Annotated in this window: 108 protein-coding genes, 4 pseudogenes and 1 riboswitch (2 of these 113 only partly in view); of the genes and pseudogenes, 84 read left to right on the top strand and 28 right to left on the bottom strand. The window is 70.8% G+C overall.

The features are described 5' to 3' along the window. The 40 genes and pseudogenes from KBX50_RS10050 to truA form a co-directional block, all read left to right on the top strand. On the top strand, positions 1-2,686 hold the 3' portion of the coding sequence (locus tag KBX50_RS10050; RefSeq protein WP_210936660.1) for a DNA-directed RNA polymerase subunit beta'. The gene continues 1,202 nt to the left of window position 1, outside the view; 2,686 of the gene's 3,888 nt are visible here — the last part of the coding sequence; its start codon lies beyond the left edge, outside the window; its stop codon occupies positions 2,684-2,686. A 157-nt stretch (positions 2,687-2,843) separates the two neighbouring features. Then, positions 2,844-3,209: a hypothetical protein gene (locus KBX50_RS10055; protein WP_210936514.1), complete on the top strand. Its 366-nt coding sequence runs from the start codon at positions 2,844-2,846 to the stop codon at positions 3,207-3,209. A gap of 591 nt (positions 3,210-3,800) precedes the next feature. Continuing rightward, complete coding sequence (locus KBX50_RS10060) at positions 3,801-4,172, top strand: hypothetical protein (protein WP_210936517.1); 372 nt, start codon at positions 3,801-3,803, stop codon at positions 4,170-4,172. Between the two features lie 580 nt (positions 4,173-4,752). Continuing rightward, positions 4,753-5,127, top strand: a complete 375-nt coding sequence (gene rpsL / locus KBX50_RS10065) for a 30S ribosomal protein S12 (protein WP_013735958.1) — start codon at positions 4,753-4,755, stop codon at positions 5,125-5,127. A gap of 1 nt (position 5,128) precedes the next feature. Next, positions 5,129-5,599 carry a 30S ribosomal protein S7 gene (gene rpsG / locus KBX50_RS10070; protein ID WP_093403604.1) on the top strand — a complete coding sequence of 157 codons (471 nt, stop codon included), beginning with the start codon at positions 5,129-5,131 and terminating at the stop codon, positions 5,597-5,599. A gap of 74 nt (positions 5,600-5,673) precedes the next feature. Beyond that, positions 5,674-7,770, top strand: coding sequence for an elongation factor G (gene fusA, locus KBX50_RS10075; RefSeq protein WP_210936519.1), 2,097 nt, complete (start codon positions 5,674-5,676; stop codon positions 7,768-7,770). A 223-nt stretch (positions 7,771-7,993) separates the two neighbouring features. Beyond that, positions 7,994-9,187, top strand: a complete 1,194-nt coding sequence (gene tuf / locus KBX50_RS10080; RefSeq protein WP_093403606.1) for an elongation factor Tu — start codon at positions 7,994-7,996, stop codon at positions 9,185-9,187. Positions 9,188-9,536: 349 nt separating this feature from the next. Next, complete coding sequence (gene rpsJ, locus KBX50_RS10085) at positions 9,537-9,845, top strand: 30S ribosomal protein S10 (RefSeq protein ID WP_007073037.1); 309 nt, start codon at positions 9,537-9,539, stop codon at positions 9,843-9,845. A gap of 11 nt (positions 9,846-9,856) precedes the next feature. Further along, positions 9,857-10,522: a 50S ribosomal protein L3 gene (rplC, locus tag KBX50_RS10090; protein ID WP_210936521.1), complete on the top strand. Its 666-nt coding sequence runs from the start codon at positions 9,857-9,859 to the stop codon at positions 10,520-10,522. Then, positions 10,519-11,169, top strand: coding sequence for a 50S ribosomal protein L4 (rplD, locus tag KBX50_RS10095; protein WP_093403609.1), 651 nt, complete (start codon positions 10,519-10,521; stop codon positions 11,167-11,169). The genes rplC and rplD overlap by 4 nt, the downstream gene beginning before the upstream one ends. Then, positions 11,166-11,468, top strand: coding sequence for a 50S ribosomal protein L23 (rplW, locus tag KBX50_RS10100; RefSeq protein ID WP_093403611.1), 303 nt, complete (start codon positions 11,166-11,168; stop codon positions 11,466-11,468). The genes rplD and rplW overlap by 4 nt, the downstream gene beginning before the upstream one ends. Before the next feature lie 12 nt (positions 11,469-11,480). After that, positions 11,481-12,320 carry a 50S ribosomal protein L2 gene (gene rplB / locus KBX50_RS10105; RefSeq protein WP_093403613.1) on the top strand — a complete coding sequence of 280 codons (840 nt, stop codon included), beginning with the start codon at positions 11,481-11,483 and terminating at the stop codon, positions 12,318-12,320. A gap of 12 nt (positions 12,321-12,332) precedes the next feature. Further along, positions 12,333-12,614 carry a 30S ribosomal protein S19 gene (gene rpsS / locus KBX50_RS10110; RefSeq protein WP_013735950.1) on the top strand — a complete coding sequence of 94 codons (282 nt, stop codon included), beginning with the start codon at positions 12,333-12,335 and terminating at the stop codon, positions 12,612-12,614. Positions 12,615-12,654: 40 nt separating this feature from the next. Continuing rightward, positions 12,655-13,110 (top strand): 50S ribosomal protein L22, encoded by a 456-nt coding sequence (rplV, locus tag KBX50_RS10115; RefSeq protein WP_164447883.1) that lies wholly within the window; start codon positions 12,655-12,657, stop codon positions 13,108-13,110. Continuing rightward, positions 13,110-13,976: a 30S ribosomal protein S3 gene (gene rpsC / locus KBX50_RS10120; RefSeq protein ID WP_093403615.1), complete on the top strand. Its 867-nt coding sequence runs from the start codon at positions 13,110-13,112 to the stop codon at positions 13,974-13,976. The genes rplV and rpsC overlap by 1 nt, the downstream gene beginning before the upstream one ends. A gap of 3 nt (positions 13,977-13,979) precedes the next feature. Then, positions 13,980-14,405: a 50S ribosomal protein L16 gene (gene rplP, locus KBX50_RS10125; RefSeq protein ID WP_007465292.1), complete on the top strand. Its 426-nt coding sequence runs from the start codon at positions 13,980-13,982 to the stop codon at positions 14,403-14,405. Beyond that, positions 14,405-14,641, top strand: coding sequence for a 50S ribosomal protein L29 (gene rpmC, locus KBX50_RS10130; RefSeq protein WP_076466662.1), 237 nt, complete (start codon positions 14,405-14,407; stop codon positions 14,639-14,641). The genes rplP and rpmC overlap by 1 nt, the downstream gene beginning before the upstream one ends. Beyond that, entirely contained in the window at positions 14,638-14,916 is a 279-nt protein-coding gene (rpsQ, locus tag KBX50_RS10135; RefSeq protein WP_093403616.1) for a 30S ribosomal protein S17, read from the top strand. Before rpmC ends, rpsQ begins: the two co-directional genes overlap by 4 nt. 95 nt (positions 14,917-15,011) lie before the next feature. Beyond that, positions 15,012-15,380 (top strand): 50S ribosomal protein L14, encoded by a 369-nt coding sequence (gene rplN, locus KBX50_RS10140; protein WP_007073026.1) that lies wholly within the window; start codon positions 15,012-15,014, stop codon positions 15,378-15,380. Continuing rightward, entirely contained in the window at positions 15,377-15,697 is a 321-nt protein-coding gene (gene rplX / locus KBX50_RS10145; protein ID WP_170863408.1) for a 50S ribosomal protein L24, read from the top strand. The genes rplN and rplX overlap by 4 nt, the downstream gene beginning before the upstream one ends. Further along, positions 15,697-16,266: a 50S ribosomal protein L5 gene (gene rplE / locus KBX50_RS10150; protein ID WP_093403618.1), complete on the top strand. Its 570-nt coding sequence runs from the start codon at positions 15,697-15,699 to the stop codon at positions 16,264-16,266. Before rplX ends, rplE begins: the two co-directional genes overlap by 1 nt. A gap of 1 nt (position 16,267) precedes the next feature. Continuing rightward, positions 16,268-16,453 (top strand): type Z 30S ribosomal protein S14, encoded by a 186-nt coding sequence (locus KBX50_RS10155; RefSeq protein WP_007073023.1) that lies wholly within the window; start codon positions 16,268-16,270, stop codon positions 16,451-16,453. A 97-nt stretch (positions 16,454-16,550) separates the two neighbouring features. Continuing rightward, complete coding sequence (rpsH, locus tag KBX50_RS10160) at positions 16,551-16,958, top strand: 30S ribosomal protein S8 (protein ID WP_093403619.1); 408 nt, start codon at positions 16,551-16,553, stop codon at positions 16,956-16,958. Between the two features lie 16 nt (positions 16,959-16,974). Next, positions 16,975-17,517 carry a 50S ribosomal protein L6 gene (gene rplF, locus KBX50_RS10165; RefSeq protein ID WP_093403620.1) on the top strand — a complete coding sequence of 181 codons (543 nt, stop codon included), beginning with the start codon at positions 16,975-16,977 and terminating at the stop codon, positions 17,515-17,517. Further along, entirely contained in the window at positions 17,514-17,903 is a 390-nt protein-coding gene (gene rplR, locus KBX50_RS10170; RefSeq protein WP_093403621.1) for a 50S ribosomal protein L18, read from the top strand. The genes rplF and rplR overlap by 4 nt, the downstream gene beginning before the upstream one ends. A gap of 34 nt (positions 17,904-17,937) precedes the next feature. Then, the gene (gene rpsE / locus KBX50_RS10175) at positions 17,938-18,552 is read left to right on the top strand and encodes a 30S ribosomal protein S5 (protein WP_093403623.1); all 615 of its coding nucleotides are present in this window, start codon (positions 17,938-17,940) and stop codon (positions 18,550-18,552) included. Then, positions 18,552-18,734: a 50S ribosomal protein L30 gene (rpmD, locus tag KBX50_RS10180; RefSeq protein WP_067359625.1), complete on the top strand. Its 183-nt coding sequence runs from the start codon at positions 18,552-18,554 to the stop codon at positions 18,732-18,734. The genes rpsE and rpmD overlap by 1 nt, the downstream gene beginning before the upstream one ends. After that, complete coding sequence (rplO, locus tag KBX50_RS10185) at positions 18,734-19,177, top strand: 50S ribosomal protein L15 (RefSeq protein WP_210936523.1); 444 nt, start codon at positions 18,734-18,736, stop codon at positions 19,175-19,177. Before rpmD ends, rplO begins: the two co-directional genes overlap by 1 nt. Positions 19,178-19,410: 233 nt before the next feature. Then, on the top strand, positions 19,411-20,733 hold the full coding sequence (gene secY / locus KBX50_RS10190) for a preprotein translocase subunit SecY (protein WP_210936525.1): 1,323 nt from the start codon (positions 19,411-19,413) through the stop codon (positions 20,731-20,733). Next, on the top strand, positions 20,734-21,387 hold the full coding sequence (locus KBX50_RS10195; RefSeq protein ID WP_210936527.1) for an adenylate kinase: 654 nt from the start codon (positions 20,734-20,736) through the stop codon (positions 21,385-21,387). Between the two features lie 88 nt (positions 21,388-21,475). Next, the gene (gene map / locus KBX50_RS10200) at positions 21,476-22,327 is read left to right on the top strand and encodes a type I methionyl aminopeptidase (RefSeq protein WP_210936529.1); all 852 of its coding nucleotides are present in this window, start codon (positions 21,476-21,478) and stop codon (positions 22,325-22,327) included. A 93-nt stretch (positions 22,328-22,420) separates the two neighbouring features. Further along, positions 22,421-22,966: pseudogene (locus tag KBX50_RS10205) on the top strand (DUF1707 domain-containing protein); the annotation flags it as partial. Positions 22,967-23,366: 400 nt separating this feature from the next. Beyond that, positions 23,367-23,588 carry a translation initiation factor IF-1 gene (gene infA, locus KBX50_RS10210; protein WP_007073013.1) on the top strand — a complete coding sequence of 74 codons (222 nt, stop codon included), beginning with the start codon at positions 23,367-23,369 and terminating at the stop codon, positions 23,586-23,588. Between the two features lie 91 nt (positions 23,589-23,679). After that, on the top strand, positions 23,680-23,793 hold the full coding sequence (rpmJ, locus tag KBX50_RS10215; RefSeq protein WP_012184307.1) for a 50S ribosomal protein L36: 114 nt from the start codon (positions 23,680-23,682) through the stop codon (positions 23,791-23,793). A gap of 213 nt (positions 23,794-24,006) precedes the next feature. After that, on the top strand, positions 24,007-24,387 hold the full coding sequence (rpsM, locus tag KBX50_RS10220; RefSeq protein WP_093403631.1) for a 30S ribosomal protein S13: 381 nt from the start codon (positions 24,007-24,009) through the stop codon (positions 24,385-24,387). A gap of 129 nt (positions 24,388-24,516) precedes the next feature. After that, complete coding sequence (rpsK, locus tag KBX50_RS10225; RefSeq protein ID WP_013288613.1) at positions 24,517-24,924, top strand: 30S ribosomal protein S11; 408 nt, start codon at positions 24,517-24,519, stop codon at positions 24,922-24,924. A 13-nt stretch (positions 24,925-24,937) separates the two neighbouring features. After that, on the top strand, positions 24,938-25,564 hold the full coding sequence (gene rpsD / locus KBX50_RS10230; RefSeq protein WP_093403633.1) for a 30S ribosomal protein S4: 627 nt from the start codon (positions 24,938-24,940) through the stop codon (positions 25,562-25,564). A 95-nt stretch (positions 25,565-25,659) separates the two neighbouring features. Next, on the top strand, positions 25,660-26,682 hold the full coding sequence (locus KBX50_RS10235; protein ID WP_013735931.1) for a DNA-directed RNA polymerase subunit alpha: 1,023 nt from the start codon (positions 25,660-25,662) through the stop codon (positions 26,680-26,682). Between the two features lie 34 nt (positions 26,683-26,716). Next, the gene (gene rplQ, locus KBX50_RS10240; RefSeq protein ID WP_210936531.1) at positions 26,717-27,277 is read left to right on the top strand and encodes a 50S ribosomal protein L17; all 561 of its coding nucleotides are present in this window, start codon (positions 26,717-26,719) and stop codon (positions 27,275-27,277) included. A 91-nt stretch (positions 27,278-27,368) separates the two neighbouring features. Next, a complete protein-coding gene (gene truA / locus KBX50_RS10245) occupies positions 27,369-28,199 on the top strand; it encodes a tRNA pseudouridine(38-40) synthase TruA (RefSeq protein ID WP_210936533.1) in 831 nt (276 codons plus the stop codon). Positions 28,200-28,233: 34 nt separating this feature from the next. Here truA and KBX50_RS10250 read toward each other — a convergent pair whose 3' ends face one another. Then, a complete protein-coding gene (locus KBX50_RS10250; protein WP_210936535.1) occupies positions 28,234-29,337 on the bottom strand; it encodes a hypothetical protein in 1,104 nt (367 codons plus the stop codon). 127 nt (positions 29,338-29,464) lie between these two features. Between KBX50_RS10250 and KBX50_RS10255 the strand changes: the two genes are divergently transcribed. The 3 genes from KBX50_RS10255 to KBX50_RS10265 all read left to right on the top strand — a co-directional run bounded on the left by KBX50_RS10255 (position 29,465) and on the right by KBX50_RS10265 (position 32,816). Next, positions 29,465-30,070 (top strand): class I SAM-dependent methyltransferase, encoded by a 606-nt coding sequence (locus tag KBX50_RS10255; protein WP_210936537.1) that lies wholly within the window; start codon positions 29,465-29,467, stop codon positions 30,068-30,070. Positions 30,071-30,117: 47 nt separating this feature from the next. After that, positions 30,118-31,797, top strand: a complete 1,680-nt coding sequence (locus tag KBX50_RS10260; RefSeq protein ID WP_210936539.1) for an ABC-F family ATP-binding cassette domain-containing protein — start codon at positions 30,118-30,120, stop codon at positions 31,795-31,797. 68 nt (positions 31,798-31,865) lie between these two features. Beyond that, positions 31,866-32,816, top strand: coding sequence for an aldo/keto reductase (locus KBX50_RS10265; protein ID WP_210936664.1), 951 nt, complete (start codon positions 31,866-31,868; stop codon positions 32,814-32,816). Between the two features lie 130 nt (positions 32,817-32,946). On the opposite strand, the gene KBX50_RS10270 is transcribed toward KBX50_RS10265, so the two are convergent. Further along, positions 32,947-38,748 (bottom strand): ThuA domain-containing protein, encoded by a 5,802-nt coding sequence (locus KBX50_RS10270; RefSeq protein WP_210936541.1) that lies wholly within the window; start codon positions 38,746-38,748, stop codon positions 32,947-32,949. A 289-nt stretch (positions 38,749-39,037) separates the two neighbouring features. Further along, a complete protein-coding gene (locus tag KBX50_RS10275; protein WP_247673464.1) occupies positions 39,038-43,669 on the bottom strand; it encodes a ThuA domain-containing protein in 4,632 nt (1,543 codons plus the stop codon). A 397-nt stretch (positions 43,670-44,066) separates the two neighbouring features. Beyond that, positions 44,067-44,176, top strand: a riboswitch (TPP riboswitch). Here KBX50_RS10275 and KBX50_RS10280 point away from each other — a divergent pair. The 7 genes and pseudogenes from KBX50_RS10280 to thiC all read left to right on the top strand — a co-directional run bounded on the left by KBX50_RS10280 (position 44,171) and on the right by thiC (position 50,209). Then, positions 44,171-44,794, top strand: coding sequence for a thiamine phosphate synthase (locus KBX50_RS10280; protein WP_210936545.1), 624 nt, complete (start codon positions 44,171-44,173; stop codon positions 44,792-44,794). (Overlaps the previous riboswitch by 6 nt.) Beyond that, positions 44,791-45,966: a glycine oxidase ThiO gene (gene thiO / locus KBX50_RS10285; RefSeq protein ID WP_210936547.1), complete on the top strand. Its 1,176-nt coding sequence runs from the start codon at positions 44,791-44,793 to the stop codon at positions 45,964-45,966. Before KBX50_RS10280 ends, thiO begins: the two co-directional genes overlap by 4 nt. Further along, a complete protein-coding gene (gene thiS, locus KBX50_RS10290; RefSeq protein ID WP_093403646.1) occupies positions 45,957-46,157 on the top strand; it encodes a sulfur carrier protein ThiS in 201 nt (66 codons plus the stop codon). The genes thiO and thiS overlap by 10 nt, the downstream gene beginning before the upstream one ends. 5 nt (positions 46,158-46,162) lie before the next feature. After that, positions 46,163-46,948 (top strand): thiazole synthase, encoded by a 786-nt coding sequence (locus KBX50_RS10295; protein WP_210936549.1) that lies wholly within the window; start codon positions 46,163-46,165, stop codon positions 46,946-46,948. 65 nt (positions 46,949-47,013) lie between these two features. Beyond that, a pseudogene (locus KBX50_RS10300) lies at positions 47,014-47,634 on the top strand (thiamine phosphate synthase); the annotation flags it as partial. A gap of 176 nt (positions 47,635-47,810) precedes the next feature. Beyond that, positions 47,811-48,602 carry a bifunctional hydroxymethylpyrimidine kinase/phosphomethylpyrimidine kinase gene (thiD, locus tag KBX50_RS10305; RefSeq protein WP_210936551.1) on the top strand — a complete coding sequence of 264 codons (792 nt, stop codon included), beginning with the start codon at positions 47,811-47,813 and terminating at the stop codon, positions 48,600-48,602. A 14-nt stretch (positions 48,603-48,616) separates the two neighbouring features. Further along, positions 48,617-50,209 (top strand): phosphomethylpyrimidine synthase ThiC, encoded by a 1,593-nt coding sequence (thiC, locus tag KBX50_RS10310; RefSeq protein ID WP_210936552.1) that lies wholly within the window; start codon positions 48,617-48,619, stop codon positions 50,207-50,209. 165 nt (positions 50,210-50,374) lie between these two features. On the opposite strand, the gene KBX50_RS10315 is transcribed toward thiC, so the two are convergent. The 4 genes from KBX50_RS10315 to KBX50_RS10330 all read right to left on the bottom strand — a co-directional run bounded on the left by KBX50_RS10315 (position 50,375) and on the right by KBX50_RS10330 (position 54,747). Continuing rightward, complete coding sequence (locus tag KBX50_RS10315; RefSeq protein ID WP_210936553.1) at positions 50,375-52,420, bottom strand: hypothetical protein; 2,046 nt, start codon at positions 52,418-52,420, stop codon at positions 50,375-50,377. 78 nt (positions 52,421-52,498) lie between these two features. After that, positions 52,499-52,828 carry a cupin gene (locus tag KBX50_RS10320; RefSeq protein ID WP_210936554.1) on the bottom strand — a complete coding sequence of 110 codons (330 nt, stop codon included), beginning with the start codon at positions 52,826-52,828 and terminating at the stop codon, positions 52,499-52,501. Next, positions 52,825-53,775, bottom strand: coding sequence for an LLM class F420-dependent oxidoreductase (locus KBX50_RS10325; RefSeq protein WP_210936668.1), 951 nt, complete (start codon positions 53,773-53,775; stop codon positions 52,825-52,827). Before KBX50_RS10325 ends, KBX50_RS10320 begins: the two co-directional genes overlap by 4 nt. A gap of 162 nt (positions 53,776-53,937) precedes the next feature. Next, on the bottom strand, positions 53,938-54,747 hold the full coding sequence (locus tag KBX50_RS10330; protein WP_210936555.1) for an ABC transporter ATP-binding protein: 810 nt from the start codon (positions 54,745-54,747) through the stop codon (positions 53,938-53,940). A 267-nt stretch (positions 54,748-55,014) separates the two neighbouring features. Here KBX50_RS10330 and KBX50_RS10335 point away from each other — a divergent pair, with 267 nt between their 5' ends. Both KBX50_RS10335 and KBX50_RS10340 read left to right on the top strand, forming a co-directional pair. After that, positions 55,015-56,040: an ABC transporter substrate-binding protein gene (locus KBX50_RS10335; protein WP_093403654.1), complete on the top strand. Its 1,026-nt coding sequence runs from the start codon at positions 55,015-55,017 to the stop codon at positions 56,038-56,040. Positions 56,041-56,137: 97 nt separating this feature from the next. Continuing rightward, the gene (locus KBX50_RS10340) at positions 56,138-56,998 is read left to right on the top strand and encodes an ABC transporter permease (protein ID WP_210936556.1); all 861 of its coding nucleotides are present in this window, start codon (positions 56,138-56,140) and stop codon (positions 56,996-56,998) included. Between the two features lie 27 nt (positions 56,999-57,025). On the opposite strand, the gene KBX50_RS10345 is transcribed toward KBX50_RS10340, so the two are convergent. After that, entirely contained in the window at positions 57,026-58,207 is a 1,182-nt protein-coding gene (locus KBX50_RS10345) for an ABC transporter substrate-binding protein (protein ID WP_210936557.1), read from the bottom strand. Between the two features lie 445 nt (positions 58,208-58,652). Between KBX50_RS10345 and KBX50_RS10350 the strand changes: the two genes are divergently transcribed. From KBX50_RS10350 to KBX50_RS10365, 4 genes are read left to right on the top strand one after another with little or no spacing between them, the layout of a single operon-like run. Further along, positions 58,653-61,748, top strand: coding sequence for a sensor histidine kinase (locus KBX50_RS10350; protein WP_210936559.1), 3,096 nt, complete (start codon positions 58,653-58,655; stop codon positions 61,746-61,748). After that, positions 61,745-62,152: a roadblock/LC7 domain-containing protein gene (locus KBX50_RS10355; protein ID WP_093403659.1), complete on the top strand. Its 408-nt coding sequence runs from the start codon at positions 61,745-61,747 to the stop codon at positions 62,150-62,152. Before KBX50_RS10350 ends, KBX50_RS10355 begins: the two co-directional genes overlap by 4 nt. 42 nt (positions 62,153-62,194) lie before the next feature. Next, positions 62,195-62,557: a DUF742 domain-containing protein gene (locus tag KBX50_RS10360; protein WP_093403660.1), complete on the top strand. Its 363-nt coding sequence runs from the start codon at positions 62,195-62,197 to the stop codon at positions 62,555-62,557. Beyond that, positions 62,538-63,161 (top strand): ATP/GTP-binding protein, encoded by a 624-nt coding sequence (locus KBX50_RS10365; protein WP_210936561.1) that lies wholly within the window; start codon positions 62,538-62,540, stop codon positions 63,159-63,161. Before KBX50_RS10360 ends, KBX50_RS10365 begins: the two co-directional genes overlap by 20 nt. Positions 63,162-63,366: 205 nt before the next feature. Here KBX50_RS10365 and KBX50_RS10370 read toward each other — a convergent pair whose 3' ends face one another. The 6 genes and pseudogenes from KBX50_RS10370 to KBX50_RS33790 all read right to left on the bottom strand — a co-directional run. Next, positions 63,367-64,455, bottom strand: coding sequence for a uroporphyrinogen-III synthase (locus tag KBX50_RS10370; RefSeq protein ID WP_210936563.1), 1,089 nt, complete (start codon positions 64,453-64,455; stop codon positions 63,367-63,369). Continuing rightward, positions 64,455-64,802 carry a nitrite reductase small subunit NirD gene (gene nirD / locus KBX50_RS10375; protein WP_210936565.1) on the bottom strand — a complete coding sequence of 116 codons (348 nt, stop codon included), beginning with the start codon at positions 64,800-64,802 and terminating at the stop codon, positions 64,455-64,457. Before nirD ends, KBX50_RS10370 begins: the two co-directional genes overlap by 1 nt. After that, a complete protein-coding gene (gene nirB, locus KBX50_RS10380; protein ID WP_210936567.1) occupies positions 64,799-67,321 on the bottom strand; it encodes a nitrite reductase large subunit NirB in 2,523 nt (840 codons plus the stop codon). The genes nirD and nirB overlap by 4 nt, the downstream gene beginning before the upstream one ends. Beyond that, positions 67,318-68,763, bottom strand: coding sequence for an FAD-dependent oxidoreductase (locus KBX50_RS10385; RefSeq protein ID WP_210936568.1), 1,446 nt, complete (start codon positions 68,761-68,763; stop codon positions 67,318-67,320). Before KBX50_RS10385 ends, nirB begins: the two co-directional genes overlap by 4 nt. Then, positions 68,760-69,344 (bottom strand): annotated as a pseudogene (locus tag KBX50_RS33785) (molybdopterin oxidoreductase family protein); the annotation flags it as partial. The gene KBX50_RS10385 and the pseudogene KBX50_RS33785, both read right to left, overlap by 4 nt. A gap of 89 nt (positions 69,345-69,433) precedes the next feature. Continuing rightward, a pseudogene (locus tag KBX50_RS33790) lies at positions 69,434-70,838 on the bottom strand (molybdopterin oxidoreductase family protein); the annotation flags it as partial. A gap of 237 nt (positions 70,839-71,075) precedes the next feature. Between KBX50_RS33790 and KBX50_RS10395 the strand changes: the two are divergent. From KBX50_RS10395 to KBX50_RS10430, 8 genes are all read left to right on the top strand, one after another. After that, complete coding sequence (locus tag KBX50_RS10395) at positions 71,076-71,768, top strand: trans-aconitate 2-methyltransferase (protein WP_210936570.1); 693 nt, start codon at positions 71,076-71,078, stop codon at positions 71,766-71,768. Positions 71,769-71,800: 32 nt separating this feature from the next. Then, on the top strand, positions 71,801-72,058 hold the full coding sequence (locus KBX50_RS10400) for a DUF6364 family protein (RefSeq protein ID WP_093411463.1): 258 nt from the start codon (positions 71,801-71,803) through the stop codon (positions 72,056-72,058). Next, a complete protein-coding gene (locus KBX50_RS10405) occupies positions 71,997-72,341 on the top strand; it encodes a type II toxin-antitoxin system PemK/MazF family toxin (protein WP_210936571.1) in 345 nt (114 codons plus the stop codon). The genes KBX50_RS10400 and KBX50_RS10405 overlap by 62 nt, the downstream gene beginning before the upstream one ends. Before the next feature lie 107 nt (positions 72,342-72,448). Beyond that, the gene (locus KBX50_RS10410; RefSeq protein ID WP_210936572.1) at positions 72,449-73,816 is read left to right on the top strand and encodes a NarK family nitrate/nitrite MFS transporter; all 1,368 of its coding nucleotides are present in this window, start codon (positions 72,449-72,451) and stop codon (positions 73,814-73,816) included. A gap of 208 nt (positions 73,817-74,024) precedes the next feature. Beyond that, positions 74,025-74,468, top strand: coding sequence for a 50S ribosomal protein L13 (gene rplM / locus KBX50_RS10415; protein ID WP_093411456.1), 444 nt, complete (start codon positions 74,025-74,027; stop codon positions 74,466-74,468). 20 nt (positions 74,469-74,488) lie between these two features. After that, positions 74,489-74,953, top strand: coding sequence for a 30S ribosomal protein S9 (gene rpsI, locus KBX50_RS10420; RefSeq protein WP_018784602.1), 465 nt, complete (start codon positions 74,489-74,491; stop codon positions 74,951-74,953). A 133-nt stretch (positions 74,954-75,086) separates the two neighbouring features. After that, positions 75,087-76,439, top strand: a complete 1,353-nt coding sequence (gene glmM / locus KBX50_RS10425) for a phosphoglucosamine mutase (RefSeq protein WP_210936573.1) — start codon at positions 75,087-75,089, stop codon at positions 76,437-76,439. 274 nt (positions 76,440-76,713) lie between these two features. After that, entirely contained in the window at positions 76,714-77,658 is a 945-nt protein-coding gene (locus KBX50_RS10430; RefSeq protein ID WP_210936574.1) for a hypothetical protein, read from the top strand. Positions 77,659-77,669: 11 nt separating this feature from the next. Here the strand turns inward: KBX50_RS10430 and KBX50_RS10435 are convergent, their stop codons facing one another. Further along, on the bottom strand, positions 77,670-78,863 hold the full coding sequence (locus KBX50_RS10435) for a pyridoxal phosphate-dependent aminotransferase (protein ID WP_210936575.1): 1,194 nt from the start codon (positions 78,861-78,863) through the stop codon (positions 77,670-77,672). Between the two features lie 157 nt (positions 78,864-79,020). On the opposite strand from KBX50_RS10435, the gene glmS reads away from it, so the two are divergent. Continuing rightward, the gene (gene glmS / locus KBX50_RS10440) at positions 79,021-80,934 is read left to right on the top strand and encodes a glutamine--fructose-6-phosphate transaminase (isomerizing) (RefSeq protein ID WP_210936577.1); all 1,914 of its coding nucleotides are present in this window, start codon (positions 79,021-79,023) and stop codon (positions 80,932-80,934) included. A gap of 45 nt (positions 80,935-80,979) precedes the next feature. Here glmS and KBX50_RS10445 read toward each other — a convergent pair whose 3' ends face one another. Together KBX50_RS10445 and KBX50_RS10450 are read right to left on the bottom strand one after the other, a co-directional pair. Continuing rightward, positions 80,980-82,578, bottom strand: a complete 1,599-nt coding sequence (locus tag KBX50_RS10445) for an alpha/beta hydrolase (RefSeq protein WP_210936579.1) — start codon at positions 82,576-82,578, stop codon at positions 80,980-80,982. Then, positions 82,575-82,874, bottom strand: coding sequence for a type VII secretion target (locus KBX50_RS10450; RefSeq protein ID WP_210936581.1), 300 nt, complete (start codon positions 82,872-82,874; stop codon positions 82,575-82,577). The genes KBX50_RS10445 and KBX50_RS10450 overlap by 4 nt, the downstream gene beginning before the upstream one ends. Positions 82,875-83,066: 192 nt before the next feature. On the opposite strand from KBX50_RS10450, the gene KBX50_RS10455 reads away from it, so the two are divergent. From KBX50_RS10455 to KBX50_RS10500, 10 genes are all read left to right on the top strand, one after another. Then, positions 83,067-84,536 carry an NAD(P)H-hydrate dehydratase gene (locus tag KBX50_RS10455; RefSeq protein WP_210936584.1) on the top strand — a complete coding sequence of 490 codons (1,470 nt, stop codon included), beginning with the start codon at positions 83,067-83,069 and terminating at the stop codon, positions 84,534-84,536. A gap of 41 nt (positions 84,537-84,577) precedes the next feature. Then, entirely contained in the window at positions 84,578-85,696 is a 1,119-nt protein-coding gene (alr, locus tag KBX50_RS10460) for an alanine racemase (protein WP_210936586.1), read from the top strand. After that, positions 85,693-86,796, top strand: a complete 1,104-nt coding sequence (locus KBX50_RS10465) for an alpha/beta fold hydrolase (protein WP_210936588.1) — start codon at positions 85,693-85,695, stop codon at positions 86,794-86,796. The genes alr and KBX50_RS10465 overlap by 4 nt, the downstream gene beginning before the upstream one ends. Further along, entirely contained in the window at positions 86,793-87,272 is a 480-nt protein-coding gene (tsaE, locus tag KBX50_RS10470; protein ID WP_307870903.1) for a tRNA (adenosine(37)-N6)-threonylcarbamoyltransferase complex ATPase subunit type 1 TsaE, read from the top strand. Before KBX50_RS10465 ends, tsaE begins: the two co-directional genes overlap by 4 nt. An 81-nt stretch (positions 87,273-87,353) precedes the next feature. Continuing rightward, a complete protein-coding gene (gene ung, locus KBX50_RS10475; protein ID WP_210936590.1) occupies positions 87,354-88,055 on the top strand; it encodes a uracil-DNA glycosylase in 702 nt (233 codons plus the stop codon). Positions 88,056-88,357: 302 nt separating this feature from the next. Continuing rightward, positions 88,358-89,518 (top strand): glycoside hydrolase family 11 protein, encoded by a 1,161-nt coding sequence (locus KBX50_RS10480; protein ID WP_210936592.1) that lies wholly within the window; start codon positions 88,358-88,360, stop codon positions 89,516-89,518. A gap of 171 nt (positions 89,519-89,689) precedes the next feature. Then, positions 89,690-90,367, top strand: coding sequence for a tRNA (adenosine(37)-N6)-threonylcarbamoyltransferase complex dimerization subunit type 1 TsaB (gene tsaB, locus KBX50_RS10485; protein WP_210936595.1), 678 nt, complete (start codon positions 89,690-89,692; stop codon positions 90,365-90,367). Between the two features lie 5 nt (positions 90,368-90,372). Further along, positions 90,373-90,816 carry a ribosomal protein S18-alanine N-acetyltransferase gene (gene rimI, locus KBX50_RS10490; protein WP_210936672.1) on the top strand — a complete coding sequence of 148 codons (444 nt, stop codon included), beginning with the start codon at positions 90,373-90,375 and terminating at the stop codon, positions 90,814-90,816. Between the two features lie 7 nt (positions 90,817-90,823). Further along, positions 90,824-91,870: a tRNA (adenosine(37)-N6)-threonylcarbamoyltransferase complex transferase subunit TsaD gene (tsaD, locus tag KBX50_RS10495; RefSeq protein ID WP_210936597.1), complete on the top strand. Its 1,047-nt coding sequence runs from the start codon at positions 90,824-90,826 to the stop codon at positions 91,868-91,870. Between the two features lie 13 nt (positions 91,871-91,883). Next, positions 91,884-92,138 carry a hypothetical protein gene (locus KBX50_RS10500; protein WP_210936599.1) on the top strand — a complete coding sequence of 85 codons (255 nt, stop codon included), beginning with the start codon at positions 91,884-91,886 and terminating at the stop codon, positions 92,136-92,138. 48 nt (positions 92,139-92,186) lie between these two features. Here the strand turns inward: KBX50_RS10500 and KBX50_RS10505 are convergent, their stop codons facing one another. The 7 genes from KBX50_RS10505 to ybaK form a co-directional block, all read right to left on the bottom strand. Next, a complete protein-coding gene (locus KBX50_RS10505) occupies positions 92,187-93,860 on the bottom strand; it encodes a copper resistance protein CopC (protein ID WP_210936601.1) in 1,674 nt (557 codons plus the stop codon). Between the two features lie 18 nt (positions 93,861-93,878). Beyond that, positions 93,879-94,616: a DUF4142 domain-containing protein gene (locus KBX50_RS10510; protein WP_093404904.1), complete on the bottom strand. Its 738-nt coding sequence runs from the start codon at positions 94,614-94,616 to the stop codon at positions 93,879-93,881. Between the two features lie 143 nt (positions 94,617-94,759). Continuing rightward, on the bottom strand, positions 94,760-95,941 hold the full coding sequence (locus tag KBX50_RS10515) for an ROK family transcriptional regulator (RefSeq protein ID WP_093404906.1): 1,182 nt from the start codon (positions 95,939-95,941) through the stop codon (positions 94,760-94,762). Between the two features lie 28 nt (positions 95,942-95,969). Beyond that, positions 95,970-97,229, bottom strand: a complete 1,260-nt coding sequence (locus KBX50_RS10520) for a sugar ABC transporter permease (RefSeq protein ID WP_210936603.1) — start codon at positions 97,227-97,229, stop codon at positions 95,970-95,972. After that, positions 97,226-98,044: an ATP-binding cassette domain-containing protein gene (locus tag KBX50_RS10525; protein ID WP_210936605.1), complete on the bottom strand. Its 819-nt coding sequence runs from the start codon at positions 98,042-98,044 to the stop codon at positions 97,226-97,228. Before KBX50_RS10525 ends, KBX50_RS10520 begins: the two co-directional genes overlap by 4 nt. 104 nt (positions 98,045-98,148) lie before the next feature. Further along, positions 98,149-99,243 (bottom strand): sugar ABC transporter substrate-binding protein, encoded by a 1,095-nt coding sequence (locus KBX50_RS10530; protein ID WP_210936607.1) that lies wholly within the window; start codon positions 99,241-99,243, stop codon positions 98,149-98,151. A 212-nt stretch (positions 99,244-99,455) separates the two neighbouring features. Next, the gene (gene ybaK / locus KBX50_RS10535; RefSeq protein WP_210936609.1) at positions 99,456-99,935 is read right to left on the bottom strand and encodes a Cys-tRNA(Pro) deacylase; all 480 of its coding nucleotides are present in this window, start codon (positions 99,933-99,935) and stop codon (positions 99,456-99,458) included. A gap of 185 nt (positions 99,936-100,120) precedes the next feature. Here ybaK and KBX50_RS10540 point away from each other — a divergent pair, with 185 nt between their 5' ends. Further along, positions 100,121-101,305, top strand: a complete 1,185-nt coding sequence (locus KBX50_RS10540) for a methyltransferase domain-containing protein (protein WP_210936612.1) — start codon at positions 100,121-100,123, stop codon at positions 101,303-101,305. Between the two features lie 213 nt (positions 101,306-101,518). Here the strand turns inward: KBX50_RS10540 and KBX50_RS10545 are convergent, their stop codons facing one another. After that, positions 101,519-101,710 (bottom strand): DUF397 domain-containing protein, encoded by a 192-nt coding sequence (locus KBX50_RS10545; RefSeq protein WP_210936614.1) that lies wholly within the window; start codon positions 101,708-101,710, stop codon positions 101,519-101,521. A gap of 51 nt (positions 101,711-101,761) precedes the next feature. After that, a complete protein-coding gene (locus KBX50_RS10550; RefSeq protein WP_210936616.1) occupies positions 101,762-102,160 on the bottom strand; it encodes a Scr1 family TA system antitoxin-like transcriptional regulator in 399 nt (132 codons plus the stop codon). A gap of 321 nt (positions 102,161-102,481) precedes the next feature. On the opposite strand from KBX50_RS10550, the gene groES reads away from it, so the two are divergent. The 3 genes from groES (at position 102,482) to KBX50_RS10565 (ending at position 106,446) form a co-directional block, all read left to right on the top strand. Further along, positions 102,482-102,796 carry a co-chaperone GroES gene (groES, locus tag KBX50_RS10555; RefSeq protein ID WP_089155197.1) on the top strand — a complete coding sequence of 105 codons (315 nt, stop codon included), beginning with the start codon at positions 102,482-102,484 and terminating at the stop codon, positions 102,794-102,796. A 76-nt stretch (positions 102,797-102,872) separates the two neighbouring features. After that, a complete protein-coding gene (gene groL / locus KBX50_RS10560) occupies positions 102,873-104,522 on the top strand; it encodes a chaperonin GroEL (protein WP_210936618.1) in 1,650 nt (549 codons plus the stop codon). A 208-nt stretch (positions 104,523-104,730) separates the two neighbouring features. After that, positions 104,731-106,446, top strand: a complete 1,716-nt coding sequence (locus KBX50_RS10565; RefSeq protein WP_210936620.1) for a molybdopterin-dependent oxidoreductase — start codon at positions 104,731-104,733, stop codon at positions 106,444-106,446. 136 nt (positions 106,447-106,582) lie between these two features. Here the strand turns inward: KBX50_RS10565 and KBX50_RS10570 are convergent, their stop codons facing one another. Next, a complete protein-coding gene (locus KBX50_RS10570; protein ID WP_210936622.1) occupies positions 106,583-106,966 on the bottom strand; it encodes a WhiB family transcriptional regulator in 384 nt (127 codons plus the stop codon). A 253-nt stretch (positions 106,967-107,219) separates the two neighbouring features. On the opposite strand from KBX50_RS10570, the gene KBX50_RS10575 reads away from it, so the two are divergent. Next, positions 107,220-108,020, top strand: a complete 801-nt coding sequence (locus tag KBX50_RS10575; protein ID WP_210936624.1) for a response regulator transcription factor — start codon at positions 107,220-107,222, stop codon at positions 108,018-108,020. A 101-nt stretch (positions 108,021-108,121) separates the two neighbouring features. Here KBX50_RS10575 and KBX50_RS10580 read toward each other — a convergent pair whose 3' ends face one another. Further along, the gene (locus KBX50_RS10580; RefSeq protein ID WP_210936626.1) at positions 108,122-108,532 is read right to left on the bottom strand and encodes a DUF5319 domain-containing protein; all 411 of its coding nucleotides are present in this window, start codon (positions 108,530-108,532) and stop codon (positions 108,122-108,124) included. 194 nt (positions 108,533-108,726) lie between these two features. Between KBX50_RS10580 and guaB the strand changes: the two genes are divergently transcribed. The 4 genes from guaB to KBX50_RS10600 form a co-directional block, all read left to right on the top strand. Then, on the top strand, positions 108,727-110,289 hold the full coding sequence (gene guaB / locus KBX50_RS10585; protein ID WP_210936628.1) for an IMP dehydrogenase: 1,563 nt from the start codon (positions 108,727-108,729) through the stop codon (positions 110,287-110,289). A gap of 37 nt (positions 110,290-110,326) precedes the next feature. Beyond that, entirely contained in the window at positions 110,327-111,445 is a 1,119-nt protein-coding gene (locus tag KBX50_RS10590) for a GuaB3 family IMP dehydrogenase-related protein (RefSeq protein ID WP_093404935.1), read from the top strand. 123 nt (positions 111,446-111,568) lie between these two features. Beyond that, positions 111,569-112,996 carry a M1 family metallopeptidase gene (locus KBX50_RS10595; protein WP_374224596.1) on the top strand — a complete coding sequence of 476 codons (1,428 nt, stop codon included), beginning with the start codon at positions 111,569-111,571 and terminating at the stop codon, positions 112,994-112,996. 223 nt (positions 112,997-113,219) lie between these two features. Continuing rightward, positions 113,220-113,633: the beginning of a M1 family metallopeptidase gene (locus KBX50_RS10600; protein ID WP_210936632.1), read on the top strand. Its footprint extends 1,056 nt past the window's final position; the window shows 414 of its 1,470 coding nt (coding positions 1-414); its start codon is at positions 113,220-113,222; its stop codon lies beyond the right edge, outside the window.

Genomic DNA, 113,633 nt, shown 5'->3' on the forward strand with positions numbered 1-113,633 from the left:
GCTGTCCGACATGCTCAAGGGCAAGCAGGGCCGGTTCCGCCAGAACCTGCTGGGCAAGCGCGTCGACTACTCCGGCCGTTCGGTCATCGTGGTCGGCCCGAAGCTCAAGCTGCACCAGTGCGGCCTGCCCAAGCAGATGGCGCTGGAGCTGTTCAAGCCGTTCGTGATGAAGCGGCTGGTCGACCTCAACCACGCACAGAACATCAAGTCCGCCAAGCGGATGGTCGAGCGGCAGCGGCCGGTCGTGTGGGACGTGCTGGAAGAGGTCATCGGCGAGCACCCGGTGCTGCTCAACCGGGCACCGACCCTGCACCGACTCGGCATCCAGGCCTTCGAGCCGCAGCTGGTCGAGGGCAAGGCCATCCAGATCCACCCGCTGGTCTGCACCGCGTTCAACGCCGACTTCGACGGTGACCAGATGGCGGTGCACGTGCCGCTGTCCGCCGAGGCCCAGGCCGAGGCGCGGATCCTGATGCTGTCGTCGAACAACATCCTCAAGCCGGCTGACGGCAAGCCGGTCACCATGCCCACCCAGGACATGGTGATCGGGCTCTACCACCTGACCCACCTCACCGCCGGTGAGCGCGGGGAGGGGCGGGCGTTCAGCTCGGACGCCGAGGCGCGGATGGCGTACGACAACGGCGAGCTGCACCTGCAGGCGCCGGTGAAGATCCGGCTGCGGGACGTGGTCGAGGTGGACAACGGCGCCGGTGGGCAGCCGTGGACCGCGCCCGAGGGCTGGGTCCCGGGCGAGCCGCTCACGATCGAGACCACTCTTGGTCGGGTGCTGTTCAACGAGACCCTGCCGCAGGGCTATCGGTTCGTGAACTACGAGATCCGCAAGGGTCAGCTCTCCGCGATCGTCAACGACCTCGCCGAGCGGTTCCCGAAGGTGGCCCTGGCGGCCACCCTCGACGGGCTCAAGGAGGCCGGCTTCCACTGGGCCACCTGGTCCGGCGTGACCATCGGCATGGAGGACGTCATCGCGCCGCCGCGCAAGCGGGAGATCCTGGAGCGGTACGAGAAGGAAGCCGACCGGATCGACAAGCAGTACCAGCGTGGTCTGATGACCGCCGAGGAGCGTCGCGGCGAGCTCATCGAGATCTGGACCAAGGCGACCAACGAGGTCGCCAAGGAGATGGACACCGCGCTGCCGCAGGAGAACCCACTGTGGAAGATGATCAACTCGGGTGCTCGCGGTAACCTGCTCCAGCTCCGGCAGATCGCGGCGATCCGTGGTCTGGTGGCCAACCCGAAGGGCGAGATCATCCCGCGGCCGATCAAGGCCAGCTACCGGGAGGGTCTGTCCGTGCTGGAGTACTTCATCTCCACGCACGGTGCCCGTAAGGGTCTCGCGGACACCGCTCTGCGTACCGCCGACTCGGGTTACCTGACCCGGCGTCTGGTGGACGTCTCGCAGGACGTCATCATCCGCGAGGAGGACTGCGGCACCGATCGGGCCATCCCGATGCAGGTCGGTCAGCAGCTCGACGGCCGGCTCGTGGTGCACGAGCACGCGGAGACCAGCGTGCACGCCCGTACCCTGGCCGACGACATCAAGGGGCCGGACGGCAACGTCGTCGCCGAGCGGGGCGCGGACATCAACTCGATCCTGGTCGACCGGATCGTCGCCGCCGGAGTCGAGACCGTCCGGGTACGCAGCGTGCTCACCTGCGAGTCGAAGCTGGGCGTCTGCGGTGCGTGCTACGGCCGCTCGCTGCCGACCGGCAAGATCGTTGACGTCGGTGAGGCGGTCGGCATCATCGCCGCCCAGTCCATCGGTGAGCCGGGTACGCAGCTGACGATGCGTACCTTCCACACCGGTGGTGTCGCGGGTGAGGACATCACCCAGGGTCTGCCGCGTGTCCAGGAAATCTTCGAGGCCCGGATCCCGAAGGGCAAGGCACCCATCGCCGACACCCCCGGCCGGATCCGGATCGAGGACGGCGAGCGGTCGCGCAAGATCGTGGTGATCCCGGACGACGGCAGCGACGAGATCGTCTACGACAAGATCTCGAAGCGGGTCCGGCTGCGGGCCCACGACGGCGACCACGTCGAGGTCGGCGAGAAGCTCACCGAGGGCACCATCGACCCGCATGAGCTGCTGCGCATCCTCGGCCCCCGGGCGGTCCAGGTTCACCTGACCCAGGAGGTCCAGGAGGTCTACCGCTCTCAGGGTGTGCTCATCCACGACAAGCACATCGAGATCATCATTCGCCAGATGCTCAAGCGGGTGACGGTCATCGACTCCGGCTCGACCGAGTTCCTGCCGGGTGTGCTTGTCGACCGGGCGCTGTTCGAGTCGGAGAACCGCCGGCTCGTCGGCGAGGGTGGCGAGCCCGCCGCCGGTCGTCCGGTGCTGATGGGTATCACCAAGGCCTCGCTGGCCACCGACTCCTGGCTCTCGGCGGCCTCCTTCCAGGAGACCACCCGGGTGCTGACCGACGCGGCGATCCACGCCCGCAGCGACTCGCTGATCGGTCTCAAGGAGAACGTGATCATCGGTAAGCTCATCCCGGCCGGTACCGGCATCAGCAAGTACCGCAACGTCCGGGTCGAGCCGACCGAGGAGGCGAAGGCCAAGGTCTACTCGATGACCGGCTACCCGGAGACCGACTACGGTTTCGGGCCGGCCAGTGGCCAGGCGGTCCCGCTGGACGACTTCGACTTCGGGTCGTACCGCTAGACCGCGCGGTGACGTGAGGGGCCCCGGCGTGCACACGCCGGGGCCCCTTCGTGTCGAAGGGCCGCCCCGTCAGAGCGGCAGGAACTTCCCGCGTCTCGGGTCTGCGTGGTGCGGTGGGTACGGCGCAGACATCCGTCGACGGGGGCATCATGTGGTCATGACGATCGCACCCGGACCGGTGCCCGCCGCATCGGCACCGCGTCACCCGCTCGACCCGGATCCGGTCCGGGCGACCAAAGCTCGGGCGGTCTTCGCCCTCGGCCTGATGGCCGCACTGACGGGACTGCTGATCGGTGGCGTGGTACCGGCCACGGTGGCCCTGCACCTGGCCCGGCAGGCACGTCGGGAGGCGTACGCCTCGGCGGGTTTCCTGACCGGTGCGGCCTGGCTGCGTCGTGGCGAGCGGCTGGCCTGGACGGGCCTGGTGCTGGTCGCGGTCAGCCTGGTGGTTGCGCTGGTGATCGGGGTGGTCCGGCTCGCCGAGTCGCCCTACGGGCAGGACTTCGCGCCTGAGGTCGACTGACCGGCGCGCCCGGTGCGTCCACGCGCCCGGCACCGAGGGGCTGACTGCCGACGGTAGCCTGACCGGTGTCCGTCGCGTGGTGCGTGGACGCTGCCCGACAAGGAGGATCCCGTGACGGAACCGGCGCGCCCCGAGGGCGGCGAAGCCGCTCAGCCCACCGTCGGGCGCCCCGATGCCGACCACACGGGATGGGCCCGGCCTGGGACCGATCGGTCCGAACCGGAACAGGCCGTCCCGCCGACCTCCCCGCCAGCACCGACCGCGACGCCCGCGGGTCCGCCAGTCCCCGGCCCAGCACCCGCCGGTGCCACCTTCGGCTCACCGCCCGCGAACTCGCCCTTTGGCCCGCCACCCGGGTCGCCGGCCGCAGGCTCTCCTTTCGGGCCGCCCGGCCCGCCGGCCTGGGGGCCGCCGCCTGGCTCGGCACCGCCCGCTCCGGCGGCCTTCGGGCCATCGGCGGGCGCTCCACCCGCCTCCGGGGCGGTGCCGGGGTCGCCGCCGGCACCGGGTTGGCCCGCCGTCGGCTCAGGCTGGAGACAGCCGCCACCGCCGCCGCAGGATCCTCCCCGACCGCCGAAGCGAGTCGAGCCGGTGCCCGGCACGCCGTTCGCGGTGGTGCACCTCGACGTGCCCCCGGTCGCCTCGGGCCTGGCGGTCGGCTCGCTGGTGGCCGGTATCACCTCGATTCTGGTCTCGATTCTGGTCATCTGCGTGGGCGCCATCGGGGGAGGGGCGAACGGAGCCTGGGCGGCGGGTGCTTTCGCCGCACTCGGTGGCCTCACCGGCGTGGGCGCCGTCGTGGCCGGCCTGCTCGGCCTGCGGCAGATCCGCCGTCCGGCGCCTCCGCCGGCGGTCCGCTTCACCGGCCGGGGCCTGGCCATCGCGGGAATCAGCTGCGGTGGGACGGGCCTGCTGCTCTGCCTGGTGGGCGTGGGGCTGGCGGTGCTGCTGGCACTGGCTTAGGTGCGCCTGGCCATCGCCTCCCGAGGGACTCCGCCCCGGTCGGGGCACCGCCGTGTCCCTGGCTCGTTCGGGCGAGCCTTCACCAACCGACCTTGGCCGATCGCCGGCCGGGGCTGCGGTCAGCCTGGGGGCTCGCGGGCCGGTTTCCGGCAGAGCCGGTACACTTGTGTCCGTAGGTGCCCATCACGGGCGGGCGGTGCGACAGAGACCAGCCGGCAAGCGGTGCGACGTCCGGCAGGTCTTCCGTTTTGACCTGCGCGGCTGTGGTAGGTAGTCTTTCCCCTTGTGCCCGGGCCCGCCCGGGCAACTCGTGCGTGCGCTGGGACCGGTTATCCGAAATCCGGATGGCACCACGATTGGAGCCAGAAGATCCGGCCTGCGGCTATCCGTGTGCCGGTGACAAACCCCGGGTCTGCGCGCAAGCGCCGGACGGGAACCGTGAGTTTGGCGACACGCCCGACCGCGGGTGCCGGGACCTCCGCGAGGTGGCCCTGGCCGGAATGTAGGAGAGTCGATCACGAGATCGGCTACGGCAGACGGCGCGGTCGCGAGCAGCGGCCGAAGGGAGCGGAGAAACCCGGTGCCCACCATTCAGCAGTTGGTCCGAAAGGGCCGTCAGGCGAAGACGACCAAGACCAAGACCCCGGCGCTCAAGGGATCCCCGCAGCGGCGGGGAGTGTGCACCCGGGTGTACACCACCACCCCGAAGAAGCCGAACTCGGCGCTGCGCAAGGTCGCTCGTGTCAAGCTCAGCAGCCAGGTCGAGGTGACCGCCTACATCCCCGGTGTCGGGCACAACCTGCAGGAGCACTCGATCGTGCTCGTGCGTGGTGGCCGGGTGAAGGACCTCCCCGGTGTGCGTTACAAGATCGTTCGCGGTTCGCTGGACACCCAGGGTGTCCGTAACCGCAAGCAGGCGCGCAGCCGTTACGGCGCGAAGAAGGAGAAGAGCTGACATGCCGCGTAAGGGACCTGCTCCGCGGCGACCGCTGGTCGCTGACCCGGTGTACAACTCGCCGCTGGTCACGCAGCTGGTGAACAAGATCCTGCTGCGCGGCAAGCGTCAGCTCGCCGAGCGCGTCGTCTACGCCGCCCTGGAGGGCTGCCGGGAGAAGTCCGGGACCGACCCGGTCGTCACCCTCAAGCGCGCCATGGACAACGTCAAGCCGACCCTTGAGGTGCGCAGCCGCCGTGTCGGTGGCGCGACCTACCAGGTTCCGGTCGAGGTCCGGCCCGCCCGGGCCACCACGCTGGGCCTGCGCTGGCTGGTGACCTACGCCCGCGCTCGGCGTGAGAAGACGATGATCGAGCGGCTGATGAACGAGCTGCTGGACGCGAGCAACGGCCTCGGTGCCGCCGTCAAGCGGCGCGAGGACACGCACAAGATGGCCGAGTCCAACAAGGCCTTCGCGCACTACCGCTGGTAACACCCTGGTCCCGGCGCCATCCGGTGCCGGGACCGCCACCAGTTGTGTCGGGACGACGATAAGTAGGGATTGAAGTGGCCGCCGCAGACGCGCTCGCCAACGTACGCAACATCGGCATCATGGCGCACATCGATGCCGGTAAGACCACTACCACCGAGCGAATCCTGTTCTACACCGGTATCACGTACAAGATCGGTGAGGTCCACGAGGGCGCTGCCGTCATGGACTGGATGGAGCAGGAGCAGGAGCGCGGTATCACCATCACTTCCGCCGCCACGAAGTGCGAGTGGAAGGGCCACACGATCCAGATCATCGACACGCCCGGCCACGTCGACTTCACGGTCGAGGTGGAGCGGTCGTTGCGGGTCCTGGACGGTGCGGTCGCGGTCTACGACGGCGTGGCCGGCGTGGAGCCGCAGACGGAGAACGTCTGGCGTCAGGCGGACAAGTACAACGTCCCGCGGATGTGCTTCGTCAACAAGCTCGACCGGACCGGCGCCGACTTCTTCCGCTGCGTGCAGATGATGATCGACCGGCTGAACGCCACCCCGCTGGTGCTCCAGATCCCGATCGGGCTTGAGGGCAACCACATCGGCGTCGTCGACCTGGTCGAGATGCGCGCCCTCACCTGGCGTGGGGAGACCCAGAAGGGTGAGGACTACGCGATCGAGGAGATCCCGGCCGACCTGGCCGACTCCGCGGCCGAGTGGCGCGAGAAGCTGATGGAGACCCTGGCCGACGTCGACGACTCGGTGATGGAGAAGTACCTGGAGGGCGAGGAGATCTCCGTCGAGGAGATCAAGGCCGCCATCCGGCGGGCCACCATCGCCAGCAAGGCCAACCCGGTGCTCTGCGGCTCCGCGTTCAAGAACAAGGGCGTGCAGCCCATGCTCGACGCCGTCATCGACTACCTGCCGTCGCCGCTGGACATCCCGGCGATCGAAGGCACGGCGACCGATGGCGAGACGCCGATGCAGCGTAAGCCCTCCACCTCGGAGCCCTTCTCCGGCCTGGCCTTCAAGATCCAGACCGACAAGCACCTCGGCAAGCTGACCTACGTCCGGGTCTACTCCGGTGTGGTCGAGTCCGGGTCCCAGGTGGTCAACTCCACCAAGGACCGCAAGGAGCGGGTCGGCAAGATCTACCAGATGCACGCCAACAAGCGGGAGGAGCGCAGCTCCGCCAAGGCTGGCGACATCATCGCGGTCCAGGGTCTGAAGCAGACCACCACCGGTGACACCCTGTGCGACCCGGCGAACCCGGTCATCCTGGAGTCGATGACCTTCCCGGAGCCGGTCATCGAGGTGGCCATCGAGCCGAAGACCAAGGCTGACCAGGAGAAGCTCAGCACCGCCATCCAGCGGCTGGCCGAGGAGGACCCGACCTTCCGCGTCAAGCTGGACGACCAGACCGGCCAGACGGTCATCTCCGGCATGGGCGAGCTGCACCTGGACATCCTGGTCGACCGGATGCGCCGCGAGTTCAACGTCGAGGCGAACATCGGTAAGCCTCAGGTGGCGTACCGCGAGACCATCCGCCGCACGGTGGAGAAGATCGAGTACACCCACAAGAAGCAGACCGGTGGTTCCGGCCAGTACGCCCGGGTCATCGTCAGCGTGGAGCCGCTGCCGCTGGGCAACGACGCGCCGACCTACGAGTTCGCCAACGCCGTCACCGGTGGCCGTATCCCCCGGGAGTTCATTCCCTCGGTGGACGCGGGCGCGCAGGATGCCATGCAGTACGGCGTCCTCGCCGGCTTCCCGCTGGTCGGGGTCAAGCTGACGCTGCTGGACGGCCAGTACCACGAGGTCGACTCGTCGGAAATGGCATTCAAGATCGCCGGTTCGATGGTGATGAAGGACGCGGCCCGCAAGGCCGATCCCGCGCTGCTCGAGCCGATGATGGCTGTTGAGGTCACCACTCCCGAAGAGAACATGGGTGACGTCATCGGCGACCTCAACTCCCGACGCGGCATCATCCAGGCGATGGAGGAGCGCAGCGGCGCCCGTGTCGTCCGCGCCCTGGTGCCGTTGTCGGAGATGTTCGGCTACGTCGGCGACCTGCGGTCGAAGACCCAGGGCCGGGCTAGCTACAGCATGCAGTTCGACTCCTACGCGGAGGTTCCGGCCTCCGTGGCAAAGGAGATCATCGCCAAGGCGACGGGTGAGTGACGCTCACCTGACGTGATCGGATGATCCGACGGTGGTCGCGGAAGGAATTCCTCGACCGCGACCACCTCGGTCGGATTGTGTGAATTCCGGGCCTGTAGGCTTCATCGCCGCAGAACCCACAAAGCTCTCCGGCCGTCAGGCCGGAAAGGCTGTCGACAGAGTCCTAAGCGCCGCTCCTGGCGCGCCGGGGCGAACGAACCAAGAAGTCCACAGGAGGACACCAGTGGCGAAGGCGAAGTTCGAGCGGACTAAGCCGCACGTCAACATCGGCACCATTGGTCACATCGACCACGGTAAGACGACGCTGACGGCGGCCATCACCAAGGTCCTGCACGACCAGTTCCCGGACCTGAACCCGTACACGCCGTTCGACGAGATCGACAAGGCGCCGGAGGAGAAGGCCCGCGGCATCACGATCTCGATCGCGCACGTCGAGTACCAGACCGAGGCGCGGCACTACGCGCACGTCGACTGCCCCGGTCACGCCGACTACATCAAGAACATGATCACCGGTGCCGCCCAGATGGACGGCGCGATCCTGGTGGTCGCGGCGACCGACGGCCCGATGCCGCAGACCCGCGAGCACGTGCTGCTGGCCCGCCAGGTTGGCGTGCCGTACATCGTCGTGGCGCTGAACAAGAGCGACATGGTCGACGACGAGGAGCTGCTGGAGCTCGTCGAGCTTGAGGTCCGCGAGCTGCTCTCGTCGCAGGAGTACCCGGGCGACGACCTGCCGGTCGTGCGCGTCTCGGCGCTGAAGGCCCTGGAGGGCGACCCGGAGTGGACCGGGAAGTTGATGGACCTGATGAACGCCGTCGACACCGCGATCCCGCAGCCGGAGCGCGAGACCGAGAAGCCGTTCCTGATGCCGATCGAGGACGTCTTCACGATCACCGGTCGTGGCACCGTCGTCACCGGTCGCGCCGAGCGCGGCATCCTCAAGCCGAACGAGGAGGTGGAGATCGTCGGTATCCGCGAGAAGTCGCAGAAGACGGTCTGCACCGGCATCGAGATGTTCCGCAAGCTGCTCGACGAGGCCCGTGCGGGTGAGAACGTCGGTCTGCTGCTGCGCGGCATCAAGCGCGAGGACGTCGAGCGCGGCATGGTGGTCGTCAAGCCGGGCACCACGACCCCGCACACGGAGTTCGAGGCGACGGTCTACATCCTCTCCAAGGAGGAGGGCGGCCGGCACACCCCGTTCTTCCAGAACTACCGTCCGCAGTTCTACTTCCGGACCACGGACGTCACCGGTGTCGTCACCCTCCCCGAGGGCACCGAGATGGTCATGCCGGGCGACAACACCACGATGACCGTGAAGCTGATCCAGCCCATCGCGATGGAGGAAAACCTCAAGTTCGCGATCCGGGAGGGTGGCCGTACGGTCGGCGCTGGTCGCGTCACCAAGATCATCAAGTGAGCTGGGTAACCCCGATTAGACCCGCCGCCGGTCGTGCGGCATACTAGTCAGGTTGCGTAACGACAGTTCGCCGCCCGTGTTCGGCTTCCGCTGAACCTCCGGGTGGGCAGAGCAGTCGGGCGTGGGGTGGTTGGCGGCCCGTCCGTCAACCACCCTCGCGCGGCGTTCAGGTCGCCTCAGTGCGATCGGCGCTTGGACCCACCGCGGTCAGGATCGCTCCGGTATCCCGGGGCGGAGCCTGGCCCCAGGGCGCGACACGCCCGACCGCGGGGGTGGGCGAAGAGGGTCTGTGCCAGCCGGTACAGGCACCCGCAACACAGCGGCATCGAGAGAAGGAACAGAAGCCACCATGGCGGGACAGAAGATCCGCATCCGGCTCAAGGCCTATGACCACGAGGTCGTCGACTCCTCGGCTCGGAAGATCGTCGAGACGGTGACGCGTACCGGGGCGCAGGTCGCGGGCCCGGTGCCGCTGCCCACGGAGATCAACCGTTTCTGCGTCATCCGCTCGCCGCACAAGTACAAGGACTCGCGCGAGCACTTCGAGATGCGTACGCACAAGCGACTGATCGACATCATCGACCCGACCCCGAAGACGGTCGACTCGCTCATGCGCCTCGACCTGCCGGCTGGCGTCGACATCGAGATCAAGCTGTAGGGACCGGACACATGGACAGGCAAGTTAAGGGGATCCTGGGCGCGAAGCTCGGCATGACCCAGGTCTGGGACAACAACCGTGTTGTCCCGGTGACCGTGGTTCAGGCCGGCCCCTGCGTCATCACCCAGGTTCGTGGCGCCGACAAGGACGGTTACTCCGCGGTCCAGCTGGCGTACGGGACGATCGACCCGCGGAAGGCGAAGAAGCCGCTGCGTGGGCACTACGCCAAGGCTGACGTGGCGCCGCGCCGGCACATCGTCGAGCTGCGCACCAGCGACGCGGCTGACTACTCGCTCGGCCAGGAAGTCACGGTCGAGGAGTTCCCGGCCGGTGTCTCGATCGACGTGACCGGCAAGACCAAGGGCAAGGGCTACGCCGGCCCGATGAAGCGGCACGGCTTCCACGGTCTGCGCGCCAGCCACGGTGTCGAGCGCAAGCACCGCTCGCCGGGCTCCATCGGCGCCTGCGCCACCCCGGGTCGCGTCTTCAAGGGCACCCGGATGGCCGGCCGCATGGGCGGCGTGCGCTACACCGTGCAGAACCTGACCGTCCAGGCGGTCGACACCGAGAACAATCTCCTGCTCGTCCGTGGCGCCATCCCCGGCCCCAAGGGCGCGCTGGTCCTGGTCCGTACCGCGGCCAAGGCCAAGGCGAAGAAGGGCGGTGTGGGCAAGTGACCACCGTTGACGTCCTCAACTCCGAGGGCACCAAGACCGGCTCGGTCGAGCTGCCCGCCGACATCTTCGACGCGCAGGCCAACATCGCGCTGATGCACCAGGTCGTCGTGGCGCAGCTGGCTGCCGCTCGGCAGGGCACCCACAAGACCAAGACCCGGGGCGAGGTTGCCGGCGGCGGCAAGAAGCCGTACAAGCAGAAGGGCACCGGTCGTGCCCGGCAGGGCTCGATCCGCGCGCCGCAGTTCGCCGGCGGTGGCGTGGTCCACGGCCCGGTGCCGCGCGACTACAGCCAGCGCACCCCGAAGAAGATGAAGGCCGCCGCGCTGCGCGGTGCCCTGTCGGACCGGGCGCGCGCCGGGCAGGTGCACGTCGTCGAGGCGTTCGTCTCGGGCGAGAAGCCGTCGACCAAGGCGGCCCTGACCGCGCTCGCCAAGCTGACCACCGCCCGGCGGGTGCTGGTCGTGCTGAGCAGCACCGACGAGCTGAACTGGGTGTCGCTGCGCAACGAGCCGCGGGTGCACCTGATCGAGGCCGGCCAGCTCAACACGTACGACGTGCTGGTGGCCGACGATGTGGTCTTCACCAAGGAGGCCCTGGACGAGTTCCTGGGCGTGCCGGCCGAGACCACCGAGGAGGGTGGCAAGTGAGCACGATCGCCGATCCGCGCGACATCATCGTCGCGCCGGTCGTCTCGGAGAAGAGCTACAGCGAGCTGAACCGCAACTGGTACACCTTCCTGGTGCACCCGGACGCGAACAAGACGGCGATCAAGATCGCTATCGAGCAGATCTTCAACGTCCGTGTCCTGACGGTCAACACGCTCAACCGCGAGGGCAAGCGCAAGCGGACCCGTACCGGGTTCGGCAAGCGCAAGGACACCAAGCGGGCGATGGTGAAGCTGGCTGAGGGCGACCGCATCGAGGCCTTCGGCGGCCCGGTCAGCTGAGGGGTGTAGACAATGGCTATCCGTAAGTACAAGCCGACGACGCCGGGCCGGCGTGGCTCCAGCGTCGCCGACTTCGCCGAGATCACCCGGTCGACTCCCGAGAAGTCGCTGCTGGTCCCGCTGCCCAAGAAGGGCGGCCGGAACGTGCACGGCCGGATCACCGCTCGTCACCAGGGTGGCGGCCACAAGCGGCAGTACCGGCTGATCGACTTCAAGCGGGTCGACAAGGACGGCGTGCCGGCCAAGGTCGCGCACATCGAGTACGACCCGAACCGCACCGCGCGGATCGCGCTGCTGCACTACGCCGACGGCGAGAAGCGGTACATCATCGCGCCGAAGGACCTGAAGCAGGGCGACACGGTGGAGTCGGGCCCGAGCGCCGACATCAAGCCGGGCAACAACCTGCCGCTGCGCAACATCCCGGTCGGTACCACGATCCACAACGTGGAGCTGCGTCCGGGTGGTGGCGCCAAGCTGGCTCGCTCAGCCGGCGTCGGCATCCAGCTGCTCGGCCGGGAGGGCGCGTACGCGACCCTGCGTATGCCGTCCGGTGAGATCCGGCGGGTGGACGTGCGCTGCCGCGCCAGCGTCGGTGAGATCGGCAACGCCGACCAGTCGAACATCAACTGGGGTAAGGCCGGCCGGATGCGGTGGAAGGGCAAGCGCCCGACCGTCCGTGGTGTCGCCATGAACCCGGTAGACCACCCGCACGGTGGTGGTGAGGGCAAGACCTCCGGTGGTCGCCACCCGGTCAACCCGCAGGGTAAGCCCGAGGGCCGCACCCGTCGTAAGGGCCAGCCGAGTGACCGGCTGATCGTCCGCCGTCGCTACGCCACGCGTAAGCGCGGCTGAGGGAGATAAGACATGCCTCGCAGCCTGAAGAAGGGCCCGTTCATCGACGACCACCTGCTCAAGAAGGTGGAGACGCAGAACGAGAAGGGCTCGAAGAACGTCATCAAGACCTGGTCGCGCCGCTCGACGATCATCCCGGAGATGCTCGGGCACACGATCGCCGTGCACGACGGACGCAAGCACGTCCCGGTGTTCGTGACCGAGGCGATGGTCGGGCACAAGCTCGGCGAGTTCGCGCTGACCCGCACGTTCAAGGGTCACGAAAAGGACGACCGGAAGAGCCGCCGGCGCTGACGCCGCGGGCATACGGATAGAGGATCAAGGGGTTACAGCGATGCCAGGAAAGGGCGACGCTCCGGTGCTTCCGGGCGCGCGGGCGGTTGCGCGGTATGTGCGCATCTCGCCGATGAAGGCGCGCCGGGTGGTCAACCTCGTCCGCGGCCTGCCCGCGAAGGAGGCGCTCACGGTGCTGCAGTTCGCGCCGCAGGCTGCGAGCGAGCAGGTGTACAAGGTGCTCGCGAGCGCGATCGCCAACGCGGAGAACAACGAGCGGCTGGACCCCGACGCGCTGCTCGTCAGCGAGGCGTTCGTGGACGAGGGCCCGACGATGAAGCGGTTCCAGCCACGGGCGCAGGGCCGGGCGTACCGGATCCGTAAGCGCACCTGCCACATCACCGTGGCGGTCGAGGCGGTCGCGCCGGCCGCGCCGAGGAAGTCGGCGAACAAGGCGGCTCCGGCGAAGCAGACCGCGCCGGCCGAGACGCAGAGCAACACGGAGGGCGCCGAGTAATGGGTCAGAAGGTTCACCCGCACGGGTTCCGGCTCGGCATCTCGACCGACTGGAAGTCCCGCTGGTTCGCGGACAAGCTCTACAAGGACTACATCGGCGAGGATGTCAAGATCCGCCGGATGATGTCCAAGGGGCTGGAGCGCGCCGGCATCTCCAAGGTCGACATCGAGCGCACCCGCGACCGGGTCCGCGTCGACATCCACACCGCCCGGCCGGGCATCGTCATCGGCCGTAAGGGCGCCGAGGCCGACCGGATCCGCGGCGAGTTGGAGAAGCTCACCGGCAAGCAGGTGCAGCTGAACATCATCGAGGTGAAGAACCCCGAGTCGGACGCGCAGCTGGTCGCCCAGGGCGTGGCCGAGCAGCTCTCCAGCCGGGTCAGCTTCCGCCGCGCGATGCGCAAGGCGATGCAGTCGGCGATGAAGAACCCGATGTGCAAGGGCATCCGGGTGCAGGTCTCGGGTCGCCTCGGCGGCGCCGAGATGAGCCGCACGGAGTTCTACCGCGAGGGTCGGGTTCCGCTGCACACGCTGCGGGCCAACATCGAGTACGGCTTCTTCGAGGCCCGTACCACCTTCGGCCGCATCGGCGTGAAGGTCTGGATCTACAAGGGCGACGCGGTGCCGGGTCGGGAGACTCCGGCCGAGGCACCGTCGCGCCCGCGCCGGGAGCGCGGTGACCGGCCCGAGCGGCCGCGCCGTGGTCGGTCGGGTTCGTCCGGCACGACCTCCGGTGGCACCGAGGCCGGCCGGGCTGCCGCGACGACCGTCGCGCAGCAGGCCGAGACGCCGAGTGGCGAGCCGGTCGACAGCGCTGCTGTCGCGGCTGCGGCTTCGGCTCCGGCAGAAACGCAGCAGGAGGGCTGACAGATGCTGATGCCGCGCAAGCCCCCGAAGGGCTTCCGCAAGCCGCACCACCCGGACCGCAGCGGCGCGTCCAAGGGCGGCAACCGGGTGGTGTTCGGCGAGTTCGGGATCCAGGCTCTGGAACCGGCGTACGTGACCAACCGGCAGATCGAGTCGGCGCGTATCGCGATGACCCGCCACATCAAGCGTGGCGGCAAGGTCTGGATCACCATCTTCCCGGACCAGGCCCTCACCAAGAAGCCGGCGGAAACCCGGATGGGTTCCGGTAAGGGCTCGCCCGAGTGGTGGGTCGCGAACGTCAAGCCCGGGCGGGTTCTCTTCGAGATGTCCTTCCCGAACGAGCAGATCGCGCGAGAGGCGATGCGTCGCGCGATCCACAAGCTCCCGATGAAGTGCCGCATTGTTACGCGCGAAGTGGGTGAATCCTGATGGCAGCGGGCGTTAAGGCCTCCGAGCTGCGTGAGCTCTCCGAGGAGGAGCTGGTCACGAAGCTGCGCGAGGCCAAGGCGGAGCTGTTCAACCTCCGCGTGCAGGCCGCAACCGGGCAGCTGGACAACAACCGGCGGCTGCAGGTCATCCGTCGGGAGATCGCCCGGATCTACACGATCATGCGTGAGCGTGAGCTGGGGCTCTCGGCCGCGCCGACTGAGGTGACTGCAGGATGAGCGAGAACACGACTCCCACCAAGCCGCGGGGCCGGCGCAAGGTCCGTGAGGGCCTCGTGGTCAGCGACAAGATGGAAAAGACCGTCGTGGTCGAGGTCGAGGACCGGGTCAAGCACGCGCTGTACGGCAAGATCATGCGCCGGACCAGCAAGCTCAAGGTCCACGACGAGCAGAACTCGGCCGGCATCGGCGACCGCGTCCTGATCATGGAGACCCGGCCGCTCTCCGCGACCAAGCGGTGGCGGCTCGTGGAGATCCTCGAGAAGGCCAAGTAGCGAAGGCTCGAGCTCGGCCCAGACGGTCGGGCGCAGGTTCCGCCAGGCTCCGGCCGCCCCGGCGGCCGGAGAACCGGCAGACATAGGAGATAGACGTGATTCAGCAGGAGTCGCGACTGCGCGTCGCCGACAACACGGGTGCCCGGGAGATCCTGTGCATCCGCGTTCTCGGTGGCTCCGGTCGGCGCTACGCGAGCATCGGCGACGTCATCGTGGCCACCGTCAAGGACGCGATCCCGGGTGCCGGTGTGAAGAAGGGCGACGTGGTCAAGGCTGTCGTCGTCCGCACCGCCAAGGAGAAGCGGCGGCCGGACGGTTCGTACATCCGCTTCGACGAGAACGCCGCCGTCATCATCAAGGACGGCGGGGACCCGCGCGGTACCCGTATCTTCGGCCCGGTCGGCCGTGAGCTGCGGGACAAGCGGTTCATGAAGATCATCTCTCTCGCGCCGGAGGTGTTGTGACCGTGAAGGTCAAGAAGGGCGACACGGTCGTCGTCATCGCCGGCAAGGACAAGGGTGCCAAGGGTAAGGTCATCGCGGCCTACCCGCGGCAGGACAAGGTCCTGGTCGAGGGCGTGAACCGGATCAAGAAGCACACTCGCATCAGCACCACCCAGCGTGGCGCCAAGACCGGTGGCATCGTCACCCAGGAGGCCCCGATCCACGTTTCGAACGTGATGGTCGTGGACTCCGACGGCAAGCCGACCCGCGTCGGTTACCGGATCGACGAGAACGGCCAGAAGGTCCGCATCGCGCGTAGCACCGGTAAGGACCTCTGATGACCACGGCTACCGAAACCAAGACGATGCCGCGCCTCAAGGAGCGGTACCGCAACGAGATCATCGCCCAGCTGCGCGAGCAGTACGAGTACGGCAACCCGATGCAGGTGCCGCGGCTGGTCAAGATCGTCGTGAACATGGGTGTGGGCGAGGCCGCCCGGGACGCCAAGCTCATCGACGGTGCGGTCCGCGACCTGGCCACCATCACCGGCCAGAAGCCGCAGGTCCGGCGGGCGACGAAGTCCATCGCGCAGTTCAAGCTGCGGGAAGGAATGCCGATCGGCGCGAAGGTGACCCTGCGCGGCGACCGGATGTGGGAGTTCCTGGACCGGCTGCTGTCCATCGCGCTGCCGCGTATCCGTGACTTCCGCGGCCTCGACGGGCGCAAGCTCGACGGGCACGGCAACTACACGTTCGGTCTGACCGAGCAGTCGGTGTTCCACGAGATCGACCAGGACAAGATCGATCGCCAGCGGGGCATGGACATCACGGTGGTCACGACCGCCACGACCGACGACGAGGGCCGGGCGCTGCTGAAGCTCCTGGGCTTCCCGTTCAAGGAGAACTGAGATGGCCAAGAAGGCGCTGATCCTCAAGGCGGCCGCGAAGCCGAAGTTCTCGGTTCGCGCGTACACCCGCTGCCAGCGGTGCGGGCGTCCCAAGGCGGTCTACCGCAAGTTCGGGCTCTGCCGGGTGTGCATCCGGGAGATGGCCCACCGCGGTGAGCTGCCCGGCGTGTCCAAGGCTTCCTGGTAATAGCCCGGCGCGCTCCGGCGCGTCAGCTGGACTGTCTCTTCGCCGTAGGCCTGCGACGTGTCGCGGGAACCCCGGCGAGAAAGGTTGACGAGTTTTCATGACGATGACCGACCCGATCGCAGACATGCTCACGCGTCTGCGTAACGCCAACCAGGCGTACCACGACCGGGTGACGATGCCGTACTCGAAGATCAAGGCGAACATCGCCGAGGTCCTCAAGTCCGAGGGCTACATCGCCACCTGGGCAGTCGAGGAGCCCGAGGAGGGTGCCGTCGGCAAGCGACTGGTCGTCGAGCTGAAGTACGGCCAGAACCGGGAGCGGAGCCTGGCCGGTATCAAGCGCGTCTCCAAGCCCGGTCTGCGGGTGTACGCCAAGTCGGACGGGCTCCCCCGGGTGCTCGGTGGGCTGGGCGTGGCGATCATTTCGACGTCCCAGGGGCTGCTCACCGACCGGCAGGCCCGCAAGCGGAGCGTTGGCGGGGAAGTCCTCGCCTTCGTCTGGTAACGGGAGACAGGTAGAAATGTCGCGTATTGGACGTAAGTCGATCCCGGTGCCATCCGGAGTCGACGTGACGATCGACGGCCGGACCGTCAAGGTCAAGGGCCCCAAGGGCGAGCTGTCGCACACCCTGGCCGAGCCGATCACCATCGAGCGGGCCGAGGACGGGCAGCTGAGCGTCAACCGCCCGAACGACGAGCGCAAGGCCAAGGAGCTGCACGGCCTGAGCCGTACCCTGGTCGCCAACATGATCGTCGGGGTCACCGAGGGCTACCGTAAGAGCCTGGAGATCGCCGGCACGGGTTACCGGGTCACCGCCAAGGGCAAGGACCTGGAGTTCGCGCTCGGGTTCTCGCACCCGGTGCAGGTGCAGGCGCCCGAGGGCATCACCTTCACGGTGGAGCGCCCGACGCTGTTCCACGTGGCCGGCATCGACAAGCAACTCGTCGGTGAGGTCGCCGCCAACATCCGGAAGATTCGCCCGCCGGAGCCCTACAAGGGCAAGGGCGTGAAGTACCAGGGCGAAGTCATCCGACGCAAGGCCGGAAAGGCAGGTAAGAAGTGAGCGCCACGCTGCTCAAGCGCCGCCGCGGCGTCGCCGCCAAGCGTGCCGTCGGGCGGGCGCGGCGGCACTTCCGAGTGCGCAAGAACGTCAGCGGCACCGCCGCGCGTCCCCGCCTGGTGGTCACCCGTTCGCTGCGGCACATCGTCGCCCAGATCGTGGACGACACCAAGGGTCACACCTTGGCGTCGGCCTCGACCCTGGACGCCTCGGTGCGCGGTACGGAGGGCGACAAGAGCGCCCTGGCTGGCAAGGTCGGCACCCTGCTGGCCGAGCGGGCCAAGGCCGCTGGCATCTCCAAGGTCGTCTTCGACCGCGGTGGCAACCGGTACGCGGGGCGGGTCGCCGCGCTCGCCGACGCCGCCCGCGAAGCCGGGCTCGAGTTCTGACAATCCCCGTCACGAGAGAGAAGGAAGGCTGCTGATGCCAGGTCAACAGCGCCGTGGCGGCGGGTCCGGTGGCAACGAGGGTGGTCGCCGCGACAACCGCCGTGAGGGCGGCCGCGGAAACGCGCCCGCCGAGAAGACCCCGCACCTCGAGCGGGTCGTCGCGATCAACCGCGTCGCCAAGGTCGTGAAGGGTGGTCGTCGCTTCAGCTTCACCGCCCTGGTGATCGTGGGCGACGGCGACGGCACCGTGGGCGTGGGCTACGGAAAGGCCAAGGAGGTGCCCGCGGCGATCGCCAAGGGCGTCGAAGAGGCCAAGAAGCACTTCTTCAAGGTGCCGCGGATCGGTTCCTCGATCCCGCACCCGGTCACGGGCGAGGACGCCGCCGGGGTGGTGCTGCTCAAGCCGGCCTCCGCCGGTACGGGTGTCATCGCCGGTGGCCCGGTCCGTGCCGTGCTGGAGTGCGCGGGCATCCACGACGTGCTCTCCAAGAGCCTCGGCTCGTCGAACCCGATCAACATCGTGCACGCCACCGTGGCCGCGCTGAAGGGGCTGGAGTCCCCGGAGGCCGTTGCCGCGCGGCGGGGCCTGCCGGTGGAAGACGTCGCGCCGGCGGCCATGCTGGCGTCGCGGGCGGAGGTGGCGTCCTGATGGCACGGCTCAAGGTCACCCAGGTCCGTTCCGAGATCGGGACCAAGCACAACCAGCGGGAGTCGCTGCGTTCGCTCGGTCTCAAGCGGATCAATGACGTGGTGGTCAAGGAGGACCGGCCCGAGATTCGCGGCATGATCTTCACGGTCAACCACCTCGTGAAGGTCGAGGAGGTCGAGTAATGACGATCAAGGTCCATCACCTGCGTCCCGCACCGGGTGCCAAGACCGCGAAGACCCGCGTGGGTCGCGGTGAGGGCTCCAAGGGCAAGACCGCCGGTCGCGGTACCAAGGGTTCGAAGGCCCGAAAGAACATCTCGGCGGCGTTCGAGGGTGGGCAGATGCCCATCCACATGCGCCTGCCGAAGCTGAAGGGCTTCAAGAACAAGTTCAAGGTGGTCTTCCAGGTCGTGAACCTGGACCGCCTGGCCGAGCTGTTCCCCAACGGCGGCCAGGTCGGCCCGACCGAACTGGTCGAGGCCGGCGCGGTCCGCAAGGGGCAGCCGGTGAAGATCCTCGGCACCGGGGACCTCGGCGGAGTGGCGCTCCAGGTGTCGGCGCACGCGTTCAGTGCGTCGGCCAAGGAGAAGATCACGGCCGCTGGCGGTTCGGCGACCGAGCTGTAGAGCGGTTTTACCCATGGCGCCCGCCAGTTGATCCCAGCTGGCGGGCGCCATGGTCTACAACGGGCCTTCGCGCCCGGTAACATCGGATTCGGTTTATGTAGCCGGGCACATCTGCCCGGACCGGGATCGGGCTGTTAGAGTCCCTTCCCAGCCATGGATATCGGGCACTTGCCCGGAACCCACCCCGATCCGCCAGGGACGACCGGCGGCCCGCCTCGCGCAGGAGGAAGAAGTTGCTGTCCGCCTTTCTCAGTGCGTTCCGTACGCCTGACCTGCGCAAGAAGCTGCTGTTCACAGTCGGCATCATCGCGATCTACCGGCTCGGCGCCACGGTGCCCAGCCCGGGCGTCTCGTACGGCAACGTGCAGAAGTGCCTGGAGACCCTTGAAGGCTCCACCGGCGTACTGAACCTGCTCGATCTCTTCTCCGGCGGCGCGCTGCTGCAGCTGTCGATCTTCGCGCTGGGCATCATGCCCTACATCACCGCGTCGATCATCCTGCAGCTGCTGACGGTGGTCATTCCCCGGCTCGAGCAGCTCCGCAAGGAGGGCCAGGCCGGCCAGGCGAAGATCACCCAGTACACCCGCTATCTGACGCTGGGGCTGGGTGTCCTGCAGGCCTCGGCGTTCGTGGCGCTGGCCCGCTCCGGGCAGCTGTTCAACAACCAGTGCAACGAGGAGATCATCCCGACCGGCACCGGCATCCCGGACTGGCTGACCCTGTCCATCCTGGTGATGACGATGACCGCCGGCACCGGCATGGTCATGTGGCTCGGTGAGCTGATCACCGACCGCGGCGTCGGCAACGGCATGTCCGTCCTGATCTTCACTTCGATCGCGGCCCGGCTCCCCAGCGAGGGCTGGCGGATCAAGGAGAGCCAGGGCTGGTGGAAGTTCCTGCTCGTCATCGCCCTGGTGCTGGTGGTCATCACCGCGGTGACCTTCATCGAGCAGGCGCAGCGCCGCATCCCGGTGCAGTACGCCAAGCGCATGATCGGCCGGCGGATGTACGGCGGCACCTCGACCTACATCCCGCTCAAGGTCAACCAGGCGGGTGTGATCCCGGTCATCTTCGGCTCGTCGCTGCTCTACCTGCCGCAGCTGGCGTTGCAGTTCTTCGACCAGAATGACCCGGGCAAGACCCAGGCGTGGATCCAGAACAACCTGGTCGACCCGACCAGCCCGATCTACATCGCGGTCTACTTCCTGCTGATCATCTTCTTCACGTACTTCTACGTCTCGATCACGTTCAACCCGACCGAGGTCGCGGACAACATGAAGAAGTACGGCGGCTTCGTGCCGGGCATCCGCCCCGGTAAGCCGACCGCCGACTACCTGGACTTCATCCTCAGCCGCATCACCCTGCCGGGTGCGCTGTACCTCGCGATCATCTCGATCCTGCCGAACTTCTTCTTCATCTGGCTGGACCGGCAGCAGTACCTCAACTTCCCGTTCGGTGGTACCGCAGTGCTGATCATGGTCGGCGTTGCTCTGGAGACGAGCAAGCAGATCGAGAGCCAACTGATGCAGCGGAACTACGAAGGGTTCCTGCGGTAGATGAGACTGGTTCTGGTTGGCCCGCCGGGTGCGGGCAAGGGCACACAGGCGGAGTTCATCGCCGCGCATCTGTCCGTGCCGAAGATCTCGACCGGCGACATCTTCCGGGCCAACGTGTCCCAGGGCACCCCGCTCGGCGTCGAGGCCAAGCGATACATGGACGCCGGCAAGCTGGTACCGGACGAGGTCACCATCAACATGGTGCGGGACCGGCTCGCTGAGCCGGACGCCGCCGAGGGCTTCCTGCTCGACGGTTTCCCGCGTACCACCCCGCAGGCCGCCGCGTTGGACAAGCTCCTCGCCGATCTCGGAACCGCGCTGGACATCGTGCTCGAACTGGTCGTCGACGACGACGAGGTGATTCGCCGGCTCTCCGGCCGGCGTACCTGCCGGGGCTGCGGAAAGATCTGGCATGTCGAGTTCGATGCGACCAGCCGGGAAGGCATCTGCGACCGGTGCGGCGCCGAGCTGTTCCAGCGGGACGACGACAAGCCGGAGACGATCGCCGCCCGACTGCGGGAGTACGCCGAGAAGACCGCGCCGCTGGTGGACTACTACGGCGCGCAGGGCAAGCTGGTCGGCATTGACGCCACCGGCCCGGTGGAGGACGTCACGGTCCGCGCCATCGACGCTCTTCGCTCGTACGGGGGCTGAGGTCGCCCGGCTGCCGGCCGGATAGAGTGCTGACAGCGGGGTACGCCGGTCGTACCCCGCTGTTTGGGCAACGAAAGGTAGCACCTCCATGCGTCGTCCCCAGCTGGACATCCAGCTGAAGACTCCTGAGCAGATCGAGAAGATGCGGGCCGCCGGCCTCGTGGTCGCGGAGGCGCTTCGCCGGATGCGGGAGGCGGCGGCCCCGGGCGTGAGCACCGCCGACCTGGATGCGATCGCCGAGACGACGATTCGTGCTGCGGGCGCGGTCCCGTCGTTCAAGGGCTACCACGGGTTCCCGGCGTCGATCTGCTCCTCGGTCAACGAGCAGATCGTGCACGCCATCCCGTCGCCGAAGCAGGTCCTCGCCGACGGCGACCTGATCTCGATCGACTGCGGCGCGGTGCTCGACGGATGGCACGGCGACGCGGCGATCACGGTCGGCGTGGGCGAGGTCGATCCGGCGCTGCTGCGGATGGCCGAGGTCGCCGAGGACGCGATGTGGGCCGGAATCGCCGCGGCCGCTCGCGGTGCCGCTGGCGGCAAGGGCCGGCTGACCGACATTTCGCATGCGGTGGAACGCGCGATCCGTAAGGCGGGGCGGTACGGCATCGTCGACGGCTACGGCGGTCACGGCATCGGTACCGAGATGCATCAGGACCCGCACGTGCTCAACCACGGGCGGCCGGGCAAGGGGCCCCGGTTGGTGCCGGGGCTGGCGCTGGCCATCGAGCCGATGATCACCATGGGTTCCCCGCGTACGGCGGAACTCGCCGACGGCTGGACCGTCGTCACCCGCGACGGCTCGCGTGCCGCGCATGTCGAGCACACCATGGCCCTGCTCCCCGACGGGGTGTGGGTGCTGACCGCGCCCGACGGCGGCCGGGCCCGCCTGGGCGACCTGGTCACCGCTCGCCAACCGAGCACCACCCCGGCCGGGTAACGGGCGGCGACAGCGGCCCCGAAACCGTTGCCGGGGGCGGTGTCGGAGCGGCCGCCAGGGCAGCGCTGGCACTGCGGTGGCATCCTTGCCGGCATGGACGAGCGGGACGCTATGCGAGCAGCGGACGCCGACCGCCAGGCGGTCGCCGAACGACTCCGGGTGGCTCTCGACGAGGGGCGACTCGACCTGCACGAGTACGACGAGCGGTTGCAGCGGGCCTACGCCGCCCGTACCTACGCCGAACTCGATGCCCTCGTCGGTGACCTGCCGGTGCCCGACGGCGCGGTGCTGCCGACGCCTCGGCAGCCGAGCGTCCCGGTGCCGGCCGAGGCCGGACGCGGGCCCACCGCGCGCTGGCTGGCCGAGGTATGGGAGCCCTGGCTGAAGGTGGTCGGGATCGTGGTGGTGATCTGGGCCATCAGCTCGCTGGCGGCCGGTGAGGTGCTCTACTTCTGGCCGGGCTGGGTCGCGGGTCCGTGGGGTGCGGTGGTGATGGTGCGTACTGTCACCGGGCTGACCAGCGGTGAGCCGGCGCGTTGGGCGGCCGAGCGGGAGCGCCGCCGGCAGCGGAAGGCGGAGAAGCGGGCGCTCAAGCGTGAGCGTAAGGCGGTCGGCCAGCAGCAGCCCGGCATCGCCGGCGCCGCTGGATCCGGCGCGGCGGCCGGCGGCGGCACCGAAGCCGCACCGGCGGCCGAGAGCGGCCGCACCGAAGGCGGACGGCCGACGATCGGCGACGACGGCACCCGCGACGCCGCCGGGGCACCGGTGAGTGAGCCGACGCGGCGACCCGACCGGGGCGATGTGGGCTGAACGTCCCGTTTCCTGGACCTGGTCGAGCCCAGCTGGCAGGTCGGTTTGGCGACCGCGTGCAGGCGGGCGTACACTTTCTGATCGGCGCACAGCGTCCACTCCGTCATGCCCACCAGCGCTTCGGTGGGACGCGGAGCCGCGGCTGGCGCGGGAAGCCTGATCTTGGTCAAGCACCCGTGTAAGACGTTGTGGGCCGTCCGGAGCAACCGACGTCAGGACAGCGGAGGACATGCCGAAAAAAGACGGAGCCATCGAGATCGAAGGTCGGGTCATCGAGCCCCTGCCGAACGCTATGTTCCGGGTGGAGCTCGCCAACGGCCACAAGGTGCTGGCTCACATCAGCGGCAAGATGCGGCAGCACTACATCCGCATCCTGCCGGAGGATCGGGTCGTCGTCGAACTTTCGCCGTACGACCTGACCCGCGGGCGCATCGTCTACCGCTACAAGTAAGCCTGACGGCGGCCGGGAAACGTCCCGTGTCCGTCTTCGACGTCCGGTGTCGCGCCTCGTGACGCCGGGCCAGATGGGAAGTAAGGCAACCGTGAAGGTCAAGCCGAGCGTCAAGAGGATCTGCAACAAGTGCCGGGTGATCCGCCGGCACGGCCGGGTCATGGTCATCTGTACCGACCCGCGCCACAAGCAGCGCCAGGGCTGAACGAGCCCACACATCACACATGCTCGTCCCAGCCGCGAGCGGTGCGCAGCGCGTACTCCATCGTGGTTGACCCCCGGTCGAAGGCCGGGGCCCGCTCGGGCAGCGACCGATCCCGGTCGCCGGCGCCATCGGCGTCGGAAGGACAGGGACGGCCGGTAGCGGGGTGGGACGGGTCCACACCTTCGCAGCACACCACGAGGAGTACGCCCGCACATGGCACGTCTAGTCGGCGTCGACCTTCCCCGCGAGAAGCGGATGGAGATCGCGCTCACCTACATCTTCGGCGTGGGCCGCACCCGCGCCCTGGAGACGCTCAGCGCCACCGGCATCTCGCCGGACAAGCGCGTTCGGGACCTCACGGACGAGGAGCTGGTCCAGCTCCGGAACCACATCGAGGCCAACTACAAGGTTGAAGGCGACCTGCGCCGCGAGGTCGCCGCTGACATCCGCCGCAAGGTTGAGATCGGCTGCTACGCCGGCATCCGGCACCGCCGGGGCCTGCCCGTGCGTGGCCAGCGGACCAAGACCAACGCGCGGACCCGCAAGGGCCCGAAGCGGACTGTCGCCGGCAAGAAGAAGCCTGGCAAGAAGTAATTCTCAAACCGGAATTCTGGTCGTTCTCCGCCGAAGTGGGCCGGGCTCCAACCGGAACCGGTGTCCACTGAATCAACGGGTGACGGGCCAGTACCCGATCGAGAACCGAAACAGGAGCGCACAAGACTTATGCCACCGAAGGCTCGTGCCGGAGCCGCTGTAAAGAAGGTCCGGCGCAAGGAACGTAAGAACGTCGCCCACGGGCAGGCGCACATCAAGAGCACCTTCAACAACACCATCGTCTCGATCACCGATCCGACTGGTGCCGTCATCTCCTGGGCCTCGTCCGGCCAGGTGGGCTTCAAGGGCTCCCGCAAGTCGACTCCGTTCGCCGCGCAGCTGGCCGCCGAGGCCGCCGCGCGTCGGGCCATGGAGCACGGCATGCGCAAGGTCGACGTGTTCGTCAAAGGCCCCGGCTCCGGCCGGGAGACCGCCATCCGTTCGCTGCAGGCCGTGGGCCTTGAGGTCGGGCAGATCTCCGACGTCACCCCGCAGCCGCACAACGGGTGCCGTCCGCCGAAGCGTCGTCGGGTCTGAGAGGTAGAGAGAGATGGCTCGTTACACCGGTGCCGACTGCCGCCGTTGCCGGCGGGAGAAGATGAAGCTGTTCCTCAAGGGCAGCAAGTGCGATGGTCCGAAGTGCCCGTTCGAGTCCCGGCCGTTCCCGCCCGGGCAGCACGGCCGCGGCCGCACGAAGGAGACGGAGTACCTGCTCCAGCTCCGTGAGAAGCAGAAGGCCCGCCGCGTCTACGGCGTGCTGGAGAAGCAGTTCCGCGGCTACTACGAGGAAGCCGTGAGCAAGAAGGCCAAGACGGGCGAGGTGCTGCTGCAGATCCTCGAGTCGCGGCTGGACAACGTGGTCTACCGGGCCGGCTACGCCAAGTCCCGGGACATGGCCCGTCAGCTGGTCAAGCACGGTCACTTCACGGTGAACGGCAAGAAGGTCGACATCCCGTCGTACCGCGTCAAGGAGCACGACATCATCGAGGTCCGGGGCAAGAGCAAGGAGCTCACCCCGTTCATCGTGGCCCAGGCCGAGGCCGGCTCCAAGACCGTTCCGGCATGGCTGGAGGCGATCCCCAGCCAGATGAAGGTCCTGGTGCACTCGCTCCCGGCCCGACAGGTGATCGACACCCAGGTCCAGGAGCAGCTGATCGTCGAGCTCTACTCCAAGTAGGGCTCGTTGCGGTGGCCCGCCCGGCAGGGCGGGCCACCGGAACAGTTTGTGTCGTGGGCGTCATATGGCGGGCGCCCCGGAAGAGAAGAGAAGACATGCTCATCAGCCAGCGACCGACCCTCTCCGAGGAGTCGATCAACGAGACCCGGTCCCGGTTCACCATCGAGCCGCTGGAGCCGGGCTTCGGCTACACCCTGGGCAACTCGCTGCGGCGTACGCTGCTGTCGTCCATCCCGGGTGCGGCCGTCACCTCGATCAAGATCGACGGTGTGCTGCACGAGTTCACCACGATCCCCGGGGTCAAGGAGGACGTGGTCGAGCTCGTCATGAACATCAAGGAGCTCTGCGTCAGCTCCGAGCACGACGAGCCGGTCAGCATGTACCTGCGTAAGCAGGGCCCGGGCGACGTGACCGCCGGCGACATCCAGCCTCCGGCCGGTGTCTCGGTGCACAACCCGGACCTGAAGCTGGCCACCCTCAATGGCAAGGGCCGGCTCGACATGGAGCTGACCGTCGAGCGGGGTCGTGGTTACGTCACGGCGGCGCAGAACAAGCAGGCGGGCGCGGAGATCGGCCGGATCCCGGTCGACTCGATCTACTCCCCGGTGCTCAAGGTGACCTACCGCGTCGAGGCGACCCGCGTCGAGCAGCGGACGGACTTCGACCGACTGATCATCGATGTCGAGACCAAGCCGTCGATGGGGCCCCGTACCGCACTGGCCTCGGCCGGTTCGACGCTTGTGGAGCTGTTCGGGCTGGCTCGTGAGTTGGATGAGACCGCCGAGGGCATCGACATCGGCCCGTCCCCGCAGGACGCGCAGCTGGCGGCGGACCTGGCCCTGCCGATCGAGGAGCTGGACCTGACCGTCCGCTCCTACAACTGCCTCAAGCGCGAGGGCATCAACTCCGTTGGTGAGCTCATCGGGCGTACCGAGGCCGACCTTCTCGATATAAGGAACTTCGGTCAGAAGTCGATCGACGAGGTCAAGATGAAGCTCGCCGGGATGGGTCTCGGGCTGAAGGACTCGGCTCCGAACTTCGACCCGGCGCACGTCGTGGACGCCTTCGGCGAGGCCGACTACGACACCGACGACTACCGCGAGACCGAGCAGCTCTAGTCCGCGCTGCCGCCACACCTGAGGAGCACCAAGCATGCCCACGCCCACCAAGGGCCCCCGCCTCGGCGGCAGCCCCGCGCACGAGCGGCTGATGCTGGCCAACCTGGCCACCGCGCTGTTCCAGCACGGCAAGATCCAGACCACCGAGACCAAGGCCCGGCGGCTGCGTCCGCTCGCCGAGCAGCTGATCACCAAGGCCAAGCGGGGCGACCTCGCGTCGCGTCGGCGGGTGCTGACCGTGGTCAAGGACAAGGACGTGGTCTACGCCCTGTTCGACCAGATCGCGCCGCGGTACGCCAACCGCAGCGGCGGCTACACCCGGATCGTGAAGACCGGTCCGCGCAAGGGTGACGCCGCTCCGATGGCGATCATCGAGCTGGTCGAGGAGCTTCAGGTCGCCGAGCCGAAGGCGAACCGAAAGACCGCCGGGCGCAAGGCCGCCCAGCAGGACAAGGTCGAGGCGCTGGCACCGGCCGACGAGGCCCCCGAGTCGCGACCGGCCGACCAGGACGCCGAGCCGCCGCAGTCGGCCTCCGGTGACACCGCCGCTGCCCGTGAGGACAGCGATCTGGCCACCGAGGAAGGCAAGGCCTGACCAAGGCCGGTGAGACAGGCCCTGAGGCCAACGTCGGGCCCGGTATCCCCACCACGGGGGTGCCGGGCCCGATTCGTCGAGGAGGTACCACGTGGACGAGCGCACCCGGCTGCGGCTGGACGTCGCGTACGACGGCACGGCCTTCTCCGGCTGGGCCGCCCAGCCGCAGCGGCGCACGGTAGCCGGGGTGCTTGTCGAGACGCTGGACCTGGTGCTCGGCACCGGTGTCGCGACGGGACTGACCGTCGCCGGCCGCACCGACGCGGGGGTGCACGCCAGCGGGCAGGTCTGCCACCTGGATCTGCCTGTCGACGTCTGGCGGGCGCACGAGGGGCGGCTGCTACGCCGGCTGGCCCGGCTGCTCCCGACCGATGTGCGGGTGCGGGCGATGTGGGCGGTGCCGGCGACCTTCGACGCCCGCTTCTCGGCGACCTTCCGCCGCTACGAGTACCGGGTGACCGACGCGCCGTGGGGGTGCGACCCGCTGCGCCGGCACGAGATCCTGGCCTGGCCCCGGGCACTCGACCTCGACCGGCTCACCGCTGCGGCGGCCGGGCTGGTGGGGGAGCACGACTTCGCCGCGTACTGCCGGCGCAAGGAGAACGCCACCACACTGCGGGAGGTGACCAGGCTGGACTGGCGGCGGGACGCCGACGGGATCCTGGTCGCCACCGTGCAGGCCGACGCGTTCTGCCAGGCGATGGTCCGCAGCCTGGTCGGCGCCATGCTGGTCGCCGGGGACGGTCGCCGACCGGTGCCGTGGCCGGCGGACCTGCTGGCCCGTCGGGAGCGGGCCAGCGAGGTGACCGTGGCGCCGGCGCACGGGTTGACCCTGGTGGCGGTCGGCTACCCGGACGATCCCGCCGAGTACGCGCGCCGGGCCGAGGCGACCCGACGGCTACGGGTTTCCGCCGACAGTTGAGCGGCCGGCCCTGCCGCGCGGCGTGGGCGGCCGGTCAGTCCTCGGTGGACTCGTCCTGGCTGCCGGTGTCGTCGGTGGGGCCCTCGGTCGGCTGGCTGGCCGTCCCACCCTCGGCCCGCCGCTCCAGCACCCCCTGGTTGAGGTGCTGTTCGAGCATGTCGAAGAGGATCTCGCGGACTCCGGTGTCACCGGAGCGGATGGTGGCGCCGTCGGTACGGGCGACCACCGCGTAGGCGATGTAGTGGCCGCGTACCTGCCAGCCGACCCGCGCCGGTGCGGTGGCGATGACCTCGGTGTCATCTCCGGCCGACATGCCGCGGAAGCGGCCCTGCCGCTCGTCGAGCAGCTGGCGGATCCGATCGCGGGCCCGCTCGGCGCTGGACCGGTCAGTGAGGTTGAACAGTCCCGTGGTGACCAGGTGGTCGCCGTCCGGTGCGCGGAGGGTGGCCCGGACGACCTGGTTGCAGCCGAGCCGTACCAGCAGGTCCGAGACCTCACCGGTGGCGGCTACCGCACAACTGGCGCTGGACTGGGTACGTAGCACCTCGTAGCCGTTCTCACCGTCGCCGACGGCGAGAGTGCTGGCGGGGAACACCTCGCGGGCGGTGAGCGGCGCCTGGTCGGTGTCCCGGGAGTCGAGGTCGCTGGCCTCGGCGGGCACCGTGTCACGGGTGGTGTCCGGTGCGGCGCTGGGCCCGGCCTGCTGACCGATCAGGGTCCGACCGTCCATCAGGGTGGCGGCGGTGAGACCGCAGAGAGCGAGCAGCACCAGCGCCGCGGCACCACCGACCAGCACCTGCCACGCACGACCGCCACCTCGGCGGGGCGGGGGCGCGACGGTCGCCGTGCCCGGCTCCGGCGGTGCCGCCGCCACGCCGACCGACGTCCGTTCGTCGGGCGCGGGCGGTGCCGGGTCGTACCGTGGTGCCGGTTCCTGCTGCGTTGCGGGGAACGCCCCCCGTGGCGGCGCCGACGATGGCAGCATGATCTGGTTCGGTCGGGCCAGCGACGGGGTGGGGAAGCGCGACGGGGACGGCCCGGCCGGGGGCGGCGGGCCGGGCTGGGGCGGACTGCCCGCGGTCTCGTCGTCCCGGTACGGGACGTATGCGTCCTCATCGGAGTCGTACCGATACACCATGCCGTCCAGAGTAGGGATGTTTATCCCTTTAGCGGGTATTTTGCGGAAATGCGTTGGATGAACGTGTCGGAGCCGGTGCTGCCGCCGGCCGTCGGCCCGATCCGCACTCGGTGCGAGAATGGCCCGCGTGACCGGGGACCACTACTTCACCGCCGAGCCGACCGCGCCTGCCCAGGTGCGCGAGGTGCAGTTCACCGTCGCCGGCCGCGACTACACCCTGGCCTCGGCGTCCGGGGTCTTCTCGGCCAGCCGCCTCGACCCGGGCACCGCGGTGTTGCTGCGCAAGGCCGAACTGCCCGGTGCCGCGACCGCCGGTGCGTTGCTCGACCTCGGTTGCGGGTTCGGTCCGATCTCCTGCGTGCTCGCCACCGTCACGCCCACCGCGACGATCTGGGCTGTCGACGTGAACGAGCGGGCCCGGCAGCTGACGGCTGAGAACAGCGCCCGGCTCGGCCTGTCCGAGCGGGTGCGGGTGACGGCTCCCGAGGAGGTACCCGCCGACCTGCGCTTCGCCCAGATCTGGTCCAACCCGCCGATCCGGGTCGGCAAGGAGGAACTGCACGAGATGCTGCTGAGTTGGCTGCCCCGGCTCGCCCCGGACGGGGTGGCCTGGCTCGTGGTGGCCCGCCACCTCGGCGGTGACTCGTTGCAGCGCTGGCTGGTCGAGCAGGGCTGGCAGGTGGCTCGGCACGCCAGCCAGAAGGGGTTCCGGGTGTTGCGCGTCACCCGCTGAGCGGGTAATCGGTTGGCCTGCCGGGCCGGCTCGGGCAGGATGCCCGCGTGGGATACGTGGACGTGGCGGCGGTCGGGCATGTCCTGCCCGACGGGCGGGAACTCTTCGCCGACGTGTCGTTCCGGGTCGGCGAGGGTGCCAAGGTGGCGCTGGTCGGGCCGAACGGCGCGGGCAAGACGACGTTGCTGCGGATGGTCGCCGGTGACCTGCCGGTGCGCACCGGTGCGATCGCGCGTACCGGTGGGCTGGGCGTCATGCGCCAGTTCATCGGCATGATCGGTGACGATTCGACCCTCGCCGACCTGGCCCTTTCGCTCGCGCCGCCGACGCTGCGCGAGGCTGGGCGCCGGCTGGCCGAGACCGAGGCGGCCATGCGCGACGCCGAGGTACGCGGCAAGTACAGCACCGCCGCCGGCAAGGCCCAGCTGGCGTACGCCGACGCGTTGGCCGCCTGGGGAGAGACCGGCGGGTACGACGCCGAGGTGCTCTTCGACACCGTCGCCACCATCGTCCTCGACCTGCCCTGGGAGACCGCCCGGCAGCGTCCGGTCCGGACCCTCTCCGGCGGGCAGCAGAAGCGCTTCGCGCTGGAGTTGCTGCTGCGCGGCCCCGACGAGGTGCTGCTGCTCGACGAGCCGGACAACTTCCTCGACGTACCCGGCAAGCGCTGGCTGGAGGCGCGGCTGCGGGAGTCGGCCAAGTCGGTGCTCTACGTCTCGCACGACCGGGAGTTGCTGGCGCACACCGCCGACCGGGTGGTCGCGGTGGAAGGCGGCAGCGCCTGGGTGCACCCGGGCGGCTTCGCCAGCTGGCACGCGGCACGCGTGTCCCGGCACGACCGACTCGACGAGCAGCGCAAACGGTGGGACGAGGAGCACCAGAAGCTGCGCGAGCTGATGCTGATGTACAAGCAGAAGGCCGCGTACAACTCTGGGATGGCCTCGCGCTACCAGGCGGCGCAGACCCGGTTGCGCAAGTTCGAGGAGGCCGGGCCGCCGCCCGTACCGCCGAAGGAGCAGGACATCCGGATGCGGCTGGCCGGCGGACGGACCGGGAAGCGGGCGCTGGTCTGCGAGCAGCTGGAGCTGGACGGCCTGACCTACCCCTTCGACCTGGAGTTGTGGTACGGCGACCGGCTCGCGGTGCTCGGCGCCAACGGCACCGGGAAGTCGCACTTCCTGCGCCTGCTGGCCCGGGGCGGGACGGACCCGGACCCGGCGAACGGCCCCGTCGACGGTGCGGCGGCACTGGCCCCGGTGGCGCACGACGGGGTGGCCCGCCTCGGCGCGCGGGTGCGTCCCGGTCACTTCTCGCAGACCCACGACCGGCCGGAACTGATGGCGAAGACGCTCGTCGAGATCCTCTGGCGGGGCGACGAGCACCGGGCCGGCATGGATCGGCACACCGCCATGGCGGCGCTGTCCCGGTACGAGCTGGCGGGGCAGGGTGACCAGCGCTTCGGTACCCTCTCCGGCGGGCAGCAGGCCCGTTTTCTGGTGCTGCTGCTGGAGCTGTCCGGCGCGACCATGCTGCTGCTCGACGAGCCCACCGACAACCTCGACCTGGCCTCGGCCGAGGCGCTGGAGGCCGGGCTCACCGCGTTCTCCGGCACGGTGGTGGCGGTCACCCACGACCGTTGGTTCACCCGGACCTTCGACCGGTTCCTGCTGTTCCGGGGCGACGGTGAGGTGGTCGAGACCGACGAGCCGGTCTGGGACGTGGCCTGAGCGGTCTGGTCCCGCGGTCGCCCCTGCGACCACCCGACGGGGCGACATATGGTGATCTCGTGAGTGAGATGACCTATCGCCGGCTGGGCGACTCCGGGCTCGTGGTGTCCGTCGTGGGGATCGGCTGCAACAACTTCGGCCGCAAACTCGATCTCGACGGCACCCGCGCGGTGGTCGACGCGGCCCTCGACGCCGGAATCAACTTCTTCGACACCGCCGACATCTACGGCGAGCCGCACGGCGCCTCGGAGGCGCAGCTCGGCGCGGCCCTGAAGGGCCGCCGCGACGACGTGGTGCTGGCGACCAAGTTCGGCATGTCGATGGCCGGTAGCAACGGGCGGGACTTCGGGGTACGCGGCTCGCGGCGGTACGTGATCCGGGCGGTCGAGGCGTCGTTGCGGCGGCTGGACACCGACTACATCGACCTGTACCAGTTCCACGAGCCGGACCCGGGCACCCCGATCGACGAGACGCTGTCCGCCCTGGACGACCTGGTCCGCGCCGGCAAGGTGCGGTACCTCGGCAACTCCAACTTCGCCGGCTGGCAGATCGCCGACGCCGACTGGACGGCGAAGACCCGGGGACTCACCCGGTTCGTCAGCGCGCAGAACCACTACAGCCTGCTCAACCGGGACGTCGAGATCGAGGTGCTGCCGGCCTGTGACCGGTTCGGGTTGGGCATGCTGCCGTTCTTCCCGCTGGCCAACGGGCTGCTCACCGGCAAGTACAAGCGGGGTGAGGCGCCACCCGCCGGCAGCCGCCTGGCCGGCGGTGGACGGTACGCCCAGCGGCTCGCCGCTGCCGACTGGGACACCATCGAGGGCATCGAGGCGTACGCCACGGAACGGGGTGTGCCGATGCTGCACGTGGCGATCGGCGGGCTGGCCGCCCAACCGGCGGTCACCTCGGTAATCGCCGGCGCCACCACACCCGAGCAGGTACGCGCCAACGCCGAAGCCGGCACCTGGCACCCCACCGAGACCGACCTGAAGGCGCTCCGCAAGATCCTCGACCACTGACCCGGGCCGCCCCCACCTGTTGATCATGAGGTTGGCGGCGAAGTTGATCTCTAGGGTTGCCGCCAACCTCATGATCAACGGGGCTGTGTGGAGGGGCCCCGCCCGGACGGTGCCGGGCGGGGCCGTGGGCTTACAGGTTGCGGTTGGGGGCCAGGCGGGTGGGGTCGCCACCCAGGCGGCCGGCACCCTTGACGGACTCGCCGTCGTTGGCCCGTACGCCCGTCTTGCTGGCCGTGCCGCCGAGCCGGACGATCATGGCATCGGCGTCCCGGATCAGCACGTCCCGGATCTCCGCCTCGCCGACCAGCTCGGCGTCACCGGCCAACGTCCGGAACGCGGTGAGCTGGTTGATCGCCCGCTTGTCGTTGCCGCTCGCCTCCGCCGTACGGGCGTTGGAGAGCCGCTTCGACAACTGGTTGTACGCCTTGTTGCTGAGTCGGCCCGTCGCCTTGAACCGGTCCAGCAGGTTCTGCATGTCCCGGAACGAGGTGGTGACGAAGAAGCGGACCGTGGTGGTGGTGTCGTTGCCCGCCTTGTCGGTCGCCGTGACGGTCAGCTCGTGCAGGCCCAGCGGCAGCTCGTACATCGCCTGGAGCGTGCCGCTGACGTAGGGACGGTCGTCGAGCCGGCCGACCACTGACGCGATGCCCGAGGTCGGGTCGACCGCCTGCCAGGACACCCGGACGTCCTGGCTGTCACCGTAGAGCTGGCCGTCGGCGATGCCGGAGACCAGCAGGGTCGGCTTGGTGCCGTCGATGCGTACCACCGCCGCCTTCAGCGTCTCGGCGTTGCCGGCGGTGTCGGTGGCCCGGTAGAGCAGCTCGTGGTCCCCGTCGCCACTGATCTCGACCGGCTCGGTGTACGGCGTCCAGTCGCCGCCGTCGAGCGACCACTCCAGCAGCGCCACCCCGGAACCGGCGTCGGTCGAGGTGAGCACCACCGGGACGGTGCCGTCGTGCCAGCCCTCGTCGTTCGCCGGGGCGAACGTCGCGGTGCTGACCGGCGCGGTGGCGTCGATGCGGACGGTGACCGCCTTCGTCTCCTCCACGTTGCCGGCCTCGTCGACGGAGCGGAACCGCAGCTCGTGCTCGCCGTCTCCGGTCACCGGCACCGGTCCGGTGTAGGCGGTCCACTCGGTGGCGTCATCGAGCTGGTACTCGGTGCGCGCCACCCCGCTGCCGCCATCCTCGTCGGCGGCGGTCAGGGTGACCGTCGCCGGACCGGTGAGCCAACCCTCGACCGGGGTGCCGGACACCTCGGCCGTGGTGACAGGGGCGGTGTCGTCGTCCGGTCCGGCCTCGGTGGAGAACCGGAAGTAGTCGAACGACGCCGACTTCGAGGCGGTCTGGTTGCCACTGAGGGTGAACACGCCCACCTTCGGGGTAGCCCCGACGGCCGCGTTGGTGAGTTCGGTCAGGGCCGTCCAGGTGGTGCCGTCGGCCGAGTACGACGCGGTGTAGGTGTCACCGCTGCGCACCAGCCGCAGATACCACTCGGCCGAGGTCAGGCTCTCCGCACCCGGCTGTGGATCCTGGATCGTCCCGTCGATCTCGCTGCGGAACTCGATCCGCCGGGACACCGGCTGGCCAGCCTGGTTGTCCACCACGAAGTCGAACTTCAGGTAGTTGTCGTCGTCGCCGTACACGATCAGACCGGCCTGCTGGTACTGCTCGTCCAGCAGACTGCCGTCGATCTTGGTCTCCATCGTCCAGTCGCCGCTCGGCGTGTTCTGGAGGATGAAGTTCGTCGGCCCGGTGTTGTTGGTGCCGTAGATGTCACCGTTGGGCACGTCGATGTGCAACGAGCCACCGCTGACCCGGTAGGCGCTCAGGTCCTCCCGGAGGATCGCGTTCCACCGGCACTTGTCCAGCGAGATGCCGGTGAACTCGTCGGACGGGTCGACCGGGCCGGCCGGCTCGTCCGGTATCACCTGGAACCAGTCGAACGCGGCCTCCACCACGGGTGCGTCGGTGCCCCCGTTGAGCGCGAACAGGCCGATTCGCGGGTTCTCGATGCCCTCCAACGCGGCGGAGCGACCGACCGGGGTGAAGGTCTGGCCGTCGGCCGAGAGCGCGGCGGTCAGGCTGGTGCCGTCGCTGCTCACCCGCAGGTAGACGGTGTCACCCGCCGGTGCGTCGGTGCTGTCGTCACCCTCGTTGCGCGGGGTGCCGGCGGTCTCCCGGATGAACTCCACCCGGCGGCTGCCGTTGTAGAGCAGGTCCAGCTTGGCGTAGTTCTCGTCGTCGCCGTAGACCAGCAGGCCGGCCTGCTGGTAGTTGGCCGTCACCGGCAGGGTGACCTTTGTGGTCGCCTGCCAGGCTCCCGACGGTGCCGGCTGGAGCACCAGGTTGGTGGCGTCGTTACGGCTGCCGTAGAGGTCACCGGCCCCGGTGGGAAGTCGCAGCGTGCCGTCGGAGACGGACAGGAGCTGGTTCTCCCGCACCACCTCCCACCGGTCGCGGTCGAGCGTGTCGCCGTCGAAGTTGTCCGAACGTGCCCCGAGGCACGACGTGTTCGGCGAGTCGACCCGAACCGGCACGGTCGCGTACGACCGGGCACCACGGCTGTCGGTCACCGTCAGGGTGGCGGTGAAGTTGCCGGGTGCGGTGTACGTGTGCTCGGCCTGGAGCGTGTCCGCCGTGCCGCCGTCACCGAATTCCCACTCGTACGTCAGTGGGGTGTCGCCCTCGGGGTCGGTGGCGGTGCCGCCGAACGCGATGGTGAGCGGCGCGGTGCCGGTGGCCGGAGTGGCGGTCGCGGTGACCGCCGGGGGCGCGTTGTCGGTGACGCCCTTGCCGACGAAGTCCGCCCAGTTGACGTTGAACAGCGATCCCTCGCCGCCCGCCGGGTCCTGGGCGACGAAGTACAGCGAACCGCTCGCCGCACCCGTCACCGGCGCGGTGACGTCGGTGTAGGTCTGCCAGTCGCCGGTACCCGGCACGGTCGCCGAGGCGACCACCGGGCCGTCGACCGCGCCGGCGCGGACCTCGATCACACCGCCGCTGGTCGCCGACGAGACCCGGAAGCGGATCTCGTCGATCTCGGTCAGGTCGGCCGGTACCACCGACCACCAGTCGCCGTCCTCGATGGCGCCGATGTTCTGGCCGCCGCCGGCGGAGTCGCCGGTGGTCTCGCGCGTCACCCCGGCGTCACCGCCGCCGGTGCCGTCCTCGGTCCGGCCGGTCGCGGTGAAGTACTCGGCCTGCTTGCGCTTGGGCTGGAGAATCTCGATCGCCCGGCCGGTCAGCGGGTCGGCCCCACCGGAGCCGCCCTGGTCGGTGTAGGTCGCCTCGAAGACGGTGAAGACGTTCGCCTCGGCACCGTGTCCGGCGGCGAGCTGGGTCTGCACCGTTCCGGTGCAGCCGGTGTGCTGCTCCAGCGGGTGGGCGTGCTCGTCATGACCGAGCAGCACCTGGAGCTGGACGTCGGCGCAGTCGACCTCCCCGTCCTCCGGGTCGGTCACCGTGATCGTGTACTTGACCTGGTCGCCCCAGTCGAAGAAGCCACCGTCCGGCGGGAACTCGATTGTCACGGTCGGCGCGGTGTTGCCCACCGTGATCGGCACGTTCGCCACCGCCGTACGACCCTTGGGGTTGGTGACGGTGAGCTGGGCGGTGTAGTTGCCCGCCTCGGCGTACGTGTGGGTGGGGTTGGCCTCGGTGGAGGTGCCACCGTCGCCGAAGGTCCAGGCGTAGGTGAGCGCGCCCCCGTCGGGGTCACGTGAACCGGCGCTGGAGAAGGTCACCTCCAGCGGGGGCTGCCCCGAGGTGGGCTCGGCACTGGCGACCGCGATCGGCGCCCGGTCACCGGCGATGTAGTCGATCCGGTAGACGCCGGAGTTGTCGTTGTTGCCGCCGAAGCCGCTGCCCCACTCGATCAGGTACATCGCACCGTCGGGACCGAACTCGAAGTCCATCGGGCGGATGAAGGACATCCCGGTGAGCAGCTGGTTGATGTCGACCAGCTCGGTGCCGTCCGCGGAGACCTGCATCGTGTACATCTTCGACTGGTTCCACTCGCCGAGCAGCGCCTTGCCGTCGTAGTACGCCGGCCACTTGCGGTCCGAGTCGAGGTCGGCGTCGTACCGGTAGACCGGGCCGCCCATCGGCGCGCCGCCGCCACCGATCTCGGGGTAGCGCGGGTCACCGCCGTAGCCGTAGTCGACGGTGGCCGGGATGGCCGGCGGGAGGTTGGTCAGGCCGGTGTTGTTCGGCGAGTTGTTCACCACGGCGGCGCAGTCGAACTTCGGTCCGCTCGGGCCGGAGGGGAACTGGTAGTCGTTGTAGGCCTCGTTGGTCCCCGTGCAGTACGGCCAGCCGTAGTTGCCCGGTTCGGCGACGATGTTCCACTCCACCAGGCCCTCGGGACCACGGTCGGGGTTGTCCGACGAGGCGTCCGGGCCGTAGTCGGCGACGTAGAGGGTGTCGGTGGCCGGGTCGATGCCGATCCGGAACGGGTTACGGAAGCCCATCGCGTAGATCTCGGGCCGGGTCTGCTCCGTGCCCGGCGGGAAGAGGTTGCCCTCCGGGATGGTGTAGGTCCCGTCGTCCTCCGGGTGGATCCGGATCACCTTGCCGCGCAGGTCGTTGGTGTTGCCGGAGGTGCGCTGCGCGTCGTAGTCGGCGCGTCCGGGCCGCTCGTCGATCGGCGTGTACGCGTCGGACGAGAACGGGTTGGTGTTGTCCCCGGTGGCCAGGTAGAGGTTGCCGGCGGAGTCGAACGTCATGGTGCCGCCGGCGTGGCAGCAGGTGTTGCGTTGGGTGTCGACCTGGAGCACGACCTGCTCGGTGGCCGCGTCGATCGAGTCACCGCTGACGGTGAACCGGGAGAGCACGTTGCGCGCCACCCCGTCGTTCGGCGCGTAGTAGAGGTAGACCCAGTTGTTGGTGGCGAAGTCCGGGTCGAGTCGGATGCCGATCAGGCCGTCCTCGTTGCCGGTGAAGACGTCGAGGTCGATGGCGGTGACCGTGTTGCCGGTGTCCGGCTTGACGATCTGCACCCGGCCGTCGCGTTCGATGTAGAAGACCCGGCCGTCGGGGGCGATGTCCAGCTCCATCGGGTTGCTGGTGTTGCTGTCCAGCGTCACCTTCTCGAAGCTGGCGGTCAGCGACGCCCCACAGTCGGCACCCTGGATGCCAGCGGCGGTGCGGATGCCGCCGAGCAGGTGGGTGCGGAACTCCGGCTCGGCGTACGACTCGTCGGTGTGGCCGCCGCCGGTGTACCAGGCCCGGCCTCCGTCGTAGTCCTGGCACCAGGCGATCGGGTGGTCGTGTCCCATCGCGCCGGAGCCGGCGTTGTAGCTGGTCTCGTCGAGGGTGGCCAGCACGTGCACCGAACCGCGCGGGTTGGTGCGGTAGTTGTACCACTCGTCGAAGCGGGACCAGCGTCCCGGCAGGTGGGCGGTGGAGGGGTGAGCCGGATCCTCCACCTTGACCGTGGCCTGCTGGTTGGCCGGGTGGCTGTTGAAGTACGCCCCCACCAGTTCGCCGTACCAGGACCAGCTGTACTCGGTGTCGGCGGCGGCGTGGATGCCGGCGTAGCCGCCACCGGCCTGGATGTAGCGCTCGAACGCCGCCTGCTGGTCGGCGGTCAGCACGTCTCCGGTGGTGGAGAGCCAGATGACCGCCCGGTACTGAGCGAGGTTCGCGTCGGTGAAGGCTGCGCCGTCCTCAGTGGTGTCGACGGTGAAACCGTGCTCGACGCCGAGCTCCTGGATGGCGGCGATGCCGGTGGGGATGGAGGCGTGACGGAAGCCGGCGGTCTTGGAGAAGACCAGCACCGAGAACGTCTCGGCGGCGGCCTCCGGAACCGCTTGGGCGATGGGGGCGGGCGCGGCCTGGGCGGCCGGGGCCGCGAAAAGCATGCTCGCGGCGAGGCCGAGGGAGAGTACGGCGGCTGTCAGGGGTGCGCGGGCACGAGGTGTTCGGGGCACTCCGGTCTCCTTTGTCCTTGCTGGACAGGGGTCACGGGGTCGGCCCGCCGAAGACCGTCCCAGATGGAGCCGGTTCGGCCACCTTGCCGAAGGGTGCCGTCCCAGCATTTTTGTCGAGTCGCTGAACAAATTAGTTCCGCTAGAACGATTAATGGCAAGGCTTCAATTGATAACAGTTCGGTAAACGCAAGCGACATTCCCGCACAGCCCACCCAAACCACCATGGCCGCCGGCCCGCACCTCGGGCAGAGGTACGGGCCGGCAGTGATGGTTCGGCTAGGTCGGCCTACTACCCGGGCGTGAGTCGGAAGTAGTCGAACGCGGCCGTCTTCGAGGCCGTCTGGTTGGCGCCGAGAGTGAACAGGCCCACCCTCGGGGTCGTCCCGACCGCGGTGCTCGTCAACGTCCCCAGGGTCGTCCAACTCGTGCCGTCGGCCGAGTACGCGGCGGTGAAGGTGTTTCCGCTGCGCGACAGCCGCAGGTGCCAGATGCCCTGGGTCAGGCCGGTCGCCTGTGGCTGCGTACTCTGCACCGCCCCGCCGACCTCGCTGCGGAACTCGATCCGTCGCGAGACCGTCTGGCCGGCCGCGTTGTCCGTCACGTAGTCGAACTTGAGGTAGTTGTCGTCGTCGGCGTACACCAGCAGACCAGCCTGCTGGTACTGCTCATTGAACAGACTGCCGTCGACCCGGGTCTGCATCGTCCAGTTCCCGGCCGGGCTGTTCTGGAGGATGAAGTTCGTCGGCCCGGTGTTGCCGGTGCCGTAGATGTCACCGTTCGGCACGTCGACGCGCAGCGCGCCGTCGGTCACCCGGTAGCGGGTCGCATCCTCCCGGACGATGGCGTTCCACCGGCACTTCTCCAGGCTGGTGCCGGTGAACTCGTCCGACGGTGCGACGACGCCCGTGGTGATCTCCGGGGTTACCCGGAACCAGTCGAACTGGGCGTTCACCACCGGCGCGGTGGTGCCGCCGTTGAGAGCGAAGAGACCGATCCGGGGGTTGCTGATCCCGGCCAGCGCGGCGGAGCGACCGACCGGGGTGAAGGTCTGCCCGTCGGTCGAGTAGGCGGCGGTCAGGTTCGTCCCGTCGCTGGTCAGTCGCAGATGGATGGTGTCACCGGTGGGCGCCGCGGTGGAGTCCGTGCTCTCATTGCGCGGCGTCCCGGCGCTTTCCCTGATGAACTCCACCCGGCGGCTGCCACCGTAGAGCAGGTCCAGCTTGGCGTAGTTGTCGTCGTCGCCGTAGATCAGCAGACCGGCCTGCTGATAGTCGGCCCGGGCCGCCACGGTGACCCGGGTGGTCGCCTGCCAGGCCCCGCTGGGCGCGGGCTGGAGCACCAGGTTCGTGGCGTCGTTGCGGGTGCCGTACAGGTCACCCGCCGCGGTGGGCAGCCGCAGCGAACCGTCGGTGAGGGAGTACGACTCGGTCCCGCGCACCACGCCGGTCCACCGCTGACGATCCAGCGAGGTGCCGGTGAACTCGTCGGAGCGCAGTGTCCCCGGCTCTGCCTGGCAGGGGTTGCCCGCCCCGTCGACCCGGATCGGCACGCTGGCCTGCCCCCGGGCACCCCGGCTGTCGGTGACCGTCAGGGTGGCGGTGTAGCTGCCCGGCGTGGTGTACGTGTGGGTGGCGTTGAGCGTGTCCGCGGTCTCGCCGTCGCCGAAGTCCCAGGCGTACGTCAGGGGGGTGTCCCCGTCCGGGTCGGTCGCCGTACCGGTGAAGGTCACGGCCAGTGGCCCGGTCCCGCTGGTCGGGGTGGCCGAGGCGGTGACCGTCGGTGGGGCGTTGCCGCTCACCCCCGGGCCGACGAAGTCCATCCAGTTGACGTTGAACAGGGTGCCGGAGCCGCCGTTCGGGTCCCGGGCGACGAAGTACAACGCGCCCTCCGCGGCGGCGCCGTTGGGTATCTGCGCGGTGATGTCGGTGTACGTCTGCCACCCTCCGGTACCGGTCACGGTGGCGGTGGTGATCAGTGGTCCGTTCGCGGCTCCGGCGCGTACCTCGATGCGGCCGCCGGAGGTGGCCGAGGCGACCCGGAACTGGATCGAGGTGACGCCGGTCAGGCTGGCCGGACTCACCGACCACCAGTCGCCGTCCTCGATGAATCCGATGTTCTGCCCGCCGCCGGCGGTGTCACCGGTGGTCTCCCGCTCCACTCCGGCGGTGCCGCCCCCGGTGGCGCCCGCCACCCGTCCGGTGGCCGAGTAGTACTCGGCCTCCTTACGTTTCGGCTGAAGGACCACAAGTGCCCGGCCGGTCTGTGGCTCGGCCCCGTCGGACCCGCCCTGGTCGGTGTAGGTCGCCTCCAGCACGGTGAAGACGTTCGCGTCCGCCCCGTGGCCGTCGGCGAGCTGGGTCTGCACCGTGCCGGTGCAGCCGGTGTGCCGCTCCAGCGGGTGGGCGTGCTCGTCGTGGCCGAGGAGGACCTGGAGTTCGACGTCGTCGCAGTCGATCGTCCCGTCCTCCGGGTCGGTGACCTTGATGGTGTAGGCGACCTGGTCGCCCCAGGCGAAGAAGCCACCATCCGGCGGGAACTCGATGGTCACGGTCGGTGCCGTGTTGCCGACGGTGATCGGCACGTTCGCCACCGCGCTCCGGCCCGCCGGGTTGGTCACCCGGAGCTGCGCCGTGTAGCTGCCCGACTGGGTGTACGTGTGGGTCGGGTTGGCCTGGGTGGAGGTGCCGCCGTCGCCGAACGTCCAGGCGTAGGTGAGCGCTCCGCCGTCGGGGTCGCGCGAGCCGGCGCTGGAGAAGGTGACGGCGAGCGGTGGCGCTCCGGAGGTGGGGTTCGCCGAGGCGACCGCGATCGGGGCGCGGGCACCGGCGGTGTAGTCGATCCGGTAGACGCCGGAGTTGTCGTTGTTGCCGCCGAAGCCGCTGCCCCACTCGATCAGGTACAGCGCGCCGTCGGGGCCGAACTCGAAGTCCATCGGCCGGACGAAGGTCATCTGGTCGAGGATCCGGTTGATGTCGACAAGGGACTTGCCGTCCCGGCTGACCTGCATGGTGTACATCCGCGACTGGTTCCACTCGCCGAACATGGCCTTGCCGTCGAAGTACGCCGGCCACTGGCGGCGGGACGAGATGGTCGGGTCGTACCGGTAGACCGGCCCGGCCATGGGCGCTCCACCGCCGCCGATCTCCGGGTAACGGGAGTCACCGCTGTAGCCGTAGTCGACGGTGGCCGGGATGGCCGCCGGCAGGTTGGTCAGACCGGTGTTGTTCGGGGAGTTGTTCACCGGCGCGGCGCAGTTGAACTTCGATCCGCTCGGGCCGGACGGGAACTGGTAGTCGTTGTACGCCTGATTCGACCCGTGGCAGTACGGCCAGCCGAAGTTGCCGGGCCGGTCGACGATGTTCCACTCCACCAGTCCCGCCGGGCCCCGGTTCGGGTTGCTGGTGGTGGCGTCCGGGCCGTAGTCGGCGACGTAGAGCACGTCGGTGACCGGGTCGATGCCGATCCGGAACGGGTTGCGCAGGCCCATCGCGTAGATCTCCGGCCGGGTCCGCGCGGTGCCCGGGGCGAAGAGGTTTCCGGCCGGGATGGTGTAGGTGCCGTCGGCCTGCGGCCGGATCCGGAGCACCTTGCCGCGCAGGTCGTTTGTGTTTCCGGCGGTGCGCTGCGAGTCGTAGTCAGACCGGCCGGAGCGCTCGTCCAACGGGCTGTAGCCACCGGACTCGAAGGGGTTGGTGTTGTCCCCGGTGGCCAGGTACAGGTTGCCGGCCGAGTCGAAGGTCATCGTCCCGCCCATGTGGCAGCAGGTGTTGCGCTGCGTGGGCACCTCCAGCACGACCCGCTCGCTCGACGGGTTGATCGTGTCTCCGGTGACGGTGAACCGGGACAGGTGGTTGCGGGAGCCACCCGCGCTCGGGGCGTAGTAGAGCCAGACCCACCCATTGCTGGCGAAGTTGGGGTCGAGCCGGATGCCCAGCAGGCCGTCCTCGTTGCCAGCGAAGACGCTCAGCCGCAGCGCGGTGACCGTCTGGCCGGTGTCCGGCTTGATGATCTGCACCCGGCCGTCGCGCTCGATGTAGAAGACCCGCCCGTCGGGGGCGATGTCCAGCTCCATCGGGTTGCTGGTGTTGCTGTCCAGGGTCACCTTCTCGAAGCTGGCGGCCCGACCGGCACCGCAGTCGGCGTGCACCACCCCGGCAGCGGTCTGGATACCACCGAGCAGGTGTTGCCGGAACTCGGCGTTGGCGAAGGAATCCTGGGTGTGCCCGCCACCTGTGTACCAGGACCGGCCACCGTCGAAGTTCTGGCACCAGGCGATCGGGTGGTCGTGCCCCATCGCCCCGCTGCCCGGGCTGTAGCTGCGCTCGTCGAGCGAGGCCAGCACCTGCACCTGACGGGCGCGGGGGTTGGTGCGGAAGTTGTACCACTCGTCGTAACGGGACCACCGCTCCGGCAGGTGCCGGGTCGACTCGTGGGTGGTGTCCTCGACCTTCACCGTCGCCGTCTGGTTGGCCGGGTGGTTGTTGAAGTAGGCACCGACCAGTTGGCCGTACCAGGCCCAGTCGTACTCGGTGTCCGACGCGGCGTGCACGCCGACGTATCCGCCACCGGCGCGGATGTATCGCTCGAAGGCCGCCTGCTGGCTGGCGTTGAGCACATCACCCGTGGTCGACAACCAGATGACCGCCTGGAACCTGGCGAGGTTGGTGTCGGTGAAGGCGGCGCTGTCCTCGGTGGTGGTGACGGTGAACCCGTTCGCCGTGCCGAGTTGCTGGATCGCGCTGATGCCGGCCGGGATCGAGTCGTGTCGGAATCCGGCGGTCTTGGAGAAGACCAGGACGGAGAACGGCTCCGCCGCCGCCGCGGCGACCGGAACGGTGGGGCGGGCGGCCTGAGCGGCGGCGGGGCCGGTGATCGGGGCCGGTGCGGCGGCCAGGATGAGTGCAAGGGCGAGTAGCGCCATGGTGACTGCGGCGAGCGGGGCTCGGCGCCGACTGAGTCGGGGCACGAAGATCTCCTCTGTCCGTGGGACGGTCCGGAGTGGACGGCGGTGGTCACTCCCGTCGGTCCGACCGCCCATACCTGACGAGCGAGGTCTGGGTGCCGACTCAGCCGATCCGATCACTCAATTTGCGTTAGTGAATCTAGTTTCGAGCAAGGTGGAGCCTTGTAACGTTTTGGTAACGAGGCCATTTGTATTGGTGTGAGTCACTGCATATCCGGCCTTTTTCCGGCCCGCCGTGCTGCCGCGGGTCCGTTCAGCAGGCCGTGGCGGAGTCGGCATGACCGGGTGGCCCGCACCGCCACCGGCGGCGCGGGACGGGCTTGGCGGAGCCGGCGAAACGACGTACGGTGACACCCAACGAACCCACGGGAGCCCGGTGTACCGGGCTGAGAGGGGGGCTGTGAGCCCCCGACCGTCGAACCTGATCCGGGTAATGCCGGCGCAGGGAGGAGTGTTGCCGTGCCGTCCCTGGGGCGACTGCATCTGATCACCGACACCCGACCCGGGCGGGATCCGCTCGCCGTGCTCCGTGCCGTGCTCCCGGTGGCCCACAGCCAGCTGGTGGTGCAGGTCCGCGTGGAGGACAGCGAGACGGACCGGCAGGCGTACGAGCTGACCCGGCAGGTGTTGGCCCTCGGCACGCCGTACGGGGTGCCCTGCCTGGTCAACGACCGACTGCACGTGGCACTGGCCACCGGCGCCGCCGGCGGTCACGTCGGTGCCGACGACCTGCCCGTGGCGGCGGCCCGGGAGGTGCTCGGACCGGCGGCGGTGCTGGGTGCCACCGCGCGGGAACCGGCAACCGCGCTCGCGGCGGTAACCGCCGGGGCGAGCTACCTGGGGGTGGGGCCGTGCCGCGCCACCGCCACCAAGGACGGGCTGCCACCGCCGATCGGTGTGGCCGGTGTCCGGGCGGTGGTCGAGGCGGTCGAGGTGCCGGTGATCGCCATCGGTGGGGTGACGGCGGCGGACGTGCCCGGGTTGCGGGCCGCCGGCGCGTACGGGGTGGCGGTGGTCGGTGCGCTCTCCGGAGCCACCGATCCCGCCCGCGCCGCCGCCGAGCTGGTTCGGGCGCTGGCATGACCGGACGCCCCGCCACCACCGACGTGCCGCAGCGCCGTCCCGATGTGGCCGTCGTGGGGGGCGGTCCGATCGGGTGGGCGGTCGCCTGGCGGTGCGCGGCGCGCGGGTTGCGGGTGGTCGTGCACGATCCGGCACCCGGGTCGGGTGCCTCGTACGTGGCTGCCGGCATGTTGGCACCGGTCGCCGAGGCGTACTTCGGCGAGCGGGAGCTGACCGCCCTGCTGACCGAGTCGGCCGGCCGCTGGCCCGGGTTCGCCGCCGAACTGACCGAGGTGACCGGCACCGACATCGGCTACCGGACCGAGGGCACCCTGATGGTCGGGCTGACCGCCGACGACCTCGCCGAGGCGCGTCGGCTCTGGGCGTACCAGCAGGAGCTGGGGTTGCCGGTGACGCCCCTGCGCCCGTCGCCGCTGCGCGAGCGCGAGCCGGCGCTGGCGCCCCGGGTGCGCGGCGGCGCGCTCGCCGCCACCGACCATCAGGTCGACCCGCGTCGGCTGGTACCGGCGTTGCGGCTGGCGGCGGAGCGGGCGGGAGCGGTGCTGGTCGCCGAGCCGGTGCGCCGGCTGTCCGACGTCACGGCCGGCGCGACCGTGGTCGCCGCCGGCTGCGGCAGCGCGGCCCTGACCGGCCTGCCGGTCCGGCCGGTCAAGGGACAGGTGCTGCGGCTGCGCGCGCCGGATGGCGGGCCGCCCGGCTTTCGGCACGTGATCCGGGGGTACGCCGATGGCGAGCACGTCTACCTGGTGCCGCGCGACAGCGGCGAGGTGGTCGTCGGCGCGACCGTCGAGGAGCGCTCCGACCTGGACGTCTCCGCCGGAGCGGTGCTGCGGCTGCTGCGGGCCGCCGTCGACCTGCTGCCCGAGATCGCCGAGTACGACCTGGTGGAGGCGCTGGCGGGGCTGCGCCCGGGCACACCGGACAATGCGCCGATCCTGGGCCCGTTGCCGGGGCACCCGGACGTCCTGGTCGCCACCGGTCACCACCGGCACGGGATCGTGCTGACCCCGATCACCGCAGACCTGATCACCGATCTGGTCACCGGGGAGGGCAACTCCGACGCACTGCTGGCGCCCTTCCGGCCGGACCGGTTCGCCGAACCGCCCGGCGTCGTGGGCGCAACGGTCGCTGGCACTTTTCCGTACTCGACGGAGGACAACTCGTGGAACTGACGGTGAACGGTGCCGGGCGCAGCCTGCCGGACGGACTGACCGTGGCCGACCTGGTCCGCGACATCACCGGCCAGCAGCGCGGTGTCGCGGTGGCGGTCAACGGTGAGGTGGTGCCGCGTACCGGTTGGCCGGCGACGGTGCTGCGCGGCGGTGACCGGGTCGAGGTGCTCAGCGCCGCCCAGGGCGGGTGAGCCGGATGGACAACGAATCGAGCCCCTTCGAGCTGGGCGGTGTCCGGTTCAACTCGCGGCTGATCCTCGGTACCGGCGGAGCGGCCAACCTCCACGTGCTGGAGCAGGCGATCCGGGCGTCCGGCACCGAGTTGGTCACCCTGGCGCTGCGCCGGGTCGAGACGGTGCCCGGCGGCTCGGGCGGTCTGCTGGACCTGCTCGACCGGTGTGGGGTGCGGCTGTTGCCCAACACCGCCGGCTGCTACACGGCGGGCGAGGCGGTGAAGGTGGCCCGGCTGGCCCGGGACGCGTTCGAGACCGACTGGGTCAAGCTGGAGGTGATCGGCGACGAGCGGACGCTGCTGCCCGACGGGGTGGAGTTGCTGCGCGCCGCCGAGGAACTGGTCGACGACGGGTTCACCGTACTGCCGTACACCTCCGACGACCCGGTGCTGGCGCGGCGGCTGGCCGACGTCGGTTGCGCGGCGGTGATGCCGGCCGGCGCGCCGATCGGCTCCGGCCTGGGGATCAACAATCCGCACCACATCCGGCTCATCCGGCAGGACGTGAGCGTGCCGGTGATCCTGGACGCGGGCATCGGTACCGCCTCCGACGCGGCGCTCGCCATGGAGCTGGGCTGTGACGCGGTGCTGCTGGCCAGCGCGGTGACCCGGGCCGCCGACCCGGTGGCGATGGCCACCGCGATGCGGTACGCGATCGCCGCCGGCCGCCTCGCCCATGGCGCCGGCCGCATCCCCCACCGCTTCCACGCCCTCGCCTCCACTCCCGACGAAGGCCGTCCCGACCTGTGACCGCCCGGACCGAAATTGTGGATCTCGGTGCGAAGCCGCCCCGCCAAGGGAGCTTGCCGGCCAGGATCCCGCCGATCTGCGGTGTCGTTGTGTTGACCGATCGGCGGGTGGCGCGGGGTGGGCTGGCCCGAGTGGTGGCGGCCGCGGTGGCCGGGGGAGTGCGCTGGGTGGTGTTGCGGGAGAAGGATCTGCCGCGCGTCGAGCGCCTCGCCCTCGCCGCCGAGCTGCGATCGATCCTGAGCGAGGCCGGCGGAACCCTCATCGTCGCCGGCCCCGACCCGCTGCTGCACGCCGATCCGGGCCGCCCTCTGACTGCCCTGCATCTGTCGGCGGCTGGCCCGTACCCACCGCCCGCCGCCGACCTGGTCGGCCGCTCCTGCCATGACGCGGCGGAACTGCAGCGCCTCACCACCGAGGACTACGTGACCCTCTCGCCGGTCTTCCCCACCCGGACCAAGCCCGGCTACGGCCCACCCCTGCTCGCCGAAGGGCTGGCCGAGCTGATCCGGCTGAGCCCGGTGCCCGCGCTGGCCCTCGGCGGCATCGAAACCCCCGACCAGGTGCACGCCTGCGTCCAGGCCGGAGCCACCGGAGTGGCAGTCCTCGGCACCGTCATGCGCGCGCACGACCCACAGCAGACAGCCGCCACCCTCACCGCCGCCTTCCACGCCACGACCGCTCCGGAACCCGCCAAGAATCCGCCAAGCCGGCACGTTCCGGCGGGGGATGACCACGACGGGGCTGCGGCCGACCGTGCCCACGCAGGGATCAAGCCTGACCGCCCGGAGTGGGCACGGTCGGCCGCAGCCCCCAACCGCAACCACAGAGCAACAACAACCCCCGACCACCAAGAGGAACTGCCGTGACCACCCCCACCACCGTGCTGACCGTCGCCGGTTCCGACTCCGGTGGCGGCGCCGGCATCCAGGCTGACCTGAAGGTCTTCGCCGCGCTCGGCGCGTACGGCACGAGCGTGCTGACGGCGGTCACCGCGCAGAACACCCGGGGTGTGGACGCGGTGCTGCCGCTGCCCCCGCAACTGGTCACCGATCAGCTGGACAGCGTGCTGTCGGACTTCGCGGTACGGGCGGTCAAGACCGGGATGCTGGGCACTCCGGCGGTGGCGGCCGCGATCGCCGACGCGGCGGCGGCCGACCGGCTACCGCAACTGGTCGTCGACCCGGTGCTGGTGGCCACCAGCGGGCACCAGCTCGGCGTGGTGGAGGCGGTGGAGCGGTTGCTGCCGTACGCCCGGGTGGCCACACCGAACAGCGCGGAGGCCGCCGCCCTCACCGGGGCGGCCGTGACCGACGTGGCGGAGATGACCACGGCGGCGCGGGCCCTGGCGGCCGGCGGACCGGAGTGGGTGATCGTGACCGGCGGCGACGTGGACGCCGGTACGGAGGCGGTGGACGTGCTGCACGGCCCGGACGGGACGACGGTGCTGCGCGCCCCGCGGGTGCCGACCCGGCACACCCACGGCACCGGTTGCTCGTTCTCGGCGGCCGTGACGGTGCGGCTGGCGCTGGGCGATCCGGTGCCGGTGGCGGTCCGGGCAGCCAAGGAGTACGTGACCCGGGCGCTGACCGGCGCGCGGGACTGGGAGCTGGGCGCGGGCCGTGGACCGATGGACCACTTCGGCTGGTCCGCCTGATCAGGGAGGCTGTCATGCAGGCACGTCGCAAGGTGTACGTCGAGGGATCACGACCGGACGTCCGGGTGCCGTTCGCGGAGGTGGAGCTGACCGGGGACAACCCTCCGGTACGGCTCTACGACACCTCTGGACCAGGCTCGGATCCGGAGGTCGGGCTGTCGCCGTTGCGGGGACCGTGGATCGCCGAGCGGGCCGACGTTGCGCCGGTACGTGGTGCCGGAACCCCACTGGCCGGTTCGGACGGCAAGCGGCCGACCCAGCTCGCGTACGCCCGTGCCGGTGTCGTCACGCCGGAGATGGAGTTCGTGGCGATCCGCGAGGGGTTGGCGCCGGAGTTCGTCCGGGACGAGATCGCGGCCGGGCGGGCCGTGCTGCCGCTCAACGTCAACCACCCGGAGTGCGAGCCGGCGATCATCGGCAAGGCGTTCCTGGTGAAGGTCAACGCGAACATCGGCACCTCGGCGGTTACCTCGTCGGTGGCCGAGGAGGTGGAGAAACTGACCTGGGCCACCCGGTGGGGTGCGGACACGGTGATGGACCTGTCCACCGGCAAGCGGATCCACGAGACGCGCGAGGCGATCGTGCGTAACTCGCCGGTGCCGATCGGGACGGTGCCCATCTACCAGGCGCTGGAGAAGGTCGGCGGTGATCCGGTGAAGTTGAGCTGGGAGGTGTTCCGGGACACGGTGATCGAGCAGGCAGAGCAGGGCGTGGACTACATGACGGTGCACGCCGGGGTGCTGCTGCCGTACGTCCCGCTGGCGGTGGACCGGGTGACCGGCATCGTGTCGCGCGGTGGCTCGATCATGGCGGCCTGGTGCCTGGCGCACCACGAGGAGAACTTCCTCTACACCAACTTCCGGGAGCTGTGCGAGATCCTGGCCCGCTACGACGTGACGTTCTCCCTCGGCGACGGCCTGCGGCCCGGCTCGATCGCGGACGCCAACGACGAGGCGCAGTTCGCTGAGCTGCGTACCCTCGGTGAGCTGACGAAGATCGCCTGGGAGTACGACGTGCAGGTGATGATCGAGGGTCCGGGGCACGTGCCGATGCACAAGATCAAGGAGAACGTCGATCTTCAGCAGGAGTGGTGCCACGAGGCACCCTTCTACACGCTCGGTCCGCTGACCACCGACATCGCGCCCGCGCACGACCACATCACCTCGGCCATCGGGGCGGCGATGATCGGCATGTTCGGCACCGCGATGCTCTGTTACGTCACGCCGAAGGAGCACCTCGGATTGCCCGACCGGGATGACGTGAAGGCCGGTGTGATCGCGTACAAGATCGCGGCGCACGCGGCCGACCTGGCGAAGGGACATCCGGGGGCGCAGGCCTGGGACGACGCGTTGTCGAAGGCGCGCTTCGAGTTCCGCTGGGAGGACCAGTTCAACCTCTCGCTCGACCCGGAGACCGCGCGGTCCTACCACGATGCGACGCTGCCCGCCGAGCCGGCGAAGACCGCACACTTCTGCTCGATGTGCGGGCCGAAGTTCTGCTCCATGAAGATCACGCAGGATCTCAAGGAGTACGCCGCCCGCGGCATGCAGGACAAGTCCGACGAGTTTGTCGCCTCCGGCGGACGGGTGTACCTGCCACTGGCCTGACCGGTCGGGACCGAGCACGGGTAGGACCTCAGCGCCTCATGTCGGTGTGATGTGATCATGTCACTCAGACATGGGGCGCTGTACCCGTACCTCCCCCCGGCAGTTACCCACGGTGGACGCGCGGTGAGCGTCGGCGTCGACGGCCGCTGGGGTGCGGGCGGGTGCTCAGTGTCGGTGGTGCCGCCCGGTCGACCGCAGGGAGCGGCGTGGTCCCTTCGGCGGTGTGGACTCGTCGTCGTCATGTGGCCGGCTGAGCCCGGCGACCCAGTCGACGTACTCCTCGTCCTGTGCCGGCAGCGGTTCGTCCTGCTCGGTCGCGGCATTCTCCGCGGACCGGGACCGGCCGCGTCGGAACAGCCCACGCCGGGTCTTCTCCGCTTCGCCGTCCGGCTGGACGTCCTCGGCCCGCACGGCGGGCGGCTTCGTGAAGGCGGCCGTGAGGTCACGGGCGGTGGCCGCCGTCTCGATGGAGACCTCCGGGGTCTCCGGGACAGCGGCGGTGATGCCGGGTGATTCGGGCGCGGCAGGCTCGGCCGGCGCGCGACCGAGGTCGGGCAGCGCGAGTCGTTGCCGAGGCCGCGGCGCCGCCTCGGGCGGTACCTCCGCCGCCGAGCGGTCTCCGGCATCATCCGCTGGGGCTGGGGCTGGGGCTGGGGCTGGGGCTGGGGCTGGCTCGGCGGCCGGCGTGGCCGGTGCCGTTGCGGTCGCGGCCGGCGGGTCCGCCGACGGGGTCGGCGTCCGAGGCGTGCGGGTGCGGCGGGGCGTCGGAGTCTTGCCGGTCGGAGCGGCCGGGGCCTCGGTCTCCAGCGTGGTCGGTGCCGCCCGGGGCAGGTCGCTGCCGTCGCCCACCGGCGCCGGGTCGGTGGCGGCCTCGGACTTCCCGGCAGTCGCCTCTGCTCCTGCCTCGCGCTCCGGTTCCCGCTCGCTCCGTTCGCCGTTGCCTTTGCTGTCGTCGGAGCGGGCGTCATCGTCGGTGCGCACGTCGGCCTGGCGCCGTTCGCCGTTGCCGGTGGTTGGCGCGGCTACCGACGGTGCGGTGACGGGGACGGCCTGGCCGGGGGTGACCGCATCGCCGGCGGTCGGCGTGGTCGCGGCGGCGGACGGGTCGGTGTGCGCGACCGGCCAGTGCCAGTGCGGCGGTGAGCCGTCGGCGGCGGCGCGGGAACCGTCGTCGGAGCGGATACCGCCGGTCGACCGGTCGGTCCCGGTGCCGTCGACGACCTGACCCGCCGAGGTGGCCGCCGCGTCGGCCGAGGACGCGGCCGACGTGGGTAGCGCGGGGGTCGCCGGCAACGGTTGCAGGATGGCGGTCGGCTCGATGGCGGTCCCGCTGGTGGGCGCGGCCCGGTGGGCGGGCCGGCCGGTGAGCGGCCAGGGCAGCAGGGCTGCCGCTGCCGAACCGAGCGCGCCGACCAACACCGCGATCAGCGCCGCGTAGTAGGGGGTCAACTGGTACCGGTCGCCCGTGTCACCCGGGCCGGCGGCCAGGTAGGCGAAGGCCACCAGTACCGGCCCGGCGACCCCACTGGGCCCACTGACAAGTGGAGGATGCCCTCGCCAGCGGGCCGCCGCCGCGGTCGCCGCGCCAGCCAGCAGGGTCGCCATCGGCAGGATCAGCAGCGCCAGTTGCTGCGCGGTGCCGGCGGCGAGCCAGGCCGGCTCCAGCACGCCGAGGCGCACCGGGGTCAGCGGCCCGCTCGCTCCCAGCGACGGCAGCACGGACAGTAACGCCAGTAGCCAGACCGCCGCGGCCACCGCTGCCATGTTCCAGGCGAAGGGCGGCCGGACCAGCACGGCCAGCGCGGCACCGGCACCGACCACCGCGCCGAGACCGGCACAGATCGCCACGGCCCAGACCGGATCGACCGAGATGAGTTCGGCGCTGCGGGCCGGCTGCATGCACAGCGGTGCCACGACCGTGGCACCGAGAGCGGCGCTGCCCGCCACGGCCAGTTGCCGCGGGGTGCCGGTGAGCTGCCCGCCGTGACGGGCCAGCCGCTCGGTGAGCACGGCACCGATGACGGCGGCGTTCGTGGCGAACCAGCCCGCCCAGACGAGCTGGGCGGGCCACTGGTTGATGCTCGCGCCGGTGAAGCTTCCGGTGAGCCGGACGATGCCGAAGCCGAAGGCGAGACCGAGCTGACCGGCGCCGGCCAGCAGGCTGAGGCCGAAGGCGGTGAACAGTAGTCGGCTCGATGTCCGATGGGCCATGACCGGCACGTTACGGTCCGTTTCCACCAATCGCCACCGGCACGCCGTGGACGGACGTATGACCTGCTCGCGGCGGGTCTACTTGAGCTCGACCAGCCGGGCAAGGTATGTCGTGTCGCCGACGTTGGTGAGCATGTGCACGGCTCCCGGATCGCGATAGACCACCCCGCCGGTCGGTTCGTCGGCGTCGATCCGCACGCCGTCGACCGTCTGCACGAGGTTCTTCGCGCCCTGGACGGCCACCACGAGATAGGGGTGGTCGTGCCGGTGCAGCGGCTGACGCTCACCGGGCTCCAGCCGGATGTGCCAGACCCGGACCCGGTCGTTCTCGAAGACGATCTCCTGTCCGACCGGGCCGAGCACCGGCTCGGAGTCGGGTGTGGCAACCTCGGCTGGCGTCTCGGTCATCGGTTTCCGTCCAGTCGGGGGAGCACCTCGGCGGCGATCAGTTCCAGGTGGTCCAGGTCGGTGAGGTCGATCAGGCGTAGATGCACCCGGGTGGTGCCGATCGCCGCGAACTCGCCGATCCGGTCGACAAGTTGCTGCGGTGAGCCGACCACCGGATCCTCGGGCGGTAGAGCGCTCTTGACGTGCAGCGGCGCCGCGCGCCGGCGGGCCTCGCTGTCGGTACGCCCGATCGCCACCACGATGCCGGCGGAGAGCGTCAACGGCCGACGTCCGGTGCCCGGGCGATCGACCCGTTGACTCGCCTCCTGGACCCGCTCGTACGCCTCGCGGGTCTGTTCGACGCTGGTGAAGGGGACGTTGAACTCGTCGGCGTACCGGGCGGCGAGCTCCGGGGTGCGTTTGGGGCCTCGCCCACCGACGATCACCGGAGGGCCGGGGGTCTGCACCGGTTTGGGCAGCGCCGGCGATTCGGTGAGCCGGTAGTGGTCGCCGACGTAGCTGAAGGTCCCGCCGGACGGGGTGCGCCAGAGGCCGGTGATCACTTCGAGCTGTTCGGCGAGGCGGTCGAAGCGTTCGCTGGTGCTGGGGAACGGGATGCCGTACGAGACATGCTCCCGGGCGTACCAGCCGGCACCGATGCCAAGCTCGACCCGCCCGCCGCTCATCTGGTCGACCTGGGCCACCATCACGGCCAGCGGGCCGGGTAGCCGGAACGTCGCCGAGGTGACCAGGGTGCCCAGCCGGATCCGGCTGGTTTCCCGGGCGAGCGCCGCCAGGGTCAGCCAGGCGTCGGTCGGGCCGGGTAGGGCCGGTTCGTCACCCATGGCCTGGTAGTGGTCGGCTCGGAGGAAGGCGTCGAAGCCACCCTGCTCGGCGAGCCGGGCGAAGCGGAGCTGGTCGTCATAGGTGGCACCCCGGTGCGGCTCGGTGAAGACGGCCACCCGCATGCTCATCGCGCCACCTCGCTACGCTCGGCGCCGCGATGAGGCACCACCGCACTGAGCCAAATGAATCGCTCGCTGCGCTCGCTCATCGCGCCACCTCGCTACGCTCGGCGCCGCGATGAGGCACCACCGCACTGAGCCGAATGATTCGCTCGCGCTGCTCGCTCATCGCGCCACCTCGCTACGCTCGCTCATCGGCTCCGTACCGGCTCTCGCCGGCTGGTCGCGTTCCATCAGCAGTTCGTGCAGGTCGGCACTGACCTGGGCGACTTCGGTCAGGTGCGCGTTGCGGCCCAGGGTACGAGGGCGGGGAATGGTCACCTCGACGACCTTGCGGACGCGGCCGGGGCGCGGGCTGAGCACCACGACCCGGTCGGCGAGCAGCACCGCCTCGTCGATGGAGTGGGTGACGAAGACGACCGTCGCGCCGCTGCGCATGTGCACCCGCTGGAGTTCGCCGGCGAGTTCCTCGCGGGTGAGCGCGTCGAGCGCGGAGAAGGGTTCGTCCATCAGCATGACCCGGGGGTCGCCGATCAGTGATCGGCACAGCGAGACCCGCTGCTGCATGCCACCGGACAGCTCGTGCGGCAGCCGCTTCTCGAAGCCGGACAGCCCGGCCACGTCGAGCAGGTCCCGGGCCCGGTCACGGTGCGCGGCCCGTTTCCAGCCGAAGACCTCCACCGGCAGCAGGACGTTGTCCAGCACGGTGCGCCAGGGCAGCAGGGCCGGCCGCTGAAACAGCATGGCGATGTCCCGGCGCGGTCCGGTGACCGGCTTGCCGTCCACGGTGACCGCGCCGGAGGTGACCGGGATCAGACCGGAGATCAGCCGCAGCAGGGTCGACTTGCCGCAGCCGGAGCGGCCGAGCACCGCGACGAACTCACCCTCGGCGACGTCGAGGTTGATGCCCCGCAACGCCTCGACCCGACCGGCGCGGCCGTCGAAGGTGCGGGACACCTCGGAGATTCGGATCATCGCCGACGGGCCTCCCCTGATTGGAAAGTCAGGAACTGGCAAAGGCTATCGGCCCCGGTCCTGTATCGCACCGTCCGGGGTGGACATCACTTTGTATCCGTTCCGCAACCCGGTACGCCTGGCGTCGCAAAGGTGGGGTTCTCGTACGCTGTGCCCGCGAGAGTCCCCCTCGATACGCGGTGTCGGCTTCCATCCGGCTGCCGGTGCCGCCCCGACAACTCCCTTCCGGCGGCCCGACGCCCCGGTTGGAAAGGACAAGGTGCACTGATGAGAAGGCTGACCCGTACGGTCGCCGCGGCCACGATGGCCACCGCGCTCGCCCTGGTCTCCGCGTGCAGCAGCGGCTCGGACGACGCTGACGGCAACGACGTCGGCTCGTCCCTGGAGCAGGTGACCTACCTCACCTCGTTCGGCAACTTCGGGCGCGACGCGTACGCCTGGGTGGCCAAGGAGAAGGGCTACTTCAAGGACGCCGGCTTCGACGTCGAGATCAAGCCGGGGCAGGGCACCGGCGCCGTGATTCAGACGGTCGTCGGCGGCCAGGCGCACTTCGGCCCGATCGACCTGACCGGTGGGCTGCTCCAGCTCGGCAACGGTGACGCGAAGGACTTCGTCGCGGTGGCCGCCATCCAGCAGCGCACCATGGCGGCCATCGCCACCGTCGACGACACGGGCATCACCACCCCGAAGGACCTGGAGGGCAAGACTCTCGCCGACACCCCCGGCTCGGTGGTCCGTAACCTCTTCCCGACGTACGCCCGCATGGCCGGCATCGACTACACCAAGGTCAAGTGGGTCAACGGCGAGGCGCAGACCCTGATGGGCACGCTGGCCTCCGGTTCCGTCGACGGCATCGGGCAGTTCGTGGTCGGCCAGCCGACCATCGAGGCGGTCACCAAGAAGAAGGCCGTCCTGTTGCCGTACAGCAACGTGATGCAGGACCTCTACGGCAACGTGCTGATCACCTCCAAGCAGTACGCCAGCGAGAAGCCGGAGCAGGTCAAGCGGTTCACCGAGGCGCTGCTCAAGGGTCTTGAGTACGCCCTGGCGAACCCGCAGGAAGCGGCCGAGATCCTGGCCAAGAACGCCGAGGCGGTCGTGCCCGCCGCCGCTGCCGCCGAGCTGCAGCTGATGGCCGGCTACGTCCGCTCCAGCAACTCCGGCACCGCACTGGGCACGCTGGACAGCGGCCGGGTCGCCAAGAGCATCGCGATCCTGCGCGGTGCCGGCGCTCTGAAGTCGGACCTCACCCCCGACCAGATCATCGACTTCAACCTGGCGCCGAAGGCCTGAGCCGCTCGGTACCGCACGGAGCACGCCGCACCGCAGCGCCGGTGCGGCGTGCTCTGCTCCCCGCTCACCAGAACGCGCCGAACCGCAGGAGGATCCGATGACCGACGTCCGTCCACGGCAGCCGGAGGCTTCGCTCACCCCCGAGCAGTCCCCGGCCGTACCGCGGGGCCGGCGGTGGCGAGCCGGCGGCCTGCGCTCGGGTACGACGGCCGCCCTGCTACCGGCCGCCGGGCTGCTGGTCGCGCTCGGTCTCTGGTGGCTGGTGGCCCGGCTGGAGCTGATTCACCCGGCCGCCCTGCCGCCCCCCGGTGACGTGCTCACGGCATTCTCCGACCGGCCGGCCCGACTGCTGGAGCACACCGTGGCCACCACCGGTGAGATCCTGCTCGGCTTCGCACTCTCCGCGGTGGCCGGGGTGCTGATCGGCCTGGCGTTGGCGGCCTCCCGGACGGTCGAGCGGATGTTCACCCCGCTGCTGGTCGCGGTCAACGCCGTTCCGAAGATCACCCTGGGCCCGCTGCTGGTGGTGGCGCTCGGTTGGGGTCAGAAGCCGATCCTCACCATGGTCTTCCTGCTCTGCTTCTTCCCGATCGTGCTGTCCACCGCCACCGGGCTGACCACCACGCCGGCCGAACTGGCCGAACTGGTGCGGTCCTGGAACGCCTCCCGTTGGCAGACGTTCCGCAAGGTCCGCTTTCCGGCCGCGCTCCCGCAGATCTTCGTGGGGCTGAAGGTCGCCATGCCGCTGGCCGCGATCGGTGCGGTGATCGGTGAGTTCCAGGCCGGTGAGGGTGGCCTCGGCTACGTGATCCAGCAGTACGCCGGCATCGGCGACACCGCCACCGCGTGGGCCGCGATCATCCTCGTCGCCCTGGTCAGCATCCTGCTCTACGCCGCGCTGGTCCTCGTCGAGCGGCGCAGCCTGCCCTGGCTGCGGGAGACCACCTCCACCCGCTGAGCCGCCGTCGGGTAACCCCGCGGCGGCTCAGCTGGCCAGGCGCCAGCGGCCGTTGCGGGCGATCAGGGTCGTCAGTGCCTGCGGCATCAGCCCGGAGTGGTTGTCCGGCGTCATCCGGATCGGACCGGACAGGCCGTCCATCTGGGACGTCTCCAGCACGTCGCGGAGGCGGTCCCGGTCGACCTCGCCGACGGGTCCGCCAGCCCGCAACTCCGCGTCGGCGATCAGCTGGATCGCGTCCGCGGCGAACGAGGCGGAGCCGTGGTAGCCGCCGTACCGGGCGGTGTAGTCCTGGAACCACTGACGGCGCGCGGCCTTCGCCGGGGTGGTCGCGATGACGTCGTCGATCACCATCGTCTGGGTGAAGACCAGGGTGGCCCGTTCCGCCGACTTGGCGGCCGAGCCGAGGAAGAGGTCGCCCGCGGCGGAGGCGTCGAGGAACAGGGAGCCGGAGTAGTTGGCCCGCTTGACCGCGCTGGAGGCGAGCATCGCCTGCTCCGGAGGGGTCCAGATGATCACGGCGTCGGGGTCTGCCGCGGCCAACCTGCCGGCCTGCGCGTCCAACTCCGTGTCGGTGCCGCGGGCGGAGGCCTCGGCAAGCACCTGGATGCCGACCTTACCGAACTCGCGGCGCAGGGCCGTTGCGCCCTCCTGGCCGTAGGCGTCGTCACTGCGCAGGAGGCCGACCGTGTCGATGTTGCGGCGGCGCAGTTCGACGGTGAGCGCCGCAGCGTTGTCGGCGGCGTTGGGGGCCAGTTTGAACATGTAGCGGCGTTCCGCGACCGGGTTCACCACGGCGCCGGCCGCCGCGAGCGCGATGGTCGGGATCCGGTTCTCATTGACCGTACGCACCGCACCGACGGCGCATTCGTTGCAGCCACCCATGACGATGGCGGTTACCCGCTTGTCGTTGCTGAAGTCGACGATGTTCCGCAGGGACTCACTGGCGTCGGAGCGGTTGTCCTTCAACAATAGTTCGACCGTACGGCCGTTGAGTGCCCCCGAGGCGTTCAACTGATCGCGCTTCAGTTCCAGGGCCTGCCGGTACGCCTTGCCGACCCCGGCTGCAGCGCCGGAGAGCTCCAGGTCGGCGGCGATCACAATCGGGCTCGTGTCCTGCTCCTCCCCGCCGAACTGACAGCCGGCGAGAGTGGTGGCGAGCAGGGTCGACACGAGCGCCGTGGCGGTCGCGGAGCGGAAGGGGGTCAACTCGGTCCTCCTGATGCGGCACGGGCAGGGCCCGGTCACCGGCGGCTCGTCCGTCCTCTGTGGATAATGAGACGGCTCTGCCGTACCGTGTGCGCGAAGCCTGCAAAACCTTGCCAATGCCGGGCGCTGTGGTCAAGCGGGTCAGCGATGACGTTTCGGGACGCCGATCCCACATACTGGCGTAACCAAATGTTTTCAAATGCTCACTGTGGCGAGTCGTATGGCCACTCTGGAGTTACAAGCCCTGTTCAGGGGCGCTGTGGAAATGTAGGTATTAGTTGACCGCATCACGGGTTGCATGCCGTCCGACCGTTTCCTGCCCTCCTGCGGCTTCCCAAACACGATCTCGTCTGATGAAATCGCGGCCGTGCCGCGCGTGGCGCCGGCCGTCGCTCCGCGTACGGGTCGGCGGTCCTGGCGGGAAGAAATCGACGGAGGCGATGTCGTGAGCACCGGACCGACGACCCTGCCCGCCCGTGGTGACGCCGCGCAGAAGGACGGCGGTTGGCTGCCCCGGCTGCGCGACGCGCGGATCCGGTCCAAGCTGGCGCTGATTCTGGTCGTTCCCGTGGCGGCGGTCATCGCGCTGGCCACGGTCCGCCTGGTCGCCGTCGGCGAGGGTGCCTACGACGCGAGTCAGTCCCGCGCACTCACGGCGCTGTCCATCGATGTCTCCGCGCTGACGAACGACCTGCACGCCGAACGAATGGCGGCGGCGGCCTACCTCGCCGCACCGCAACAGCGGGCCGACGCGTACAACCTGCGGGTCCGCGAGACCCAGCAGCGGATCGACGAGTACCGCGCGGAGCGGGCCCGGGTCGGCGACGCGCCGGCGGCGGTCCGCGACCGGCTCGCGGCCATCGACGCGCACCTGGACACCCTCGACGGCACCCGGCAGGAGGTGCTCGCCCGGGAGCAGATGGAGGTCGCCGAGGCGACGCTGCGCTACGGGGTGGTCCTCAACGACCTGGTCGCCTACGGCGACGGGCTGGCCCAGTTGCCCGGCGACGAGGAGCTCGGTGACAGCCGCCGGGCGGTCGCCGCCTTCGCCCGGGCGAAGGCGGCCGTCGCCGAGGAGGAGGCGGTCACCTTCACGGCACTGAGTGGCGGCCGGCTGGACAACGAGCAGTTCTCCGCCTTCGTGGCCACCCTCACCGGGCAGCAGGAGGCGCTGGTCGCCTTCTCGCTCGCCGCCGACCCGGTGCAGCGTGCCCTGGTCGAGAGCACCGTTTCGGGTGACGCGGTGGTGCTGGCCGACCGGATCGCCACCGACCTCAGCCGGTCGGTCAACCAGCGTGCGCCGTTCACCGCACAGGAAGCCACGGCAGCGATCGGCGCGGTCAACGAGCTGATGCGGTGGGCCGAGATCGAGCTGCAGAGCCGCCTGCTCGCCCAGGCCGAACAGGCCCGCTCCGACGTCCTCCGGCAGGCCGTCGTCGAGACCACGCTGGTGTTGCTCACGCTGATCATCGCGGTGACCCTGGCCGTGGTGCTGGCCCGCTCGCTGAACCACTCCCTGCGCCGGCTGCGGGAGGGCGCGCTCTCCGTGGCGAACCACGACCTGCCGGAGGCGGTGCGTCGGCTACAGGGGATGGGCAACGTCAGCGACGGGAGTGTCGACGAGATCGTCCGCGAGGTACGCGACCCGATCCAGCTCAGCAACCGCGACGAGGTGGGGCAGGTCGCCTCGGCCTTCAACGTCGTCCACCGGGAGGCGGTCCGGGTCGCGGCCGAACAAGCGGCCCTGCGAACCAGTGTCTCGGCGATGTTTCTGAACCTGGCCCGACGCAGTCAGACCCTGGTCGACCGCATGATCGGCGAACTGGACGCGATCGAGCGCGGCGAGGAGGATCCGAAGCGGCTCGCCCAGCTCTTCGAGCTCGATCACCTCGCCACCCGAATGCGCCGCAACGACGAGAACCTGCTCGTGCTGGCCGGCGCGGACTCGGCCGTACCGCGCCGCGACGACGCCCTGCTGGTGGACGTGCTGCGGGCCGCGCAGTCCGAGGTGGAGCTCTACAACCGGATCGAGTTCGGCACGGTCGACACCGACGTGTCGGTGGCGGCCCACGCGGTCAACGACGTGGTGCGGTTGGTGGCCGAGCTGCTCGACAACGCCACCCGTTTCTCGCCGCCCAACACCACTGTGGTGGCCGACGGGCGGCGGATCCGGGACTACGTGCTCATTCAGATCGAGGACCGGGGTCTCGGCCTCTCCGACGAGCAGCTGGACGCGCTCAACCGGCGGCTGGCCGCACCATCCGCCGTCGACGTGGCAGCGTTCCGCCTGATGGGTCTGGCGGTGGTCAGCCGGCTGGCGGCCCGCTACGGCATCCGGGTCGAGCTGCGGCGTAACGTCGAGGGCGGCACTGTCGCGCAGGTCACCCTGCCTGCCGCCACCGTGGTGCTGCCCAGCCTGCGCGGTCGGGACCAGGCGATCACCCGACCCCGGCAGCCGCTCGCGGTCGAGCAGACTCCCCTGGCGTCGGTCGGTCTGGGCGATGCGGCCGGGGTCGCGGGCCGCGGCAACACCGCCACTTTGGTCGACCGGTGGCACAACGGCACCTCCTCCGCCCCGCCGTGGCCGGCGACGGAGGCGGCTCCTGCCGACCCGCCACCGGTCCGCACGCCGCCGCCGGCCTTCAACGGATTCAACGCGGGCACGCCGACGGTCGCGCAACCCACCCTCGATCCGCTGCCGAACCGGGGTGTCGGCGACCAGGGTCAGACCGCGGGGTCCGGCCTGCCGGTGGGGCCGGTCGCGGGTGCGGGGGTCGCCGCGCCCACCAATTTCGCCCCGGCCGCCGGTCAGCAGCCCGGTGGCGGAGATTTCGACGGCTCCGGGTTCCGTGGGCTGGGCGCCAGCCTGGCCGCCACCGCACCGCCCCCGACGCGTCCGATCACCGTGCCAGCCGAGCAGTCTTCCGATTCGCCGATCTTCCGGGAGATGGAGGCGGTCTGGTTCCGGTCGCACGGCAACGACGTCACCACGATCTTCAGCCGGCCACAGTTCGACGAGCCGGCCCCGCAGGCGGCCGCCAGTCCACCGGCGGCTCCTGTCGAGCCGACCAGGGGACGGAGTCCGTTGCCGACGCGCACGCCGGGCGCGGCCGCCGCTGCGACACCCGCCCCGCCACCGTCGTACACTTCCTCGTCCGCCAGCACGGCTGGTCCGGCGCCGAGCGCGCCGCCGACCCCGCCCGCGTCGCCACCGCCGTCCGCGCCACCGCCGTCCACCCGGCCCGAAACCGGCCCCTCGGAGGACGACGCCTGGCGCACGGCGGCCGACGAGGGCTGGTCACGGGCCAGCCGGGCGGCCGAGCCCACCCCCGCCGGTACGACCCGGTCGGGGTTGCCCAAGCGGGTGCCCCAGGCACAGCTCGTGCCCGGGGGCATCGAGCCTCGCGGCGGGCGTGAGCACGGCCGCCGGACCCCCGACGAAGTACGCGGTCTGCTGTCGGCGTACCACCGTGGCGTCCAACGTGGTCGGACGGCCGGCGCCAGTCAGATCAGCACCTCGACCAAGGAGACGAGCCGATGAACAGGCCAGCGGCCATACAGGACATGGGTTGGCTGCTCAGCAACTTCGCCGACAGCGTGGCAGGCATCGCCCACGTGGTGGCGGTGTCCGCGGACGGGCTGTTGCTCGCCTCCTCCCGGGATCTGCCGGCGGACCGGGCGGATCAGCTCGCCGCGATCACCTCCGGCGTGGTGAGCCTGACCGAGGGCGCCGCACGAATGTTCAGTGCCGGCGGCGTGTTGCAGACAGTGATCGAAATGGACAGTGGCTACCTGTTCCTGATGTCCATCAGTGACGGGTCGTCGATGGCGGTGCTCGCGGCCCGAAGCTGCGACGTCGGCCAGGTGGGCTACGAGATGGCGCTGCTGGTGGAACGGGTCGGTGCGGCGCTGGTACCGCTGCCCCGGGACGCGGTGCGGTCGTAACGGGTGCACCGGACCGGCGGAAGGCGGAGGAGGTGATCGCGGATGGAACGGCAGCGTGACCCACGGGGTGCGCTGGTTCGGCCGTACGCGGTCACCCGGGGCCGGACCGAGCCGTTGCAGGACATCGCGCTGGAAGCGGTGTTGGTGGCCAGTCCCACCCAGATCGCCGAATCACGTTTCGCCGGGCACGACAAGCATCGCATCGCCATGGTCTGCGAGGGCCGGCCCGAGTCGCTGGCGGAAATCGCCGCGTACACCCGGCTACCGCTGGGTGTCGCCCGGGTGCTGGTCGCCGACATGGTGGCCGAGGGCCTGCTGACGCTACAGACGGCCGCTCCCGCCACAGGTTACGAGGAGCGGATGGAAATGCTGGGAAGGGTGCTGAGTGGACTTCGCGAGCTATGACCCCGCCGGGGCCCGCCAGAGCCGGGGAATCATCTCCGCGAAGATCGTCGTCGCGGGTGGCTTCGGTGTCGGCAAGACCACGCTGGTCGGTGCGATCTCCGAGATCACACCGCTGACCACCGAGGCGGTGATGACCTCGGCCGGAGTCGGCATCGACGACCCGTCCAAGGTGCCGGGCAAGGAGACCACCACGGTCGCCATGGACTTCGGCCGGATCACCATGGCACAGGATCTGATCCTGTACCTCTTCGGTACGCCTGGGCAGACCCGGTTCTGGTTCATGTGGGACGAGATCATCCGAGGCGCGGTGGGCGCTGCGGTGCTGGTGGACACCCGCCGGATCGCCGACGCGTTCGCCCCGCTGGACTACTTCGAGAACCGAAACCTGCCGTACGTGGTCGCGCTCAACCGGTTCGACGGCGCGCCGCAGTACGAACTGGACGAGGTCCGCGAGGCCTTGGCCATCTCGCCGGACGTGCCGTTGGTGATGACCGACGCGCGGCAGCGCGATTCGGTCAAACGGGTCCTGGTGACCGTTGTCGAGCACGCCATGGCGCGGCTTCAGGCCGAGCACGACCGGGGTTTCCCGACCCCGGTCGGTTAGGCCCTGTGTCGAAGTCCCTGGCCGGCCCACGGCGGGCCCAGGCGACGGCCGGCCGCGTTAGGGATTGGTCCGGATACAGCACCGGTATCCGGACCAATCCCGCCTTGCCGGACCGCCGCCTGGACTTCGCCTCGGCTGGACCGAGGACTTCGACACAGGGCCTGGGCGGCGTCCCGCCGGCCCGGTGACCGCCGGGCCGGCGGGCTCAGTCGACGCGGAGGCGGTAGCCCCGTTTGACCACCGTCTGCACGACGCGTGGCGCCTTCAGACCGGCCCGCAGCCGGGCCACCGCCATCTCCACCGCGTGCTCGTCGGCACCGCGCGGCAGCGTCCGCAACAGGGCGGTACGCGACAGCACCCGGCCCGGCGTCTGCGCCAACGCCCGCAGCACCGCCATCGGCGCCGGGGCCAGCGGGCGCAGCTCGCCGTCGACCACCGCGGCGTGACCGCGCAGGGTGAGCAGGTGGCCGGCGACCTTGATGGTCACCGTGCGGCGGGGCAGTTCGTCGACGATGGTGCGGACCAGCGCGCCGAGGCGGGCCCGGGTCGGCGCGCTCACCGGCACCCCGCGCCGGACCAGCGGCTCGGCGGTGACCTGCCCGACGCAGCTGGCCAGCACGTCACTGCGCAGCGCGTCCAGCACCGCGTCCGTACGATCGCCGGAGGCCCGCAGCAGCGCCTCCACCGCCGGTGCCGAGGTGAAGGTGACCGCGTCGACCAGCCGCCCCGCCACCAGGTCGACCAGCCGGTGCAGCGGCGCGGGGTCGGTCGGTGGGGCCCAGCGGTAGACCGGGATCTCGATGACCGTGGCGCCGGCCTCCTCCAGCGCGCGGGTGCACTCGGGCTGCCGTTCGCCGTGCAGCTGCATGGCGATCACCTGACCCGACACGCCCCGCTGGCGCAGGTGATCGACCACCTCGTCGCAGCTCTCCGAGGCGGGCGACCACTGGTCGTACAGGCCGGCAGCGCGGATCGCCCCACGGGCCTTGGGGCCCCGGGCCACCACGTACGCGTCGCCGAGGACCCCGCGCAGCGGCTCGGCGAGCCCCCAGCCCTCGGCTGCCTCCAGCCAACCGCGCATCCCGATGCCGGTGTTGGCCATCAGGATGTCGGGCGGCCGTTCCAGGCAGGCGCGAGTGGCCTCGCGCAGCTCGGTGTCGTCCGCGAGCGGCACGATCCGCAGAGCGGGAGCGAGCACCACCCGCGCACCCCGCCGTTGGAGCAGCGCGGCGAGCTCGTCCCGCCGCCGGTCGGCGGTCACCCCGATGGTGAAGCCGGCCAGTTCCTCGCGCATCAGCCCTCCTGTCGCAGCCGCACCTCGACCATGCCGTTGTGGCAACGGATCTGGTGCCGAGCGACCGAAACGCCCGGCAGGTCGAGACAGTCCCCCGTGCGCAGGTCGTACACCTGCTTGTGCAGCGGCGACGCGACCGTCGGCACCTCGCCCCGGCTGCCCACGATGCCGCGGGAGAGGACGTACGCCCCGGAGACCGGGTCGAGGTTGTCGATCGCGTACAGCCCGTCCGCGGTCCGGAAGATCGCCACCTGCACCCCGGCGACCAGGGCGGCGACGCCCCGGTCCTGGTCCAGGCGATCCAACGGGCAGACGGTGACCCAGCTCAGCGTCGTCGCGGCGGTCATCGACGCACCTCCGGCAGGCCGAGCGCGACCGGTTGGCGGCCCTGCGCGCCGGACGGATGGCCGCCGACGGGTACCGGTTGTCCGCGTTCGGTGACGAAGGTGATCGACGGGTCGGGGACCTCCGGCGCGTTGACGAACGAGGTGAACCGGCGCAGCCGGTCCGCGTCGGACAGGACGTCGCGCCACTCGTCCGAGTACGACACCACGTGCCGGGCCATCGCGGCGTCGAGTTCGGCACAGAGGCCGAGCGAATCGTCCACGATCACCGCCCGGAGGTGGTCCAGGCCCCCGTCCATCGCCTCGATCCAGGCGGCGGTGCGTTGCAGCCGGTCGGCGGTACGGATGTAGTACATCAGGAACCGGTCGATGAGCGTGACCAGCGCCTCGGTCGACAGGTCGGTGGCGAACAGATCGGCGTGCCGGGGCCGGAAGCCGCCGTTGCCGCCGACGTAGAGGTTCCAGCCGGTTTCCGTGGCGATCACACCGAAGTCCTTGCTGCGGGCCTCGGCGCATTCCCGGGCGCAGCCGGAGACCGCCGATTTGATCTTGTGTGGGGCGCGGAGTCCCCGGTAACGCAGCTCCAGGGCGACGGCCAGGCCGACCGAGTCCTGCACGCCGTAGCGGCACCAGGTGGAGCCGACGCAGGACTTCACCGTGCGCAGCGCCTTGCCGTACGCGTGCCCGGACTCGAATCCGGCGTCCACCAGCCGCCGCCAGATCTGCGGTAGCTGGTCGACCCGGGCGCCGAAAAGGTCGATCCGCTGCCCACCGGTGATCTTCGTGTAGAGGTTGAAGTCGCGGGCCACCTCGCCGATGACGATCAGCTTCTCCGGCGTGATCTCCCCGCCCGGGATTCTGGGCACCACCGAGTAGCTGCCGTCGCGTTGCAGGTTCGCCAGGAAGTGGTCGTTCGTGTCCTGCAACGAAGCCTGCTCGCCGTCGAGGATGTGGCCGTTGCCGAGCGAGGCGAGGATCGAGGCGACGACCGGTTTGCAGATGTCGCAGCCCTGCCCCCGACCGTGTTCGGCGATCAGCCGGGAGAACGTCCGGATGCCGCGTACCCGGATGATGTCGAACAGCTCCTGCCGGCTGACGTCGAAGTGCTCACACAGCGCCTTCGACTGGACGACGCCGGCCGCGTCGAGCAGTTGCTTCAGCATCGGTACGCAGGAGCCGCAGCTCGTCCCGGCCCGGGTGCACGCCTTCAGGGAGGCCACGTCGGCGCAGCCGTCCGCGATCGCCGTGTCGATGTCCGCCCGGGTGACCGCGTTGCAGGAGCAGACCTGGGCGGTCGCGGGCAGGGCGCCGGCCGTGGCGCCCACCGCTTCGTCGCCGGCCAGCAGGGCCAGCGGTGCGGCTGGCAGCGGCCCGCCGACGCTGGCGCGCAGCGTGGGGTAGGCGCTGGCGTCGCCGACCAGCACCCCGCCGAGCAGCGTGGCGGCGTCGTCGGAGAGGACCAGTTTGGCGTACACCCGGGCGGCCGGATCGGTCCAGGTGACGTCCAGGCACCCGGGCGTCGCGCCGTGCGCGTCGCCGAACGAGGCGACGTCGACACCGAGCAGCTTGAGCTTGGTGGCGGTGTCCGCGCCCGGGAAGGTCGCCTCGCCGCCGACCAGCCGGTCGGCCACCACCTCGGCCATCGCGTAGCCGGGGGCGACCAGGCCGTAGCAGGTGCCGTCGACCGCCGCGCACTCGCCGACCGCGTAGATCCGCTCGTCCGTGCTCCGACAGGCGGCGTCGACCAGGACACCGCCGCGGGGACCGATGTCGAGTCCGGCCGCCCGGGCCAACTCGTCGCGGGGTCGGATGCCGGCGGCCACTACCACCAGGTCGGCGTCGAGCACCGCGCCGTCGGCGAGTTCCAGGGCGGCCACCGCTCCGTCCGCGTCGGGCCGCAGCGCGGTGGTCGCCACGCCCAGGTGGCAGGCGACGTCCAGGTCCTCGACGTAGCGGCGGAGCATCGCGCCACCGGCGGTGTCCACCTGCACCGGCATCAGCCGCGGGGCGAACTCCACCACGCTTGTGGTCAGCCCGAGCAGGCGCAGCGCGTTCGCCGCCTCCAGGCCGAGCAGTCCGCCGCCGATCACCGCGCCGGTGCGGCGGTCCTTCGCGTACCGGCGGATGGCGGCGAGGTCGTCCAGGGTCCGGTAGACGAAGACGCCAGCCAGGTCCGACCCCGGCACCGGTGGCACGAACGGGTACGACCCGGTCGCGAACACCAGGACGTCGTACGGGTGCTCGCCGGACGTCGTGGTCACCACCCGGCGGCTCCGGTCCACGCCGGTGGCCCGCTCGCCGAGGCGCAACTGCACCCCGTCGTGCGGGGTGTGCAGGTTCAGGTCCTCCTCGTCGGCGCCGTCGAAGTACGCCGAGAGCCGCACCCGGTCGTACGCCGGCCGGCTCTCCTCGGCGAGCACCGTGACCCGCCACCGCCCCTGTGGGTCGCGGGCCCGCAGCGCGTCCACGAACCGCTGGCCGACCATGCCGTTGCCGATGACGACCACGTTGCCGCCGGTCATCGCCCCACCTCCACGGGATCCGTTCTGGACAACCAGTCGACGATGCCGGCGACCGCGTCGCGGCAGCTGCCGCAGCCGGTGCCGGCCCGGGTCCCCGCGACCACGGCGTCGACCGTGCGGGCTCCGTCCCGCCAGCAGCGCACGAGGGCGCCCTTGCTCACCGTGTTGCACTGGCAGACAGTGGCCGCGTCCGGCATCAGCGCCGGTGACGCGGCGGGTGCCGCGACCGCCCCGCCCACTGCCCGGCCGAGCAGCAGCGCCCGCCGGTCGGTGGGCACCGGGTGGCCGCGGTCGAACAGCTGGATCACGGTGCCCACCGAGGGGTTGTCGCCGAGCAGGATCGCGGCGGCCAACCGATCGTCGTGAATCCGCAGCCGGGCGTACGTCCCCCGGGCCGGGTCGGCGAAGGTCAGCTCCTCGCCGGGGCCCTCCGTGGGGTCACCCATCGCGGCGAGATCGATGCCGGCCGCCTTGAGCCGGGTGACCACCGGTCGCGGCCGGTACCGGGCCTGCGGGTCCTGCCCGGTCACCACCTGGGCCACCACCCGGGCCTGTGCCCAGGCCGGCGCCACCAGCCCGGTGAGCGTGCCGTCGTGCTGGGCGCAGTCGCCGATCGCGGAGATGCGCTGGTCGCTGGTGCGCAGCCGGTCGTCGACCAGCACACCCCGTTCCACCTTCAGGCCGGCTGCCGCGGCGAGGTCGGTGTCGGGGCGTACGCCGCAGGCGAGCACCAGCAGGTCGGCGTCGAGCGACCGACCGTCGGACAGCTCCAGCCGCACCCCGGCGGCGTCGGCGCGTAGCGCGGTCGGCTCCACCGACAGGTGAGTGGTCACCCCGAGATCGGCGAGCGTACCGGCGAGCATCGCCCCGGCGGCCGGGTCGAGCTGACGGTCCATCAGGTACGGCACCCGGTGCACCACGCCCACGTCGAGCCCGCGTAGCGCCAGCCCCCGGGCCGCCTCCAGGCCGAGCAGCCCGCCGCCGAGCACCAGGGCGCGCCGGGCGGCACCGGAGAGGGCGAGGATGCGTCGACAGTCGTCCAGGGTGCGGAACGGGATCACCCGCTCCGGCAGGCGCGCCGGGTCGAGCCCGGGCAGGGCGGGCACCACCGCCCGGCTGCCGGTGGCGAGGACCAGGTGGTCGTAGGGGATCCGGTCGCCGTCGTCGGTGCGCACCAGCCCGGTGGCGCGGTCGATCGCGCTGACCGTGACCCCGGTACGCAGGTCGACGCCGCGCCCGGCGACCTCCGCGAGCTCCACGTCCGACTCGCCGATCTTGCCGGTGAGCAGGGTGGACAGCATGATCCGGTTGTACGCGGGATGCGGTTCCGCACCCAGCACGGTGACCTTCAGGTCCTCGCCCCGGGCGTGTAGTTCCGCCGCCACCCGGGCACCGGCCATCCCGTTGCCGACCACCACGATCCGCTCGCTGCGCCCGGTCATGCCTTCTCCACCCGTACCGCGCAGATCTTGAATTCCGGCATCCCGGAGACCGGGTCGACGGCGTCGTTGGTGACGGAGTTCGCCCGTGCCCGCCCACCCCAGTGGAACGGCGCGAAGACGGTGTCCGGCCGGATGCCCGGGCTCAGCCGGGCCGGTGCCTCGAACTCGCCGCGCCGGGAGAGCACCCGTACCGGTTCGCCGTCGGCGACACCCAGCCGCTCGGCGAGATCCGGATGCAGTTCCACGAAAGCCTCGGGGGCGGCCCGACGCAGCGCGGCCACCCGGCGCGTCTGGGTGCCGGACTGGTACTGGGCGAGCACCCGGCCGGTGGTGAAGTACAGCGGGTAGTCGGCGCAGACCTCCTCGGCCGCCGGCCGGTGCTCCACCGGGTGGAACCGGGCCAGCCCGTCGGGAGTGGCGAAGCGGTCGGCGAAGAGTCGGGGAGAGTCGGGCCCCTCGTCGTCGGGGCACGGCCAGAAGACGCCGTCCGCGGCGTCGATCCGGTCCCAGCTGATCCCGGCGTAGTCGGCGATGCCGCCGGCCGAGGCCCGGCGCAGCTCGGCGAAGACCACCCGCGGGTCCGATGCCTCCGCTTCGCCCGAGCGTGCGCCCGGGTTCGAGCCGGGGCCGTTCTCCGGCACCGCGCGGAGCGAAGGTGTTCCTCGCATCCGGGCGGAGAGGGCGGCCAGGATCTCCAGGTCGGTGCGGACACCTGCCGGGGGCGGACGGAGCGCCCGGCGGCGCAGCACCCGCCCTTCCAGGTTGGTCATCGTGCCGTCCTCCTCGGCCCACTGGGCGGTGGGCAGCACCACGTCGGCCAACGCCGCCGTTTCGGAGAGCAGGAAGTCGGCGACGACCAGCAGGTCCAGGTCGCGCAGGCGGCCCTCGACCCGGGCGGCGCGGGGTGCGGAGACCACCGGGTTCGAGCCGAACACCAGCAGCGCCCGTGGCCCCTGGTCGGTGCCGAGCGAGTCGAGCAGTTGGTACGCCGGCACGCCCGGCCCGGGCAACTCGTCGGCCGGCACCCCCCAGACCCGCGCGACGTGGGCCCGGGCCTCCAGGTCATCGATCTTGCGATACCCGGGGAGTTGGTCGGCCTTCTGCCCGTGCTCCCGGCCACCCTGCCCGTTGCCCTGCCCGGTCAGACAGCCGTAGCCGGAGCCGGGGCGACCGGGCAGGCCGAGCGCGAGGGCGAGGTTGACGAAGCCGGTGACGGTGTCGACGCCCTTGGCGTGCTGTTCGGCGCCGCGGGCGGTGAGGATGATCGCCCGTTCGGCGGTGCCGAGCGCTCGCGCGGTCTCCTCCAGGTCGGCCACGGGCACTCCGGAGAGCGCTTCGGCGCGCGCGGGCCACCAGCCCGCGACGGTGCGTCGCACGGCGGTGAACCCGGTGGTACGGGTGGCGACGTAGTCACCGTCGACGTACCCCTCGGTCAGGGCGACGTGCAGCAGCGCGTTGGCCACCGCCAGGTCGGTGCCGGGCAGCGGTTGCAGGTGCAGATCGGCCTGCCGGCTGGTGGCGGTCACCCGTGGGTCGACCACGATCAGCTTGCCGCCCCGCTCCCGTTGCTCGGTCAACCAGCGCACCAGCGGCGGCATGGTCTCCGCCGGATTCGCGCCGACCAGCAGCAGGGTGTCCGCCCGACCCAGGTCGGACAGCGGGAACGGCAGCCCCCGGTCCACGCCGAAGGCGCGCATGCCGGCCGCCGCGGCCGAGGACATGCAGAACCGTCCGTTGTAGTCGATGTGCCGGGTGCCCAGCGCCACCCGTGCGAACCGGCCCAACGCGTACGCCTTCTCGTTGGTGAGCCCGCCCCCGCCGAAGACGGCGACCGCGTCGCGGCCGTGCTTCTCCTGCACGTCGCGAAGGCCGGTGGTGATCCGGTCCAGCGCGGCCTCCCAGGTGGCCGGGCGCAGCTCGCCGGTGGCCGGGTCGCGGAGCAGGGGACTGGTCAACCGTTCGGGGTGGCTGAGCAGTTCGGCCGAGGTCCAGCCCTTCTGGCAGAGGCCGCCCCGGTTGGTGGGGAACTGGCGAGGTAGCACGCTTACCGCGTCGTCCTCCTCGCGCAGGACCATCCCGCACTGGAGGGCGCAGTACGGGCAGTGGGTCGCCACCTCCCGGGGCTCGCGCCCCGGTCGCGTCGCCGGCCGTGCACCGTCTGTCATGTCGGCAAAGCGTGCCGTTGGGCAGTTTCCGGTCCGCGTCCCGTTTGTTTCGGTCCTGTCAAGAGCCGCTCACACCGCACCTTGGCAGAGGGCCAGCTCGTACCGTCTACAATGTGGAACGGATATCCTGAAATATGGGAGGGCGTCATGGGTGTGGCCGAGGAGTTCGACGCGGTGGCGGATGGCTACGATGCCGCCCGTCGCAGGCTCGTGCCCTGCTTCGACGCGTTCTACACCACCGCCGTCGAGGTGGCCGCGCCACCGTTGCGCGCCGCCCTGGCGGCCGGGCGTACGCCCGAGGTGCTCGATCTGGGCGCCGGGACCGGCCTGCTGTCGTCGCTGCTCTCCGCCGCCGTGCCCGGCGTGCGACTGACCCTGGTGGACGCCGCGCCGCAGATGCTGGCCGTCGCCGCCGAGCAGTTCACCGGCCGGGGCGTCGCGCACCGGATGGTGGTGGCCGACCTGGCTGAACCGCTGCCCGCCGGGCGGTACGACGCGGTGGTCAGCGCGTTGGCGATCCACCACCTGGACGACTCCGCCAAGCGCGACCTCTACGGCCGGGCGGCTGCGGCACTGGTGCCCGGCGGAGTATTTGTCAACGCCGACCAGGTAGCCGCCCCGACCCCTGAGCTGGACCGGCGCTACCACGAGGTGTGGCTGGCACAGGTCGCGGCGCTCGGCTCCGACGCCGACGAGATCGCCGCAGCCGAGCAACGGATGGCCTACGACCGCCCCGCCCCGGTGGCGGAACAGTGCCGTTGGTTGACCGAGGCGGGCCTGGCGGACGTCGACTGCTTTTTCAAGGCCTGGCGCTTCGCCGTGATCGGTGGTCGGGGATGACTGGAGGTCATACCCACGGGTAGTCTGCCGGTATGACAGCCAAGGTGACTCTGTCGTTCGCCGACGAGACGATCGCGGATGCCCGGCGGTTCGCCAAGCAGGAGGGGCTCTCGCTCTCCGCCTGGATGGACCAGGCAGCCCGGGAGAAGGCGCTGCGCGAGGTCTTCGCCGCGCACGCCGCCGCGGTCGGGCGGGCCGGGCTGGACCTGGAATCCGCCTCGCTGGCCGATGCTCAGGAGGTCGGCATGGTCGACGACCTGCTCTTCGGCGGTCCGCCGCGTGCTGCGTAGGGGCGAGGTCTGGCGGATCGAGGGAGCCCGGGAACGCCTCGGCCTGGTGATCAGCTCCGATGTCTACAACTCGACGGCGGTGCCCATCGTGATCGTGGCCGAGGTGGTGGAGACGGCACTGCTGCGCGACTCACCACTGGCGGTGTCGATGGGGGACCGGGTGGTGATGCCCGACCGGATCTCCTCGCCGATGAAGAAGTGGTTCACCGAGTGCGTGGACGTCGCCGACGCGGAGACGATGCAGCGGGTGGACCGGGCGTTGCGTATCCTTCAGCAGCTCTGAGCCGACGCGCTCCTCACCGCCGCCGTCGGACGGTGGTGCGATCCACGTTGCCGATCCGACCCGAACGGCGAACGCCGCGGTAACGGCGGCTCCCTAACTTCTGCGGCATGACCACCACGAGCGAGCAGCCGACGGTAATCGAAGAGGAGAGCCTGGATCGCCGACCAGGTCGGTGGATCGGGCACTGGGCACCGGAGGATCCCGCCTTCTGGCAACGGACCGGCCGTGGCGTCGCCCGACGCAACCTCATCTGGTCGATCTTCGCCGAGCACATCGGCTTCTCGGTGTGGCTGCTCTGGAGCATCGTCGTCGTCCGGCTCGGCGACTCCGGATGGCAGCTCACCACCAGCCAGGCGCTCTGGTTGACCGCCGTGCCCAGCGGAGTCGGTGCCCTGCTGCGCCTGCCGTACACCTTCGCCGTGCCGGTCTTCGGCGGCCGCAACTGGACCGTCATCTCCGCGTTACTGCTGATCGTGCCCTGCGCCGGACTGGCCTGGGCGGTCGAGCATCCGGAGATCGGCTTCGTGTCGCTGCTGCTGATCGCCGCCACGGCCGGATTCGGTGGCGGCAACTTCGCCTCCAGCATGGCCAACATCTCGTTCTTCTACCCGGAGCGGGAGAAGGGGTGGGCGTTGGGGCTCAATGCCGCCGGCGGCAACATCGGGGTGGCCGTCGTGCAGTTCGTGGTGCCCCAGGTGATCGTGCTGGGCGGCGGGCTCGCACTGGCCCGGGCCGGTCTGATGTACATCCCGCTGGCGGTGATCGCCGCCGTCTGCGCGTACCTGTTCATGGACAACCTGGTCGAGGCGAAGGCCGACGTGCGGCCGGTCTGGTCGTCGCTGCGGCACCGCGACACCTGGATCATGTCGCTGCTGTACATCGGCACCTTCGGCTCGTTCATCGGCTACTCGGCGGCCTTTCCCACCCTGCTCAACTCGGTGTTCGGTCGGCCGGACGTCGCGTTGGCCTGGGCGTTCCTCGGTGCGGGGGTGGGCTCGCTCTGCCGGCCGTTCGGTGGCCGCCTCTCCGACGTCGTCGGTGGGGCCCGGGTCACGGTGGCCAGCTTCGTGTTGATGGCGGTCGGTGCCCTGGGCGCGCTCTGGTCGGTCGAGCAGCGCAACATGGGCATGTTCTTCGTGGCCTTCCTGCTGCTCTTCGTGGCCACCGGCGTCGGCAACGGCTCGACCTACCGCATGATCAGCAGGATCTTCCAGATCAAGGGTGAGGAGCGGGGCGGCGCGCCGGAGGTGATGCTGGCGATGCGCCGGCAGGCCGCCGGTGCGCTGGGCATCATCTCCGCGGTCGGCGCCTTCGGCGGATTCCTGGTGCCGATCTGTTACGCCTGGGCCCGGTCGACCTACGGGGGCATCCAGCCGGCGCTGCGCTTCTACGTGGGGTTCTTCCTGGTGCTGCTGGTGGTCACCTGGGCGGCGTACCTGCGGCCCGGCAGTCGGATGGCCCGCGCCGGGGTGTGACGACCGTCATGTGGGAACCCGCAACCCCGCCGACCGGACCCCGTTTTGACCGGCCGGCGGGGCTGCGGGTATCGTTGCCTGCTGTTGTACGACATCTGTGGGCGTGCCGCCTGAGGTACGCTTGGTCGTTCGTGCGCGCTGGTCCGGCTGGGATGTCCCGGTCACCTCGGCGCGCTACCCCAGACCGACGACGAGACAAGGTAGACCTGTGCGTACGTACAGCCCGAAGCCGGGTGAGATCGAGCGTCAGTGGCACGTCATCGACGCCTCTGATGTCGTGCTGGGCCGCCTGGCCACCCACGCCGCCACGCTGCTGCGGGGCAAGCACAAGCCGACTTTCGCGCCGCACGTCGACACGGGCGACTTCGTCGTCGTCGTGAACGCGGGCAAGGTAGCGCTGACCGGCAACAAGCGCCAGCAGAAGATCGCTTACCGGCACTCCGGTTACCCGGGTGGCCTGAAGCAGGTCGGCTACGAGGAGCTGCTGGCCAAGCGCCCCGAGCGGGCCATCGAGCTGGCGGTGAAGGGGATGCTCCCGCACAACAAGCTCGGCCGTCAGCTGATCAAGAAGCTGAAGGTCTACGCCGGTGCCGAGCACCCGCACGGCGCGCAGCAGCCGGTGCCGTTCGAGATCAAGCAGATCGCGCAGTGAGCGCGGGCGAAGGAAGCAGCATGACCGACATCACCGCCACCGAGGTCGCCCCTGAGGCCACCGAGGCGCCGGCGCCCGTCGCGCGCGCGCCTCGTGGTGACCGCCCGATCCAGACCGTGGGTCGGCGCAAGGAGGCCATCGTCCGGGTGCGCATCGTGCCGGGCACCGGCAAGATCACCTGCAACGGGCGTGACCTGGAGGCGTACTTCCCGAGCAAGGTGCACCAGCAGCTGATCAAGGATCCGCTGGTGACCGCCGAGAAGCCCGAGGCGTTCGACGTCATCGCCAACCTGCGTGGCGGTGGCACCACCGGCCAGGCCGGTGCGCTGCGGCTGGCCATCGCTCGGGCGCTGATCGTCAGCGAGCCTGACGACCGCCCGGCCCTGAAGAAGGCCGGCTTCCTGACCCGGGACGCCCGGGTCAAGGAGAGCAAGAAGTACGGCCTCAAGAAGGCCCGTAAGGCTCCCCAGTACTCGAAGCGCTGATCTCCAGCCGCACCTTGTACTTCTGACGGACGGCCGGTTCACCTCCCCTGGACAGGGGCGGTGGGCCGGCCGTTTCGTCGCCTCACGACAAGGCATTTTTCCTCTATCGGCAGTTCATCGGAGGTTGGTGGGTATGGGCCGGTTGTTCGGCACGGACGGCGTACGCGGGCGGGCGAACGCCGATCTCACCCCGGAGTTGGCGCTCTCGGTGGCCGTGGCGGCCGCCCACACCCTCGCCGAGTCGGACCGTGGTCGCGCCCCACTGGCCGTGGTGGGCCGGGACACCCGGGCCAGCGGCGAGATGCTTGAGGCGGCCGTGGTGGCCGGGCTGACCAGCGCGGGTGCGACGGTGATCCGGGTGGGTGTGCTGCCCACTCCGGCGGTAGCTTTCCTCACCGCGGAGGCCAAGGCCGATCTCGGGGTGATGCTGTCGGCCTCGCACAACCCGATGCCGGACAACGGGATCAAGCTGTTCGCGGCCGGCGGGCACAAGCTGCCCGACGAGATCGAGATGCGGATCGAGGCGGCGATCGAGGCCAACGCCACCACCGCCTGGAAGCGCCCGGTCGGCGCGGGGGTGGGCCGGGTGCACGACCTGCTCGACGGCGCGAACCACTACGTGCAGCACGTCGCCGGCACCGCGGCGCACCGCCTCGACGGGATCAAGGTCGTGGTCGACTGTGCCAACGGCGCCGCCGCCGAGGTGGCCCCGGCGGTCTACCGGGAAGCCGGTGCCGAGGTCATCGCGATCAACGCCGAGCCGGACGGGCTCAACATCAACGACGAGTGCGGCTCCAACCACATCGAGGCGCTGCGCCAGGCGGTGGTGGAGCACGGGGCGCAACTCGGCATCGCGCACGACGGCGACGCCGACCGGTGCGTGGCCGTGACCGCCGACGGCGACGAGGTCGACGGCGACCAGGTGATGGCGATCCTGGCGCTGGCCATGCGGGAGGCCGGCACGCTGACCGGGGACACCCTGGTCGCCACCGTGATGAGCAACCTCGGGCTGCGCCTGGCCATGTCCGCGGCGGGCATCCGGCTGGTCGAGACCAAGGTCGGCGACCGGTACGTGCTGGAGGAGCTGCGCGCCTCCGGGCTGGCCCTCGGCGGCGAGCAGAGCGGACACATCGTGATGCCGGCGTACGCGACCACAGGTGACGGTGTCCTCACCGGGCTGCACCTGATGGCCCGGATGGCGGCCACCGGTCGCTCCCTGGCGGACCTCGCCAGCGTGGTCACCAAGCTTCCCCAGGTGCTGATCAACGTGCCGGTCGGTGACCGGACCGTCGGTGCCGCCGCGCCGGCGGTACGCGCCGAGGTCGAGCGGGCCGAGGCTGAGCTGGGCGAGACCGGCCGGGTGCTGCTGCGCCCGTCGGGTACCGAGCCGCTGGTCCGGGTGATGGTCGAGGCGGCCACCGAGCAGACGGCCCGCGAGGTCGCCGAGCGTATCGCCGCCCACGTCCGCACCGCCAGCCCAGCCTGACCTTGACCGCCCGCGGTGATCGGCTCCACCGTGGCCGGACGGCGTCCCCCTACTGTGTAGGGTGCCGTGGGACGATGACCGCCGGCCGCCGTAGGAGCGGACACCACGTATCACGGGGGTGACTGTGTCCCACCCAGGGTCTCCTGGTTCCGTAGGGCAACCCGTCGACAGTGCGGTGGACGAGGCGCCGCCCAGCGCACCGCGGAGCTGGCTCGGGGCCCGCTGGGGCCGGCTGCTCATGATCTTGATTGTCCTGGGGCTGATCATCGGCTCCGTGGCGACACCGTGGTCCGAGGTGACGATCGAGGTACTGGGCAGCAGGGCCGGCTCGCTCCTCTACCAGGACTCGACAGTCGGGCTCAGCGTCACGGATATCGGCGGGTGGGGATGGGCCTATCTGCTCCTGGTTGGGCCGTTGGTGCTGCTGACGGTGGCCTCGGTGGTGTTGCCCGGGTACGCGGGACGGGCCGCCACGGTCGCGGCGGGTGGCGCCCTGCTGGCCATGTCGATGGTCCTGGCCGGTGCCGCTTATCGCCTCTCGTCGACGCCGGACGAGGGCGCCGCCCGCTGGGCTGAGGTGGTGCGCCAGGTGACGCCCGTCCTGGACCGGGACTACGGGGCCATCTGGTTCGGCTACGAAAGCTTCGGACTGATGTTCGCGGTGCTCGTCGTGGCAGCCCTCACCGCGGTGGTGCTGACCAGCTGGTGGCCCGGCTCCGGTCGGATCGTCGCTGCCGCGGCCGGCACCCTGGCGCTGCTCGCCGGCCTCGCGCTGCCCTGGCTGACCGTGTACGGCGCGACCGCGAACGACCTGGACCGGCGCAACGTCTGGTGGCCCACCTTCGGCACGGCGTCGGTGCTCGCCATGGTCGGCACGCTGGCACTCGCCGCCCTGACCTGGTGGGCCGCGCTACGTCGGTCGACCCGAGGCCGGCTGCCCCTGCTGCTCGTCACGGTGCCGGCGGCCTGCGCGCTCGTCCTCGTGCACGACTATCTCGGGCTGGATCCCGAGGAGTGGCAGGACGCGGCCGAGCGTGTCCGCTACCTCGCGGTCGCCGACGACATCCGTTCGGCAGCCGAGCTCGCGCAGCTCGCGCCCGTGCTCTTCCTCGCGGCGATGGTGCTGGCCTGGTCGGCGGCGCGGCGGCGGGCCCGGGCCGCGCGGTCGGCGGTCGGCGCGGCGCCGGTCGACACCGGTACGGCCCACGTGCCGAACTGACGCCGGTCCGGTCACCGGACCTCGGGCAGCCGGCGCAGCCGGGCCACCGCTTCGGCCAGCACCTCCTGACGCTTGCAGAAGGCGAACCGGATCAGCCGCCGGCCGGCCTCGGGATCGTCGTAGAAGACCTGGGTGGGCACCGCCACCACGCCGGACCGTTCGGGCAGCGTACGACAGAAGTCGACGCCGTCGGTGCCGCCGAGGGCGGTGATGTCGGCGGTGACGAAATACGTGCCCTCGGGGGCTAGCACGTCGAACCCGGCGGCGGTCAGCCCGCCGACCAGTTGGTCACGGCGGGCCTGTAGGTCGGCCCGGAAGGTGGTGAAGTAGTCGTCGGGCAGCGCGAGCGCCACCGCCACCGCTGGTTGCAGGGGCCCGGCGTTGACGTAGGTGAGGAACTGTTTGACCCGCAGCAGCGCGGACACCAGCGCCGCCGGCCCGCTGGCCCAGCCCACCTTCCAGCCGGTGCAGGAGAAGGTCTTGCCGGCCGAGGAGATCCGCAGGGTGCGCTCGCGCATCCCGGGCACCGTGGCCAGCGGCACGTGCCCGCTGACGGCGTCGGTGAAGGCCAGGTGTTCGTACACCTCGTCGGTGACCGCGTACGTGTCGTGCTCCTGGCACAGCTGCGCGACCAGGGTCAGCTCGTCCGGGGTGAACACCTTGCCGGTCGGGTTGTGCGGAGAGTTCAGCAGCACCAGCCGGGTACGCGCGCCGAACGCGGCCCGTAGCTCCGCCGGATCGAAGGCGTACCGCCCGTCGGCGTCGGGGCGGAGCGTGACGGGTCGCCGGATCGCACCGGCCAGGGCGATCGAGGCGGCGTACGAGTCGTAGTAGGGCTCGAAGCAGACCACCTCGTCACCGGGTTCGCAGAGGGCGAGGATGGCCGCGGCGATGGCTTCGGTGGCACCGGCGGTCACCACCACCTCGCCGTCCGGGTCGTACTCCAGCCCCCAGAAGCGGCGCTGGTGCGCGGCCACCGCCGCCCGTAGTTCGGGGACGCCGGGGCCGGGCGGGTACTGGTTGCGGCCGGCGGCCAGGGCCTCCGCCGCGGCGGCGAGCATCTCGGGCGGGCCGTCGGTGTCCGGGAAACCCTGCCCGAGGTTCACCGCGCCGGTACGCACCGCGAGGGCGGACATCTCGGCGAAGATCGTCGTCCCGAACGGGCGCATCCGGGCCACCAGCGGGTCGACATCGCTGCTCGTCACGCCCGTCAGGGTACGGGTGCGACGAGCCGAACCGCCCGCCACCCGAGCGCGTGCTTTGTCGCTCCGATCGCCACCATCGCCAGATCGCTCAAATTCAGTGATTGTTTACCCCGGTTTCAAGCAGACAACGTGAGCGAAACTGGTTAGGCTCCGAGCCATGTGTGGAATCGTGGGTTACGCCGGTGCCCGACCGGCGCTCGGCATCGTGCTCGACGGTTTGCGGCGGCTGGAATACCGCGGCTACGACTCGGCCGGCGTCGCCGTCGTCTGCGACGGGGCGCTGTTGACCGAGAAGAAGGCCGGCAAGCTGGCGAACCTGGAGAAGGTGCTCTCCGAGCGGGCGGCCGAGGACCCGGCCGGCTGCGGCGCGAGCCCGATCGGCATCGGCGACGGCACCACCGGCATCGGACACACCCGGTGGGCCACGCACGGCGGTCCCACGGACCGCAACGCCCATCCGCACCTGTCCCCCGACGGGCGGGTAGCGGTGATCCACAACGGCATCATCGAGAACTTCGCCAAGCTCCGTGCCGAGCTGGAGGACGAGGGCGTCACCTTCACCAGCGACACCGACACCGAGTGCGCCGCGCACCTGCTCTCCGCCGCCCTGACCGACCTGCGTGCGGCCGGCCAGCCGGACGGGCCGCAGCTGTTGACCGCGGCCATGCGGGTGGTCTGTCAGCGGCTGGAGGGCGCCTTCACGCTGCTCGCCGTCGACTCGGCGATTCCCGGCGCGGTGGTCGGCGCCCGCCGCAACTCGCCCCTGGTCGTCGGTCGCGGCGACGGGGAGAACTACCTCGCCAGTGACGTCGCCGCGTTCATCGAGCACACCCGGGACGCGGTCGAGCTGGGCCAGGACCAGATCGTGCTGATCACCGCCGAGAGCATCGAGATCACCGACTTCGAGGGTCAGCCGGCCAGCGGCAAGGACTTCCACATCGACTGGGACTCCTCCGCCGCCGAGAAGGGTGGCTACGACTGGTTCATGCTCAAGGAGATCGAGGAGCAGCCGCAGGCGGTCGCCGACACGCTGCTCGGACGGTTGACCGAGACCGGCGAGATCATGCTCGACGAGGTCCGCCTCAGCGACCAGGACCTGCGTGACGTCGACAAGATCTTCATCGTCGCCTGCGGCACCTCCTACCACGCCGGGATGGTGGCCAAGTACGCCATCGAGCACTGGACCCGGATTCCCTGCGAGGTGGAGCTGGCCAGCGAGTTCCGTTACCGCGACCCGGTGCTGGACCGGTCCACCCTGATCGTGGTGATCTCGCAGTCCGGCGAGACCATGGACACCCTGATGGCGCTGCGGCACGCCAAGGACCAGAAGGCCCGGGTGCTGGCCATCTGCAACACCAACGGCTCCACCATCCCCCGGGAGTCCGACGCCGTCCTCTACACCCACGGCGGCCCGGAGATCGCCGTCGCCTCCACCAAGGCGTTCCTCACCCAGGTGATCGCCTGCTACCTAATCGGGTTGCACCTGGCGCAGGTGCGCGGCGTCAAGTACGCCGACGAGGTGGCGGCCGTGGTCGAGCAGCTCCACCGGGTGCCGGACAAGCTGCGCGAGCTGCTCGGGCGGATCGAGCCGGTGCGCGAGCTGGCCCGCGAGCTGCGTACCGAGTCGACCGTGCTGTTCATCGGCCGGCACGTCGGCTACCCGGTGGCGTTGGAGGGCGCGCTGAAGCTCAAGGAGCTGGCGTACATGCACGCCGAGGGCTTCGCCGCGGGTGAGCTGAAGCACGGCCCGATCTCGCTCATCGACAAGGGCACCCCGGTGATCTGCATCGTCCCCTCTCCGGTGGGCCGGGGCATGCTGCACGACAAGGTCGTCTCCAACATCCAGGAGGTACGCGCGCGGGGCGCCCGCACCATCGTCATCGCCGAGGAGGGCGACGAATCGGTGGTCCGTTACGCCGATCACCTGATCCACGTGCCGCGTACGCCGACGCTGCTCGCGCCGCTGGTGACCACCGTGCCGTTGCAGGTGTTCGCGGCCGAGATCGCCGCCGCCCGGGGACACGACGTCGACCAGCCGCGCAACCTGGCCAAGTCCGTCACCGTGGAGTAGCCGACGGCCGGGCAACGGCGGTCGACCCGGCCGCCGGTACCGGCTTCAGCGCCCCAGCATCACCCGCGCCATGCCGTCCAGCGCCGGATTGTCCGGATGCCAGTAGCCGGTGTGGCCGTACCGGCCGCTGGGGAACGTCCGGGCGCCGAAGCTCGGCTCGGCCGGGTCGCGCCCGAACCACAGTTCGTCGCTCGGCCCGGCCAGCCAGCTGGCGATGGTGCCGACCGGCGAGGCACCGAGCGCCGCCCGCAGGGCCAATTCGTCCGGTGGGCGGGTCAGTCGGATCACGTCGTCCGGTGCGGTGCTCGCCCACACCTGCCCGGGTGGCAACCCCAGGTCGGCCGCGTGCGTCACGCCGACCCCGGGTGAGCCGACGAAGACCAGTGCGTCGGCGGCGAGGCCATGGTCGCGAGCCGCGCTGCCCACCACCAGCGACCCGTAGCTGTGCCCGAGCACGGTCTGCCGGGCCGGCGGGCCGTCGTGGGTGGCCCGGAGACCCTCCTGGAACCGGTGCAGCGCCTCCCCGGCCGCGCGGGCCTGCCCGTCCCAGGCCGCCTCGTGCAGGAAATCCGGGGCGTCGTAATCCAGCCAGAGCACCGCCGAGGTCTGCGCCGCCGGTGCCAGCTCGGCACCCCGGGCCAGCACCCGTGCCGCCCGGCCCAACTCGCCGGTGGCGTCGTCGAGCCCGGCGGTCATCCCGGGGACGTAGGTGAGCACATCGGAGGCTCGGTCCGGGTTGCCCAGCGCCACCACCGCCCGCCCCTCGCCACCGACGTCCAGGCCCAGCAGGTACGCCCGTGGCTGCTCGGCGGACTCCAGCCGGGCGACGAGTGCGTCCAGCCCGGACAGCGCGGCCTCGACGTCCCGCAGCCCGGCCACTTCCAGCGGGCCGCGCGGCACCCGGGCCAGCAACTGCTCCCACCGTTCGACAAGTGCCGCTCGCCGGGCCGCGAGCAGCATCCGGTTGGCCTGGTCGCGGGCATCGGCCGGCACCCCGTCGAGGCGCCCGGTCTGCTCCGGCTCGTGCACCACCAACCAGCGGCGCTCGGCCGGGCTGAGCCCGGCCCACCAGCGTCGCACCAGAGCCGGCTCGGCGTTCGGCGGTGGCCGGTACGCCGGGGGCCGGGCCGTCCAGCCGGTACCGGCGGCCTCGGTCAGCCGCACCAGGCGCGTCGTGGCCTCCGCGTCGGCCGTGGCGGCCAGGTCGAGGGCTTCCCGCAGGGCCGTGACCACCTGGGCCACCGTCGCGCCGGTGCGGTCGGACGGCAGCCGAGTGGGATCGGGGCGTACGCCACCCCGGCGGTCGATCAGCACACCGCTGGCGGCGGCCAACGTCACGGCCGCCGCCAGCCGAGCCCGGGCGGCCACCAGCCGGGTGGCGAACTCGGCGAGCACCTGATCGGTCTCGATCGCGGCCGGCACCAGCGCGACCAGCTCGTCGCGCAGACCGGTCAACCGGGCACCGGCCGACTCGGCGGCACTGCCGGACCAGCCGGTGCGCAGGGCGGCGCTGCCGTCGGCGAGCTCACCGGCCCGCCGTTCGGCCACCCCGGCCAGGCTCGCCCAGGCCGATCCGGTGGCCCGCCACGCCGCCGGGTCGACCATGGAGAGCCGGGCGTAACCGACAGACCCCGGTGCGCTCATCGGGGCAGGTCGGAGAGTCGGGCGGCGGCCCTGGCGTCCACCGACTCGTACGCCCCGGCGGCGGCGCGCACCCCGTCGCCGGTCTCCGCGACCCGGGCACCGAGCCGGCCGGACCAGGCGTGCACGGCCGCCTCCAGGCCGGCGAGCGCCCCGGCCGTCGACCATTCCCCCCGGGTCGGTGCGGCCAGCCCTCGCCCGCCGGCCAACCCGTGCGCCAGCCGGTAGCCGGTGTCACCCAGCGACCGCCCGACCCGGTGCAGCAGTTCCGGCCGTACGGCCAGCTTCCCCTCGGCCATCGTTCCTCCCGCCTGGCGTCAGCACGACGCAGACGCTAGGCGCTGGTGGGACCGGTGGCCGTGCCCTGTGGACAGCCGGCGGTGGGCGTACCTCCGGTTTGTCCACAGGTGTTGCCGGGCCCGCCGCCGACAGCTATCTTGCCGCCGCCACGCCGGTAGGGTTGGCCGGGTGATCGGGAAACGGGGTGTGGCATGAGACCGGTCTGGCGGGTCGCGGACGTACGCGCGGCGGAGGCCGCGCTGATGGCCACGGTGCCGCCCGGCACACTGATGCAACGCGCCGCCGCCGGGCTGGCCCGCCGCTGCGCGCTGCTGCTCGCCGAGCGGGGCGGGGTGTACGCCGCGCCGGTGCTGCTGCTCGTCGGCTCCGGTGACAACGGCGGTGACACCCTGTACGCGGGTGCCCGGCTGGCCCGGCGCGGCGCCGCCGTGTCGGCGTTGCTGCTCACCCCGGATCGGGTGCACGGCGAAGGGCTGGCCGCGCTGCGTGCCGCCGGGGGACGGATCGTGTCGCGACCGCCGGCCGTGGTCGACGTGGTGCTCGACGGGATCGTCGGCATCGGCGGTCGCGGTGGCCTGCGGGAGACCGCCGAGCAGTTGGCGGCGAGTCTGCTGCGGCACCGGGGACGGGACGGCGAGCGGGCGACGGTCGTGGCGGTGGACGTGCCCAGTGGCGTCGCGGTGGACACCGGGGCGGTGCCGTTGACGCCGTCCGGCCGTCCGAACGCGGTGCGCGCCGACGTGACGGTGGCCTTCGGCGCGCTGAAGCCGGCCCTGGCGGTCGGTCCCGCCGCCGCGTTGGCCGGCGAGGTGGAACTGGTCGACATCGGGTTGGTGCCGTGGCTACGCGGCAGCCCCGCGCTGCACCTTGTGGAGTGGTCGGACGTGGCCGACTGGTACCCGAGGCTCGGCTCCAGCTCGGAGAAGTACACCCGCGGGGTGGTCGGGGTGGCCACCGGCTCCGCGACGTACCCGGGTGCGGCGGTGCTCTCCGTCGGCGGCGCGCTGGCCGGCCCGACCGGCCTGGTCCGTTACGCCGGGGGTGCCCGCGACGAGGTGGTCCGCCAGCATCCCTCGGTGATCGCCACCGGCCGGGTCTCCGACGCCGGCCGGGTACAGGCGTGGGTGTGCGGGTCGGGGCTGGGCACCGACGAGCGGGCGGCCACCGAGCTACGGACCGTGCTCGCCGCCCCGGTGCCGGTGGTGCTGGACGCCGACGCGTTGACCCTGCTGGTCGACGGTTCCCTCGCCGACCAGCTGCGCGGACGGGATGCGCCGATCGTGGTCACCCCGCACGATCGGGAGTTCACCCGGCTCTGCGGGGAGGAGCCGGGCGCGGACCGGATCGCCGCCACGCTTCGACTGGCCGCCTGGATGAACGCGGTGGTGCTGCTCAAGGGGGATCGCACGGTGGTCGGCACGCCGGACGGGCGGGCGTACGTCAATCCGACCGGCACCCCCGCGTTGGCCACCGGTGGCACCGGCGATGTGCTTGCCGGACTGCTCGGTTCGTTGCTCGCGGCCGGGCTGCCGGCCGAGCGGGCCGCCGCGGCGGCGGCGTACCTGCACGGGCTGGCCGGCCGGGAAGCGGCCCGCAGCGGCCCGGTGACCGCGCCGGACGTCGCCGTCGCGCTGCGTCCCGTGCTGGCCCGTCTGCCCTGAGTACCCGCCGGGTTGATCAGCCCGGAAAGTAGGGTGGGGGCATGTGGCAGGCCGAGGTACGTGTCGACCTAGACGCGATCCGGGATAACGTGGACCGGCTGCGCGCCGGCACCAGCGCGGAACTGATGGCGGTGGTGAAGGGCGACGGCTACGGCCACGGCATGGTCCCGGCCGCCCGGGCCGCGCTCGACGCCGGGGCGGACTGGCTCGGCGTCTGCACGCTGGACGAGGCGCTGACGCTGCGCGCGGCCGGCATCGACGTCCCGGTGCTGGCCTGGCTGCTCGCCCCGGGGCTACCGCTGCACACCGGTGTGACCGCCGGCGTCGACCTGGGAGTGGCCAGCCTGCCGCAGCTCGACGAGATGCTGGCGGCGAGCCGGACGGCCGGGCAGCCCGCCCGACTGCACCTGAAGATCGACACCGGGCTGGCCCGGGGCGGCGCGACGGTCGCCGACTGGCCGGCTCTGCTCGACGCCGCCGCCAAGGCACAGGCCGACGGGCTGATCGAGGTGGTGGGGGTGTGGAGCCACTTCGTCTACGCGGACCTGCCCGGTCACCCGACCACGGACCGGCAGGTAGCGGTCTTCCACGAGGGGCTGGCCATGGTCGAGCGGGCCGGGCTCCGCCCGCGTTACCGGCACCTGGCCAACTCGGCGGCCACGCTGACCCGGCCGGACACCCACTTCGACCTGGTCCGTCCGGGGCTCGCCGTCTACGGCCTCTCCCCGGTGGCGGGCGAGACGTACGGGCTGCGTCCGGCGATGACCGCCCGCGCCCGGGTGATGCTGACCAAGCGGGTGCCGGCCGGTGCGGGCGTCTCCTACGGCCACACCTACACGACCGAACGCGAGGCCAACCTGGCCGTGGTGCCGCTCGGCTACGCCGACGGGGTGCCCCGGCACGCCTCGAACTGCGGACCGGTGCAGCTCGGCGGGGTCCGCCGGACCATTTCGGGTCGGGTCTGCATGGACCAGTTCGTGCTCGACTGCGGCGACGACCCGGTGGCCGCCGGCGACGTGGCGACCCTGTTCGGCAGCGGGTCCGACGGTGAGCCCACGGCCGACGACTGGGCCGAGGCGGTCGGCACCATCAACTACGAGATCGTCACCCGGTTCGGCAGCACCCGGGTCCCGCGCGTCTACGACGGCGATCGGACATGACCGGTTGGCAGATCCCGCGGCCCCGGACCACCGCCGGAAAGGCCGCGGGTCTGGTCGGTGCGGCGTTGGGGGTGGCCGCCGCCGGGCTGGCCGCCGGGGTCGCCACGGAACGCGCCCTGGTCCGCCGGTTGAAGTCGGACCCCACCGACCCGTACGCCGACGAGGTCTTCGGTGACCAGCGGTACGACGAGGCGTACCGGCTGGAGATGCCCGACGGCACCGACATCCACGTCGAGGTGGTCGAGCCGACCCGCCCGGTCGAGGGCAACCCGACCGTGCTGCTGGTGCACGGCTTCTGCCTGGACATGGGCACCTTCCACTTCCAGCGCAAACTGCTCGCCGAGCGGGGTGAGCACCGGATCGTCGCGTACGACCAACCGGGGCATGGCCAGTCGGGGCGGCTGGAGACCGGCGAGTACGACCTGACCGCGCTCGGTCGTACGCTGCGCCGGGTGATCGACGAGGCGGCCCCGGAAGGGCCACTGGTGCTCGTCGGTCACTCGATGGGTGGCATGACCATCATGGCCCTGGCCGAGCTGTACCCGGAGATGTTCGGCGACCGGGTGGTGGGGACCGTGCTGATGGCCACGTCGGGCGGGCTGCTGGCGGAGACGAAACTGGTCGCGCCCGCCCTGCTCGGCCGGGTGGGTGCGCCGGTGCTCTACATGGCGGGCAACGTCACCCGGTACGGCGGGGCGGTCATCGACCGGGCCCGCCGCTCGACGACGAACGTGGCCTGGTTGCTGACCCGCAGGTACGGGTTCGGCACCCGTCAGCCGAGCCCCGCCCTGGTCTCGTACGTGGAGGAGATGAACTCCCGCACCTCCGCCGACACGGTGACCCGGTACCTACGTACCCTGGCGACCCACTCGCGGTTCCCGGCGCTGGCCGCGTTGGCCGGCACGCCAGTGCTGGTGATCGTGGGAGACAAGGACATGATCACACCGTTGACCCACTCGGAGGAGATCGTCCGGCGGCTGCCGCACGCGGAGTTCGTCAGGATCCCCGACAGCGGTCACGTGGTGATGCTGGAGCACGCCGACGAGGTCAACGCCGCGGTGCTCCGCTTCCTCGACACCTGTGGGCGGGACGACTCGTGACCGAGGTGGTGCTGCCGACGGTCGCGGACACGTACGCCTTCGGACGGCGGCTGGCCGGGCTGCTGCGCGCCGGCGATCTGGTGCTGCTCACCGGCCCGCTGGGTGCCGGCAAGACCGCGCTGACCCGGGGGATCGGCGCCGGCCTGGGAGTGCTCGGTGACATCACCTCCCCGACGTTCGTGATCGCCCGGGTGCACCGCCCGGACCCGACGAGCGGGCGAGGTGTGTCGCTGGTGCACGCCGACGCGTACCGGTTGGGTGACGCGGGCGACCCCCGGGCCGAGATCGACGACCTCGACCTGGACGCTTCGGTCGACGACTCGGTGACCGTGGTCGAGTGGGGCGAAGGACTGGTCGAGCAACTGGCCGACGCGCACCTGCGGATCCGCCTGCACCGGCACGACGACGACACCCGCACGGCGGAGCTGGAGCCGGTCGGTGGCGACTGGGCGGAGCGCCTCGCCGCCCTGGGCTGAGCGCTGTCGTACCCGGTATCTACAGTGCCCGCAGACATTCCGACAGTGCCGCCCGCACTTCCGACCGGTGAGAGGTTGCCGATGCCCGACGACACCCCCGCTCTCGACCTGCTGGCGCTGCTCCCCGACGAATGGCGGGCGGTGCTGGCCCCCCATCTCGACCCGGCCCGGGTGTCCGCGTTGGCCGAGTTCGTCGCCGCCGAGTACGCCGCCGGCCCGGTCTTCCCACCGGTCGAGGATCTGTTCTCGGCCTATCGGCTCTGCGCACCGTCGGCCTGTCGGGTGTTGATCCTCGGGCAGGATCCCTACCACCGCGTCGGCCAGGCCCACGGGCTCAGCTTCAGCGTGCGCGAGGGGGTGTCGGTGCCGCCGTCGCTGCGCAACGTCTTCAAGGAGTTGGGGGAGGATCTGGGCGTGCCGAAGCCGCGCAGCGGCAACCTCGACGGCTGGGCGGCGCAGGGTGTGCTGCTGCTCAACTCGGTGCTGACCGTGCGCCAGGGCACTCCCGGCTCGCACGCCAACCGGGGCTGGGAGGAGTTCACCGACGCGACCATCCGGGCACTCGACGCGCTGGAGTCCCGGGTGGTCTTTCTCCTGTGGGGCGGGTACGCGCGCAAGAAGGCGGCGCTCGTCGGCAACCCGCAGCACGTGGTGCTGGAGGCGGGCCATCCGAGCCCGATGAATCCGCGTGGTTTCCTCGGCAGCCGGCCGTTCAGCGCCGCCAACAAGGCCCTCGCCGACGCCGGCCTGTCCACCATCGACTGGGAACGCTCGGCCGGCTGAGCCGCCGCACGGCTCCCCCCACGTCGTCCGCACGTACCAGGTGTCGGTATCCGCCTGGTTGGTCGGTGGGGCCGGTCGGACGAGGGTTCTTGACTGACGTCGCAGGTGCGATAACGATATCAAAATATCGATGTCGGCTTACGTCTTCAGTCTGGGGGGTCAGCGACGACGCGAAGCAGCAGCGGAGCACCCACCCAACCGACAGTTCGGCAATTCGTACAACCATGGCGACATCGACGTGCGGCGACCGTCCCCTCGACCGCACGCACCCCCGCCGCCTTTCGAAGGAGAAGCACACCACCATGAACGAACTCCCCACACACCGCAAGAGTCGCCGACGCGGCCGCATCAGGATGCTGGCTGCGGCCGCCTGCGCCGCAGTGTTGGCCACCACCGGCACCGTCGCGATCTCGGCCAGCCCCGCCCAGGCCGAGGCCGACCGGCAGGTCTGCTCGAACACGGAAGGCACCCACAACGGGTTCTTCTTCTCGTTCTGGAAGGACAGCGGCGACGCCTGCATGGTGTTGCGCGAGAACGGCCGCTACACCAGTTCGTGGAGCAGGAGCACCAACAACTGGGTCGGTGGCAAGGGCTGGAACCCGGGAACCCGTCGCACGATCAGCTACTCGGGTAGCTACAACCCGGGTAACAACAACAGCTACCTCGCCCTGTACGGCTGGACCCGTAACCCGCTCGTCGAGTACTACATCGTGGAGAACTTCGGCAGCTACAACCCGAGCAGCGGGGCCACCCGGCTGGGCAGCGTCACCACCGACGGTGGCACCTACGACATCCTGCGCAGCCAGCGGGTCAACCAGCCCTCGATCGACGGCACCCAGACGTTCTACCAGTACTGGAGCGTCCGGCAGCAGAAGCGCAGCAGTGGCACCATCACCACCGCGAACCACTTCGACGCCTGGGCCCGGGTCGGTCTGAACCTCGGCAACCACTACTACCAGATCATGGCCACCGAGGGTTACCAGAGCCAGGGAAGCTCGGACATCACCCTCTCGGAAGGCGGCACCCCTGGCCCCGGCCCGACCAACCCGCCCAACCCGACCACCCCGCCGCCCAGTGGCGGGTCCGGCCAGATGATCGTCGGTCAGCAGTCCGGCCGGTGCCTGGACGTGCCGAACTCCAGCACGAGCAACGGCACCCAGATCCAGTTGTATGACTGCCACGGTGGCTCGAACCAGCGGTTCACCCACACCTCGGGCAGGCAGCTCACGGTGAACGGCAAGTGCCTGGACGTGCCGAACTCCAGCACGAGCAACGGCACCCGGATCCAGTTGTATGACTGCCACAGCGGCGCGAACCAGCAGTGGAACATCAACTCCAACGGCACGATCACCGGAGTGCAGTCCGGGTTGTGCCTCGACGCCGGTGGCAGCGGTAACGGGGCGATGATCCAGCTGTACAGCTGCTGGGGTGGAGCAAACCAGCAGTGGAGCCGTCGCAACTGATCCGTCGCAACTGATCCGTCGCTTAGGGGCCAGGCGCTCACCGGCCTGGCCCCTAAGCTCCTTGAGAAGCACAGCAGTATTGAACCTTGATCGCGCGCGAGCGCTACGACCCGCCGGCGATGGCGGGCGGGCGTTCAAGGGCCGGAGGCGATGCGGCTAGGCTGGGTCATTGTGCTCGTACTGGTGGTGGACAGCTCGACCCCGGCGGTGACCGCGGCGCTGGTCGAGGTCACCGCGAGTGGCGTCACGACCCGGGCGCACCGGTGCACCGTCGACGCTCGGGCGCACGGCGAACTGCTCGCCCCGCAGGTCGACGCGGTGCTCGCCGACGTCACCGCCCGTCCGGCCGACCTGCACGCGATCGTCGCCGGGGTCGGCCCCGGGCCGTTCACCGGGCTGCGGGTGGGGCTGGTCACCGCCGCCACCATGTCACAGGTGCTCGACATTCCCGCGTACGGTGTCTGCTCGCTGGACGCCATCGGCCACCCGGCGGCTGCCGGCGAGCCGGTGCTGGCGGCGAGCGACGCGCGGCGTCGGGAGATCTACTGGGCGGTCTACGACGGCGCGGGTGAACGGCTGGTCGGGCCGGAGGTCGGCGCTCCGGCGGTGGCCGCCGATCGGGCCCGGGAACTGGGCGCGACCGCAGCCGTCGGTGACGGTGCCCACCGCTACGCCGAGGTGCTGGGCCTGCCGCTGCGGGCCGAACCGCGCTATCCGGACGCGGGTGCGCTGGCCGGCCTGGCCGCCGAACGGATCCGGGCCGGCGCGAGCGGTGACCCGCTCACCCCGCTCTACCTGCGCCGACCCGACGCGGTGGCCGCCACCGCGCGCAAGCCGGTGCTGCCGTGAGCCGGTTGCGGCCGGCCCGGTTCCGCTGGTGGCACATCGACGAGGTGCTGCCGATCGAAGCGGACCTCTTCGGGGCCGAGCAGTGGTCCGCGGCGATGTTCTGGAACGAGTTGTCCCATGGTCACTTCTACCGGGTGGTCACCGATGACGACGGCGGAGTGCTCGGCTACGCCGGGCTCGCCGTCGCACCGCCCGACGAGGCGTGGGTGCAGAACATCGCGGTCCGGCGGGAGGCGCAGCGCCGGGGCATCGGCAAACTGCTGCTGGAGTCGCTGCTCGCCGAGGCCGGTCGGCTCGGCGTACGCGCCGTGCTGCTGGAGGTCGCCGCCGACAACGCCCCGGCCCAGCGGCTCTATGCGACGTACGGGTTCGAGCCGATCGGCGTGCGGCGCGGCTACTACCAACCGAGCAACACCGACGCGCTGGTGATGCAGCGCACCCAGGACTGAGAGATCCATGGCTGACGAACCACTGATCCTCGGCATCGAGACCTCATGCGACGAGACCGGCGTCGGTGTCGTACGCGGCCACACGTTGCTCGCCGACGCGCTCGCGTCCAGTGTGGACCAGCATGCCCGATTCGGTGGGGTGGTGCCGGAGGTGGCCAGCCGGGCGCACCTGGAGGCCATCGTGCCGACCATGCAGCGGGCACTCACCGAGGCTGGGGTGACGCTCGCCGACGTGGATGCGATCGCGGTCACCGCCGGGCCGGGCCTGGCCGGGGCGCTGCTGGTCGGGGTGGCCGCCGCCAAGGGGTACGCGATCGCCGCGGAGAAACCGGTCTACGGCGTCAACCATCTCGCCGCGCACGTCGCGGTGGACACGCTGGAGCATGGTCCGCTGCCCGAACCGGCGATCGCGCTGCTGGTCTCCGGTGGTCACTCGTCGCTGCTCCTGGTCGACGACCTGGCCCGGGGCGTGACCCCGTTGGGCGCCACCATCGACGATGCGGCCGGCGAGGCGTTCGACAAGGTGGCCCGCCTGCTTGGTCTGCCGTTCCCCGGTGGGCCGTACATCGACCGGGAGGCCCGGGCCGGCGATCCGGCGGCGATCGCCTTCCCGCGTGGCCTGACCGCCGCCAAGGATCTTGTCGCGCACCGCCACGACTTCTCCTTCTCCGGGTTGAAGACCGCGGTGGCGCGGTGGGTGGAGGCTCGCCAACGGGCCGGCGAGCCGGTTCCGGTCGCGGACGTCGCCGCATCCTTCCAGGAGGCGGTCTGCGACGTGCTGGTGAACAAGGCGCTGGACGCCTGCCGTAGCCGGGGCGTGCCGACCCTGGTGATCGGCGGGGGAGTGGCGGCCAACTCACGGTTGCGGGCGATGGCCGAGCAGCGGGCCGCCCGGCACGGCATCCGGGTCCGAGTGCCCCGGCCCGGTTTGTGCACGGACAACGGCGCGATGGTGGCGGCCCTCGGCTCGCACCTGGTCGCCTCGGGTGTCGCGCCCAGCCGGCTCGATCTGCCCGCGGATTCGGCCATGCCGCTGACCACGGTCAGCGTCTGAGGAGGACGGCGACGTGATCGTACGGATGTGGGAGGCGCGGGCGGAGCCGTACGCGCTCGCCGACCTGATCACCTGGGTCTGCGACAGCGCGCTGCCCGAGTTCGAGCACGACCCGCTGCACGTGTCCAGCGAGGTCTTCTCCTCCACCGACCACCGGGTCGTGGTGATCTCCAAATGGCGCAGCAGCCCGCAGCCGCTGCCCGACCCGCCGGTGATGCTGCTCGCCCGGCAGCCGCACTCCTGGGACTTCACCCAGGTCGACCGCTGACGCGACCCGGGCCGGCCGCTGGTTCGACGGCGGCGTGGAGCGCGCCGATCAGCGAATCGTCACCGTGGTGGTGGCGGTGGAACGGTCGATCTCGCTGGTCCGGGCGCTGACCCGCAACGTCCAGTCACCGGCGACCGGGAAGTGGATCTCGGCGCTGCCGTGGTGCGGTTCCAGTGCGAAGACGTCGACGGTGATCGGCTCGATGCCGGCCTCCGGTAGGGCGGCGGTGACCGTCCACTCCGCCACCGGCAACTCCTTCGCCTGCGGCGTGTAGACGTACGCGTGCAGGCTGTTCGTGGTGCCGGCGACCGCTGGGTAGATGTCGAACTGCAAGGTGAACAGGTCGGTGGTGAGCGACTGCGCGACGCCCTCCCGGGTCACCCCGTCGGCCGCCGTACCGACGGAACGGCCCGGCGGTGTCTGCACCAGCACCGCCGTCAGCGCCAGCACCACCGCCGTCACGGCGAGTTCCACGCCGGCCGCCCGAGCGATCCAGCGGGGCCGGGCCGCCGCGACCCGCCGCCTGATCAACCGGCGTTGCCCGGCCGCCACCGCCAGCACCCCGGCCAGCAGTGCCGCCTTGGCCAGCAGCAGGCGACCGTAGGTGCTGCCCCACAGGGCCGAGGGGCGGCCGATTTCGATCACGGCCTGTCCGAGACCGGCGGCGACCAGCCAGGCCACCGCGAGGGTGGCCAGCCGGGACCAGGCCGGCAGGATCCGGGCGAGCACCCTCTCGTGCGTGCCTCGGAGCAGGAACACGGTCAGCGCGAACAGTCCACCCAACCAGGCGGTCACCCCTGCGACGTGCAGGGTGCCCAGCGCGATGCTCACCGGCGGCAACGGCGAGGCGACCGGATGCCCGGCCAGTGGCCAGGTGACGAACCCGGCCAGGCCGAGCGCCGCCAGTGCCCCACCGCGTACCCGGCTGGCGACGCCCCGACCGGTCGACGAGCGCTCACCAGCGCCCCGCAGCACCGCCGGCAGCAGGACCGCCGCCAAGCCGACCAGCGCCAGCCGGGCGGCCAGCACCACTCCGACGTCGCTGTCCGCCACGGCCCGCAGGTCGGCCGGGGAGAGCTGACCGACCGGCGCACCGACCACCTGGGCCGCCTGCCCGACCCAGGTGCCGAGCGTGCCGGCGGCGACCAGACCGAGCCCGCACAGCGCGGTGGCCGTGGCAGCCCGACGGGAGCGACGGCGGGGCCACATGGTGGCCACGAGCAGCGGCGGGCCGACCGCCAGGAGCAGCCCGAGATACCCGAGGTACTTGGCGGCCGGTACCAGCACCCCGGCCGGTGACTCGGACTCCGCCAGGGCCGGCTCGGGCGGGGTCGCCGACGGTGCCCCGGCGGCGAAGGTGAAGCTGCCCGCGACCGGGTGACTGTCGGCCGAGATGACGCGGTAGCTGACCAGGTAGGTGCCGAGTGGACGATCCGAGGGCCGCAGGGCGATCCGGATGGTCCGGTCCCGGACCTCGGGCTCGCCGACGTTGATCCGCTTGCCGTCGGGGGCGAGGACCTGCACCCGGCCGGGGACCACGGCGATCGTCTCGCTGAAGGTCACCAGCACTTCGCGCGGCGCGTACCCGAGCACCTCGTCGCGCTGCGGGGTGGTAGTGACCACCACGGCGTGCGCCGCCGCTGGGCCGGCGGGGCCCAGGGCGGCGCACAGCGCGGTGAGGATCAGCCCGAGCAGGGCAGCGGCTCGGGTACGAACGGCCATCGAAGCGGGTGGCGGCGGTCAGCTGCGACGGAACATGCGGTACGTGAGGAAGCCGCCGGTGCCGAGGGCACCCAGGAAGATCGCCCAGATGAGCGTGTTGCTGACCCCGATCTGCGGGCCGGTGTTGGCCTGCGCGGCGGCGAGCAGTCCGTCGTTGCCGGGGGCCGGCAGCGCGGCGGGCGGCAGCTCGGCGTACCGGACCAGACCGGTGCTCTCCAGCATCCGCATGTGGTCACCGACGAAGGTGTTGGCCGAGTTGGCCAGGTCCCGGATCACCTCGTTGCGGGTGCTGGCCCGGACCGCGCCGATAACCGGGAAGATCTTGCCGTGGGCGACCCGGAGCCGGGTGACGAAGATCTGGTCGAAGCGGGCGCCGCGGGCGTCCTTCATCTCGGTGAGCCAGCCCTGCTGCTCGGCGGTCGGCGCATTGGGGATGACGGCGCTCAGCTTGTTGGCCGCCTCCACGGTGATCCGGTCGAGCTCCTCGTGCTGCCGGGCGATCTCGGCGCCTACCTCGCGGACCACCTGCGAGCTGCCCTTTTCGGCGGCCATCTGGCCAGCCGGCATCTCCCAGAGCCCGGCCAGCCGCACCCCGTCGAGCAGCGCCTGGTCGGCGGCGGCGAGTTGCTGAGCGGCGGGCGCGGCCAGGGCCACACCGGGCAGAACGACCAGAGCTGCGACGATCGTGGTGAGCAGCACCGCCAAGCGACGGGACCGGTTGCCCTGCCGGCGACGAGCGGAATCCAGCGGTGCCATGTCTGCGACGCCTCCTCGGACGAGAACCGATCGTTGAGCGATGGACGTCCGTACCCCGTCGGCCGTCCGCAACCTGGTACGGATTGTTCGGCCGATCAGTTCATCGGTTGGCGAAACCGGCTCGCGAAATACGGAACTGGAGATCAGTTGACGTCGAGCGGGTCGGCCAGCAGCCGGTCGAAGGCGAGTTCGGCCGCGCCGACCAGGGGAGCGTCCTCACCGAGCTTCGGCGTACGCAACCGGACGTGCTCAAGGCAGGCCGGCAGCCCGTTGGAGTTGAGCCGGCTGCGCACCTGGGCGGCGGCGGCCAGATAGAGGTCGCGCATGGTGCCGCCGAAGATGACCATTTCCGGGTTGAAGATGTTGACCAGGTTGGCGACGCCGAAGCCGAGCCAGTCGCCGGCCTGGCGTACCGCGATCTGGGCCTGGGCGTCGCCGCGGTCGGCGGCGTCGAAGACGGCCAGCATCGCCTCCCGGCCCCGGGCGTCGGAGCGACCGGCGGCCCGGAGCAGCCCGTGCTCGCCGATCTCGGTCTCCCAGCATCCCCGGTTGCCGCACTCGCAGCGGGCCCCGTCGCGGACCACCACCATGTGCCCCACCTCGCCGCTGTAACCGCCGTGCCCGGTCAGCCGCCGGCCTGCGGCGATGATCCCGGCACCGACGCCGACGTCGCCGTAGAGGTAGATGACGTTGTCGCAGCCCGCCGCCGCGCCACGGGCGTGCTCGGCGAAGGCTGCCACGTCGGCCACGTTCCCGACCGTGACCGGCACGTCGACCCCGAGTTCGGTGCCGAGCGCGGTGCCGATCGGCTCGTCCACCCATCCGGTGGTCGGTCCGAGCCGGACCAGGCCGTCGTCGCGGCGGACCATCCCGCAGACCGCCACTCCGGCACCGACGCAGACGGCGTCCTCCGGCATCGCCTGCCGCATCTCCTTGACCGCGCCGGCCAGCAGTGGAGCGGCCTCCGCGGCGGTGAGACCGCGTGGGCGGTCCAGCTCCCGGCGGTCGAGCACCGCGCCGCCGAGCCCGACCCGCGCGGCCCGCAGCCGGTCCACCTCGATGCTGTACGCGTACGCGAAGACCCGGTCCGACTCGGGCCGGACGACAAGCGACGGTCGTCCGGCCCGGCCGGTTTCCTTCGGCGCCCCCTCAGTCACCAGGCCGGCCGCGGCGAGGTCGGCGGTGAGCGCGCCGATTGTGCTCCGGTTCAACCCCAGTGCGGTGGTCAGTTCCGCACGCGTGGTGGCACCGTGCACGTGCACGTAGCGCAACAGGGCACCGAGATTCTGCCGACGAATCTCGTCCTGGCTCGGTCCCACGCGCATCGGTTGTGACTACCTTCGGTGCAGCGGATCAGCGGCTGCCGCTGGCGGCGGCTCGTCGGCGCGACAGCGCGTCGACGCTGGCCGCCAGGAGCAGCACCACGCCGGTGACCACGTACTTGACGCCGGAGCTGTAGCCCATCAGACCCATGCCGTTGTCGATCACCGCGACCACCGCGCCGCCGAGCACCGCGTCCAGCACCCGACCCTTGCCGCCGAAGAGGCTGGTGCCACCGATCACGGCCGCGCCCACGGCGTAGAGCAGCACGTTGCTGCCGCCGGTGTTCGGGTCGACGGAGTTGGCCCGGCTGGCGGCGACGATGCCACCGATGGCGGCCATCGTGGAGCAGATGACGAAGACCGAGATGCGGATCCGGTCCACGTTGATGCCGGCCCGGCGGGCGGCTTCCTTGTTGCCGCCGACCGCGTAGATGTGCCGCCCGTAGCTGGTGCGATGGAGCACGAAGGTCCCGATGATGAGCAGCACGGCGATGATCGGCACCACGATCGGCACGCCCTTGAGCGAGCTGATCAGCACGTTGCGGCTGCGCTCCAGGTTGAGCATGTAGACCGCGAGGCCGAGGATGACAGCCAGCCCGCCGATCCGGGCGAGCACCACCGTCATCGGGTCGGTGACCAGGCCACGTGCGGCGCGGTTGCGGTAGCGCAGCAGCTGGACGGCGGCGTACCCGGCGACGGCCACGGCGGCGAGCGCCCAGCCGAGCAGCGGCGGCAGGTTGCGGTTGGCGATCGCCACCAGCACCGAGTCGCGCACCGAGATGTTGCGGCCTTCCTCCATGAGCAGCAGCACCACGCCCTGGAAGGCCAGGAAGCCGGCCAGGGTGACCACGAAGGACGGAATGCCGATCTTGGCGACCAGGAGGCCGAGGATCGTACCGATCACCATGCCGGTGAGCACGGCGGCGGCCACCGCGACGTACCAGGGATATCCGAGCACGGTGACCACGTTTGCCAGCACCGCCGCGCAGACGCCGCTGGCGAAGCCGGCCGACAGGTCGATCTCACCCAGCAGCAGGACGAAGACCAGGCCCATCGCGATCAGGGTGACCGCCGCGCCCTGAGTGAACAGGTTGGCGAAGTTCCCGGCGCTGAGGAACGAGGGCCGCAGGACCGAGAAGACCGTGCAGAGAACGAGCAGGCCGAGGACGGCGGGCAGGGCGCCGATGTCGCCACCGCGTACCCGTCGCCAGTAGTCGCGGACGTGGCTGCCGACGGACGGTGTCGACGTGACGGCGGCCGGCCCGTCCTGCTTGACGGCGGTGGTGCTCATGAGACGCCTCCCGTGGTGCTGCCGGCCGGCGCCGCGCCGTTGCCGTTGGTGGCCGGGTCGCCGGTGAGTCCGAGCCCGCCGGAGCGACCGGCGGTGATCAGCTCGACCACCTGCGCATGAGTGATGTCGGTGGTCTTCACCTGAGCGACCATCTGGCCGAGGTAGAGCGCGGCGATCCGGTCGGAGACGGCGAAGACGTCGTTCATGTTGTGCGAGATGAGTACGACGGCCAGACCGTTGTCGGCCAGCCGCCGGACCAGTTCGAGCACCTGGGCGGTCTGCGCGACGCCGAGCGCGGCGGTCGGCTCGTCCAGGATCACCAGCTTGCTGTTCCAGAGCACGGCCTTGGCGATCGCCACCGTCTGACGCTGGCCGCCCGAGAGGCTGGAGACTAGCTGGCGCAGCGACTTGACGGTGCGTACGGAGAGCCCGGCGAGGGTGTCGGCCGCCATCTGTTCCATCGTCGGCTCGTCGAGGACGATGCCGCTGCGCTTCTCGCGGCCGAGGAACATGTTCTGCACGATGTCGAGGTTGTCGCAGAGCGCGAGGTCCTGGTAGACGACCTCGATGCCGAGCGCCGCGGCGTCGCGTGGGCTGTGGATGTTCACCGGCCGGCCGTCGAAGACGAACTGTCCGGCGTCGGTCGGGTAGATGCCGCTGATGCACTTGACCAGGGTCGACTTGCCGGCGCCGTTGTCGCCGACGAGCGCGGTGACCTCGCCCGGGTAGGCGGCGAAGGCGACATCGCGTAGAACCTGGACGGGACCGAAACTCTTGTCGATCCCGCGTAGCTCCAGCAGAGGGGTCGCGGACACGGGGTTCTCCTTTGTCACGGAGGGAGATCGGGGCCCGTCCAGCGGCGACACGCCGCCCGGCACGGGGGTTACCGTGCCGGGCGGCGCCGCCTAGGCGGGTGAGGTCAGCTGATGCCCGCTTCGGTGCAGAGCGCGGCGAAGTTGCCGGTGCAGACCTCTTCCTTGGTCACGAAACCGTCGGCGATGACGTCCTTGACGTTCTCCTTGTAGATCGCCTGCGGGGTGAGCAGGACGGCGGGGACGTCACGGTTGCCCTCCGGGTCCTTGACGGTCTGGCCGGTCTCCTTGCGCTCGCCCTTGGCCAGCGCGATGGCCAGCTCGGCGGCGGCGTCGGCCTCCTGCTTGACGGCCTTGTAGACGGTCATGTACTGGTCACCGGCGAGGATGTTCTGCAGGCCCTGCGTGGTGGCGTCCTGGCCGGTCACCGGGACCTTGCCGTTGAGCTTGTTCTTCTTCAGCACCGAGATGGCGGCGTTGCCGAGGCCGTCGTTCGCGGCCAGCACACCGTCGATCTTGCCGCCGGTCTGGGTGAGCATCTGCTCGAAGATCGTGGCGGCCTGGGCGTTGTCCCAGTCCGGCACGGACTGGTCCGGGCCCTTGACGTACTCGTTCGCGTCGAACTTGGGCTTGAGGATCGAGTCGTAGCCGTTCTTGAACAGGGTGGCGTTGTTGTCGGTCGGCGACCCGTTCAGGTACGCCACGACCGGCTTCTCCACCTTCTGGTCGGTCAGGCACTTGACCAGGCCCTCGCCCTGGAGCTTGCCGACGGCCTCGTTGTCGAAGCTGACGTAGTACTCCGCCGAGCCGCCGAGGGTGAGGCGGTCGTAGTCGATGGTGGCGACGCCCTGCGACTTGGCCTTGTCGAGGACGGCCTTGCCGGTGCCGGAGTCCAGGTTCACGATCATCAGCGCGGTGACGCCACTCGTGATCATCTGGTCGGCGATGGTCTGGAACTGGGTCTTGTCACCCTGGGCGTTCTGGATGTCGTACTCGACGCCGGCAGCCTCGAAGGCGGCCTGGAGGAACTTGCGGTCGGCGCCCTCCCAGCGGGCGGAGGACTTGCTGTCCGGCAGGATCACGCCGATCTTCGGGGTCACGTCGGAGCCGGCCTGGTCGCCGCCGGACTCGTCGCCACAGGCCGTCAGGCTGCCGAGGGCCAGCAGGCCCACGGTGCCGACGGCGAGGAAGCCCTTGCGCATGTGCAGGGTCCTTTCGAGGGTGGGGAAGGGTGTCGGTGTTTTTGTTTTGTTGTGTCCGGCAACGTATTCCGCGCCACACGCCAGCACAAGGGTGCGCCGGTCACGAGTTTGTTGTCGGCGGTAACAATTCAGCAACGCCAGCGACACCTCGCCGCCACCGTGCCTGTGGCGACCTTGGTGTCCGGGTCGCCGGTCGGCGGATACGGGCCGGGTCAGGGGCTCGCGAGCGGGGCCAACCGGGCGTCGGTGAGGGCGGCCAGGTCGGCCGGAGCCAGCTCCACCTGGAGCCCCCGGCGGCCGGCCGAGACGTACACCGTCGGATGCTTCAGGGCGGAGACGTCGAGGACCGTGGGCAGGCGTCGCCGCTGGCCCAGCGGGCTGATGCCGCCGCGTACGTACCCGGTGGCCCGCTCGGCCGCCGCCCGCTCGGCAAGCGTGGCCCGCTTGCCGCCCACGGCCGCCGCGAGCGCCTTGAGGTCAAGATCGCCGGTGACCGGCACCACCGCCACCGTCAGTGCCCCGTCGACCTCGGTGACCAGGGTCTTGAAGACCCGCTCCGGCGCCACCGCGAGCGCGACGGCGACCAGCGCGCCATAGTTGGGCTCATCAGGCGAGACGTCGTACGGATGGGTGCGATGGTCGACCTTCCGCTTCGTCAGCAGTGCAGTCGCCGGGGTGCCACGTCCCGCCATGCCCGCCAACGTAATCCCGGGCCGCTGCCCGAGCCAGCGCCTTCTCAGCCGGTGGTTCGGGCAAGTCGCGCCTTCCGTCCGACGTGAGGGCCCAGGATGCCGCAAGTCGCGACCGGCATGCCCGGTGAGAGGCCGGCCTGGGCCTCGGGCGGGGGCAGATGGGGGCGGGGCGCAAGAATAGGCGGGTGGATCTGGAGCAGTTCGCCGCGTTGCGTACGCCTGAGGGGTTGGCCGCGCTCGACACGGCAGCCGGGGTGGCCGGCGGTGATCCGCTGGCCGCGGCGGTGGCGCTGCGCTCTGCCGGGGTGCCCGGCGGGCTCGCGGCGGCGGCGCTGACCCAGGCCGAGCTGCGCCGCCGGGCGACCGGCAAGTTCGGGCCGGCGGCGGCCGGCATGTTCTTCACCCGGCCGGGGCTGGAGCAGGCAACCCGGCGGGTCGTCGCCGACCGGCGGGCCCGGCGGCTGCGCGCCGCTGGGGTGCGCACACTGGCCGACCTGGGCTGCGGGCTGGGCGCCGACGCGCTCGCCGCCGCCCGCGCCGGCATCCGGGTGTACGCGGTGGAGGCGGACCCGCTCACCGCTGCGCTGGCCGAGGCGAACGCCCAGGCCGCCGGGCTGGCCGACCTGGTCACCGTCGAGTGCGGCGACGCGACGGCGTTCGACGTGACCCGGGTCGAGGCGGTCTTCTGCGACCCAGCCCGACGTCGAGCCGGCACCGGTCGCCGGATTTTCGACCCGAACTCGTACTCACCGCCGTGGGACTTCGTGACCGGCCTGGCCGAACGGGTGCCGCGCACGGTGGTGAAGGTCGCGCCGGGGATCGACCACGCGCTGATCCCGCCCGGCGCGGAGGCGGAGTGGGTGAGCGCGGACGGCGACCTGGTCGAGGCGGCCCTCTGGTGCGGCGAACTGGCCGAGTCTCCCCGCCGCGCGACCGTGCTGACCGGCGAGTCGGTGCACCGGCTCGCGGGGTCGGGCACCCGCGAGGCGCCGGTCGGGGCGGTGCGGCGCTTTGTGTACGACCCCGATCCGGCGGTGGTGCGCGCACACCTGATCGCCGAGCTGGCTGCCGACCTGGACGCCACCCTCGCCGACCCGACCATCGCCTACCTCTACGCCGACACGGCCCAGCGCACGCCGTACGCCCGCTGCCTGGAGGTGACCGACGTGCTGCCGTTCTCCCTCAAGCGGCTGCGGGCGCTGCTGCGGGAACGGCGGGTCGGCCGAGTGGAGATCCTCAAGCGCGGCTCCGCGCTGGAGCCCGAGCGGCTCCGGCGCGACCTGCGGCTAAGCGGCAACCAGCCGGTGAGCCTGGTGCTCACCCGGGTCGCCACCGCCCCGACGGTCCTGGTCTGCCGCCCGGTGGCCTGAACCCCGCGCCCCGCTGGTCGGGCCGAGGTTCGGGTCGTCATGTGCAGCCGGCGGGGCGCGGGTTGCGGCATCCTGGGCTGTCAGCTCGGCGGGAGACCGCGTCATGCCGCAACTCGCGCGTCCCCAGCGCGGGAGGGCGCGCGACCGCATGGCGAGCCCAGCCGGGGCGGGGGCCGGGTCGGCGCAAAAGGGGGAGCGCCGGGTCGGGGTTGGTCAGCGGGTGGGGGCGTGGGGGGCGATGAAGGCGCGCCAGGCGGCGGGGGTGAAGGCGAGCGCCGGGCCGGCCGGGTCCTTGCTGTCGCGTACGGCGACCAGGCCGGGCAGGTTGTCGGCGACCTCGACGCAGGCGCCGCCATTCTGATTGCTGCGGGAAGATTTGCGCCAGGCGGCGCGGGGCAGGTCCATGACTTCGCCACTTCCTCGATCAGGCGGGCGGACTGCCGGTGCGGCAGCGCCTCACCGGCCACAGTCTCCCAACGCCGCCCCAGGCTGGCAAAGGTCGTTCGGGCCGTCCACTGTGTGCCCCCGGAGCTGGTTGTCCAGGTGCGCCACCTCGGTGCCGTCGGTCAGCCGGGCCAGCACCCGCTTCTCGATCTGCTCGTCGGTAAGCGGCGGACCGGCCCGGAGCATCGCCCGGGCGTACGCCTCGGTCTGGAGCAGGCCCGGCACCACGGCCGGGTCGTACCAGCGCAGCGCGACCGCCTCCCGCTCGATCTCGCCCCACGGCCGGAACCAGTCCGGCTCGGCGTGCAGCCGGATCAGCTCCAGCATCCCGACGAAGAGGCCACCGGTCTCCAGCACCTTGTCGAACCGGGCCAGGTAGTCGGCGCTGAGCTGGTTCGGGCCGATCTCCATCGCGCTCACAGTGACTGTCGGCGTGTTGCGGTCAACGCTGGCGAACGACTGCGGAACAGTGTGGGAAAAGTGGCGACGCGGGTGCGGAGGAGCGGCGACACGAGGGTGGCGGATTGGCACTCTCCTTGACGGAGTGCTAGCCGAGGAATAACCTGCGATTAGCACTCTCACCCTGAGGGTGCCAACCTTCGGGCCCTGGTGTCCGGGGGTTGAACGCCAGGCGGACCGGCACCCGCGACGACGGCCCCGCCCGGTGGCATGTGGCAGATTGACGCCGGTCGGCATGCCGACCGGCAACGAAACCAAGTACCCCAGGAGGGTATGCCCGTGACTACCGCGACCAAGGTTGCGATCAAGCCGCTCGAGGACCGCATCGTGGTCCAGGCGAACGAGGCCGAGACCACCACCGCCTCGGGCATCGTGATCCCCGACACCGCCAAGGAGAAGCCGCAGGAGGGCACCGTCCTCGCTGTCGGCCCGGGCCGGATCGACGACAAGGGCAACCGCGTGCCGATCGACGTCTCCGTCGGCGACACCGTTCTCTACTCGAAGTACGGCGGCACCGAGGTCAAGTACGCCGGCGAGGAGTACCTGGTGCTCTCCGCCCGCGACGTCCTCGCGGTCATCGAGAAGTAAGTAAGACAGACCGATCAGTGTCGTTGCCCCGGTCCGGCTCGCCGGGCCGGGGCGACGTCGCTTCGAAGGGACATTCATGGCGAAGATCCTGAGCTTCTCGGACGACGCCCGGCACCTGCTGGAGCACGGTGTCAACGCGCTCGCTGACGCGGTCAAGGTCACCCTCGGGCCGCGCGGGCGCAACGTCGTCCTCGACAAGAAATTCGGTGCGCCGACGATCACCAACGATGGTGTGACCATCGCCAAGGAGATCGAGCTCACCAACCCGTACGAGAACCTCGGCGCGCAACTGGTCAAGGAGGTGGCGACCAAGACCAACGACGTCGCCGGCGACGGGACCACCACCGCGACCGTGCTCGCCCAGGCCATGGTCCGCGAGGGCCTGCGCAACGTCACCGCGGGCGCCAACCCGGCCGGCCTCAAGCGGGGTATCGACGCCGCTGCCACCAAGGTCTCCGAGGCGCTGCTCGGCAAGGCCGTCGAGGTCTCCGACAAGAAGTCGGTCGCGCACGTCGCGACGATCTCGGCGCAGGACGCCACCATCGGCGAGCTGATCGCCGAGGCGATGGAGAAGGTCGGCCGCGACGGTGTGATCACCGTTGAGGAAGGCTCCGCCCTGCACACCGAGCTGGACGTCACCGAGGGCCTCCAGTTCGACAAGGGCTTCATCTCGCCGAACTTCGTCACCGACGCGGAGTCGCAGGAGTCCGTCCTGGAGGACGCGTACATCCTGATCACCACGCAGAAGATCTCCGCGATCGAGGAGCTGCTGCCGCTGCTGGAGAAGGTTCTCCAGAACAACAAGCCGCTGCTCATCGTCGCCGAGGACGTCGAGGGTCAGGCGCTGTCCACCCTGGTGGTCAACGCCATCCGCAAGACCATCAAGGTCTGCGCGGTCAAGGCGCCCGGTTTCGGCGACCGCCGCAAGGCGATGCTCCAGGACATGGCGATCCTCACCGGCGCCGAGCTGGTCGCCCCGGAACTGGGCTACAAGCTCGACCAGGTCGGCCTGGAGGTGCTGGGCAGCGCCCGGCGCATCGTGGTCGACAAGGAGAACACCACGATCGTCGAGGGTGGCGGCCAGGCCAGCGAGGTGACCGACCGGGTCGCGCAGATCCGCAAGGAGATCGAGGCCTCGGACTCCGAGTGGGACCGGGAGAAGCTCGCCGAGCGGCTGGCCAAGCTCTCCGGCGGTGTCGCGGTGGTCAAGGTCGGCGCGGCCACCGAGGTCGAGATGAAGGAGCGCAAGCACCGCATCGAGGACGCCATCGCCGCGACCAAGGCCGCGGTCGAGGAGGGTACGGTGCCCGGCGGAGGTGCCGCCCTGGCGCAGATCCTGTCGGTGCTCGACGACGACCTCGGCTTCACCGGCGACGAGAAGGTCGGCGTGTCGATCGTGCGTAAGGCGCTGGTCGAGCCGCTGCGCTGGATCGCCCAGAACGCCGGTCACGACGGCTACGTCGTCGTGCAGAAGGTCGCCGGCAGCGACTGGGGCCACGGCCTCGACGCCGCCGTCGGCGAGTACGTCGACCTGACCAAGGCCGGCATCATCGACCCGGTCAAGGTGACCCGCAACGCGGTGACCAACGCCGCGTCGATCGCCGGTCTGCTGCTCACCACCGAGAGCCTCGTGGTGGAGAAGCCGGCTGAGCCGGAGCCCGCCTCGGGTGGCCACGGCCACTCGCACGGCCACGGTCACAGCCACCAGCACGGCCCGGGCTTCTGAGCCTGCCGTACGCCGGACGTGGGGCGCGCCGTCGACGACGGTGCGCCCCACGCGCGTGAGTGGGACGGTCGTGCGGCCGAGGCGGACCCCTCGGGACGTCGGATCCCTCGGGACGTCGGACCCGGTTCCGGGCCGGTGCGCCGTGACGAGAGGTTACGGAACGCCGACGGCGCTACCGGACCGGTGGCCGGTGGGAAACACTGGGCGGGTGAGCAGCACGACACCCCGGTTCGCGGCCCTGGCCGGCATCGCCGCCGCTGCGGCGGCCATCGGCACCGCCGAAGTGGTTGCCGCCCTGACCGGCCCCCGGTCGTCCCCGCTCGTCGCGGTCGGCGGTCTCGTCGTGGACACCGCCCCGGAGCCGGTCAAGCGGTTCGGCATCGAGGTCTTCGGCACGTACGACAAGATCGCCCTACTGGTCGGCACGGCACTGCTGCTCGGCGGCTTCGCCGCCCTGATCGGCATGCTGGCCGCCCGGCGGCTGACGGCGGGCCTGGCCGGCATCGTCGTCTTCGGCGGGATCGGCGCGGCGGCGGCCCTGACCCGGGCCGGCGCGGACGCCGCCGACGTACTCCCGTCGCTGCTCGGAGCGGCGGTCGGCGGGGTCGCGCTCTGGGCGTTCGTCGCCGGCCCGCTGGAACTCGAACCCTGGCCGTGGGCCCCACCGACGCCGTCCGGCCCGCCCTCCGTGGCCAATCGCGCCGTGCCCCCCGACCCGGATTCGGCCGGGACCGTCGGGGTCCCCGACGGGACGGCGACCGACCCGACCGCGTCGGCCGGCAGTCCGTCGGTCCCGGGAAGCCCGCCGGCCGCCGGCGGCCCATCGGGCCCCGCAGGTCCGGGGCGGCGGGTCGACCCGGACTCGCGGCGGCGGTTCCTCACCGGGGTCGGGACGGTGCTCGGGGTGGCCGCCGTCGGGGGAGTGGCGGGGCGGTGGTTGGCCGGCCGCCAGGGGGTGTCGGCCGCCCGCGAGGCGATCACGCTGCCGGCCCCGGTCTCTGCCGCACCACCGGTGCCCGCTGGTGCCAACTTGTCCGTGCCCGGGCTGGCCAGCTACGTGACGTCGAACCGAAGCTTCTACCGGATCGACACCGCGCTGGTGGTGCCGCAGGTCGATCCGGAGACCTGGCAGTTGCGCATCCACGGCCGGGTCCGCAACCCGGTCACGCTGAGCTACGCCGATCTGCTCGCCCGACCCATGGTGGAGCGGTACGTGACGCTGGCCTGCGTCTCCAACGAGGTTGGCGGCGACCTGATCGGCAACGCACGGTGGCTCGGCGTACCGATCCGGGAACTGCTCGACGAGGTGGGGCCGCTGGACGGTGCCGACCAGGTGGTCGGGCGCTCGGTCGACGGTTGGACCTGCGGCACCCCGACCGCAGCGCTGCGGGACGGGCGGGACGCGCTGCTCGCCGTCGGCATGAACGGCGAGCCGCTGCCGGTGCAGCACGGCTTCCCGGTCCGGATGGTGGTGCCGGGCCTGTACGGCTACGTGTCGGCCTGCAAGTGGATCACCGAACTTGAGTTGACCAGTTTCGCGGACTTCGACGCGTACTGGGTGCCCCGGGGGTGGTCGGCGCAGGGGCCGATCAAGACGCAGTCGAGGATCGACACGCCCCGCCCGCGCAACCGCCCGGCCGCCGGCCCGGTCACGGTCGCGGGCGTCGCCTGGGCGCAGCACCGGGGCATCGACCGCGTCGAGGTACGCGTCGACGAAGGGCCCTGGCAGGAGGCCCAGCTGGCGCCGACCATCTCGGTGGACACCTGGGTGCAGTGGTCGTGGCAGTGGCCGGCGACCCCGGGCGAGCACACCCTCCAGGTGCGGGCGACGGACAGCACCGGCGAGACCCAGACCGCCCAAAGGCAGGACGTCGCCCCCGACGGCGCGACCGGCTGGCACTCCGTCACCCTCACCGTCACCTGACCCCGAGACCCCACCCCCCGCGCCCCCGCACCGCTTCCCCGCCTGCGGTGGTGGTGGGAGTGGTGGGAGTGGGGGGAGTGGGGGGAAAGGGCGACGCCGCGTCCTGGTCGGGACGCGGCGTCGGTGGTGCGATTGGTCAGGCGACGTTGCGCTGGATGGGCACCGTCGAACGGTGCGAGCTGCCCAGCCGGGCCTCCAGTCGGTTGACGTCGACGCGGGTCTGGCGACGGTCGGCGAGATCCTCCCAGCCGACCGCGAGCAGTCGCAGCCGCTCGGACTCGCTGAAGCCACCCCAGACGCCGTACGGCTCGCGTACCGCCAAGGCGTGCGCGGCGCACTCGGCGCGGACCGGGCAGGCCCGGCAGACGGCCTTGGCGGAGGATTCCCGGCGCAGCCGGGACGAGCCGCGCTCCCCGTCGGGATGGAAGAACTGGGCGCTGTCGCGGCCCCGGCAGGCGCCGAGGCGCTGCCAGTCCCAGAGGTCGATGATGGGTCCGGGCAGTCTACGTACGTTCGACATCAGCACCCCTCCTCTCGCGCGGCACCGCGAGACAGCTTGTGGCCGGTTGTCCGGGCGGCGGGCCGCGCAGGCGCACCGTTCCCGGCCTGGCCACTCCCTACCCGGGCGTCTCTCGCCTCACACGTCTTTGATCCAAAACATCCGACAGATTGCGGCATATGCCCTATCTGTCGGAAAAGTTGGGAGGATTGCCCGGAACCTCCTCCCGACCGGGGCAGGTCATGGTCTGCTCGTCAGCGGAGAGGAGATGCCTGTGCGTACCGTTCTCGTGTGCGTTCGAACGCCGCTCGCGGCGCAGCACCTGACCTCCGCGGCAGCGCGGTTGGGATTGTCGGGTGCCGTCCGGACGGCGGTCTCCGACCCCGAGGTGATGTTGCGGTTGGCCGAACGTCCGGCCGATGTGGTGCTCGCCGACACCGCGCTCACCCGACCCGACAGCGTCGGTTTCGTCCGCCGGGTGCTGGCCCGTGCTCCGCAGGCCGCTGTCCTGCTGCTCGGTGCCGAGGAGTCCGAGGCAGCGGCGGCGACCATAGGTGCCGGGGCCCGCGGTCTGATCCAGGGGGTCGACCAGGATCTGACCAGCGCCGTCGCCAAGGCGCTGCTGCTGCTGGCCGCGCCCGGTCGGACCAACCGGCACCGGATCGCTGATCCGGCCCGGGACGCCGCGGCGGTCGGCAGCCCGGCCCGGCCGGCCCCCGGTGGTCGTACCGGCGGCGAGGCGTCCACCGCCTGGCCGGGCACGGACGCGGCGGGCGGCCCGGCGGTGGTGCCGGTGCAGCGTGGCGACGACCCCGCCGAACCGGGTGCCGAGTCCGAGCCGGGCAAGCCCACGTCGCCACCCCGAACCGACCGGTCCGCGATCGGCCTCACCGAGCGAGAGCTACAGGTGCTGCTCGGCATGGCCGAGGGCAAGAGCAACGCCGAGATCGGCCGGGAACTGTTCGTCTCCGAGGACACCGTCAAGACCCACGCCCGCCGGCTGTTCCGCAAGCTCGGTGCCCGTGACCGGGCGCACGCCGTGGCCGCCGGCTTCCGGGCCGGTCTGGTCGCGTAGCAACTCGGCCGGCTCGGTCCGGCCGAGTTCGCCAACCGGACCCGAGCCGGCCGGTCGAGCCGAGTGGGCCAGTCCGGCCTAGTTGCGCTTACGGTGACGGGTCAGCGGCCCGAGCCGGGCTCGTCCTCGGTGCCTTCGCTGAGGGTGTCGTGCACGCCGTCGGCGTAACCCCGGGCATAGTCCCAGGTGACGTAGTGGTCGGGGTCGGGATCGTAGGCCGGCTCGTGCACCCGTGGGCGCCCCGAGCTGAGCAGGTGCCGAAGGTTTCCCCGGAGCAGGTCCCAGTCGAAGTAGTGCGGTTCCCGGCAGTCCTCACACTCGATGACCAGCCCGCGTACGCCGATCGGCGCGAGCAGGGCCTGGTAGATCTCCAGGTCGGCGAGATCCTCCAGTACGTCCTGGCGCTCGACGTCGGTCAGTGGGTCCAGCGGCGCGTCGTCGTCGGGGGCCTCCAGGTTGGCCGCCGGATCGGTCGGGTCGCCGGTGAACGGGTCGATGGGATCGTCGTGCACCCCCTCACCGTAGTCCCCTGCCACCGCCGACGCGTGTCCCCCGGTCGCGCGAGCCGTCACCGGGGCGGGCACCGCGCGGTTCAGGGGGAGAAAGCTTCAGTGGGTACGATGAGGCTGACACCCTCGCCCGGCGTTCGCCGGTGCCCCCGTGCCACCTCGCTGAAGCCCGGTTCGAGCAGCTCAGGAGAGCAATCGTGGAGAATTCGCCCCGTACCGACCTTTCCGCCGGCGTCGAGGGCGGCGAAGTGGGCGGCCATCTGCCCGAGCTGCCCGCCGGTTCGGCCAGGGTGGTGCCGCTGGGGCTGACCTTCGACGACGTGCTGCTTCAGCCGGGTGAGTCCGACGTGGTGCCGAGCCGGGTGAACACGATCACCCAGTTGACCCGTAACGTCTCGCTCTCCATCCCGCTGCTGTCCAGCGCGATGGACACGGTCACCGAGGCCAGGATGGCGATCGCGATGGCCCGCCAGGGCGGCATCGGCGTGCTGCACCGCAACCTCTCGGTGGAGGACCAGGCGCTCCAGGTCGACCTGGTCAAGCGCTCCGAGTCGGGCATGATCACCAACCCGGTGACCGCGAGCCCGGACGACACCCTGCGCGAGGTCGACCAGCTCTGCGGGCGCTACCGCATCTCGGGAGTGCCGGTGGTGGACGCCCAGGGGCAGCTGGTGGGCATCGTCACCAACCGGGACATGCGCTTCGTCTCCGACCCGGCCGTGCCGGTCCGCGAGATCATGACCAAGGCGCCGCTGGTCACCGCCCCGGTCGGGGTGAGCAAGGATGAGGCGCTCGGCCTGCTGCGTCAGCACAAGGTCGAGAAGCTGCCGATCGTCGACGGCTCGGGCAAGCTGCGCGGGTTGATCACCGTGAAGGACTTCACCAAGAGCGAGCAGTACCCGAGCGCCACCAAGGACGAGGCGGGGCGGCTGCGGGTGGCGGCGGCGATCGGTGTCGGCGAGGACGCGTACAAGCGCGCCCGAGCGCTTGTCGACGCCGGTGTCGACGTCATCATCGTGGACACTGCCCACGGTCACCAGCGCGCGGTGCTGGAGATGGTCAGCCGGCTCAAGAAGGACGTCGCCGTCGACATCGTCGGCGGCAACGTGGCGACCTACGCCGGTGCGCGGGCGCTTGTCGAGGCCGGCGCCGACGGGGTGAAGGTCGGTGTCGGCCCGGGCGCGATCTGCACCACCCGGATCGTGGCGGGCGTCGGTGTTCCGCAGATCACGGCGATCATGGAGGCCACCCGGGCGGCCCGGCCGGCCGGCGTGCCGGTCATCGGCGACGGTGGCATCCAGTATTCCGGCGACATCGCCAAGGCCCTTGTCGCCGGCGCGGACACGGTGATGCTCGGCAGCCTGCTGGCCGGTTGCGAGGAGAGCCCCGGTGAGCTGATCTTCGTCAACGGCAAGCAGTTCAAGACGTACCGCGGCATGGGTTCGCTCGGCGCCATGCAGTCCCGCGGGCAGGCCAAGTCGTACTCCAAGGACCGCTACTTCCAGCAGGACGTGACAAGCGACGAGAAGTTGGTCCCGGAGGGCGTCGAGGGTCAGGTGCCGTACCGTGGGCCGCTGGCCCGGGTGGCCCACCAGTTGGTCGGCGGCCTGCGGCTGGCGATGGGGTACGCGGGTGCGGAGAACATCCCCGAGCTGCACCAGCGGGGTCAGCTCATCCGGATCACCGCGGCCGGGCTCAAGGAGAGCCACCCGCACGACATCCAGATGACCGTCGAAGCCCCCAACTACCACACCCGCTGACCCCTCCCCCCACCCCCGAAGACATCTGGAGTGCCCCATGCGTGACGTGGTCGAGATCGGGCTGGGCAAGACCGCGCAGCGCGGCTACCACCTGGACGACATCGCCATCGTGCCGTCCCGCCGGACGCGGGACGTCGACGACGTCTCCACCGGGTGGCAGCTGGACGCGTACCAGTTCGGCATCCCGTGCGTCGGGCACCCCTCCGACGCGACGATGAGCCCGGCCTCGGCCGTCCGGCTCGGTCAGCTCGGCGGGCTCGGCGTACTCAACGTCGAAGGGCTGTGGACCCGTTACGAGAACCCGAGCAAGGTGCTGGAGGAACTCGGCGGCCTCGACGAGGACGCCCGCGCCACCAAACGGCTCCAGGAGGTGTACGCCGAGCCGATCCGGCCGGATCTCATCACCGAGCGGGTCCGTGAGCTGCGCGACGGTGGCGGCACCGTGGCGGTGCGCGTGTCACCGCAGCACACGCTGGCGCTGGCACCGGTCATCCTCGACGCGGGCGTCGACATCCTGGTCATCCAGGGCACCATCGTCTCGGCCGAGCACGTCTCGACCACCGACGAGCCGCTCAACCTCAAGGAGTTCATCGCCGACCTCGACCTCCCGGTCATCGTCGGCGGCTGCACCGACTACAAGACCGCCCTGCACCTGATGCGCACCGGCGCAGCCGGCGTGATCATCGGTATCGGCGGGGACGAGTGGTCCACCACCGAGTCGGTGCTCGGCATCCGGGTACCGATGGCCACCGCGATCGCTGACGCCGCCGCGGCCCGGCGCGACTACCTCGACGAGACCGGCGGGCGGTACGTGCACCTCATCGCCGACGGCGACATCCGGACCTCCGGCGACATCGCCAAGGCCCTCGGCTGCGGCGCGGACGCGGTGATGCTGGGCGAGCCGCTGTCGCTGTGCGAGGAGGCGCCGGCCGGCGGGTCCTGGTGGCACTCGGCGGCCAGCCACCCGTCGCTGCCCCGCGGCGCCTTCGAGACCGCCGGTGAGCCCCTCGGCTCGATGGAGCGCCTTCTCTTCGGCCCCGCCGACGAGCCGGACGGCCAGCTCAACCTCTTCGGTGGCCTGCGCCGGGCCATGGCCAAGTGCGGCTACCGCGACCTCAAGGAGTTCCAGAAGGTCGGCCTCGTCCTCGACCGCTGACCCCCGCCCCCTCCCGCCGACGTCGATCATGCAGTTGTGGCACCCGGTTGGTTGGGTTATGCCCGATTCGCCACGTGCCACAACTCCATGATCGACGGAAGGGGCGGCAGTAGGCTCGGGCTGGTGAGCAGCAGGGTTGGCAGGTGGGGGGCCGGTGCGGCGGCGGTGGTCGCGGCCGTGGTGGCGGCGGTCGTACTGGTCAGCGGCATCGGGGGTCGGGACGCGGCGACGCCGGGCGAATTCCGGGCGGGCAGCGTCGATCTCGGCGACCCGTACGTGCCGGGCAGCGGCAACGGCGGCTACGACGTGGCCCACTACCGGCTCGCGGTGCGCTACGACCCGGCTGACGACCGGCTCACCGGCAGCGCCGAGATCACCGCGACCGCCACCCATGCGCTGTCCCGATTCAACCTGGACCTGTCCGGGTTGGAGGTCAGCTCGGTGACCGTGGACGGTGTCTCGGCCGAGCACCGGCGGGACGACGGCGAACTGGTGGTCACCCCGGCCCGAGGGCTCGACTCCGGTAGCCGGTTCACGGTGGAGGTCGCCTACGGTGGCGTACCCGAGGCGGACGCCGACGGCGTGCTCGGCAGTGGCGGCTTCCAGCACACCGACGACGGTGCGATCGCCCTCGGCCAACCGCACTCGGCGGCCACCTGGTTCCCGGTCAACGACCATCCGTCGGACAAGGCCACCTACGAGCTTGAGGTGACCGTCCCGGACGGACTCGCCGCGCTCAGCAACGGAGTGCCGGGGGAGCGGACCAGCGCCGACGGGTGGACCACCTGGCGCTGGGCCGAGCGCTCACCGATGGCGAGCTACCTGACCACCCTCGTGATCGGCGACTACCGGGTGCGGACCGAGGAACACGCCGGCCGGCCCATGGTCACCGCCGTACCGGACGGGCTCCCGGTGACCGGTCCGGCGGCCACCTCCCTGGCCCGCACCGGCGAGATCGCCGACTTCCTGACCACCCGCTTCGGGCCGTACCCCTTCGAGTCGTACGGCGGCGTGGTGGTCTCCGACGGCCGGATCGGATACGCGCTGGAGACCCAGTCCCGGCCGGTCTACGGGCCGGGGTTCTTCCGGGGCGGCGAGCCGAACTACAGCGTGGTCGCCCACGAGCTGGCCCACCAGTGGTTCGGCAACAGTGTGGCGCTGGCCCGCTGGGGTGACATCTGGCTCAACGAGGGCTTCGCCAGCTACGCCGAGTGGCTGTGGGAGGAACACGACGGTGGACGCAGCGCCCAGCGCAACTTCGAAATCCAGTACGCGGCCACCGACTGGTCCCGGCGCACCCTCGACCCCGGCCCCGGGCAGATGTTCAGCACCGCCGTCTACAAGCGCGGGGCGCTCACCGTGCACGCGCTGCGGCGTACCGTCGGCGACGACGCCTTCTTCGAGATGCTGCGGACGTGGACCAGCGAGCGTCGGGACGGCACCGCCACCACCGACGACTTCGTCGCCCTGGCCGAACGGGTCTCCGGCCGCGACCTGGGCTCGTTCTTCGACGCCTGGCTGACCGGCGCCGCCGCGCCCGCCCAGCCTTGACCAGCGCCGACGCGCCCGCCCAGCCCTGACCGGCACCGCCGCACCCGCCCAGCCCCCGGGTACCTCGTCCGCCCGGCCGTCGTCGGCCGGAGAACGGCTCGCGGCCACCGCCCGAACGACGTTCTTCCAGTGATCATCTGATCGGTAGGCTGCGGCCTGCGATCGGACGGTCGGTCGCGCGGGCCGGCCGTCGGTCGGTCACGTGTCACGGGGAGGACGTGCGATGACAGGTGTGCGGACGCACCTTCGGCGGAGCGTGGCTCTGCTGCTGGTGGGGACGTTGGGGCTGACCGGCTGTGACTCGGCCGCCCCGGAGGAGGCGGAGCCGAGCGCGGCGACGCCGAGCGAGTCGGCGACGCCGCCACCGGACTTCCAACCGGGTGCCGCGGGAGCTGGGGATCCGTACTTCCCCAGTTACGGCAACGGCGGTTACGACGTCGCCGGCTACACGGTGAAGGTTCGCTACGACCCGGCGAAGGACCAGCTGAGTGGCGTCACCACCGTCCAGGCGAAGGCGACGGCCGACCTGTCGTCGTTCAACCTCGACCTGGCGCACCTGAAGGTCAGCCAGGTCACCGTGGACGGTGCACCTGCGCAACACCGACAGGAGAAGAACGAACTGGTCGTCGCTCCGGCC

This window comes from Micromonospora sp. C51 (genome assembly GCF_018070435.1).
In the GTDB taxonomy this organism is placed as follows: domain Bacteria; phylum Actinomycetota; class Actinomycetes; order Mycobacteriales; family Micromonosporaceae; genus Micromonospora; species Micromonospora sediminimaris.

What these genes read in the sequence shown, in the direction of transcription:
- KBX50_RS10325 (WP_210936668.1), bottom strand. Translation starts at nt 53,775, where the DNA reads ATGCGGGTGGCCGTCTTCACCGAGCCGCACCGGGGTGCCACCTATGAC.
- KBX50_RS10275 (WP_247673464.1), bottom strand. Translation starts at nt 43,669, where the DNA reads ATGGCGCTACTCGCCCTTGCACTCATCCTGGCCGCCGCACCGGCCCCG.
- KBX50_RS10410 (WP_210936572.1), top strand. Translation starts at nt 72,449, where the DNA reads ATGACCACCACGAGCGAGCAGCCGACGGTAATCGAAGAGGAGAGCCTG.
- thiC (WP_210936552.1), top strand. Translation starts at nt 48,617, where the DNA reads ATGCAGGCACGTCGCAAGGTGTACGTCGAGGGATCACGACCGGACGTC.
- KBX50_RS10465 (WP_210936588.1), top strand. Translation starts at nt 85,693, where the DNA reads ATGACCGGTTGGCAGATCCCGCGGCCCCGGACCACCGCCGGAAAGGCC.
- KBX50_RS10590 (WP_093404935.1), top strand. Translation starts at nt 110,327, where the DNA reads ATGCGTGACGTGGTCGAGATCGGGCTGGGCAAGACCGCGCAGCGCGGC.
- rplV (WP_164447883.1), top strand. Translation starts at nt 12,655, where the DNA reads ATGCCAGGAAAGGGCGACGCTCCGGTGCTTCCGGGCGCGCGGGCGGTT.
- rplO (WP_210936523.1), top strand. Translation starts at nt 18,734, where the DNA reads ATGACGATCAAGGTCCATCACCTGCGTCCCGCACCGGGTGCCAAGACC.
- KBX50_RS10445 (WP_210936579.1), bottom strand. Translation starts at nt 82,578, where the DNA reads ATGAGCGCACCGGGGTCTGTCGGTTACGCCCGGCTCTCCATGGTCGAC.
- KBX50_RS10455 (WP_210936584.1), top strand. Translation starts at nt 83,067, where the DNA reads ATGAGACCGGTCTGGCGGGTCGCGGACGTACGCGCGGCGGAGGCCGCG.
- KBX50_RS10265 (WP_210936664.1), top strand. Translation starts at nt 31,866, where the DNA reads ATGACCTATCGCCGGCTGGGCGACTCCGGGCTCGTGGTGTCCGTCGTG.
- rpsH (WP_093403619.1), top strand. Translation starts at nt 16,551, where the DNA reads ATGACGATGACCGACCCGATCGCAGACATGCTCACGCGTCTGCGTAAC.
- KBX50_RS10315 (WP_210936553.1), bottom strand. Translation starts at nt 52,420, where the DNA reads ATGGCCCATCGGACATCGAGCCGACTACTGTTCACCGCCTTCGGCCTC.
- rpsD (WP_093403633.1), top strand. Translation starts at nt 24,938, where the DNA reads ATGGCTCGTTACACCGGTGCCGACTGCCGCCGTTGCCGGCGGGAGAAG.
- KBX50_RS10510 (WP_093404904.1), bottom strand. Translation starts at nt 94,616, where the DNA reads ATGGCACCGCTGGATTCCGCTCGTCGCCGGCAGGGCAACCGGTCCCGT.
- rpsG (WP_093403604.1), top strand. Translation starts at nt 5,129, where the DNA reads ATGCCGCGTAAGGGACCTGCTCCGCGGCGACCGCTGGTCGCTGACCCG.
- KBX50_RS10330 (WP_210936555.1), bottom strand. Translation starts at nt 54,747, where the DNA reads ATGATCCGAATCTCCGAGGTGTCCCGCACCTTCGACGGCCGCGCCGGT.
- KBX50_RS10155 (WP_007073023.1), top strand. Translation starts at nt 16,268, where the DNA reads ATGGCCAAGAAGGCGCTGATCCTCAAGGCGGCCGCGAAGCCGAAGTTC.
- rpmC (WP_076466662.1), top strand. Translation starts at nt 14,405, where the DNA reads ATGGCAGCGGGCGTTAAGGCCTCCGAGCTGCGTGAGCTCTCCGAGGAG.
- tsaD (WP_210936597.1), top strand. Translation starts at nt 90,824, where the DNA reads ATGGCTGACGAACCACTGATCCTCGGCATCGAGACCTCATGCGACGAG.
- ung (WP_210936590.1), top strand. Translation starts at nt 87,354, where the DNA reads ATGCCCGACGACACCCCCGCTCTCGACCTGCTGGCGCTGCTCCCCGAC.
- KBX50_RS10235 (WP_013735931.1), top strand. Translation starts at nt 25,660, where the DNA reads ATGCTCATCAGCCAGCGACCGACCCTCTCCGAGGAGTCGATCAACGAG.
- glmS (WP_210936577.1), top strand. Translation starts at nt 79,021, where the DNA reads ATGTGTGGAATCGTGGGTTACGCCGGTGCCCGACCGGCGCTCGGCATC.
- KBX50_RS10570 (WP_210936622.1), bottom strand. Translation starts at nt 106,966, where the DNA reads ATGTCGAACGTACGTAGACTGCCCGGACCCATCATCGACCTCTGGGAC.
- KBX50_RS10480 (WP_210936592.1), top strand. Translation starts at nt 88,358, where the DNA reads ATGAACGAACTCCCCACACACCGCAAGAGTCGCCGACGCGGCCGCATC.
- KBX50_RS10550 (WP_210936616.1), bottom strand. Translation starts at nt 102,160, where the DNA reads ATGGAGATCGGCCCGAACCAGCTCAGCGCCGACTACCTGGCCCGGTTC.
- rpsJ (WP_007073037.1), top strand. Translation starts at nt 9,537, where the DNA reads ATGGCGGGACAGAAGATCCGCATCCGGCTCAAGGCCTATGACCACGAG.
- KBX50_RS10195 (WP_210936527.1), top strand. Translation starts at nt 20,734, where the DNA reads ATGAGACTGGTTCTGGTTGGCCCGCCGGGTGCGGGCAAGGGCACACAG.
- KBX50_RS10400 (WP_093411463.1), top strand. Translation starts at nt 71,801, where the DNA reads ATGACAGCCAAGGTGACTCTGTCGTTCGCCGACGAGACGATCGCGGAT.
- KBX50_RS10515 (WP_093404906.1), bottom strand. Translation starts at nt 95,941, where the DNA reads ATGCGCGTGGGACCGAGCCAGGACGAGATTCGTCGGCAGAATCTCGGT.
- rpmD (WP_067359625.1), top strand. Translation starts at nt 18,552, where the DNA reads ATGGCACGGCTCAAGGTCACCCAGGTCCGTTCCGAGATCGGGACCAAG.
- thiO (WP_210936547.1), top strand. Translation starts at nt 44,791, where the DNA reads ATGACCGGACGCCCCGCCACCACCGACGTGCCGCAGCGCCGTCCCGAT.
- KBX50_RS10055 (WP_210936514.1), top strand. Translation starts at nt 2,844, where the DNA reads ATGACGATCGCACCCGGACCGGTGCCCGCCGCATCGGCACCGCGTCAC.
- rplC (WP_210936521.1), top strand. Translation starts at nt 9,857, where the DNA reads ATGGACAGGCAAGTTAAGGGGATCCTGGGCGCGAAGCTCGGCATGACC.
- nirB (WP_210936567.1), bottom strand. Translation starts at nt 67,321, where the DNA reads ATGACCGGCGGCAACGTGGTCGTCATCGGCAACGGCATGGTCGGCCAG.
- rpsK (WP_013288613.1), top strand. Translation starts at nt 24,517, where the DNA reads ATGCCACCGAAGGCTCGTGCCGGAGCCGCTGTAAAGAAGGTCCGGCGC.
- KBX50_RS10360 (WP_093403660.1), top strand. Translation starts at nt 62,195, where the DNA reads ATGGAACGGCAGCGTGACCCACGGGGTGCGCTGGTTCGGCCGTACGCG.
- rplQ (WP_210936531.1), top strand. Translation starts at nt 26,717, where the DNA reads ATGCCCACGCCCACCAAGGGCCCCCGCCTCGGCGGCAGCCCCGCGCAC.
- KBX50_RS10530 (WP_210936607.1), bottom strand. Translation starts at nt 99,243, where the DNA reads ATGCGCAAGGGCTTCCTCGCCGTCGGCACCGTGGGCCTGCTGGCCCTC.
- ybaK (WP_210936609.1), bottom strand. Translation starts at nt 99,935, where the DNA reads ATGGCGGGACGTGGCACCCCGGCGACTGCACTGCTGACGAAGCGGAAG.
- rplB (WP_093403613.1), top strand. Translation starts at nt 11,481, where the DNA reads ATGGCTATCCGTAAGTACAAGCCGACGACGCCGGGCCGGCGTGGCTCC.
- KBX50_RS10385 (WP_210936568.1), bottom strand. Translation starts at nt 68,763, where the DNA reads ATGACCGGGCGCAGCGAGCGGATCGTGGTGGTCGGCAACGGGATGGCC.
- KBX50_RS10370 (WP_210936563.1), bottom strand. Translation starts at nt 64,455, where the DNA reads ATGCGCGAGGAACTGGCCGGCTTCACCATCGGGGTGACCGCCGACCGG.
- rpsC (WP_093403615.1), top strand. Translation starts at nt 13,110, where the DNA reads ATGGGTCAGAAGGTTCACCCGCACGGGTTCCGGCTCGGCATCTCGACC.
- rplE (WP_093403618.1), top strand. Translation starts at nt 15,697, where the DNA reads ATGACCACGGCTACCGAAACCAAGACGATGCCGCGCCTCAAGGAGCGG.
- groES (WP_089155197.1), top strand. Translation starts at nt 102,482, where the DNA reads ATGCCCGTGACTACCGCGACCAAGGTTGCGATCAAGCCGCTCGAGGAC.
- rpsQ (WP_093403616.1), top strand. Translation starts at nt 14,638, where the DNA reads ATGAGCGAGAACACGACTCCCACCAAGCCGCGGGGCCGGCGCAAGGTC.
- map (WP_210936529.1), top strand. Translation starts at nt 21,476, where the DNA reads ATGCGTCGTCCCCAGCTGGACATCCAGCTGAAGACTCCTGAGCAGATC.
- glmM (WP_210936573.1), top strand. Translation starts at nt 75,087, where the DNA reads ATGGGCCGGTTGTTCGGCACGGACGGCGTACGCGGGCGGGCGAACGCC.
- rplP (WP_007465292.1), top strand. Translation starts at nt 13,980, where the DNA reads ATGCTGATGCCGCGCAAGCCCCCGAAGGGCTTCCGCAAGCCGCACCAC.
- rpsM (WP_093403631.1), top strand. Translation starts at nt 24,007, where the DNA reads ATGGCACGTCTAGTCGGCGTCGACCTTCCCCGCGAGAAGCGGATGGAG.
- KBX50_RS10320 (WP_210936554.1), bottom strand. Translation starts at nt 52,828, where the DNA reads ATGACCGAGACGCCAGCCGAGGTTGCCACACCCGACTCCGAGCCGGTG.
- KBX50_RS10405 (WP_210936571.1), top strand. Translation starts at nt 71,997, where the DNA reads ATGCTCAGGAGGTCGGCATGGTCGACGACCTGCTCTTCGGCGGTCCGC.
- KBX50_RS10250 (WP_210936535.1), bottom strand. Translation starts at nt 29,337, where the DNA reads ATGGTGTATCGGTACGACTCCGATGAGGACGCATACGTCCCGTACCGG.
- alr (WP_210936586.1), top strand. Translation starts at nt 84,578, where the DNA reads ATGTGGCAGGCCGAGGTACGTGTCGACCTAGACGCGATCCGGGATAAC.
- rpsS (WP_013735950.1), top strand. Translation starts at nt 12,333, where the DNA reads ATGCCTCGCAGCCTGAAGAAGGGCCCGTTCATCGACGACCACCTGCTC.
- KBX50_RS10335 (WP_093403654.1), top strand. Translation starts at nt 55,015, where the DNA reads ATGAGAAGGCTGACCCGTACGGTCGCCGCGGCCACGATGGCCACCGCG.
- KBX50_RS10295 (WP_210936549.1), top strand. Translation starts at nt 46,163, where the DNA reads ATGGACAACGAATCGAGCCCCTTCGAGCTGGGCGGTGTCCGGTTCAAC.
- rpsE (WP_093403623.1), top strand. Translation starts at nt 17,938, where the DNA reads ATGCCAGGTCAACAGCGCCGTGGCGGCGGGTCCGGTGGCAACGAGGGT.
- KBX50_RS10505 (WP_210936601.1), bottom strand. Translation starts at nt 93,860, where the DNA reads ATGGCCGTTCGTACCCGAGCCGCTGCCCTGCTCGGGCTGATCCTCACC.
- nirD (WP_210936565.1), bottom strand. Translation starts at nt 64,802, where the DNA reads ATGACCGCCGCGACGACGCTGAGCTGGGTCACCGTCTGCCCGTTGGAT.
- rplF (WP_093403620.1), top strand. Translation starts at nt 16,975, where the DNA reads ATGTCGCGTATTGGACGTAAGTCGATCCCGGTGCCATCCGGAGTCGAC.
- KBX50_RS10450 (WP_210936581.1), bottom strand. Translation starts at nt 82,874, where the DNA reads ATGGCCGAGGGGAAGCTGGCCGTACGGCCGGAACTGCTGCACCGGGTC.
- KBX50_RS10545 (WP_210936614.1), bottom strand. Translation starts at nt 101,710, where the DNA reads ATGGACCTGCCCCGCGCCGCCTGGCGCAAATCTTCCCGCAGCAATCAG.
- KBX50_RS10395 (WP_210936570.1), top strand. Translation starts at nt 71,076, where the DNA reads ATGGGTGTGGCCGAGGAGTTCGACGCGGTGGCGGATGGCTACGATGCC.
- KBX50_RS10340 (WP_210936556.1), top strand. Translation starts at nt 56,138, where the DNA reads ATGACCGACGTCCGTCCACGGCAGCCGGAGGCTTCGCTCACCCCCGAG.
- KBX50_RS10520 (WP_210936603.1), bottom strand. Translation starts at nt 97,229, where the DNA reads ATGAGCACCACCGCCGTCAAGCAGGACGGGCCGGCCGCCGTCACGTCG.
- rpsI (WP_018784602.1), top strand. Translation starts at nt 74,489, where the DNA reads ATGACCGACATCACCGCCACCGAGGTCGCCCCTGAGGCCACCGAGGCG.
- infA (WP_007073013.1), top strand. Translation starts at nt 23,367, where the DNA reads ATGCCGAAAAAAGACGGAGCCATCGAGATCGAAGGTCGGGTCATCGAG.
- KBX50_RS10355 (WP_093403659.1), top strand. Translation starts at nt 61,745, where the DNA reads ATGAACAGGCCAGCGGCCATACAGGACATGGGTTGGCTGCTCAGCAAC.
- groL (WP_210936618.1), top strand. Translation starts at nt 102,873, where the DNA reads ATGGCGAAGATCCTGAGCTTCTCGGACGACGCCCGGCACCTGCTGGAG.